General features: G+C 65.1%; 109 protein-coding genes, 2 tRNA genes and 2 pseudogenes (2 of these 113 running past the window's edge). 48 read left to right on the forward strand and 65 right to left on the reverse strand.

What is annotated here, in order from left to right; translation table 11 throughout:
• From M2337_RS14510 to epsC, 3 genes are all read right to left on the reverse strand, one after another.
• Positions 1-1,140, reverse strand: partial view of an OprO/OprP family phosphate-selective porin gene (locus M2337_RS14510; RefSeq protein ID WP_264570825.1) — the 5' portion only. It extends 270 nt beyond the left edge of the window; only the first 1,140 of its 1,410 coding nucleotides appear in the window; the start codon lies at positions 1,138-1,140; its stop codon lies off the left edge, out of view.
• 95 nt (positions 1,141-1,235) lie between these two features.
• Positions 1,236-1,592 carry a DUF2794 domain-containing protein gene (locus tag M2337_RS14515; protein ID WP_264570826.1) on the reverse strand — a complete coding sequence of 119 codons (357 nt, stop codon included), beginning with the start codon at positions 1,590-1,592 and terminating at the stop codon, positions 1,236-1,238.
• Positions 1,592-2,293: a serine O-acetyltransferase EpsC gene (gene epsC, locus M2337_RS14520; RefSeq protein ID WP_181560150.1), complete on the reverse strand. Its 702-nt coding sequence runs from the start codon at positions 2,291-2,293 to the stop codon at positions 1,592-1,594. The genes M2337_RS14515 and epsC overlap by 1 nt, the downstream gene beginning before the upstream one ends.
• A 172-nt stretch (positions 2,294-2,465) precedes the next feature.
• Between epsC and M2337_RS14525 the strand changes: the two genes are divergently transcribed.
• A complete protein-coding gene (locus M2337_RS14525) occupies positions 2,466-3,227 on the forward strand; it encodes a sulfite exporter TauE/SafE family protein (RefSeq protein ID WP_264572278.1) in 762 nt (253 codons plus the stop codon).
• Positions 3,228-3,266: 39 nt separating this feature from the next.
• Positions 3,267-4,196 carry a hydrogen peroxide-inducible genes activator gene (locus M2337_RS14530; RefSeq protein ID WP_264570827.1) on the forward strand — a complete coding sequence of 310 codons (930 nt, stop codon included), beginning with the start codon at positions 3,267-3,269 and terminating at the stop codon, positions 4,194-4,196.
• A 12-nt stretch (positions 4,197-4,208) separates the two neighbouring features.
• On the opposite strand, the gene M2337_RS14535 is transcribed toward M2337_RS14530, so the two are convergent.
• Genes M2337_RS14535 through pgsA form a run of 3 tightly spaced genes read right to left on the reverse strand, consistent with a single transcriptional unit; the run spans position 4,209 to position 5,510 of the window.
• Entirely contained in the window at positions 4,209-4,688 is a 480-nt protein-coding gene (locus M2337_RS14535; RefSeq protein WP_264570828.1) for a molybdenum cofactor biosynthesis protein MoaE, read from the reverse strand.
• Complete coding sequence (gene moaD, locus M2337_RS14540) at positions 4,681-4,941, reverse strand: molybdopterin converting factor subunit 1 (protein WP_264570829.1); 261 nt, start codon at positions 4,939-4,941, stop codon at positions 4,681-4,683. Before moaD ends, M2337_RS14535 begins: the two co-directional genes overlap by 8 nt.
• Positions 4,942-4,943: 2 nt before the next feature.
• Positions 4,944-5,510 (reverse strand): CDP-diacylglycerol--glycerol-3-phosphate 3-phosphatidyltransferase, encoded by a 567-nt coding sequence (gene pgsA, locus M2337_RS14545; protein WP_181560153.1) that lies wholly within the window; start codon positions 5,508-5,510, stop codon positions 4,944-4,946.
• A 140-nt stretch (positions 5,511-5,650) separates the two neighbouring features.
• Between pgsA and M2337_RS14550 the strand changes: the two genes are divergently transcribed.
• On the forward strand, positions 5,651-6,973 hold the full coding sequence (locus tag M2337_RS14550; RefSeq protein WP_264570830.1) for an MFS transporter: 1,323 nt from the start codon (positions 5,651-5,653) through the stop codon (positions 6,971-6,973).
• A gap of 4 nt (positions 6,974-6,977) precedes the next feature.
• On the opposite strand, the gene M2337_RS14555 is transcribed toward M2337_RS14550, so the two are convergent.
• Positions 6,978-7,172, reverse strand: a complete 195-nt coding sequence (locus M2337_RS14555; RefSeq protein WP_181560155.1) for a hypothetical protein — start codon at positions 7,170-7,172, stop codon at positions 6,978-6,980.
• A gap of 235 nt (positions 7,173-7,407) precedes the next feature.
• Between M2337_RS14555 and M2337_RS14560 the strand changes: the two genes are divergently transcribed.
• From M2337_RS14560 to M2337_RS14585, 6 genes are all read left to right on the forward strand, one after another.
• Complete coding sequence (locus M2337_RS14560) at positions 7,408-9,291, forward strand: transferrin-binding protein-like solute binding protein (protein WP_264570831.1); 1,884 nt, start codon at positions 7,408-7,410, stop codon at positions 9,289-9,291.
• 31 nt (positions 9,292-9,322) lie between these two features.
• Positions 9,323-10,684 (forward strand): surface lipoprotein assembly modifier, encoded by a 1,362-nt coding sequence (locus tag M2337_RS14565; RefSeq protein WP_264570832.1) that lies wholly within the window; start codon positions 9,323-9,325, stop codon positions 10,682-10,684.
• Between the two features lie 57 nt (positions 10,685-10,741).
• On the forward strand, positions 10,742-11,464 hold the full coding sequence (locus M2337_RS14570; RefSeq protein WP_264570833.1) for a DUF2334 domain-containing protein: 723 nt from the start codon (positions 10,742-10,744) through the stop codon (positions 11,462-11,464).
• A complete protein-coding gene (locus M2337_RS14575) occupies positions 11,464-12,588 on the forward strand; it encodes a glycosyltransferase (protein ID WP_264570834.1) in 1,125 nt (374 codons plus the stop codon). Before M2337_RS14570 ends, M2337_RS14575 begins: the two co-directional genes overlap by 1 nt.
• Before the next feature lie 73 nt (positions 12,589-12,661).
• Entirely contained in the window at positions 12,662-13,600 is a 939-nt protein-coding gene (locus M2337_RS14580) for a hypothetical protein (RefSeq protein WP_264570835.1), read from the forward strand.
• Positions 13,601-13,654: 54 nt separating this feature from the next.
• The gene (locus tag M2337_RS14585; RefSeq protein ID WP_264570836.1) at positions 13,655-14,848 is read left to right on the forward strand and encodes a glycosyltransferase; all 1,194 of its coding nucleotides are present in this window, start codon (positions 13,655-13,657) and stop codon (positions 14,846-14,848) included.
• A 37-nt stretch (positions 14,849-14,885) separates the two neighbouring features.
• Here M2337_RS14585 and M2337_RS14590 read toward each other — a convergent pair whose 3' ends face one another.
• From M2337_RS14590 to M2337_RS14640, 11 genes are all read right to left on the reverse strand, one after another.
• Positions 14,886-15,410 carry a DUF2141 domain-containing protein gene (locus M2337_RS14590; RefSeq protein WP_181560162.1) on the reverse strand — a complete coding sequence of 175 codons (525 nt, stop codon included), beginning with the start codon at positions 15,408-15,410 and terminating at the stop codon, positions 14,886-14,888.
• Positions 15,411-15,710: 300 nt separating this feature from the next.
• The gene (locus M2337_RS14595; RefSeq protein ID WP_264570837.1) at positions 15,711-17,615 is read right to left on the reverse strand and encodes a TonB-dependent receptor; all 1,905 of its coding nucleotides are present in this window, start codon (positions 17,613-17,615) and stop codon (positions 15,711-15,713) included.
• Between the two features lie 335 nt (positions 17,616-17,950).
• Positions 17,951-18,742: a glutathione S-transferase family protein gene (locus tag M2337_RS14600; protein WP_264570838.1), complete on the reverse strand. Its 792-nt coding sequence runs from the start codon at positions 18,740-18,742 to the stop codon at positions 17,951-17,953.
• Positions 18,743-18,786: 44 nt separating this feature from the next.
• On the reverse strand, positions 18,787-19,560 hold the full coding sequence (locus tag M2337_RS14605) for a glutathione S-transferase family protein (protein WP_264570839.1): 774 nt from the start codon (positions 19,558-19,560) through the stop codon (positions 18,787-18,789).
• Positions 19,561-19,636: 76 nt separating this feature from the next.
• Positions 19,637-20,551: an SDR family NAD(P)-dependent oxidoreductase gene (locus M2337_RS14610; RefSeq protein WP_181560166.1), complete on the reverse strand. Its 915-nt coding sequence runs from the start codon at positions 20,549-20,551 to the stop codon at positions 19,637-19,639.
• A 136-nt stretch (positions 20,552-20,687) separates the two neighbouring features.
• Positions 20,688-22,487: a glycogen debranching protein GlgX gene (gene glgX / locus M2337_RS14615; protein WP_264570840.1), complete on the reverse strand. Its 1,800-nt coding sequence runs from the start codon at positions 22,485-22,487 to the stop codon at positions 20,688-20,690.
• Between the two features lie 38 nt (positions 22,488-22,525).
• Positions 22,526-24,157: an alpha-D-glucose phosphate-specific phosphoglucomutase gene (locus M2337_RS14620; RefSeq protein ID WP_264570841.1), complete on the reverse strand. Its 1,632-nt coding sequence runs from the start codon at positions 24,155-24,157 to the stop codon at positions 22,526-22,528.
• Positions 24,154-25,608 carry a glycogen synthase GlgA gene (gene glgA / locus M2337_RS14625; protein WP_264570842.1) on the reverse strand — a complete coding sequence of 485 codons (1,455 nt, stop codon included), beginning with the start codon at positions 25,606-25,608 and terminating at the stop codon, positions 24,154-24,156. Before glgA ends, M2337_RS14620 begins: the two co-directional genes overlap by 4 nt.
• A gap of 93 nt (positions 25,609-25,701) precedes the next feature.
• Positions 25,702-26,967, reverse strand: coding sequence for a glucose-1-phosphate adenylyltransferase (glgC, locus tag M2337_RS14630; RefSeq protein WP_264570843.1), 1,266 nt, complete (start codon positions 26,965-26,967; stop codon positions 25,702-25,704).
• A gap of 46 nt (positions 26,968-27,013) precedes the next feature.
• A complete protein-coding gene (gene glgB, locus M2337_RS14635) occupies positions 27,014-29,167 on the reverse strand; it encodes a 1,4-alpha-glucan branching protein GlgB (RefSeq protein ID WP_264570844.1) in 2,154 nt (717 codons plus the stop codon).
• Positions 29,164-31,584 (reverse strand): glycogen/starch/alpha-glucan phosphorylase, encoded by a 2,421-nt coding sequence (locus M2337_RS14640; protein ID WP_264570845.1) that lies wholly within the window; start codon positions 31,582-31,584, stop codon positions 29,164-29,166. Before M2337_RS14640 ends, glgB begins: the two co-directional genes overlap by 4 nt.
• A gap of 408 nt (positions 31,585-31,992) precedes the next feature.
• Here M2337_RS14640 and M2337_RS14645 point away from each other — a divergent pair, with 408 nt between their 5' ends.
• Together M2337_RS14645 and M2337_RS14650 are read left to right on the forward strand one after the other, a co-directional pair.
• On the forward strand, positions 31,993-35,175 hold the full coding sequence (locus tag M2337_RS14645; RefSeq protein WP_264570846.1) for a TonB-dependent receptor domain-containing protein: 3,183 nt from the start codon (positions 31,993-31,995) through the stop codon (positions 35,173-35,175).
• Between the two features lie 185 nt (positions 35,176-35,360).
• Positions 35,361-35,936 (forward strand): MarR family winged helix-turn-helix transcriptional regulator, encoded by a 576-nt coding sequence (locus M2337_RS14650; protein WP_264570847.1) that lies wholly within the window; start codon positions 35,361-35,363, stop codon positions 35,934-35,936.
• A 120-nt stretch (positions 35,937-36,056) separates the two neighbouring features.
• Here the strand turns inward: M2337_RS14650 and M2337_RS14655 are convergent.
• A tRNA-Tyr gene (locus tag M2337_RS14655) sits at positions 36,057-36,142 on the reverse strand.
• A 103-nt stretch (positions 36,143-36,245) separates the two neighbouring features.
• On the opposite strand from M2337_RS14655, the gene M2337_RS14660 reads away from it, so the two are divergent.
• Genes M2337_RS14660 through M2337_RS14670 form a run of 3 tightly spaced genes read left to right on the forward strand, consistent with a single transcriptional unit; the run spans position 36,246 to position 38,220 of the window.
• Complete coding sequence (locus M2337_RS14660) at positions 36,246-36,998, forward strand: TrmH family RNA methyltransferase (protein WP_264570848.1); 753 nt, start codon at positions 36,246-36,248, stop codon at positions 36,996-36,998.
• 38 nt (positions 36,999-37,036) lie between these two features.
• Positions 37,037-37,810, forward strand: a complete 774-nt coding sequence (locus M2337_RS14665) for a hypothetical protein (RefSeq protein WP_319799444.1) — start codon at positions 37,037-37,039, stop codon at positions 37,808-37,810.
• A complete protein-coding gene (locus M2337_RS14670; RefSeq protein WP_264570849.1) occupies positions 37,807-38,220 on the forward strand; it encodes a DUF2147 domain-containing protein in 414 nt (137 codons plus the stop codon). Before M2337_RS14665 ends, M2337_RS14670 begins: the two co-directional genes overlap by 4 nt.
• Positions 38,221-38,260: 40 nt before the next feature.
• Here the strand turns inward: M2337_RS14670 and M2337_RS14675 are convergent, their stop codons facing one another.
• The gene (locus M2337_RS14675; RefSeq protein ID WP_264570850.1) at positions 38,261-38,578 is read right to left on the reverse strand and encodes a 2Fe-2S iron-sulfur cluster-binding protein; all 318 of its coding nucleotides are present in this window, start codon (positions 38,576-38,578) and stop codon (positions 38,261-38,263) included.
• A 94-nt stretch (positions 38,579-38,672) separates the two neighbouring features.
• Here M2337_RS14675 and M2337_RS14680 point away from each other — a divergent pair, with 94 nt between their 5' ends.
• Positions 38,673-39,287: a DNA-3-methyladenine glycosylase family protein gene (locus M2337_RS14680; protein WP_264570851.1), complete on the forward strand. Its 615-nt coding sequence runs from the start codon at positions 38,673-38,675 to the stop codon at positions 39,285-39,287.
• A gap of 27 nt (positions 39,288-39,314) precedes the next feature.
• On the opposite strand, the gene M2337_RS14685 is transcribed toward M2337_RS14680, so the two are convergent.
• Positions 39,315-39,608 (reverse strand): 4a-hydroxytetrahydrobiopterin dehydratase, encoded by a 294-nt coding sequence (locus M2337_RS14685; RefSeq protein ID WP_264570852.1) that lies wholly within the window; start codon positions 39,606-39,608, stop codon positions 39,315-39,317.
• Between the two features lie 57 nt (positions 39,609-39,665).
• Here M2337_RS14685 and ccmA point away from each other — a divergent pair, with 57 nt between their 5' ends.
• A complete protein-coding gene (gene ccmA / locus M2337_RS14690) occupies positions 39,666-40,280 on the forward strand; it encodes a heme ABC exporter ATP-binding protein CcmA (protein WP_264570853.1) in 615 nt (204 codons plus the stop codon).
• Positions 40,277-40,918, forward strand: a complete 642-nt coding sequence (locus tag M2337_RS14695) for a heme exporter protein CcmB (RefSeq protein WP_264570854.1) — start codon at positions 40,277-40,279, stop codon at positions 40,916-40,918. Before ccmA ends, M2337_RS14695 begins: the two co-directional genes overlap by 4 nt.
• Positions 40,919-41,109: 191 nt before the next feature.
• On the opposite strand, the gene M2337_RS14700 is transcribed toward M2337_RS14695, so the two are convergent.
• The 10 genes from M2337_RS14700 to coxB all read right to left on the reverse strand — a co-directional run bounded on the left by M2337_RS14700 (position 41,110) and on the right by coxB (position 50,170).
• The gene (locus tag M2337_RS14700; RefSeq protein WP_264570855.1) at positions 41,110-42,006 is read right to left on the reverse strand and encodes a class I SAM-dependent methyltransferase; all 897 of its coding nucleotides are present in this window, start codon (positions 42,004-42,006) and stop codon (positions 41,110-41,112) included.
• Positions 42,007-42,142: 136 nt separating this feature from the next.
• Positions 42,143-43,546: a threonine synthase gene (gene thrC / locus M2337_RS14705; protein WP_264570856.1), complete on the reverse strand. Its 1,404-nt coding sequence runs from the start codon at positions 43,544-43,546 to the stop codon at positions 42,143-42,145.
• A 44-nt stretch (positions 43,547-43,590) separates the two neighbouring features.
• The gene (locus M2337_RS14710) at positions 43,591-44,229 is read right to left on the reverse strand and encodes an SURF1 family protein (RefSeq protein WP_264570857.1); all 639 of its coding nucleotides are present in this window, start codon (positions 44,227-44,229) and stop codon (positions 43,591-43,593) included.
• The gene (locus M2337_RS14715) at positions 44,226-44,654 is read right to left on the reverse strand and encodes a DUF983 domain-containing protein (protein ID WP_264570858.1); all 429 of its coding nucleotides are present in this window, start codon (positions 44,652-44,654) and stop codon (positions 44,226-44,228) included. The genes M2337_RS14710 and M2337_RS14715 overlap by 4 nt, the downstream gene beginning before the upstream one ends.
• A gap of 137 nt (positions 44,655-44,791) precedes the next feature.
• The gene (locus M2337_RS14720; protein WP_181560186.1) at positions 44,792-45,622 is read right to left on the reverse strand and encodes a cytochrome c oxidase subunit 3; all 831 of its coding nucleotides are present in this window, start codon (positions 45,620-45,622) and stop codon (positions 44,792-44,794) included.
• A gap of 53 nt (positions 45,623-45,675) precedes the next feature.
• A complete protein-coding gene (locus tag M2337_RS14725; protein ID WP_264570859.1) occupies positions 45,676-46,251 on the reverse strand; it encodes a cytochrome c oxidase assembly protein in 576 nt (191 codons plus the stop codon).
• An 11-nt stretch (positions 46,252-46,262) separates the two neighbouring features.
• Complete coding sequence (locus tag M2337_RS14730; protein ID WP_264570860.1) at positions 46,263-46,385, reverse strand: hypothetical protein; 123 nt, start codon at positions 46,383-46,385, stop codon at positions 46,263-46,265.
• A complete protein-coding gene (locus M2337_RS14735; protein ID WP_264570861.1) occupies positions 46,382-47,311 on the reverse strand; it encodes a heme o synthase in 930 nt (309 codons plus the stop codon). The genes M2337_RS14730 and M2337_RS14735 overlap by 4 nt, the downstream gene beginning before the upstream one ends.
• A gap of 157 nt (positions 47,312-47,468) precedes the next feature.
• Positions 47,469-49,139 carry a cytochrome c oxidase subunit I gene (gene ctaD / locus M2337_RS14740; protein WP_181560188.1) on the reverse strand — a complete coding sequence of 557 codons (1,671 nt, stop codon included), beginning with the start codon at positions 49,137-49,139 and terminating at the stop codon, positions 47,469-47,471.
• Positions 49,140-49,150: 11 nt separating this feature from the next.
• Positions 49,151-50,170: a cytochrome c oxidase subunit II gene (gene coxB / locus M2337_RS14745; protein WP_181560189.1), complete on the reverse strand. Its 1,020-nt coding sequence runs from the start codon at positions 50,168-50,170 to the stop codon at positions 49,151-49,153.
• A 189-nt stretch (positions 50,171-50,359) separates the two neighbouring features.
• Here coxB and pyrE point away from each other — a divergent pair, with 189 nt between their 5' ends.
• From pyrE to lepB, 4 genes are read left to right on the forward strand one after another with little or no spacing between them, the layout of a single operon-like run.
• Positions 50,360-50,938 (forward strand): orotate phosphoribosyltransferase, encoded by a 579-nt coding sequence (gene pyrE, locus M2337_RS14750; RefSeq protein WP_264570862.1) that lies wholly within the window; start codon positions 50,360-50,362, stop codon positions 50,936-50,938.
• Positions 50,935-51,693 carry a pyridoxine 5'-phosphate synthase gene (locus M2337_RS14755; RefSeq protein WP_264570863.1) on the forward strand — a complete coding sequence of 253 codons (759 nt, stop codon included), beginning with the start codon at positions 50,935-50,937 and terminating at the stop codon, positions 51,691-51,693. Before pyrE ends, M2337_RS14755 begins: the two co-directional genes overlap by 4 nt.
• Positions 51,690-52,091 carry a holo-ACP synthase gene (gene acpS / locus M2337_RS14760; RefSeq protein WP_264570864.1) on the forward strand — a complete coding sequence of 134 codons (402 nt, stop codon included), beginning with the start codon at positions 51,690-51,692 and terminating at the stop codon, positions 52,089-52,091. Before M2337_RS14755 ends, acpS begins: the two co-directional genes overlap by 4 nt.
• 14 nt (positions 52,092-52,105) lie before the next feature.
• Positions 52,106-53,023 carry a signal peptidase I gene (gene lepB, locus M2337_RS14765; protein ID WP_264572280.1) on the forward strand — a complete coding sequence of 306 codons (918 nt, stop codon included), beginning with the start codon at positions 52,106-52,108 and terminating at the stop codon, positions 53,021-53,023.
• 25 nt (positions 53,024-53,048) lie between these two features.
• Here the strand turns inward: lepB and M2337_RS14770 are convergent, their stop codons facing one another.
• Positions 53,049-53,660: a TetR/AcrR family transcriptional regulator gene (locus tag M2337_RS14770; RefSeq protein ID WP_264570865.1), complete on the reverse strand. Its 612-nt coding sequence runs from the start codon at positions 53,658-53,660 to the stop codon at positions 53,049-53,051.
• A 77-nt stretch (positions 53,661-53,737) separates the two neighbouring features.
• Between M2337_RS14770 and M2337_RS14775 the strand changes: the two genes are divergently transcribed.
• Positions 53,738-54,100, forward strand: coding sequence for a darcynin family protein (locus tag M2337_RS14775; protein ID WP_264570866.1), 363 nt, complete (start codon positions 53,738-53,740; stop codon positions 54,098-54,100).
• A gap of 82 nt (positions 54,101-54,182) precedes the next feature.
• Here the strand turns inward: M2337_RS14775 and M2337_RS14780 are convergent, their stop codons facing one another.
• The 3 genes from M2337_RS14780 to M2337_RS14790 form a co-directional block, all read right to left on the reverse strand.
• The gene (locus M2337_RS14780; protein WP_264570867.1) at positions 54,183-54,749 is read right to left on the reverse strand and encodes an FKBP-type peptidyl-prolyl cis-trans isomerase; all 567 of its coding nucleotides are present in this window, start codon (positions 54,747-54,749) and stop codon (positions 54,183-54,185) included.
• 67 nt (positions 54,750-54,816) lie between these two features.
• Positions 54,817-55,023, reverse strand: a complete 207-nt coding sequence (rpsU, locus tag M2337_RS14785; protein ID WP_181560196.1) for a 30S ribosomal protein S21 — start codon at positions 55,021-55,023, stop codon at positions 54,817-54,819.
• Between the two features lie 176 nt (positions 55,024-55,199).
• Entirely contained in the window at positions 55,200-56,933 is a 1,734-nt protein-coding gene (locus M2337_RS14790; protein WP_264570868.1) for a bifunctional metallophosphatase/5'-nucleotidase, read from the reverse strand.
• Positions 56,934-57,107: 174 nt separating this feature from the next.
• On the opposite strand from M2337_RS14790, the gene M2337_RS14795 reads away from it, so the two are divergent.
• From M2337_RS14795 to M2337_RS14830, 8 genes are all read left to right on the forward strand, one after another.
• Complete coding sequence (locus M2337_RS14795; RefSeq protein WP_264570869.1) at positions 57,108-57,866, forward strand: class II aldolase/adducin family protein; 759 nt, start codon at positions 57,108-57,110, stop codon at positions 57,864-57,866.
• A gap of 58 nt (positions 57,867-57,924) precedes the next feature.
• Complete coding sequence (locus M2337_RS14800; protein ID WP_264570870.1) at positions 57,925-60,027, forward strand: prolyl oligopeptidase family serine peptidase; 2,103 nt, start codon at positions 57,925-57,927, stop codon at positions 60,025-60,027.
• Between the two features lie 10 nt (positions 60,028-60,037).
• A complete protein-coding gene (locus tag M2337_RS14805; RefSeq protein WP_181560199.1) occupies positions 60,038-60,598 on the forward strand; it encodes a (2Fe-2S)-binding protein in 561 nt (186 codons plus the stop codon).
• A 121-nt stretch (positions 60,599-60,719) separates the two neighbouring features.
• Entirely contained in the window at positions 60,720-61,661 is a 942-nt protein-coding gene (locus M2337_RS14810) for an RcnB family protein (RefSeq protein WP_264570871.1), read from the forward strand.
• 148 nt (positions 61,662-61,809) lie between these two features.
• Positions 61,810-62,499: a prolyl hydroxylase family protein gene (locus M2337_RS14815; RefSeq protein ID WP_264570872.1), complete on the forward strand. Its 690-nt coding sequence runs from the start codon at positions 61,810-61,812 to the stop codon at positions 62,497-62,499.
• A gap of 160 nt (positions 62,500-62,659) precedes the next feature.
• Positions 62,660-63,100 (forward strand): RcnB family protein, encoded by a 441-nt coding sequence (locus M2337_RS14820; RefSeq protein ID WP_264570873.1) that lies wholly within the window; start codon positions 62,660-62,662, stop codon positions 63,098-63,100.
• A gap of 185 nt (positions 63,101-63,285) precedes the next feature.
• Positions 63,286-65,118 carry a DUF885 domain-containing protein gene (locus tag M2337_RS14825; protein ID WP_264570874.1) on the forward strand — a complete coding sequence of 611 codons (1,833 nt, stop codon included), beginning with the start codon at positions 63,286-63,288 and terminating at the stop codon, positions 65,116-65,118.
• Positions 65,119-65,259: 141 nt separating this feature from the next.
• On the forward strand, positions 65,260-65,706 hold the full coding sequence (locus M2337_RS14830) for a hypothetical protein (RefSeq protein ID WP_264570875.1): 447 nt from the start codon (positions 65,260-65,262) through the stop codon (positions 65,704-65,706).
• A 43-nt stretch (positions 65,707-65,749) separates the two neighbouring features.
• Here the strand turns inward: M2337_RS14830 and M2337_RS14835 are convergent, their stop codons facing one another.
• Positions 65,750-67,351, reverse strand: a complete 1,602-nt coding sequence (locus M2337_RS14835) for a lysine--tRNA ligase (RefSeq protein WP_264570876.1) — start codon at positions 67,349-67,351, stop codon at positions 65,750-65,752.
• A gap of 179 nt (positions 67,352-67,530) precedes the next feature.
• On the opposite strand from M2337_RS14835, the gene M2337_RS14840 reads away from it, so the two are divergent.
• A complete protein-coding gene (locus M2337_RS14840) occupies positions 67,531-67,890 on the forward strand; it encodes a PilZ domain-containing protein (RefSeq protein ID WP_264570877.1) in 360 nt (119 codons plus the stop codon).
• Between the two features lie 15 nt (positions 67,891-67,905).
• Here M2337_RS14840 and M2337_RS14845 read toward each other — a convergent pair whose 3' ends face one another.
• The gene (locus M2337_RS14845; RefSeq protein WP_264570878.1) at positions 67,906-68,118 is read right to left on the reverse strand and encodes a hypothetical protein; all 213 of its coding nucleotides are present in this window, start codon (positions 68,116-68,118) and stop codon (positions 67,906-67,908) included.
• Positions 68,115-68,564 (reverse strand): DUF983 domain-containing protein, encoded by a 450-nt coding sequence (locus tag M2337_RS14850; protein ID WP_264570879.1) that lies wholly within the window; start codon positions 68,562-68,564, stop codon positions 68,115-68,117. Before M2337_RS14850 ends, M2337_RS14845 begins: the two co-directional genes overlap by 4 nt.
• 80 nt (positions 68,565-68,644) lie before the next feature.
• Between M2337_RS14850 and M2337_RS14855 the strand changes: the two genes are divergently transcribed.
• The 3 genes from M2337_RS14855 to M2337_RS14865 are packed head-to-tail and all read left to right on the forward strand — an operon-like array spanning position 68,645 to position 73,419.
• Complete coding sequence (locus M2337_RS14855; protein WP_264570880.1) at positions 68,645-70,018, forward strand: PLP-dependent aminotransferase family protein; 1,374 nt, start codon at positions 68,645-68,647, stop codon at positions 70,016-70,018.
• A gap of 54 nt (positions 70,019-70,072) precedes the next feature.
• Positions 70,073-72,871 (forward strand): ATP-dependent DNA helicase, encoded by a 2,799-nt coding sequence (locus tag M2337_RS14860; RefSeq protein ID WP_264570881.1) that lies wholly within the window; start codon positions 70,073-70,075, stop codon positions 72,869-72,871.
• Positions 72,868-73,419, forward strand: coding sequence for a SixA phosphatase family protein (locus M2337_RS14865; RefSeq protein ID WP_264570882.1), 552 nt, complete (start codon positions 72,868-72,870; stop codon positions 73,417-73,419). Before M2337_RS14860 ends, M2337_RS14865 begins: the two co-directional genes overlap by 4 nt.
• Positions 73,420-73,705: 286 nt before the next feature.
• On the opposite strand, the pseudogene M2337_RS14870 reads toward M2337_RS14865, so the two are convergent.
• From M2337_RS14870 to M2337_RS14900, 7 genes and pseudogenes are all read right to left on the reverse strand, one after another.
• Positions 73,706-73,936 (reverse strand): annotated as a pseudogene (locus M2337_RS14870) (MerR family transcriptional regulator); the annotation flags it as partial.
• An 85-nt stretch (positions 73,937-74,021) separates the two neighbouring features.
• A complete protein-coding gene (locus M2337_RS14875; protein WP_264570883.1) occupies positions 74,022-74,318 on the reverse strand; it encodes an integration host factor subunit alpha in 297 nt (98 codons plus the stop codon).
• Between the two features lie 156 nt (positions 74,319-74,474).
• Positions 74,475-75,446, reverse strand: coding sequence for a beta-ketoacyl-ACP synthase III (locus tag M2337_RS14880; RefSeq protein WP_319799445.1), 972 nt, complete (start codon positions 75,444-75,446; stop codon positions 74,475-74,477).
• Entirely contained in the window at positions 75,443-76,489 is a 1,047-nt protein-coding gene (gene plsX / locus M2337_RS14885; RefSeq protein WP_264570884.1) for a phosphate acyltransferase PlsX, read from the reverse strand. The genes M2337_RS14880 and plsX overlap by 4 nt, the downstream gene beginning before the upstream one ends.
• Positions 76,490-76,511: 22 nt before the next feature.
• Positions 76,512-76,691, reverse strand: a complete 180-nt coding sequence (gene rpmF / locus M2337_RS14890; RefSeq protein ID WP_264570885.1) for a 50S ribosomal protein L32 — start codon at positions 76,689-76,691, stop codon at positions 76,512-76,514.
• 229 nt (positions 76,692-76,920) lie between these two features.
• Positions 76,921-77,598 carry an MBL fold metallo-hydrolase gene (locus tag M2337_RS14895; protein WP_319799446.1) on the reverse strand — a complete coding sequence of 226 codons (678 nt, stop codon included), beginning with the start codon at positions 77,596-77,598 and terminating at the stop codon, positions 76,921-76,923.
• A gap of 58 nt (positions 77,599-77,656) precedes the next feature.
• The gene (locus tag M2337_RS14900) at positions 77,657-78,358 is read right to left on the reverse strand and encodes an NAD-dependent deacylase (protein WP_264570886.1); all 702 of its coding nucleotides are present in this window, start codon (positions 78,356-78,358) and stop codon (positions 77,657-77,659) included.
• 41 nt (positions 78,359-78,399) lie between these two features.
• Here M2337_RS14900 and dapB point away from each other — a divergent pair, with 41 nt between their 5' ends.
• The 8 genes from dapB to M2337_RS14940 all read left to right on the forward strand — a co-directional run bounded on the left by dapB (position 78,400) and on the right by M2337_RS14940 (position 84,060).
• Positions 78,400-79,167 (forward strand): 4-hydroxy-tetrahydrodipicolinate reductase, encoded by a 768-nt coding sequence (gene dapB, locus M2337_RS14905; protein ID WP_264570887.1) that lies wholly within the window; start codon positions 78,400-78,402, stop codon positions 79,165-79,167.
• Positions 79,168-79,170: 3 nt separating this feature from the next.
• Positions 79,171-79,827, forward strand: coding sequence for an endonuclease III (gene nth, locus M2337_RS14910; protein ID WP_264570888.1), 657 nt, complete (start codon positions 79,171-79,173; stop codon positions 79,825-79,827).
• 104 nt (positions 79,828-79,931) lie between these two features.
• Positions 79,932-80,198, forward strand: a complete 267-nt coding sequence (locus M2337_RS14915; protein ID WP_264570889.1) for a spike base protein, RCAP_Rcc01079 family — start codon at positions 79,932-79,934, stop codon at positions 80,196-80,198.
• Positions 80,199-80,326: 128 nt separating this feature from the next.
• Entirely contained in the window at positions 80,327-82,720 is a 2,394-nt protein-coding gene (locus M2337_RS14920; protein WP_264570890.1) for a sialate O-acetylesterase, read from the forward strand.
• Complete coding sequence (locus M2337_RS14925; protein WP_181560218.1) at positions 82,717-82,980, forward strand: hypothetical protein; 264 nt, start codon at positions 82,717-82,719, stop codon at positions 82,978-82,980. The genes M2337_RS14920 and M2337_RS14925 overlap by 4 nt, the downstream gene beginning before the upstream one ends.
• Entirely contained in the window at positions 82,977-83,459 is a 483-nt protein-coding gene (locus M2337_RS14930) for a lysozyme (RefSeq protein ID WP_264570891.1), read from the forward strand. Before M2337_RS14925 ends, M2337_RS14930 begins: the two co-directional genes overlap by 4 nt.
• Before the next feature lie 68 nt (positions 83,460-83,527).
• A complete protein-coding gene (locus tag M2337_RS14935) occupies positions 83,528-83,971 on the forward strand; it encodes a hypothetical protein (RefSeq protein ID WP_264570892.1) in 444 nt (147 codons plus the stop codon).
• A gap of 14 nt (positions 83,972-83,985) precedes the next feature.
• Positions 83,986-84,060: transfer RNA gene (locus tag M2337_RS14940), tRNA-Thr, on the forward strand.
• 47 nt (positions 84,061-84,107) lie between these two features.
• Here the strand turns inward: M2337_RS14940 and M2337_RS14945 are convergent.
• Entirely contained in the window at positions 84,108-84,440 is a 333-nt protein-coding gene (locus M2337_RS14945) for a hypothetical protein (RefSeq protein ID WP_264570893.1), read from the reverse strand.
• A 467-nt stretch (positions 84,441-84,907) separates the two neighbouring features.
• Between M2337_RS14945 and M2337_RS14950 the strand changes: the two genes are divergently transcribed.
• Positions 84,908-87,523 (forward strand): glycosyl hydrolase 115 family protein, encoded by a 2,616-nt coding sequence (locus M2337_RS14950; protein WP_264570894.1) that lies wholly within the window; start codon positions 84,908-84,910, stop codon positions 87,521-87,523.
• A 57-nt stretch (positions 87,524-87,580) separates the two neighbouring features.
• Here M2337_RS14950 and M2337_RS17320 read toward each other — a convergent pair.
• A pseudogene (locus M2337_RS17320) lies at positions 87,581-87,676 on the reverse strand (PEPxxWA-CTERM sorting domain-containing protein); the annotation flags it as partial.
• A 692-nt stretch (positions 87,677-88,368) separates the two neighbouring features.
• On the opposite strand from M2337_RS17320, the gene M2337_RS14960 reads away from it, so the two are divergent.
• From M2337_RS14960 to M2337_RS14975, 4 genes are read left to right on the forward strand one after another with little or no spacing between them, the layout of a single operon-like run.
• Positions 88,369-89,811: an efflux transporter outer membrane subunit gene (locus M2337_RS14960; protein ID WP_264570896.1), complete on the forward strand. Its 1,443-nt coding sequence runs from the start codon at positions 88,369-88,371 to the stop codon at positions 89,809-89,811.
• Between the two features lie 14 nt (positions 89,812-89,825).
• A complete protein-coding gene (locus M2337_RS14965) occupies positions 89,826-91,172 on the forward strand; it encodes an efflux RND transporter periplasmic adaptor subunit (RefSeq protein ID WP_264570897.1) in 1,347 nt (448 codons plus the stop codon).
• Positions 91,162-91,875, forward strand: coding sequence for an ABC transporter ATP-binding protein (locus M2337_RS14970; protein WP_264570898.1), 714 nt, complete (start codon positions 91,162-91,164; stop codon positions 91,873-91,875). Before M2337_RS14965 ends, M2337_RS14970 begins: the two co-directional genes overlap by 11 nt.
• Positions 91,875-93,083 carry an ABC transporter permease gene (locus M2337_RS14975; protein WP_181560226.1) on the forward strand — a complete coding sequence of 403 codons (1,209 nt, stop codon included), beginning with the start codon at positions 91,875-91,877 and terminating at the stop codon, positions 93,081-93,083. The genes M2337_RS14970 and M2337_RS14975 overlap by 1 nt, the downstream gene beginning before the upstream one ends.
• A gap of 102 nt (positions 93,084-93,185) precedes the next feature.
• Here the strand turns inward: M2337_RS14975 and ligD are convergent, their stop codons facing one another.
• The 16 genes from ligD to M2337_RS15055 all read right to left on the reverse strand — a co-directional run bounded on the left by ligD (position 93,186) and on the right by M2337_RS15055 (position 109,604).
• Positions 93,186-95,711 (reverse strand): DNA ligase D, encoded by a 2,526-nt coding sequence (ligD, locus tag M2337_RS14980; RefSeq protein ID WP_264570899.1) that lies wholly within the window; start codon positions 95,709-95,711, stop codon positions 93,186-93,188.
• Complete coding sequence (locus M2337_RS14985; RefSeq protein WP_264570900.1) at positions 95,711-96,214, reverse strand: MgtC/SapB family protein; 504 nt, start codon at positions 96,212-96,214, stop codon at positions 95,711-95,713. The genes ligD and M2337_RS14985 overlap by 1 nt, the downstream gene beginning before the upstream one ends.
• A gap of 1 nt (position 96,215) precedes the next feature.
• A complete protein-coding gene (locus M2337_RS14990; RefSeq protein WP_264570901.1) occupies positions 96,216-97,151 on the reverse strand; it encodes a Ku protein in 936 nt (311 codons plus the stop codon).
• Positions 97,152-97,466: 315 nt separating this feature from the next.
• The gene (locus M2337_RS14995; RefSeq protein WP_264570902.1) at positions 97,467-98,225 is read right to left on the reverse strand and encodes a prepilin peptidase; all 759 of its coding nucleotides are present in this window, start codon (positions 98,223-98,225) and stop codon (positions 97,467-97,469) included.
• A gap of 7 nt (positions 98,226-98,232) precedes the next feature.
• Positions 98,233-98,955: a type II secretion system protein N gene (gene gspN, locus M2337_RS15000; protein ID WP_264570903.1), complete on the reverse strand. Its 723-nt coding sequence runs from the start codon at positions 98,953-98,955 to the stop codon at positions 98,233-98,235.
• Positions 98,952-99,431 (reverse strand): type II secretion system protein M, encoded by a 480-nt coding sequence (locus M2337_RS15005; RefSeq protein WP_264570904.1) that lies wholly within the window; start codon positions 99,429-99,431, stop codon positions 98,952-98,954. Before M2337_RS15005 ends, gspN begins: the two co-directional genes overlap by 4 nt.
• Positions 99,431-100,546 (reverse strand): type II secretion system protein GspL, encoded by a 1,116-nt coding sequence (gspL, locus tag M2337_RS15010; protein WP_264570905.1) that lies wholly within the window; start codon positions 100,544-100,546, stop codon positions 99,431-99,433. Before gspL ends, M2337_RS15005 begins: the two co-directional genes overlap by 1 nt.
• The gene (gspK, locus tag M2337_RS15015) at positions 100,543-101,583 is read right to left on the reverse strand and encodes a type II secretion system minor pseudopilin GspK (RefSeq protein ID WP_264570906.1); all 1,041 of its coding nucleotides are present in this window, start codon (positions 101,581-101,583) and stop codon (positions 100,543-100,545) included. Before gspK ends, gspL begins: the two co-directional genes overlap by 4 nt.
• The gene (gene gspJ, locus M2337_RS15020; RefSeq protein ID WP_264570907.1) at positions 101,573-102,238 is read right to left on the reverse strand and encodes a type II secretion system minor pseudopilin GspJ; all 666 of its coding nucleotides are present in this window, start codon (positions 102,236-102,238) and stop codon (positions 101,573-101,575) included. Before gspJ ends, gspK begins: the two co-directional genes overlap by 11 nt.
• Entirely contained in the window at positions 102,231-102,677 is a 447-nt protein-coding gene (locus M2337_RS15025) for a GspH/FimT family pseudopilin (RefSeq protein WP_264570908.1), read from the reverse strand. The genes gspJ and M2337_RS15025 overlap by 8 nt, the downstream gene beginning before the upstream one ends.
• 26 nt (positions 102,678-102,703) lie before the next feature.
• Positions 102,704-103,114: a type II secretion system minor pseudopilin GspI gene (gene gspI / locus M2337_RS15030; protein WP_413716205.1), complete on the reverse strand. Its 411-nt coding sequence runs from the start codon at positions 103,112-103,114 to the stop codon at positions 102,704-102,706.
• Positions 103,115-103,154: 40 nt separating this feature from the next.
• A complete protein-coding gene (gspG, locus tag M2337_RS15035; RefSeq protein WP_264570909.1) occupies positions 103,155-103,664 on the reverse strand; it encodes a type II secretion system major pseudopilin GspG in 510 nt (169 codons plus the stop codon).
• Between the two features lie 3 nt (positions 103,665-103,667).
• Positions 103,668-104,915: a type II secretion system inner membrane protein GspF gene (gene gspF / locus M2337_RS15040; RefSeq protein WP_264570910.1), complete on the reverse strand. Its 1,248-nt coding sequence runs from the start codon at positions 104,913-104,915 to the stop codon at positions 103,668-103,670.
• Positions 104,916-104,938: 23 nt separating this feature from the next.
• Positions 104,939-106,552: a type II secretion system ATPase GspE gene (gene gspE / locus M2337_RS15045; RefSeq protein WP_264570911.1), complete on the reverse strand. Its 1,614-nt coding sequence runs from the start codon at positions 106,550-106,552 to the stop codon at positions 104,939-104,941.
• Positions 106,549-108,741 carry a type II secretion system secretin GspD gene (gene gspD / locus M2337_RS15050; RefSeq protein WP_264570912.1) on the reverse strand — a complete coding sequence of 731 codons (2,193 nt, stop codon included), beginning with the start codon at positions 108,739-108,741 and terminating at the stop codon, positions 106,549-106,551. The genes gspE and gspD overlap by 4 nt, the downstream gene beginning before the upstream one ends.
• Positions 108,738-109,604, reverse strand: coding sequence for a type II secretion system protein N (locus tag M2337_RS15055; protein WP_264570913.1), 867 nt, complete (start codon positions 109,602-109,604; stop codon positions 108,738-108,740). Before M2337_RS15055 ends, gspD begins: the two co-directional genes overlap by 4 nt.
• A 201-nt stretch (positions 109,605-109,805) precedes the next feature.
• On the opposite strand from M2337_RS15055, the gene M2337_RS15060 reads away from it, so the two are divergent.
• On the forward strand, positions 109,806-110,432 hold the full coding sequence (locus M2337_RS15060) for a prolyl hydroxylase family protein (protein ID WP_264570914.1): 627 nt from the start codon (positions 109,806-109,808) through the stop codon (positions 110,430-110,432).
• 96 nt (positions 110,433-110,528) lie between these two features.
• Here the strand turns inward: M2337_RS15060 and M2337_RS15065 are convergent, their stop codons facing one another.
• Complete coding sequence (locus tag M2337_RS15065) at positions 110,529-113,174, reverse strand: TonB-dependent receptor domain-containing protein (RefSeq protein WP_264570915.1); 2,646 nt, start codon at positions 113,172-113,174, stop codon at positions 110,529-110,531.
• An 80-nt stretch (positions 113,175-113,254) separates the two neighbouring features.
• A protein-coding gene (locus M2337_RS15070) for a hypothetical protein (RefSeq protein WP_264570916.1) crosses the window boundary here: on the reverse strand, positions 113,255-113,317 show its end. Its footprint extends 1,545 nt past the window's final position; the window shows 63 of its 1,608 coding nt (coding positions 1,546-1,608); the start codon falls outside the window, past its right edge; it ends in the stop codon at positions 113,255-113,257.

The following is a 113,317-nucleotide window of genomic DNA, read 5'->3' on the forward strand; positions in this document are numbered from 1 at the left end:
GCCGAAGGTGCCATTGCGATAGCCCCGCCCGGAGGCGCCAGCGAGGATGTAGCCGACTTCCCCATATCCGCCGAAGAAAGTCGGATCGGCAAGGTCCGGCCGGGCCACCTGCTGCCAGAAGCCTTCCGCCGCCACATGCCACCGCCCCCGCAAGGCCGCGAATTCCAGGCCATAGCCCGTCTCCGCGCTGGCGCTGAACAGACCGGTGTCGACAAAGCGGACATCGGTCGTCCGCGCGCCGGGCCGGGCGCGATATTGGAGGACGTCGGTCAGATCGTTCAGCTCACGGTGATGTAGTGAACCGCCGAGATGGAGCTGCGTGTCGCCGAGCTTGGGCATGAACACCAGCCGGCCATCCAGCGCATAGCTGTTGCTGGTGACGCCCGGCGTGCCGAGCGCCGCGAGATCGTCCGCAAAGGCGCCGGCGGAGAGCAGCACCTCGCCGATGCGATAGGTAGCCGAAAGCCCCAGCCGCCGCTCCAGACCGAAGGCCTGCGTATAGGCCGCACGCTCGAGGAAGCTGGTTTCCAGATCGCTGGTCAGGTCTTCCAGCGTGGTGATGCGGTGATGCCCGACCGTCAGCGTAAGCGGCCCGCGCTCATAGGTGAGCCAGGCGTCGGTGAACTGCGCGCTGCCGGACGCGAAATCCAGCTCCAGCCGATAGCCAAAGCCGCCGCCCAGCGTGCCGTCCGCGCCGAGATATGCGCGGCGCACGTCGGCCGACCAGCCCAAAGTGGGCGCATTGATGCCATCCGGGCGGGAGACGACGTTGGTATCGAGTTGCAGCCGACCGCGTGGTTTGAAGGAAAGCCCCCCCTCGCCGGTAAATTGCGGCGCGCCACGCCAGCTCACTTGGGTGTCCGGCTTGGCGCTCGCTGCGGGCGCAGGGGTGGCCGTCTGGGCAGAGGCGACCGCCGCCTCGGGGGCCGCGGAGGGCGTCGAGGACGCGCCCTGTGTGCCCTCGACCTTGCCGAGCCGGGCCTCCATGCTCTCAAGCTGCGCTCTTAGCCGCGTAATCTCGGCCCGCAGCGCGGCGCCGTCATCCGGGGTGGAGGCTTGCGGGGACGCCTGGGCCAGAACAGGCGCAGGAAGCGTCAGCGCACTCGCAGCGAGAAGCGCCGCCATCAGGGGAAATCGCAAGGTCCATGCTCCGTCAAATGTCGGACGCCGGTATGACAGTTTGATGACAGTTTTGCGACAGTCGGGTGAGAGACCTCGCGGCGACGCGCCTGCCCCTAGTCCTCGATAAGCTTCATCAGCCGGCGTTCGACAGGCGCCAGAATTCCGGCCAGTTCCTGCCCCCGGCGCAGGATGACGCCATTCTCGCCGATCAGCGCCCACATGCCCTGGCGGTTCCGCAAAGCCGGGCGCTTCTCGATGCGCACTTCCGGGCGTTCCGCCGTGCGGCGGAAGGCGGAAAAGATCGCGACGTCCCGATTGAGATCGATGGCGTAATCGCGCCACTGCCCCGCCGCGACCATGCGTCCGTACAGATCCATGATCCGCGAGAGTTCCAGTCGGTCGAAACTCGTCTGCGTGGGCGGGCTGTTGGCCGGTGTAGGCCGGGGAGGAAATGGTGTGACGTTGCTCATCAAGCCGAGGTGCGGGACTGGCCATCAGCGCCGTCCGCGCGCCGGGCTTCCTGCTCGGCGACCAGATCCGCGAGCCGCTTGCGCAGCACTTCGACTTCGCACTGGAGAATTTCCAGCTTCTGCGTCGCCGGATCGTAGGTCTCGCTGCAGGGCGTACCATAAGGCGTGAACGGCTTTTGATATTCCTTCGCATCGACCAGCGTCGCGCGGGCGGGGATGCCGATCATCACCGCACCGGCCGGCACGTCCTTGGTCACCACGGCATTGGCCCCCACACGCGCGCGCTCACCCACGGTGATCGGGCCGAGCACCTGCGAGCCCGATCCGATGATCGCGCCATCGCAGATCGTCGGGTGGCGCTTACCGGCGATTCCGTTCGCCGGATCAGTGCCGCCCAGCGTCACGCACTGGTAGATGGTGACATTGTCGCCAATGAGCGCCGTTTCGCCGATGACCGTGAAGCCGTGATCGATAAAGAAATTCTTTCCGATCGTCGCGCCGGGGTGAATGTCGATCGCGGTCAGGAAGCGGGAAAAATGATTGACCAGACGCGCAAGGAAGAAGAGCCGCCAGCGAAACAGCTGATGCGCGACCCGATGCAGGCCGAGCGCCCAGACTCCTGGATAAATAAGGATTTCCAGCCGCGAACGCGGCGCGGGATCGCGCTCTTTCACGGAATCGAGGTAGGACAAAAGCCCCATGGCAAAGCGTCCCTTGCTGGCCGACAAGAGCAGCTATCTAGTCGCGATGCGTTGAAATTTCTAGAGCGTTGCCAGGATTAGGCCCAAGGACAATTTCCTTGCCAAGCCGGAAACGGCGGGCCTATTGTCCAGTGAGTTAATTGAGAAAGGCTTGCCCTTGCCCGACGCCTGGATGGATTTTGCGCTGATGCTGTTGCCCTTCGTGGCCGTCGGCTTCGGTGCGCAGATAATCGATGGCGCGCTCGGCATGGCCTATGGCGTCATCTCCAGCAGCCTCCTGCTGGCACTGGGCGTCCCCCCCAAAGCAGCTTCGGCCAGCGTTCATGCCGCAGAGACCTGCACCACTGCCGTCTCCGCGATCAGCCATGTGTTGCACGGCAATGTCGACTGGAAGCTGTTCTGGAAGCTCGTCATTCCCGGCATGATCGGCGGGGTCGCGGGCGCCTATTTCCTCTCAAACATCGATGGCGAACTAATCCGCCCTTATATTCTCTCTTACCTCGCCTTCATCGGCCTCTGGCTGCTGTGGCGGGGCCTGCGCCACACCGAGGCGCATGTGCGAGACCCACGCTATGTGGCGCCGCTCGGCCTCGTCGGCGGCTTCCTCGATGCATCCGGTGGCGGCGGCTGGGGCCCGGTCGTCACCTCGAACCTGCTGATCCAGGGCACCAGCCCGCGCCACACCATCGGCACGGTCAACACGGTCGAATTCTTCCTGACCCTGTCGATCAGCATCACCTTCCTCGTCCATCTCGGCTGGGAGACCTTTACCACCGCCACGACCGGCCTGTTGATTGGCGGCGTGCTGGCCGCGCCGCTCGGCGCTTGGATCGCCAAGCATGTCCCGGCCCGGCCGTTGCTGATCATGGTCGGCAGCGTTCTGACTCTGACCACCGGTTACGGAATCCTGCGCTCGCTTGAACTGATCGGCTAGATCGATTAAATTGCTACTTTCCAGCGGAAAGGGCGATCAATGTCGATCTACATGCCGACCCTCAAGCAGCTCCAATATCTGGTTGCGCTGAAGGAACATGGCCATTTCGGGCGTGCGGCGGATGCGTGCTTCGTCACCCAGTCCACGCTTTCGGCCGGCATTCGCGAACTGGAATCGCTGATCGGCGTCACCTTGGTCGAGCGGACCCGCCGTATCGTGCGCTTCACGGCGCTGGGTGACCGCATCGTCACCAAAGCCCACCGGGTGTTGCGCGAGACCGAAGAATTGGCCGCTATCGCGCAGGCCTCCGGCACGCCACTGGTCGGCGAATTGCGGATGAGCGTCATCCCCACCATCGCGCCGTTTCTTCTCCCCCGCCTACTACCAAAATTGCGCGAGGAGCGCCCGGCGCTGCAGCTTTATCTGCGCGAGGAAACCAGCCACGCGGCGCTCGACTCGCTGCGCCACGGCCATGCCGATTGCGTGCTGCTCGCCCTGCCCTTCCCCTGCGGCGATGCGGAAATCGAGGTGCTGTTCGACGATGCACTGTTCGTCGCCTTCCCTAAGGACGATCCACGCGATCCGCCGGCCCTGATCACGCCCGAGATGATCGACGGCAACCGCCTGCTGCTGCTGGAGGATGGCCACTGCCTGAAGGAACATGCGCTGGCTGCTTGCAACCGCGCGGAGTTGCGCACCGAGGCGACCATCACCGGCACGTCGCTGCATACGCTGGTGCAAATGGTGGATAATGGCCTGGGGCTGACCTTGCTGCCGGACATGGCGATAAGGGGCGGCATTCTTGCCAACACCAAGATCACCGCGCGGCCGATCCAGTCGCCGAGCGCCCATCGCGAGATCGCCCTGGTCTGGCGGCGCAACTCGCCGCGGGAAGCCGACTTCCGATTGATGGCGGACATTCTGCGCAACGCCGCGACCAGCCAGCAGGAGACAGCCGAGGCCGCCTGAGCGCGGCGGCCGTCAGATCGGGTCCAGCCGCCCCTGCCGCCAGATTGCGGCGCGCGCGTCGTCGGCGCCTTTCGCTTCGACCCAGCCGGCCGAGCCGTCATGCCGGATCTCCTGCTTCCAGAAGGGCGCTGAGACTTTCAGCCAGTCGATGAGAAACGCACAGGATTCGAGCGCGGCGACGCGGTGGGCCGAGGCGGTGCCGACGAAGACGATCCGCGCGCAGACCGGCAGTTCACCGAACCGGTGGATGACCGTCACGCCGAGCAACGGCCAGCGGGCGCAGGCTTCTTCGACCACCGCAGCGATCTGCGCCTGTGTCATCGCGGGATAATGCTCCAGCCGGAGCGCGCGCAGCCCGCCATCATCGCGCACCAGCCCCGTAAAGCTCGCGATCCCGCCGCCATCCAGCCCTTCCAGCCGGGCCAGCTCGCGGCCGGGATCGAAATCCTCCGCCGTGACGCGCAGCGAGATCGAGGGCGTGGCGTCAGCCACCGGTCACGGGCGGAAAGATCGCCAGCTCGCGCGCCTGGCCGATGGCAGTGTCCAAGGGCACGAACTTCTGGTCCAGCGCCGCCCGCAAACGCCCCCGGTCGGCAAAGGCCGCCGCATGACCGGCGCTGCCGGCTGCCAGGGCATCGAGAAGCTGCGCAACGGTCGTTGCCGGCGAGGGCACGGACTGCTGCTCTTCGTCCAGACCGATCCGCTCACGCACCCAGGCGAAATAGAGAATCGTGATGTCGGCCATGATCAGACCGTCATGTGCTTGAGGCCGGCGCGCAGATAATCCCAGCCGGTGAGCAAGGTCAGCAACGCTGCCGCCCACAAGGTGACGAGGCCGGCAAGCTGGATGAACGCGATATGCGGCAATCCGCCCGCCAGAATGAGCGCACCCAGCGAGACAAGCTGAAATGCCGTCTTCCACTTGGCGAGGCGCGACACCGGCACGGAAATCCGCAGGCCCGCGAGAAACTCCCGCAGGCCGGAGACCGCAATCTCCCGCAGCAGAATCACCAGCGCCGCGATGATATGAACGCCGTTGATGTTCTGGTTGGCACACAGGATGAGAATCACCGCGCCGATCATGATCTTGTCCGCGATCGGATCGAGAAACACGCCCAGCTTGGAGACCGTGCCCTGCGCGCGGGCGAGATAGCCATCGAAATAATCGGTGATGCCCATCAGGCAGTAGAGCCCGAAAGCCGCGAGATAGCCGAGGCGCCAGGCGTGCACAGACTCGGCCGGCCACAAAAGGGCGACGAGCAGGGGCACCGCGAGAATCCGCGAGAGGGTCAGAATGTTTGGCAAGAACTTCACGACAATGCGGGTGCCACAGCCGTCCAGCGCAGACAAGGGGCTGCACGATGCGGCATCCAATGTCTTTTCACCTGCCCATTTCGCCGCTAGAAGCCCGGCGACGGCGCGAGTCCGGCCGGATCACAAGAGTTCACGCACTTATGCAGGCATCCCTGCGGCTGCTCGGCCACCGGAAGTTTCTGCCCCTGTTCGTCACTCAGTTCCTCGGGGCCTTCAACGATAATCTCTTCAAGACTGCGATGATCCTGTTCGCGACCTATGGCGTGTTTCAGGACCCGCAGCAGGAATCGGCGTTCAATGCGGTCGCGACCGGGCTGTTCGTACTGCCCTTCTTCCTGCTCTCGGCTCTCTCCGGCCAGCTTGCGGACAATATCGACAAGTCCAGGATCATCCGCACGGTCAAGCTCGCGGAAATCCTGATCATGACGGTCGGTGCGGCCGGCCTGCTGGTGAGCGCGCGGCACCCGATGACCGGCGTTGGCCTCATGCTGACCGCATTGCTGGCGATGGGCGTTCACTCGACCTTCTTCGGGCCGATCAAATATGCGATTCTCCCTCAGCATCTGGAGCAGGATCAGGTGCTCGGCGGGACGGGGCTCGTCGAAGCCGGCACCTATATCGCCATTCTGACCGGGACGATCGTCGCGGGCTGGATCAGCCCGACCGCCGCGGCGTGCGGCGTCCTCATCATCGCGATGATCGGCTATCTATCCGGTCGCATGGTGCCGCCCGCCCCGCGCGTCGGTCCGCCGATCGACATGGATTACAATATCTTCCGGGCCTCCTGGCGCCTGATCTCGGCGACCATGCACATCCGCCGCCTGTTCCTAGCGATCATGTCGATCAGCTTCTTCTGGATGATCGCCACGGTGCTGGTCATCATCTTCCCGCCGCTGGTGAAGAACGAGTTCACCGCGACCAAGGAAGTGGCGAGCATGTTCCTCGCGATCTTCTCGATCGGCGTGGCGGTGGGCTCGGTGGCGGTCAACCGCCTGCTCGGTGGCGTCGTCTCCGCCCGTTACTCGCCGATTTCGGTGCTGATGATGGCAGGCTTCATCTGGTTCTTTTCCTACGCATCCGGCGACTGGGTGCGCGCCCCCGCCGATACGCTTTATACGGTCCGCGATTTTCTCGCCGCGCCGCATAGCTGGCGCATCGTGATCGCACTGTTCGGCATCGCGACGTTCGGCGGCATGTTCGTTGTGCCGCTCTACGCCTTCCTCACCACCACGGTGAGCAAGGACCAGACCGCGCGGACAGTCGCCGCCAACAATGTCGTCAACTCAGGCGCGATGGTCTTCGGCGCGCTCGTCATCATGGCCGCGACCAGCGCGGGCCTGAGCAACCGGGAAGCACTGCTCATCATGTGTGGCATGTGCGGCATCTGCGCCCTGCTGGCGCTGAAGCTTCACCGGGCGTGCGAAGCGGACCTGGCAGCCGCGCGGGAAGCCGGCGGCCGCTGAGTCCTCACACGATGAACGTGTAGGCGACCGTAAAGAACGCCGCAAAGCTCAGCACAAACAACTTCCAGTCCTTGTCTTCGTCCGGCGCGGGCCGGGCTTGCGACGTCGCGTCCGGCGCAGGCCGGAACACATGGCGGGGAAGCGACTGGCGAAACGGATGTCTCGCCTCTTCGTGAGTCAGAACGGGGGCGCGTCTCATAGTTAAGAACTGTTAACCATTCTGCCCCGACAGGGAAGCCCGGAAGATGGTTAACGCGCCCTGCGGCACCCCAAGAGCGCAGATTTGCGGTGAAATTTACCGGCTTCGGCTCGAACCGTCTCAAAAACGGACCCAGTGCCAAGATGATAAACTTTTCGTCAATTATATTTGGCCAACGTCCGGACACAAACCCTCGAACCGTCTCGCGCTCATTAATCCGGAGTTTCGCCCCGTCATGGTCAAGCAGAGCAAGTGGGCCACGCCCCTCCTCATCACTCTTCTGACCACCGCCTGCGGAGGCGGTGGAGCGGGTGGCGTCAATTCCACGCCGACTCCTACGCCGACGCCCACGCCTACGGCCACCCCGACACCAACGCCGGCCCCGACGCCTACCCCCACGCCGACCCCCACACCTACGCCGACGCCCACGCCGACCCCCACCCCGACCCCGGCGCCCGCCCCCAGCCCGAACCCGATTGCCGGGCCGAATACGAGCCTGATGGGGCCGCTGCAGAGCCAGACGTTCACCAGCAATGGCGGCAATCTTTCCGGGCGCTTCTATGCCGATGAGCGGCCGGTCGAGAATGGCCAGTCGGCCCGGGGCACGCTCTCGATCTCCTATAACGCCGCCACGCAGAGCTATTCCATCGCCACGGCCAACCGCAGCGCCACCTTCGCGCCGGCCGATCTGGTCGCGTCCGGATCGCCGGCCTTCATCAGCTTCCAGAAGCTCGGCACGACCAGCGAGGCGCTGACGCTGACACGGCCCGGCACATCGGGAGAACTCACCTATCGTTATGTCGGCGGCGGCGCATGGGAGCGCGCCACCGTCTCCGGCAACACGCTCGACTTCACCTATGATCCGTTCACTTATGGCATCCAGACGCCTGCCGGCCAGCTCCAGCCATCCGGCACCGGGCGCTATGCCGTGAGCCTCGTCGGTGCGCGGGCGATCGATTCTCCCTTTGCGGTCGCGGGGAGCGGCGCCCTACAGATCGACTTCCAGAGCGGCGCCCTGACCAGCAGCGGCGTGCTGACCACGATTGACGTGGACACCGGCCTCATCAAGGGCATCGGCGCCTATTTCGGTGAGGCAGCGCTGACCAGCGGTACCACCGCCTTTTCCGGCAACTTCTTCATGGATGATGGCAAGCGCTTCAATGGCGGTTGGGACGGCCGCTTCTACGGCCCCAATGGCGAGGAAGTTGGCGCGACCTGGTATCTCTACAGCGCCGATGGAGAGGTGACCGCCGGCTATATGCTGGGCCGGCAGGACAGCACGGTGGCCGGGCTGAACATGTCGCTCACCACCCTGCAATTCGATGACAGCTTCGAGCACCGGTTCAGCCAGCTGAGCCTCACCGATACCGGCAATGGAAACAGCGCGAACAATGCAGCGCTGCTGCGCTCCAACGGTCTGTTCACCTATAATGCCGCGCAAGGCAGCTATCGCTATCAGGATAGCGACCGGGGCATCGACACGACATTCGGTTCCGCCAGCCTGGACTCGGCGGCCTCCTCGAACGCTCTTGCTGTCTACAGGATCACCGGGGGCGACGGCCTGTCCTACACGCTCTCGCTCAACAAGGCCGACGCGGGCAACACCGCCATTGCGCTCAGCTATGCGAGCTTCGGGCGCTGGGAGCGCGCGCAAGCACCGGGCAGCGACCGGCTCGACCGCTGGTTCGCCTGGGGAATCCGCACCAACGGCTTCCAGATCCCGGCCGGATCGGGCAGCTTCACGGGCATCATTCGCGGCACGGCGGCGCAGTTCGGCGGCGGCGCGACCTATGCGCTGAGCGGAACGAGCAACTTCGCCGTCAATTTCGGCGCCGGCACATTCACTGGCTCGCTCAACCCGATCGGCAAGAGCAATTTCGACGGCAGCACCCGCAATTTCGGCACGTTTACCTTCGACCGCGGGGTCATGGACATCGACGCCGGACTGACGGCGGACGTCGTGAACGGCAGCAATGCCTATCTCGGCTTCTTCGAGGGCGCTCTCTACGGCCCGACGGCGACGGAGATCGGCGGCACCTTCGGCTTCCAGACCGCGCCGGGCGATACCAGCAGCACATATTATCTAAGCGGCGCGACGGTGGGCAAGCGCACCAATTGATTTGTCCATAGCGCACCGGCAAGGGCCTGCCATGACATTGCGACGACTGAGCTGGCTGGGGCTGATCCCAGGTCTGTGCCTGCATGCTCCCCTGGGGGCGCAAGCCCAAGCGCCGATGGGCGGCACCCCGACCGTCTCCGAAGACGCCCGGTCCATCTCCGGCCTCAATGCCGCGCAGCTGTTCGACCTCGCCGATCAGGCGCGCGTCGCAGGGCGGCTGGAGGATGCCGAGACGATCTACCGTGCGCTTGCCCGCGATCCTGATCTCAAGGTCCGCTCCGAAGCGCGCTTTCGGCTGGGCATGATGCTCGATGAGCAGGGCCGGCAGACCGATGCCGCCCTCACCTTCCGCTCTATCTTGGATGAGGAGCCGGGCGCGACCCGCGTGCGGCTGGAACTTGCGCGCGTGCTGGCGGCGATGGGCGATGAAAGCCGCGCCCGCCAGCAGTTGCGGCAGGCGCAAGCCAATGGCTTGCCGCCGGACGTGCAGCAGGTGGTGGATCGGTTCGCCGCCGCATTGCGCTCCAACCGGCGCTTCGGCGGCAATTTCGAGCTGGCCATGGCGCCGGACAGCAACATCAACCGCGCCACCGATGCCAAGGAGCTGGATACGGTCATCGCCCCGCTCACGCTGGATGAGGATGCGCGGGAGCAATCCGGCATTGGCCTGCGCCTCTCAGGGCAGGTCTATGCCCGTGTCGGGCTGGGCCAGGGACTGACGCTGGTGCCGCGGCTCTCGGGCGATGGCACCTTCTATCGCGCCAGTCAGTTCAACGACCTTTCCGGCAGTGCCCTGCTGGGGCTGGAGTGGCAACGGGGGCGCAGCCGCCTCATGCCTTCTGCCGGCGTCACCTGGCGCACTTATGGCGGCAAGGCTTATGCTCGCACGGAGACGGCCGATCTCCGCTGGACGCAGCGCATCGGGCGGCGCGCGCAAAGCGATGTCGGCTTTTCCTACGGCCAGTCGCATTACAACCGCAACGCCCTGCAGGATGGCGCGCTCTACAATCTGAGCGCCGGCATTGAGCGCGCGCTGTCCGCCCGCAGCGGCGTCGGCATCCAACTGAGCGGCACGCGGCAGACCGCGCGCGATCCCGGCTATGCGACCGCCTCGGGCGGGGCGACCTTGCTCGGCTGGCGGGACATGGGCCGAACGACCCTGTTCGCCAATGCCACGGTGCGGCGGCTCGAAGCCGATGCCCGGCTGGCTCTGTTCCCGGAGCGCCGCAAGGAGTGGTTTCTGCGCGGATCGGTCGGCGCGACCTTCCGGCAGATCGAGGTGGCAGGCTTCTCGCCGGTCGTACGGCTGGCCTATGAGCGCAATATCTCGACAGTCGGCATCTACGATTACCGGCGCACAACCGTGGATCTGGGCATCACCCGCGCCTTCTGACTCTGCCCCATGCGGTGGGGCGTGACGGCGCGCGGGAAAGGGTGTAACGGCTCGCCCATGCCTCGTTTGCTCGCCTCGATCCATGATGTGACGCCGCATTTTGAAAGCGAAGTCGATGCGCTGTTCGACCGTCTGAGCGGGCTGCTCGGTGGTCCGCGCCTCGCCATGCTGGTGGTGCCCGATTTCGAAGACAAGGCGCCGCTCGCCGGCAATGCCGCCTTTGCCGGCAAATTGCGCCGTTGGGCCGATGCCGGGGTGGAAATGTTCCTGCACGGCTGGTGCCACCGCGACGATGCCCGCGAAAAGGGCTTCATGCAGAAGCACATGACGGCCGGCGCCGGTGAGTTCGCGCAGCTCTCGCGGGAGGAAGCGCGTCGCCGGCTGGAGCGTGGTCGCCCGATCGTGGAGGACGCCATCGGCCGGCCCGTCACCGGGTTCATCGCCCCGGCCTGGCTCTACTCGCGGGACAGCCTGCAGGCGCTCGCCGATTGCGGCTTCCCGCTCGCCGAGGATCATCTCAAGGTCTGGCAGCCGGAAACGGGCCGCGTCGTCGCCAAGGGGCCGGTCATCACCTGGGCCAGCCGCACGAAGGTACGGATCGCCAGTTCGCTGATGGTCGCCGCCGCCGCCCGCGCCGCGCCCTGGGCATTGCCCAATGCTCGCATCGCGGTGCATCCGCCGGACACGACCGTACCCGCTTTGCTCGACAGCATCGACGCGACCTACAGCAAGTTCATGCGCACCCACACGCCCGCGCGCTATGCGGATCTTGCCGCCTGATGGCTGACGAGAGGCCGTTGTTCGTCCTGAGTGTGCTCCACAGCCTCGAACCGGGCGGGGTCGAGCGCGATCTGCTGCGCTTTACCAAGGCCTGGCGAGAGGCTGGGCTCGATGCCCGCATCGCGCTTGGCCGGTGGGAAGGTCGGCTGCAGGAAGAGGCACCCGACGTCCCCTATATCATCCCGCCCCCGGGCCGGCTCGCGCGGATCGAGACCGAGAGCCTGTGGATGATGCTCAAGCTGCCGGGCATTGTGCGGCGGTTGAAGCCCGATGTGCTGTTCTTCCCCAGCAACGGGCTGATGGCGGTGGCTGCGGTCACCCGGCTTGTCCTCGGCAAGAGCTGCCCGCCCATTGTGCTGCGCCCGAGCAACAGCCTCGACGAGCGCCACAGCAGCCCGCTGCGGCGGCGGCTGAGCCGGTTCATCATGCACGGCCACAGCCATATCTATGCGGCTGTTGTAGCGATGGCGCCGCCGGTCCGCGACGAAATCGAAACCGAAATGGGCGTCCCACCCGAGCGGATCGCCATCATTCACAATGCCTCGATGACGGCGGCGGTGGCGCAGCGTCTGGCCAGTCTGCGCGACAGCACGCCGCGCAATAACCCGGGCCGGCATTTCCTGGGCGTGGGGCGGCTGTTTCCGCAAAAGAACTTCGAGCTGCTGCTGGATGCGTTCGCGCGGATCGCGCAGCCGGACGACCGGCTGACGATTGTGGGCGAAGGCCCGCTCCGCGCCGCGCTGGAAGCCAAGGCGCAAGCGCTCGGCGTCGCCACGCAGCTTAGCCTTCCCGGCCATCACAACCCTGTCGACCCCTGGTTTGCGCAAGCCGATGCCTTCATCCTCTCCTCGGACTTCGAAGGCGTGCCCGCAGTGGTCGCGGAAGCGCTGGCCGCCGCGATCCCCATCGTCGCGACGGATTGCACCATCGCCATGCCGATGATGATGGAGGATGTGGGCACGCTGGTTCCGATCAAGGATGTCTCGGCTCTCGCCGCCGCCATGGATCGCGTGTGCGACCAGAAGCCGCAGATATCCGCCATGCGCGCGCGTGCATCCCTGTTCACGATGGAGGCGACGCTGGAGAAGTGGATCGCCCTCTTCCGCCGTGTCGCGGGGAAATAGACTTTGACCCCGGCCAGATTGTTGCTATCCGCAGCGCGGACGCGATCGGGCCTTATCAAGTAAGCAAACACACATGCAGACACCAGCCCCTGCTCCGTCGAGCGACGATCCTTCCAAAGACCCGATCCCGCTTCCTGTCCGCCAGACCTCGTGGTGGGTGTGGATCACCCCGGCGCTGTCCATTGCCATTCTTGCGGTTGTCATCTGGCAGTTCCGCTCGTTCCGCCTTGACGATCTGTTGCAGACCATCCCGGCCAATCCGTTGTTCTGGGTCGCCTTTTTCGGCTATTATTTCACCGGCCTGGCCTTCGATTTCATCATCTTCCGCTGGCTCTGGCATATTCCGGGCGAAGGCCTCATCGCCCTTGCGCGCAAGAACGTCACCAACGAGCTGATCGTAGACTATCTCGGTGAGGCCTATTTCTACAGCTGGGCCCGCAAGAAGATCAAAATGGAGGGCTCGCCTTTCGGCGCCGTCAAGGACGTCGCGATCCTCTCCGCCGTGGTGTCCAACATCTTCACGCTTGCGATGATGGCCTTGGTCTATCCTTATGCGAAGAGCCTGAACCTCGGCATCACCAGTTCCGCCCTGGCCGCATCGGTCGGCGTCATCATGGTCGTCTCCCTGCTGGTCTTCGTGTTCAGCAAGCGCATCTTCAGCCTGACGCGCACGCAACTCTGGGCCATTTCCGGCCTGCATTTCGCGCGACTGCTGGTCGGCAACGTCCTGCTCGCGGTGGTGTGGAGCCTAGCTCTGCCGGACGTGGCGCTGGGCTGGTGGCTGGTGCTGGCCACCGTGCGGATGCTGCTCTCGCGCCTGCCGCTGATCAGCAACAAGGATATCATCTTCGCAGCGGTCGCCGTGTTCGCGGTCGGGCAAGACAGCGAGATCCACATTCTCATCGCGCTCATCACCACCCTCATCCTGCTGACCCATCTCGTCATCGGTGCGGTGCTGGCCATCGGTGATCTCGCCACGATCAGGGTTGGCAGAAAAGAAAAGCGGGCCTGATGGCAGGATCGCGCGACAAGGTGGACGCCATGTGCGCCCGCGCCGGGTGACATCATGCGCATTGTGGATGTCGCTGCCTTCTACACGCCCTATGGCGGCGGCGTAAAAACCTACATCGACCGTAAGCTTCTCGCCGGACCTGCGGCGGGGCATGAAGTGGTGGTGATCGCCCCAGGGCCGGGTTTCCGTGTAGAAGATCATGGCCCCAATGCGCGGATCATCTACCTGGAGAACCCTCAATTTCCATTGGACCGGCGTTACCATTATTTCCGCGACGTCGACACGTTGCACGATACGCTGAGCCAACTCGAACCCGACGTGGTCGAATGCTCCTCGCCCTGGCGCAGCGCCCGCTTTGTAGGTGAGTGGCCAGGCAAAGCACCGCGGGCGCTGGTGATGCATGCCGATCCCATGTCGGCTTATGCCTATCGCTGGTTCGATCCTTTCCTGCCCCGTCCGGCCATTGACCGCGCTTTCGGCATGTTCTGGCGCCACCTTAAGCGAATGGACCAGCTGTTCGACGGCTCGATCACGACTGGCGAGGACCAGACCAATCGCCTGCTGGCGGGTGGGATGAAACGGGTCGTGACCAATCCGATGGGCGTCCAGCCAGGCATTTTCTCTCCGGACTTTCGTGATGAAGAGCTGCGCGCCCGCCTCCTTGCGCGCTGCGACCTGCCGCCTGAAGCGACGCTGTTGCTGGGGGCTGGGCGGCACGGGCCGGAGAAGCGCTGGCCTATGGTGATCCAGGCCGTGACCATGGCGGGGAACAAGGCGCCGGTCGGCCTCGTGATTGCCGGTGATGGGCGCGATCGCGCGCGCGTGGCCCGCGCCGCCGCGCAAATCCCGCACGTCCATCTGCTCTCACCGATCTCGGACAGGCAGGCAGTCGCGCGTCTTTTCGCCAGCTGCGATGCCCTGATCCATGGCTGCGAAGCGGAGGTGTTCTGCACCGTTGGCGGTGAGGCGCGCGCGGCCGGCCTGCCCCTCATCATGCCGGATCGTGGTGGCGCGGCGGATCACGCCCGCTTGTGCGAAGGGTGGCTGTACAAGTCAGCCGATCCAACAGCCGCAGCCAAGGCGATCCTGGACTTCATTGCCACGCCCAAGGAAGAGGTGCGAGCCAAAGCCCTCCATTATGCGCAACATGTGCGCACCATAGACGAGCATTTCGCCGATCTGTTCGCTTATTATCAGCAGCTCGTCGACAACCCCGTCGTGCGACGGACGGGCACACTGGCGGCCTGACACGCGAGGGCGGCTACGCCAGCCCTCCCCCTTGCCGCTACTTCTTCAGCGGGCCAAAGCAGACCAGACTGCGACGATATTGCATGGTGACGTTGATCGTGGTCGGGCCATTGCCCACGGTCGCCCGCGCATCGCGGCCCTTGGGCTGGCCCCAGCACAGCTTGGGATCACCCGGAAAAGCGACGCCATCTACCGACAGGCCGAGCTTGCGGTTGGAATCGCGGTCATGCAGCAGGCTCAGCGTGTAGGTGCCTGCGCTCGGCGCGCGGATGCACAGCACGACCGGGCCGCTGGCCGGCACCTTCATCTCGGCGCGACGAAAGGGCTTGCCCGCCATGAGCAGGACGTTGTCGTCTGCCAGGAAATCCTCGTCGCTATTGGGATAAAGCTCGACGCGGACCAGACCCTGACGGTCCTTCAGCCCGTTGATGTTGATCATATAGGCCGGGCCGCTTTCATTCGCGCGGCAGCGCCCTTCGGCCATTCCCAGCGTGGGGCTGGACGGGATATATTGCGGCGATCCTGCAGCCGCCGCCGCGGCAAGCAACACACTCAGTGTCATCAGCACTCATTCTCCTGCACCGGGCAGACCCCGCACCGCATGGCGCGCGATCCGCACTGGTCAAACTACCATAAGCCCGGCTCAAAGCCGGCACCGACAAGGGCGCGAAGGCCCGTTGCGACAAGCTGACAGCCTATCTGCATGACATCATCCGGCTCGGCAATGCCTGACTGGCACGGACAGTTACAGCGTCAACGCGTCCGTGAACCGTTACAATGCCGCGCCGACCTGAAAGATCCATGGCATGATGCGCCTGAACACAGGATGGATCGGCCGTTACATGCCCCTTGAGGGGAGCGGCTACCGGATGCTGCGCTTGATGGTCAGATATGCGACCAGGTGACTCTCGCGATGCCGCAGCTCGCGCTCATAGGGCATCAGCGAGCGCCGGTCCGGATCATAGAAGTCGCGCACGCGCCGCTTGCCGCCATCCACCAGGTTTTCGCTGCCGAGCGTCACCGTCCAACGGGAATTCGGGCGATATTCGACAAAGGCGGCGACATTGGGCGCGATCCCCCGGTTGAAGTCCACCTCGTCGATCCGATAGCTGTCCGACCCGCTATTGCCGGTCATGCTCGTGCCCCAGGCGAAGCGGCCCAGATCCTGCCGGAAGCGCGCCTCGTAGTAGAAGGGCGCATAGCCGGAAAAGGGGCGGTAGCGCAGCGTGTACGGATCCCGCACGGACGTATCGATGTAGGAGCCATAAAGGGTGAGCCGCCCGCCTTTGACGCCCAGCCGGGAGAGCGGCAGATCGATATTGGCCGCCGCGCTGAACTGGGTGCCGTCGCCCAGATTGCCCGGCGCATCGAACCCCTCCGGCGTCGGCACGCGGTCCTGAACCTTGGCAATGAAATCATAGCCCAGATCGAGTGTGATCCGCCCGTCGCCCGGCAAGGCGCGATCGACGCTCAGCTTGAACTCCCAGGCCCGTTGCGGGAGGAGATCGGGATTGCCACCGTTCACCCGGTCCGCCGAAAGCTCCGCGGCGCTGACGAAATCCTCGAAATCGAGCTGCGCCACGGTCCGTTCGGCGCTGATCTGGCTGTGCCAGGCGCCGTCACGCCAATCCAGCGCGACCTTGGGCTTGACGAAGTCGAGGGTCCGACGGGCGCTGACATCGCCCCTTACGCTGAGGCGCGAGCGTTCATAGGCAAGGCCCAAATCAATCCGCAGCCGGGATGACAGCGGCCGGCCCGCATTGGCGAAGGCCTCGCCGCGATCCTCGGTCACCACCGCGTTGCTGACAGGCAGATCATAAACCGTGACGGCCCCATCGGGATCGACGGAAAACAGATCCACTTGGCCATCCAGCCGGGTGCGGACGCCCTCCACGCCTGTCTCGACCGTCCAGCCGGAGAATGCCGTGCCGCTCCAGCTCACGCGCGCCAGCGTCTCGTCCCGCCAGTCGTGCTGGTTCTGAAAGAGGCCGCCCAGATCGTCCCCTGCCAGACTGGCCTCGGTCGCCTGATCGCGCAGGCTGCGATATCGCCGGGAGGCCAGACCGAGCAGCTTGATGCCGCCAGAGCCGAGCGGGCGAGTGATGTCGCCGCTCACTTCCATGGTGCGGGTAAACCAACGCTGCACAAGGCCGTCGTTGCGCTCGGATCCGTCAGCAGATTGCACGAAGCTGCTTTGCGTCAAGTCATCATAATTGAGGTTGAGACTGGCGCTAAGATTGACCGTGCGATGCTCCCCCTCGTTCAACGTCCACCGCACAGAGCCGGAGGGCTGGGGATTGCGGAAGCGGCTGAACTTCTCGCGATATTCCTGCTCGGTCCCGCCGGGCAGCGCGACCAGCTGGTCGAACCCCTCCTCCGATGTCACAGCATTTTTAACGGCGAGTGCGACGTTGAAAGTCGAAGCGCCCCGATTCCACAGCGCGGAGATGCTTCCTTCCGGAAGGATCGCGCCGCGATATTCCCGGCGCAAGGTCGTCTCGACAGTCGCCGCAAGCCCGCCCTCCTGCGACAGCACAACATTGGCTACCAGCGCGCGGCCGGCATAGTCCGTCCCGAACCGATCGCCCGAGGCAAGTTCGATGCGGACGACGCGGGCAGCGGGAATGCGCGAGAGCAGCGTGCCGAGCGTCTCGCTCTTGGCATTGGGCCGCCGACCATTGATGACGACATTGCCTGCCGCCTGCCGAAAACCGCGAATCTCGGCATCACCCTCGTCCAGCGTGAAGCCCGGCACCAGGGCGATCATCTCCAGCGCATTGCTGGGTGCGGAGGGGCTAAAAAAAGCGGCCTCGTAAACGGAGCCGCGCGATTGGTCTGCAGGCTGCCCCTGTGCCGGCGCTGGCAAGGCTGCACCGGCCAGACACGCATATCCAAAGATCAGCCACTTGCGGCGTGACAAACCAGATCCCCCAAGGCGATACCCACACCGGCTCTCGGGAAGCCGACCGGCCTGCTCGCTCCCACAGGCCAAGTCCCTCATTATGGTTAACAATTCCTCATGTCATGGCCCGAAGATGCATCTTGCCAAGAAAGCATGAAGGATGTGGCAATCAGATCATAGCATGCTAAGCAATTTGCGGGTTAAGCGGCAAGGCCCAGTTCTTTATCGGTCGCGGGGCGGCCCCATTTGTCTCGGGGAGGCATGGGGCGGTTGCGCCAGTCGAAATCCGGGGAGAAGCTGGAAATGGCGCGCCCTTCGGGTATGCGACCGTTGCCGCCGCCCTGGCTATAATCATAATAGAGCTTGATCAGCTCTTCATGACTGCGGTGCTGGGCGGCCGGATGCGCGACGCAGGCCGCGCGCCAGCGCAACACCCGGTCGAACTGGGCGGGCACCTCATAATCTTCGTAATATTCGAGGAACCACAGCCGTTTGAACATCGGCGTGAAGGCGACCTCCGCCCAGCCGAAGCGATCCTCGAACAGAAAGTCGACGCCCGTGGCGTAGCGGCGCAGGAACGCATCCACCTTGCCAAACTCCGCGTCCACAGCCGCGCGCATTTCCTCACGCTTGTCGGCATCGCGGTTGAGGATCATGCGGTAACCCGTGCCCGAGAACGGGCCGGACAGCTCCGCCAGCATTCCCTCGACGGCGTGGTGGAACGGGTCGGGATGCGCGACGGCAGGCTGCGGGTATCGCTGCTCAAGATAGCGCAGGATGACCATGCTCTCCTTAAGGCTCTCGCCATTCTCTACATCGAGCAGCGGCAGCGCCGTGGTGCCGCCGCTCTTTGCCAGCAGCCAGTCCGGGCGCGGCTTGGAGATGTCGATCTCGACATCCTTCAGCGCCACGCCCTTGAGCGACATCATGATCTCGATGCGCTCCGAGAAGGGGCAGCCGGGAATGTGGTAGATAGTGAGATCCTGCGTCATTGCCCGGTCCGCCTCTTATCGTTGGGGTATGACCGCCGCCCGGCTCAGGCGGCGGGCTGCGGCTTAGCCTTGAGCAGATCCTCGCTCTTGGCCTTCTCGAACATCGCCTTGATCGCCGGACGCTCGTTGATGCGCGCCAGCCAGGCGCACAGGCCGGGCGTCTTCTGCTCGTTTACATAGTCGCCGAAAAAGCCGCCGGGGCGCTGCAGGCCATTGGCAATTGCGAAGTTGCAGATGTCTGCGAGGCTAAAGCCGCTGTCGACCAGATAGTCCTGCTTGGAGAGCGTCTCCTCCAGCCGCTGGACCGAAACGCCGACCTTGCGGAACTCCTCGTCCAGCATTTCCTGCGGGAAACCGTTGCGGGCGCGGCGCCACTTCACCTGCTGCTCGGGAATGGTCACCTTGTTGGTGACATGATCCTCGAACTCCTCGTCGGTCATCTTCTGGGCGATCGCCTTGATGCCGAATGCCCAGCCGATGGTGGAGACGCACCAGCAGAAATACTCGTCCACCCATTTGGTCCACACGCGCATTTCCGCGCGCTTGAACGGATCGGCGGGGCGCAGTGACGTGCCGGCATCCGGAAACACGTCTTCAAGATATTCGCAGATCACGGTGGATTCGGTGATGACCTGGCCATCATGCCAGAGCGCCGGCACCTGGCCGCGCGGATTGATCTTCTTGAACCAGTCCGAATGCTGCTCGAACTTGGCCGGGTCAACGAACACCGGCTCGAATTCGAGGCCCTTCTCATAGAGCGTCGCGAGCGGCTTGAGCGAATTGGCGCCGGGGCCAAAGCTGTACAATTTGAGGGTCATGTCTCTCTCCGATAGTTCTTAGCGCGACCATGGCTCCGCATGGCGCCCCAGCGCAATTCGATCGCGCAATGCGATATTATTCGCCCTTCTTGCCGTCGGCGAAGACGCGGGTGCGGTCGCGACCCCAGTTGATCAGCGCCTCGGTGCGCAGACGCGCGCCCTCCGGGTCGCTCTCGATCGGCGCGACGGACTCGATGATCGCCTGGAAATGCTTCTCCAGCCCTTCGCGCACTTCCGGATAGGGGATGATGTAGAGCGCGTTTTCCTGAATGCCCTTCATGATCGCCTCGCCCAGCTTCTCGGGATCGAGCCCATGCTGGTGGATTGAGTGCAGGGAGGCGATGGAATCGTCATTCTCGACATAGCCGCTCGAACCAAACTTCTCAGGACGCAGGCGGCTCGCCTCGGCGATGTTGGAGCGGATATTGGCCGGCGTGCAGACCGAGACGCCAATATCATATTGCGCCAGACCCTGCCGGTAGCCTTCCATCAGGTTGATGCTGGCCGCCTTTGCCGCCGAATAAGGACCGGCCAGCGCGCTGCCCATGAACCCGCCGAGCGAGGACACGGTCACGATATGCCCCGGCACGCCGGCCGCGATCATGCGCGGGACGAAGGTGACCATGCCATTGATGACGCCGCCGAGATTGACGCCGACAATCCAGTCAAAGTCATCATAGGTCGTCTTCTCGATCGGCCCGAAGCTGTTGACGCCAGCGGTGTTGGACAGGATCGTCGGTGCGCGACCGAAAACGGATTCGACCTCGTCCGCAGCCTTCGCATAGGCGTCGCGGTCCATGATATCGAGCTTGATACCGTGGGCGCGGATGCCCTCTGCCCGCAGCTTCTCAAGGGCGGCGTCGATGGCTTCGGCGCGCACATCCGCAATGACAATCTCAGCGCCCGCCCGTCCGAACACGGTCGCCTGGCCGAAGCCGGCACCCGAGGCACCACCGGTGATGAAAGCCAGCTGGCCCTTTAAATCCTTCATGCAATCCACTCCTCGCTCCGGTCATCCGACGGGAGACTGACCTGTTATGCCCATCAGGGTGTTCCGTGCTGCTGCGCCAGGCCGCTGGCCCTTCGCTTTGCGCGGAATGATTCCCCATTCCCCGCCCGGTTTTCACTCAATGCCGGACAATGTCAACAATGAGTCGGCGGTGCGCGCGGTCGACGAGGAGCGTGAAGCGGCGACCGTTCGGCAACTCCGCCTCGTAGCGGACAAAGCCGGTCTCGGCCGATTCCCAGTCGGAAACGCTCATATCCGCCCCGTCCGCTCGGAACCAGCGGCCGGGCTCAGGAAAAGTCGCGAACGCATCGAGATCCGCCGCGCGCGCGGCGGAGAGCGCGCAGGCAAAGGCTTCCAGTGCGGTATCGCGATCATGCCAGGCAATCCAGGAGAGCGGATTATCCTGCGCATAAGCGTTGTTGTTGCCCTGCTGAGTGCGGCCAAATTCATCGCCGGCGGTGAGCATGATCGTCCCGGTCGAGGCAAAGAGCGTCGCAAGCAAGGCACGCAGATCGTCCCCGCGGGCCGCGATTACGGCGGGGTCGTCGCTCGGCCCCTCGACACCGTGGTTCCAGCTGAAATTCTCGCCATGCCCATCGCGATTATGCTCACCATTGGCGAGATTGTGGCGATGGACATAAGCCACGGTATCGGCGAGCGTGAAGCCGTCATGAGACGCGAGCAAATTGACGCTCCGGCTCGGCTTGCCGAAGATGTCCGCCGATCCGGCGAGACGCGTGACGAACGCGCCGATCCCGCCGTCGCCACGCCAGAAGCGGCGCACATCGTCGCGATAGCGGTCGTTCCACTCCAGCCAGCTCTCAGGAAAGCGGCCGAGTTGATAACCGTCCGCACCGATATCCCATGGCTCTGCGATCAGGATACGATCCGCCAGCCAGGGATCGCGCGCGATCTCGTCGAAGATTGGCGCCTGCGGGTCGAAGGCCGGGCCGCGCGCCAGCACCGGCGCGAGATCGAAGCGGAAGCCGTCCAGGCCTGCCTCGCGCACGAAGCGGCGGAGCGTCTCCAGCGTGAGAGACCGCACGGCAGGCTGGGTGAAATCAAGCGTGTTGCCGGTTCCGGCAACGTTAACGAGGTCGCCATCGGCCTCCAGCGCATAATAGCTCCGCTCGCCCAGCCCGCGCATCGACAAGGTCGGCCCGATCCGGTCGCTCTCGCCGGTGTGGTTGAACACAAGGTCGAGAATGACGCCGATGCCGGCCTCGTGCAGGCACGCCACCGTTTCGCGCAGTTCCGCCATGCCACCGGGACAAAGCCGGGGATCGAGGGCCATGGGCGCGATCGGGTTGTAGCCCCAGGCATTGGCCAACCCACGCGCGACCAGATGCCGCTCATCGATCCAGGCGACGATCGGCATCAGTTCGACAGCGCCGACATGCAGCTTCTGGAGATGCGCGATGACCGCCGGGTGGGCAAGCGCCGCCACCGTGCCACGCAGCGCCGGCGGTACGTCCGGATGCAGCATGGTAAAACCGCGCACGTTCAGCTCGTAGATCAGGCCGCCACTGCGAAAGTGCGGCGGCGCCGGCGGGAGATCGGCGAGCGGCGCGGTGACGACGCTGCGCGGCACCAGCGGCGCCGTCTCTACGCCGCGCTCGGCAAGCTGGGGATCGTAGACAAAAGGCCGATCAATGGCGCTCGCCCAGGGATCGACCAGCAGCTTGGCGGGATCGAAGCACAGCCCCTGCTCCGGTGCCCATGGGCCGTCAGCGCGAAAGCCATAACGCTGGCCGGCAGCAGCCCCGGCAATCTGCGCCTGCCAGACATCGGCTTGTTGGGCCATGGCATGGCAATGCTCGTGCCCATCCTCGTCGAACAGGCACAGGGTGACGGCAGTGGCGTCGGGTGCCCAGACGGAGAATGTCGCGCCCTCGCGGGTGAGGTGAACGCCGTACATTCAGGCCCTAAACGCCTGCGAAGCAAAGGTGTGCCGCCTCATGTCACGACATCCGGGGCAGTGCGGCCCGTAAAGCGCGCGATACCAGCAATCGCCTCTGCCGCTGCGATCAGCTCCGCCAGCATCTCAGGCGTCTCTTCATCCAGCGTGCCGCTCACGGGTTCGTAACGCTCAAGATAGACGCGCAGCGTCGCGCCTTCCGTGCCTGTGCCGGAAAGACGGAAAACCACGCGCGAACCGCCCTCGAACAGCACGCGCAGGCCCTGATTGGCACTGACCGAGCCATCGACCGGATCGGCGTAGTAGAAGCTGTCCGCCGCTGCGACGGTGAGCGCGCCAAAGCGCGCCCCGGGCAGCGCCGGGAGCGCCGCCGTCAGCGCTTCGATGAGCGCATTGGCCTTCTCCGTCTCGATGCCTTCATAATCGTGCCGCGCATAATAATTGCGGCCGAAGCGCGCCCAGTGATCGCGGGCCAGAGCATCGACGCTGATCTTGCGCTCAGCAAGGATGTTGAGCCAGAGCAAGACGGCCCACACGCCGTCCTTCTCGCGGACATGGTCGCTGCCCGTGCCGGCGCTTTCCTCGCCGCAGATGGTCGCCATGCCGGCATCCAGCAGATTGCCGAAGAATTTCCAGCCGGTTGGCGTCTCGAAGCTCGGGATGCCGAGCGCTTCCGCCACGCGGTCCGCTGCCGCGCTGGTTGGCATGGAGCGGGCAATGCCCTTGAGGCCGCCGCGATAGCCCTTGGCGAGATGGGCGTTGGCCGCCAGCATCGCCAGCGAATCCGACGGCGTGACGAAGCGCCCCTTGCCGATAATCAGGTTGCGGTCACCATCGCCATCCGACGCCGCGCCGAAATCGGGGGCGTCCGCGCTCATCATCAGATCGTACAGCACCTTGGCGTGGACGAGATTGGGGTCCGGGTGATGATGGCCAAAGTCCTCGAGCGGTGTCCCATTGCGGACGGTGCCGGGCGCAAAGCCCAGGCGTCGCTCGAAAATCTCGGTCGCATATGGGCCGGTGACCGCGCTCATCGCATCGAAGGCGAGCGTGAAGCCGCCAGCGGCCATGGCGCGGATGGCGGCGAAGTCGAACAGCTCCTCCATGAGATCAGCATAATCGGCCACAGGATCGACCACCTCGACCGCCATGCCGCCGACCGTGACGGTGCCCAGCGCATCGAGATCGATGTCGCCGGCTTCCACCATCTGCCACTGGGTGATGGTCTGCGTACGCGCGTAGATTGCCTCGGTCACTTTCTCCGGCGCCGGCCCGCCATTGGAGACGTTATACTTGATCCCGAAATCCTCGTCCGGCCCGCCGGGATTGTGGCTGGCCGAGAGGATGAGCCCGCCCAGCGCGCCATATTTGCGGATGAGGTGGCTGGCGGCTGGCGTCGAGAGGATGCCGCCCTGCCCCACCATCACCTTCGCAAAGCCATTGGCGGCGGCCATGCGGATCGTCTGCTGGATGACCGTGCGGTTATGGTAGCGACCGTCGCCGCCAATCACGAGCAGCGCGCCATCCTTGCCATCAATCGCATCGAAGACCGACTGGACGAAATTCTCGGCATAATTGGCCTGCTGGAACACCCGCACCTTCTTGCGCAGGCCGGATGTGCCGGGCTTCTGGCCTTCAAACGGCGTGGTGGGAACGCGCGTGATCGTCATCTCTGCTCCTTGAGTTGCCGGTAGAGCGCAGCATAGGCAGCGCCGCTCCGTCCCCAGCTATTGTCCGTCTTCATGCCCGCCTGCTGGATCTGCCGCCAGCGCGCTCCCGCCCCATAAAGGCGGATCGTGCGGCTGATCGCGGCGGCGAGGCCTTGATAATCGACCGGCGAGAACAGCACGCCGGTGGCTGCCCCCGCGTTCATCGCGGCCTCATTGGCGTCGATCACCGTATCGCCCAGCCCGCCGGTGCGCGCGACGACCGGCACGCAGCCATAAGCCAGGCCGTAAAGCTGCGTGAGGCCGCAGGGCTCGAACCGGGAGGGAATGAGAATGGCATCGCCCCCGCCCTGCATCAGATGAGCGAGCGGCTCGTCATAGCCGATGCGAATGCCGACGCGGCCGGGATGCCGCCCGGCGGCGGCATGAAGTCCGGCCTCGATCGCCGCATCACCGCTGCCGAGCACCGCGAGCCTGCCCCCCAGGCCGGCGAGGTGATCGATCACCTCCAGCAGCACGTCCATGCCCTTCTGCCAGGTGAGCCGTGTGATGACGACGAACAGCGGCCCATCGCCGCTCTCCAGCCCGAAGGCGGCCTCGATCGCCCGCTTGTTGGCCACGCGACCGGAGAGGTCGTCCGCCGTGAATGGCGCGGCCAGCGCTGCATCCTTGGCCGGATTCCACTCGGTGGCATCGATGCCGTTGACGATGCCATGCATGCGGTCCTGCCGGCCGACGACCAGCCCCTCCAACCCCATGCCGAATTCCGGCCGGCGGATTTCCTCGGCATAGCCGGGACTCACGGTGGTGATCGCATCGGCGAGGACCAGCCCCGCCTTCAGCATCCCCACGCCTCCATGATATTCCACGCCCTCGATCGACCATGCGACCGGCGGCAGGTCCAGCCGGGCAAAGAAAGCCGCGTCGAACCAGCCCTGGAATGCCATGTTGTGGATGGTCATCACGCTGGCGGGCCTTGTCGTCTGATCCCCGGAATAGACCAGATAGGCCGGCGCCAGCCCGGCCTGCCAATCATGCGCGTGGAGCACATCGAACGGCTTGAGGCCCGCGCGCCCGGCGGCGAGATCGGCTGCGGCCTTGGCGAAGGCGGCGAAACGTAGGCCATTGTCCAGCCAGTCCCGCCCCATGGCATCGGCATAAGGTCCGCCATCGCGCTCGAAAAAGCCGGGCGCATCGAGCACCAGCAGCGGGCGCCCCTCATGCTTGGCAGCGAGAATGCGCGCCGGCGTGCCGAGCAGCGAGTCATAGCGGAAGACAGTGCGCTTGCGCGGCAGGGCCTTCAGGACCGAGGGGTAGCCCGGCAGAAAGCGCGTCATCGCCACGCCATGGGGCGCCACCGCCGCCGGCAAGGCCCCGGCCACATCGGCAAGGCCGCCGGTCTTGATGAGCGGCCAGCATTCGGACGCGGCGGAGAGGACGGAAAGCTCTGTCATGTTCGTAACAACCCGATGGACGGCGACGTGCCTTAAGGCAAAGGATGAAAAATCCGGTTCGACACGCGCAAGTGCTGCGCGCGGCCCTAGACGCTAGTCCAGCCGGTCGATCATCGCCTTGGTGATCAGACAGATGCCGCTTTCCGTGCGGCGAAACCGCTGCCCGTCCAGGCCCGGATCTTCGCCGACGACCAGACCTTCCGGAATGCGCACGCCGCTATCGATGATGCACCGCTTGAGCCGCGCACCGCGACCGATGTTGCAATAAGGCAGGATCACCGCCTCCTTGACGCTGGCGAAGCTGCCCATTTTCACGCCGGTGAACAGCAGGCTGCGATGCGCCTCGGCGCCCGAGACGATACAATCCTGCGAGATGAGCGAACTCACCGCCATGCCCCGGCGGCCTTCCTCATCATGCACGAACTTGGCGGGCGCGGCGATGATCTGGTCGGTCCAGATCGGCCAGTCGCGATCGTACATGTTGAGCTTTGGGACCACGTCGGTCAGGTCGATATTGGCTTCCCAATACGCATCCAGCGTACCGACATCGCGCCAATATTCCTCGATCTGCTCAGCGGCGCGGATCGCGCTCGATGAAAACAAATGAGCGACAGCTTTGCCGTGCTTGACGATATAGGGGATGATGTCCCCGCCGAAATCGCGCTTGCTTTCCGGATCATCGGCATCGCGGCGCAGTTGCTCGAAGAGAAATTCGGTCGTGAAGACATAGATGCCCATCGAGGCGAGCGCGACATCCGGCTTGCCGGGCATGGCTGGCGGGTCGGCGGGCTTCTCGAGGAAGCTGGTGATCTGGCCCTTATCATCGACATGCATGACGCCAAAGGCCGTCGCCTGCATGCGCGGGACTTCCAGGCAGCCCACGGTCACATCGGCATTTTCCTGCACATGCTGCTGGAGCATGAGCTCATAATCCATCTTGTAGATGTGATCGCCCGCCAGGATGACGATATATTTTGGCGCGTGGCTGGCGATGATGTCGATGTTCTGGAACACCGCGTCCGCTGTACCCTCATACCAGTGAAACTCGTCGATGCGCTGCGAGGCGGGCAGAATGTCGAAGCTCTCGTTGCGCTCGGGGCGCAGGAAGTTCCAGGCGCGCTGCATGTGGCGGATGAGCGAGTGGGCCTTGTACTGCGTCGCCACGCCGATGCGCCGGATGCCGCTGTTGATCGCATTGGAGAGCGCAAAATCGATGATGCGGGACATGCCGCCGAAATACACCGCAGGCTTCGCGCGATTGTCGGTCAGTTCCATCAGGCGGCTGCCGCGCCCGCCGGCCAAGACATAAGCCATCGCGTCGCGTGCCAGAGGTTGTTTGCGGCCTTCTCTTTGTGTCACCTGTTCCCACTCCTTCCTCTGGCGCGCCATTATGACGGCGGACGCCTCAATCCTCTCCGTGCAGCATGATTGTGGCGAGCGGCGGCAAGGTCATCCTCGCCACGCCTTTCTCGGCCTTCACCGCACCCAAATTCCCGACACCGCTGCCCCCATAGATCGCGGCATCGGTGTTCATCACCTCCTGCCAGATGCCATCATGCGGCAGCGGCACGCGATAATCATAATGCACCACCGGCGTCATGTTCGCGATCACCGCGACAGGCGCCGCGCCGGGTGCCTTGCGGACCCAGGCGAACACCGAATTCTCGCGATCGTCCACGATCAGCCATTCAAAGCCCTCGCCTTCGCAATCGCGCTGATACAGGGCGGGAAGAGACCGGTACAAACCATTGAGATCACGAATGAGCGTCCGGATGCCGGAATGGGCAGGCGCGTCCAGTAGCTCCCAGTCGAGCGCGCGCGCTTCGCTCCACTCCCGGCGCTGCGCGAACTCCTGCCCCATGAACAGCAGCTTCTTGCCGGGGTAGCCCCACATGAAGGCATAATAAGCGCGCAGATTGGCGAATTTCTGCCAATCATCGCCGGCCATCTTGTTGAGCAGCGAGCCCTTGCCGTGGACCACCTCGTCATGGCTGAGCGGCAGCACGAAATTCTCGGTATAGGCGTAGGTCAGCCCGAAGGTGATCTCTTCGTGATGGTAGCGCCGGTGGATCGGATCACGCGCCATGTAACTGAGCGTATCGTTCATGAAGCCCATGTTCCACTTGAACCCGAAACCCAGCCCATTGTCATGCACGGGATGCGTGACGCCCGGCCATGTGGTGGATTCCTCGGCAATCGTCATGATGCCGGGATGGGCGCCGTAGATCGCCTTGTTCATGGTCTGGAGGAAGGCTGCGGCCTCCCAGTTCTCGCGCCCGCCCTCCGCGTTGGGCACCCATGCGCCCGGCTCGCGGCTATAGTCGCGGTGGAGCATCGAGGCGACGGCGTCGACTCTTAATCCGTCGACATGATAGCGCTCGGCCCAGAACAGCGCATTGTTGACGAGGAAGCTCGCCACCTCGCGCCGCCCGAAATTGTAGATCGCCGTATTCCAGTCCGGGTGGAAACCCTGCCGCGGGTCTTCATGCTCATAGAGCGCCGTGCCATCGAAGCGCGCCAGCCCGTGCGCATCGGTCGGGAAATGCGCGGGCACCCAGTCGAGCAGCACGCCAAGGCCGGCGCGGTGGGCGCCATCGACAAAGCGTGCAAAGCCGGCCGGATCACCAAAGCGGGCCGAAGGCGCATAAAGACCGGTGGTCTGGTAGCCCCAGCTCGGGTCATAGGGATGCTCGGAGACCGGCAGGAACTCGATATGCGTGAAGCCCATGTCCGCGACATAAGGGATCAGCTCCTCGGCCATCCGGTCCCATGAGAGGAACCAGCCGTCCTCGTCCCGTCGCCAAGACCCGGGATGAACCTCGTAAATGCTCACCGGTACGCGGCGCGGATCGACCGAGGCCCAATGCGCGCGGTGGGCGGCATCGCCCCAGTCAGGCTTGGCTGGAGAGAAGGTCATCGACGCAGTTTTCGGCCGAAGTTCGGAGGCGAAGGCGAACGGATCGGCCTTGAGCGGCTGGACCGTGCCGTCCGGCCCGACGATCAAATATTTATACGCCTCCCACGCCCCGAGGCCGGGCATGAAGATTTCCCACACGCCATTGTCGCTGCGACGGCGCATCACATGGCGTTGGCCGTTCCAATCGTTGAAGTCGCCGACCAGCGCCACGCGCTGTGCGTTTGGCGCCCAGACGGCAAAGTGAACGCCACTGGCGCCTTCATGTTCAATGAGATGCGCGCCGAGCTTGTCGAACAATCGGAAGTGCGTGCCTTCCCCGATCAGCAGATCGTCGAGCGGCCCCAGGACCGGCCCGAAGCTATACGGGTCCGTGATTGTCCACTCGGCCCCCTGCCCCTTCGCACGATAGCGCAAGGGCTGACGCGGTCCCGACACGGCGCCTTCGAACAGACCGCGCGCATCAACGCGCTCCAGCGTGCCCAGCCGCGTGCCCGCCAGATCATAGGCGTCCACCTGCTCGGCACCCGGAATGACCGCGCGCACGAATATGCCCGTCGGCCCTTCGTGCGGCCCGAGCAGCGAAAAGGGGTCGGCATGCGTGCCAGCCAGCAAGGCTTCAAGGGCCGCTTTGGGCGGCTTCACATAACTCCCCAGATGTCTTTGGCATATTCCGCGATGGTGCGGTCTGAGGAGAACCAACCAACGTTCGCAATGTTCCGCAGCGCTGCGCTTTGCCAACCGGCGGGGTTTGACCAGCGCGCATCGACAGCGCGCTGGGCCTGACTATAGCTCTCGAAATCGGCAGCGACCATGAACCAGTCATGGTCATAAAGGCCGCCGATCAGTTCGACATAACGGTTGGGGTCGTCCGGCGAGAAGACGCCCGAGGCAATCGCCGACACCGCCTGCTGCAACTCGCGCGACTCCTCGATGATCTGGCGCGGATTATAGCCATTGGCCCGCTGGTGCGCGACTTCATCCGCCGTCAGACCGAAAATGACGATATTGTCGTCGCCGACCCGGTCCTTGATCTCGATATTGGCGCCATCGAGCGTGCCGATGGTCAGCGCGCCGTTGAGCGCGAACTTCATATTGCCAGTGCCCGAGGCCTCCATGCCAGCGGTGGAAATCTGCTCGGAGAGGTCGGCCGCCGGGATGATCTTCTCGGCCAGGCTCACATTATAGTTTGGCACGAATACGACCTTGAGCAACCCGCCCACCGAGGGATCGCTGTTGATCCGCCGGGCAATGTCATTGGCCAGTTTGATGATGAGCTTGGCATTATGGTAGCTGGGCGCCGCCTTGCCGCCGAAAATCTTGACGCGCGGCACCCAGTCGATCTCCGGATGGCTGCGGATCTGGTCGTAGAGCGCCACCGTCTCGATGAGATTGAGGAGCTGGCGCTTATATTCGTGGATGCGCTTGATCTGCACGTCGAACAGCGCGGAGGGATCGAGGCGGATACCCATATGCTCGCGCAGATGCTGCGTCAGCGCCTCCTTGTTGGCGCGCTTGATGGCGCCCAGCCGCTCGCCGAGAGCCGCATCATCAGCGAACCGGTTCAGCTCGTGGAGCTTCTCGGCATCGTCCATGAACCCATCGCCGATCGTCTCGCGAATGAGCGCGGTGAGGCCGGGGTTGCACTCCAGCAGCCAGCGCCGCGGGGTCACGCCATTGGTCTTGTTATTGATCCGGTCCGGGTAGAGCCGGTGAAGATCGGCAAAAACGGTCTGCTTCATCAGCTCGGTATGCAGTGCCGCGACGCCATTGACGCTGTGCGCGCCAGCAAAGGCGAGATTGGCCATGCGCACGCGGCGTTCGCCATTTTCGTCGATCACGGAAATGGCGGAGATGGCTGCATTGTCGAGCTGCTTACTGGCCCGCGCCTCACGCAGCACCAGCGCATTGATGGCGTAGACGATCTGCATATGCCGGGGCAGCATCCGCTCAAACAGCGGCAGCGGCCAGCTTTCCAGCGCCTCGGGCAGCAGGGTGTGGTTGGTATAGCCGAAGGTGGCGCGGGTTATGGTCCACGCATCCGCCAGTTCCAGCCCGTGATCGTCCATCAACAGGCGCATCAGTTCCGCGACGGACACCGCCGGGTGGGTATCGTTGAGCTGAATGGCGACCTTGTCCGGCAGTGTGCGGATGTCGCCATGATATTGCATGTGCCGCCGCACGATGTCCTGAATGGAGGCCGACGAGAAGAAATACTCCTGCCGCAGCCGCAGTTCCTGCCCCGCCTGGGTCGAATCGGCGGGATAGAGCACGCGCACCAGGCTTTCGGCGCGCACCTGCTCGGCCAGCGCGCCGGCATGGTCTCCGGCATTGAAGGCATCGAGCCGCAGCGGATCGACGGGGAACGCGTTCCAAAGCCGCAGCGTGTTCACGCGACGTCCGCGCCAGCCGACCACGGGCGTGTCGACCGCCATGGCGATGACCTTCTCGGCCGGATGCCATTCGACGCGCCCATCGACATCGCCGACCACTTCGCCGCCAAAACCGACGCGATAGGCGCTCTCCCGCCGCTCGAACTCCCAGGGATTGCCATGGGCCAGCCAGTTTTCCGGTAGCTCGACCTGCCAGCCATCATCGATGCGCTGGCGGAACATGCCGTTCACATAGCGGATGCCATAGCCATAAGCGGGGATGTCCAGCGTCGCGAGGCTCTCCATGAAGCAGGCAGCGAGACGGCCGAGGCCGCCATTGCCCAGCGCAGCATCCGGTTCGATCTCCACGATCTCGTCCAGATCCACGCCATGTTCGGCCAGCGCGGCGCGCACCTCCTCGACCACGCCGAGATTGCTCAGCGCATCGCGCAGCAGCCGACCGATCAGGAACTCGAGGCTGAGATAATAGACTCTCTTCGCACCTGCAGCATGAGCCGCCTTGGACGATTCCATCCACCGCTCGATGATCTCGTCACGGAGGGTGTAGATCGTCGCGGCAAGCCAGTCGTGCGGCAGCGCAGCTTGACTATCCTTGCCAATCCGGTGGACCAGCGCGTCGACAATTCGCATCTGAAGCGCCTTGTCCGACCTGCTGTCTCTGCTCGCCATTAGCCCTGCCCCTTTTCGATTCATGCCGCGTCGCGGAATCACCCATCGATAACACAGACGCACGCATGCGCCAGCCTTGCTTTCAATGCTTTTCCTCGAGCCCCCCGGGTCAGTGCAGAGCCCAAATTTCGATTGAATCTTAGTAGTTGCCGTTTGCATTTATTTGAATAGCATTCATTTGAAGCTGACCTTTCGAGTCGGCGACGCAGACGGGGAGGAAATGGCTGCGCGGCGCAGGTCCGCGCAGGCAGATGGCGTTCGCTCATTCGATGTTCCTGCGCACGATGACGCGTATCCACGCCGCTCACTCTTCCTCGAGAGACGACCACGCTGCGCGAATGGCTCGCGCGACGCAGGGGAGGAAGACTGATGAACCCACGAACTGACAGATGGACGGCGCGTGCCCTGATGAGTTGTACGGCACTCGCCTTTGCCTTCAACGCGCCAAGCCCGGCAAAGGCCCAGTCCACCGAGGCGGACGCGCAGGAGACGCAGGCGATCGTCATCACCGGATCGCGGATCGTGCGCCGCGATTATACCTCAGCGACGCCGCTGACCACCGTGACCAGCGACACCTTGCAGTCTTCCTCGGATCTCAGCATCGATCAGGGGCTGAAGGAAATGCCGCAGTTCACCGGCGGCGTCGGCGCGACCGGTCGCGGCGGCGCCGGCCTGACCGGTCTGGCCGGATCTGACGTGCAGGCTACACCGACCAACAGCCCCGGTATCGCGACGCTCGACCTGCGCGGCATCGGCGCCAATCGAACGCTGGTCCTCCTGGATGGACGGCGCACTCAGCCGGCCAATGCGACACTGGTGGTCGACATCAACACCATTCCGAAGGCAGCGCTCGACAGCGTCGAGGTCATCACCGGCGGCGCGGGCGCAACCTATGGCGCGGATGCCGTTGCCGGCGTCGTCAATTTCAAGCTCAAGCGCGACTATTCCGGCGTCACGATCGATACCAGCATGGGAATCAGCGAACGTGGCGATGGCCGGCAGTTCGAGATATCCGCGCTTGTTGGTGGCAACTTCGCCGATGGACGCGGCAACGCCATGCTGGGCGTGACCTATCAGGACCGCGACATCATCTATCAGGCGGATCGCCCCTTCTATCAGGCCGGGTATACCGATCCCGCCAGCAGCGGCGGCGCGGTCTTCTTCGGCAGTAGCTTCGGCGTTACGCCGCGCACCAATACGACCGGCGTACCGGGCGTCGTGGCCGGCTTCGACTTCGGTGCACCAGCCGGCAACCCGTCCCAGGCGGCCGTCAATCAGGTGTTCGCGCGCTACGGCTTCGCGCCGGGCGAAGTCGCGATTGCCGGGCCGGGCCTGTCGACCAGCTTCTTCTTCAACAAGGCCGCCAATCCGCTCGATGCCACGATCTTCTCGGGCGTCGTCGGCCGCGTGACAGGTGCGCCCGCACCCAATTACAACGGCACCGACCCCAATGTGAAAATTCTGGAGAACGGCAATGCCTCCTTCGTCAGCAAGGAAGGCTATCTCCAGTTGCCGCTGCGGCGAATATCATTCTTTGGCAGCGCGCATTACGACATCACGGATGGCATTACGGCCTATGTTCAGGCCAAGTTCGACCAGAACAATGTCCAGACCCAGTCCACCTATGCGACGGCGTTCAGTCAACTGAATGCCGGTATCACTTTCGACGCCGCGACCTGTGGCGCGGCGGTGGGGCATCCTGTGCCGCAGGACCTCTGCGACATCCTGCGCAGCCGCTCCCGCCCGAATGCGCCGTGGTCGCTCAATCAATCGATGACGTTCATGGGCCCCTCGCGCACCGAAACGAACACCTATAATTATGAGGTGATTGGCGGCTTCCGCGGCAATGTGGGCATTCGCGACTGGACGTTCGATGTCTTCGGCGGTCACGGCAAGAGTTCGCAAGTTACCCGCTATGAAAATTTCATCGATCTGGACGCTTACCAGACGCTCATCGGCCTTCCTAATTACGGCGCTGGAACAACCTTCCTGCACCCCAGTCTCGGCATGTCCGCAAGCTGCACGAGCGGTCTCAACCCGTTCACCACCGCCCCGGTCTCGCAGGACTGCCAAGACCTGATCCAAGCGAGCATCAAGGCTGAGACGGTCGTCGGGCAGACCCAGGCGGAAGTGAATTTCCAGGGTGGACTGTTCGACCTGCCAGCCGGTGAAGTGCGCTTTGCGGCCGGCGCGTCCTATCGCGAAAACAACTTCTTCTATGAGCCCAGCGGCCCGCTCAACGCGCAGACGATCAACAGCGGCGTCATCAGCCTGCCCGGAGTCTCGCGAACGGAAGGCAAGATCTTCGTCAAGGATTTCTACGGCGAGGTCCTCATTCCGCTTCTGTCCGATCTGCCCTTCGTTCAGGCACTGAACCTCAATGCGGGCTATCGTCACTCGAGCTACAACACGGCAGGCTCGGTCGGCACATGGAAAGTCATTGGCGACTGGGACGTGAATGACTGGCTGAAGTTCCGCGGCGGCTACCAGGTCGCCAACCGCGCACCGAACATCGCGGAAATCTTCCAGCCGGGCATCTACACCGTGGTCAACTGGCCCGGCGGCGATCCGTGCGCGACCCACGCCAACAATTCCGCCTATCCCGGCTATGGCAATCGCGCCGACAATCCGGATCGCGCGCAGGTTCTGGCACTCTGCTCCGCGATCTCAGGCGGCTTTCCGATCGGTCCGGATTTCGTGGGCAATCAGCCGCAGCTGTTCCCGCTCGGGCGGGATGTCACATTGGGCAACCCAAATCTCAAATCCGAGGAAGCCCGCACCTTCACGGCCGGCATGGTTATCCGCTCGCCATGGCGGGATTCCCCATGGCTCAGCCGGCTGACCCTCTCGGTCGACTATTATAATATCAAGATCGCAGGCGCCGTCTCGACCCTGTCGACCGATTATGTCTACCGCCAGTGCTTCAACTTCGATGGCACAAGCAATCCCACTTACGATCCCGGCAACGAGTTCTGCACCCGGATCATCCGTGAGCCGCAAAGTGGCTTCTGGTCGGCGACACGCGCCTTCTTCGAGAATCTGGGTAAAATCCACACCGCAGGCATCGACGCCAATCTTAACTGGACCGTCCCGGCGCCCGGGCTGTTCGGGGATGAGGGATCGTTCACCACCAATATCGCGTTCAACTATCTCGACAAGTTCGACGTCCAGAGCTTGCCGGGCGGGCCGACGGCCGATTACCGCGATACCATTGGCAGCAACCAGTATAGTGCGCAGTTCAAATGGAAGCTGTCGACCAATGTCGCCTATAATTTCGGGCCGGGGGCGATCAGCCTGACATGGCGTCATCTGCCCAAGGTTCGCTACTTCACCTACGCGACCAGCACGACGGCGACTGAGCTCCCAATCCCCGCCTATGACATCTTCGACCTCTCCGGGCGGATCGCGGCGACATCCACCGTCGAGTTGCGGTTCGGCGTGGACAATCTGTTCGACAAGCAGCCCCCGCGCCTCGGCGTGCGGGCGGGCACGCTCGCGCAGGGAGGCTCTTCACAATCCGGTGTCACGGACCCAAGTACCTACGATGTGCTTGGCCGGCGCTTCTTCCTCGGCGCGCGGTTGCGCTTCTGACAAAAGCATGGCGGGCGCGTTGGGCGTCCGCCACCTGCGCCGCCCCTGAACGGTTGCAGACAAGACAGGTCGCGCGGGCGGTTGCACATTGCTCACGCGCAAACTAATTTTGCGGATCGCAGAGATTTTTGCGACTTTTTGGGCGATCGCGCCCTTCTGGCAAGGTTACGAAGGAACGGCATCGCATGAAAAGCGCTCCCAAGACGGCAGGCAGCGAAGCTGAAATCTTCGGCAAGGTTCTGCCACCGAAATCGGGCTATCCTTCCCCGGACATGGCGCTGACCATCACCATCGTGATGCTCGCCCGTCGCTGGCGCGCGCTGGTCGATGAGAAGCTGCGGGATATCGGCCAAAGCGCATCGCGCATGGAGGCGATGTCCTCCATCGCCTATGCACCGCCCGGCACGACCCAGATCCAGATCGCCAAGCGCGTCGGGATCGAAGGCCCTACCCTCACCCGCACGCTGGACCTGCTGGAAGCCGAGGGGCTGGTGGAGCGGCTGCCCGACCCGAGCGACCGGCGCAACAAGCTGATGCGCCTGACGGCAGAGGGCTATCAGACGCTGGCCCATATGCTCGAAATCGCCGCCAGCCTGCGCGCGCATTTGCTTGAGGACGTCTCCGAGGAGAAGGTGCGGGAAGGCTATGACTTCTTCTCGATGCTGCTCCAACGCATCGAAGCCGGGCTCGATCTGCCCGCCGATCAGATCGGGAAGCTGCCGGGATTCGCGAATGACGGACTGCCGCCCACGACCCGCTGACGATTTATGGGCTCGGATGGTCCGCGCCGGATAAGCGGGCCCACGGACAATGCAATCGATCGATTGCCGATGCGGGCCCCCGTCCCGAAGGACGTGGTTCCAAATGATCATCATGGGAGATGGTGGAAGGGGCTGGATTCGAACCAGCGTACGCTCACGCGGGCAGATTTACAGTCTGCTGCCTTTAACCACTCGGCCACCCTTCCAGAGGCGCCTGACCCGGACGGCGGGGCCGTCAAACGGATTGGAGGCGGCTCAATGGCGAATGGGGCCTTGCCTGTCAATGCCATGGTGTGGAAAAGCGCACGCATGAAACGGGGACACAGAACAGGAAAGCCGAAAGGCGGGTATCCGAGGCTCTATGGGCGCCACGCCATCACGGCTGCGCTCGCCAATCCGGACCGGGTGATTCGCAAGATCTGGGGCACGCGCGAGGCATTGGCCGCGCTCGATCTGCCTCCGGTGCTGCCGATCGTCTATTCGGACGTGGCGGATTTGGGCCGCATGGTGCCGGGCGACGCGCCGCATCAGGGCCTTGTGGCCGAGGTGGAAGCGCTGGAGGATATCTGGCTCGGCGATCTCCTGGAACAGGGTGTGCCGGATGAACAGGCACGCCGGCCGATCCTGGTGCTCGATCAGGTGACCGACCCGCACAATGTCGGCGCGATTCTGCGCTCGGCCGCCGCCTTCAATGCGCTCGGCATCGTGACGCAGGACCGTCATGCACCGCCCGAATCGGGCGTGATTGCGCGCGCGGCAGCCGGCGCGCTGGAAATCGTGCCCTGGGTGCGGGTAGTGAACCTCGCTCGCGCGCTCGATGAAATCGCCGAAGCCGGCTATTGGCGCATCGCGCTCGATGGCGACGCACGCGATACGATCGCCGGCGCGCTGGACAATACCACTCGCGTGGCGCTCGTGCTTGGCGCGGAAGGTGAAGGCCTGCGCCTGAACAGCGTCAATCACTGCGACATGGTCGCCCGCCTGCCGATCAGTCCGTGCATGGAGAGCCTCAACGTTTCCAACGCCGCGGCAATCGCGCTATACGCCTGCATGACGCGCTAGGCGCAAGCCTGGCGCCGTGCCTCGCGGGGGATGAGCGATTGACGAACCGGGCGATGATGACGCGCTGGCTGCTGGTGCTGGTCGCGCCCCTGCTGCTTTCGAGCTGCCTGCTCGTGCCGACGCGATTCGCGGCGACGCTCGATATCAAGGCCGACCGCAGCTTCACCTTCGCTTATGTGGGTGAGGTGCAGCTGCTCAAGAGCAGCCCGTCCGACATGACCGACGGACTGCTGGATGAAGACAGCGCAGCGGAGGACGACGCCACGGACGGGGCGACGGACGATGCGCAGATGTTCAAGATCGCCAGCCAGCCGCAAAGCAAGAGCGGGACTGCGGACGACGTCGATGCCGACGATGAGGCGCAGCTCCGGCGTCTCGCCGAGGCGCTAAGCAAGGAATATGGCTACCGCTCCGCACGCTACATCGGCGACCGCAAGCTCGCGATCGATTACCGGATCAGCGGCCGGCTCGACCATGGCTTCGTTTTCCCGTTCAACCCGGATGGGGAAGTCGTGCTGCCCTTCCTCGCCATCGAACTGCGCGGCAAGGATCGCGTGCGCGTGAAGGCTCCCGGCTTTGCCAATGATAGCGATGCCGCCACCCTGCCGATGGGCACGGCGAGCGGCCGGGAGAGCCCAGGTGGACTGCTGGAGGGGACGTTCACGCTGACCACATCGGCGGAGATCGTGAGCCAGAATCAGGAAGAAGGCGCCGAAACCATGACGGATGGACAAAGACGGATCGTCTGGAAGGTCACCCCAGCCACCAAGGATGCACCGATGGCCGTGCTGCGCGTGGCGCTGCTGCCATGAGGGGGCGCGCAGGCGTTGGGCTGCTGATCGCTAGCGCCGCTCTAAGCGCTAGCGCAGGCCGCGCGGCGGAAAGCGAATCGCTTGGCATCTGGACCAATCCGCAGCGCAGCGTGCAGGTGCGGGCACATCGCTGTGGCACGGCGATGTGCGGGACGGTGATTCAAGCCAGCGAAAAAGCCCGCGCGGATGCACGCAAGGGCGGGATGGACAATCTGATCGGCGCGCGCCTGTTCAGCGGCTTCGTGCCGGAGAAGGAAAATGTCTGGCGCGGCAAGGTGTTCGTACCGGATATCGGCAAGACCTTTTCCGGCACCATCACCCTGGTCAACGAGCGGACGCTGAGCGCGCAAGGCTGCCTGATCGGCCGCATCGGCTGCCGATCACAGGTCTGGACCCGGGTGGACAACTAGACCCGGCGGGCGCCCGCTGGCGCGCACCGGGCCAAAGCGCTCAGTCTTCCGGTGCGATCGTGACGACCATGCCCTCGAGCTCCGGGCTGACCGGGATCTGGCAGGAGAGACGGCTGGAGGCATTGCGATGCTCGGAGCTGTCGAGCAGATCGTCCTCGTCGCCCTTGAGCGGCGGGAGCTTGTCCGCATAAGCCTCGTCAACATAGACATGGCAGGTTGCGCAGGAACAGCAGCCGCCACAAATGGCCAGCAGTTCGTCGATTCCGTTGTCGCGGATCACTTCCATGACCGTGTGGCCATTCTGAGCCTCGATCTCGTGGCGCGCGCCGTCCCGTGTCACAACCGTCAATTGCGGCATTTTTATCTCCAAACCATGGTTTGGCTCGCTATGAGGGGCTGCTGGACAGAAATCAACCCGGCGACGCGCGCCGCTCTTTATCCTGGGACGAACCATGCTCGATGATGCCGCATTGCGGACTTCGCTGGATGCGCTGGCGGCAGATCAGGCCGCGATCGCCGCGTTGATCGAGCGGCTCGGTTACCCCCCATCCCGCCAGCGCGAACCGGGTTATGAAACGCTGCTGCGCACCATCGTCGGCCAGCAGGTGAGCGTCGCCGCGGCGGCCTCCGTATGGAGCAAGCTGGAAGCGGCGCTTGGTGCCGGCTGCGCGCCCGATGCCCTGCTGGCGCAGGATTTCGAGACGCTCCGCGCCTGCGGCCTCTCCCGCCAGAAACAGGGCTATGCCCGCAGCCTCGCGGAAATGGTGGTGAGCGGCGGGCTGGACCTGCACGCCCTGCCGCAGGATGATGAGGAGGCCATTGCCGCGCTCGTGCGGATCAAGGGCATCGGGCGCTGGTCGGCGGAGATCTATCTGCTGTTCGCGGAAGGCCGCAGGGACATCTGGCCGGCGGGCGACCTCGCCGTGCAGATCGCGGTGGGGCAGATCATGGGCCTCGATGCGCGCCCGGCCGAACGCGAAACCCGCGCGCTGGCCGAAGCCTGGCGCCCACACCGCAGCGCCATGGCGCTGATGGCCTGGCACCATTATAACACCCCGGTCTTCTGATGCGCTGTCTCCCCCGCCCCCTTCTCGTCAGAGCAGCGCGTCGATCGCCTTGGCGAGCGCTATGTCGCGCGCGCTCAGGCCCCCGGCATCATGGGTGGTCAGGCGGATATCCACGCGATTGTAGACGTTCGACCATTCCGGGTGATGATCGGCGCGTTCGGCCAGCAGGGCGACCTTGCTCATGAACCCGAAGGCGGCGACGAAATCATCGAACCGCAGGCTGCGCGAAATGCCGCTGGCATCATCCGATAGCCTCCAGGCCGGGACGGTGCTGAGCGCTTGCGCGCGCTCCTCGTCGGAGAGACGGGCGATCCTTGGCATGGCGGTCTCCTTTTCGCGCGCCCCCTTCTCGGCCACGCGCCCATGGACCGTCAAGCCATGAGCGGCGCGGCGCTCCGGCTGGAGGATGTCGCCTGCCTGCGCGGGGGACGGCTGCTGTTCGCCGGCGTCAATCTCAGCCTGACGGCCGGCGGCAGCGCCCAGATCGCCGGGCGGAACGGCATCGGCAAATCGAGCCTGCTGCGCATCATTGCCGGGCTCCTGCGGCCCTTTGCGGGCACCGTGACCTGCGAGGGCGCCGTGGCGCTGACCGACGAGCTCGATGCGCTGGACCGGGACCGCACGGTGCACGATGCCCTCGCCTTCTGGGCCAAAGTGGATGAGGCGCCATTCGCGCGCATTGATGCCGCGCTCGATGACCTCGCCATTGCGCATCTGCGCGATATTCCGGTGCGGATGCTCTCAACCGGCCAGCGCAAGCGCGCCGCGCTGGCGCGCACGCTGATCACCGCGGCGCCGATCTGGCTGCTGGATGAGCCGGCGAACGGCCTCGACGTCGCCTCGGCCGCGCAGCTCGGCCAGCTGGTGAACCGGCACCGTGCGCAGGGCGGCCTCGTGCTCGCGGCCTCGCATATGCCGCTTGCTTGGACGCAGGACGCGGTGATCGACCTTCATGCGCCGGCCCCGAATGCGGGCGGGGAGCGCGACGCATGATCGGCCCGATCATCCTGCGCGACCTTGGCCGGGCCTGGCGAAGTGGCGGCATCTGGCTGCCGCTGGCCTTTCTGCTGCTGATTGCGGCGCTCTTTCCCTTCGCGGTCGGCCCCAATGCCACGCTGCTCAGCCAGACCGGCGGAGGACTGCTATGGGTCGCGGCACTGCTGGCCAGCCTGCTGCCCATCGACCGGCTGATCGAGCCGGACCGCGACAGCGGCGTGATCGACCAGCTCGTGCTGCGCGGCGTGGGGGAAGGCACGATCCTGTTCGCCAAGGGCGTCGCGCATTGGCTGAGCTTCGGCCCGCCGCTGCTGATCGCCGCGCTGCCGGCCGGGGCCCTGCTCAAGCTGGAGCCGGAGATGCTGCGGCTGGTGATGATCGGCCTAGCGCTCGGCACCCCCGGCCTTGCCGCGCTCGCCCTGCTGGTGGCAGCACTCACCGCCGGCCTGCGGGGCAGCGGCGCACTGACCGGCCTGCTGGTGCTGCCGCTGGCGGTGCCGATCCTGATCTTCGGTGCCGGCGCCCTGCAATTTGGCGGCGACAGCGCCCTCAAGCTGGTCGCGGCCTGCTCGCTGTTACTGTGTGTGGTGGCGCCGGTGGCCGGCGGCGCGGCGCTAAGGGCGGGACGGGATTAGGTAGGCGGGATTGAGGGGCGCGGCATACCAGGCCTTCCCTCTTCCCCGTTCGTGTCGAGCGAAGTCGAGACACCAAGCACAGCGCTAGACGTGTCTCGACTTCGCTCGACCCGAACGGAAAGGTGGGCAGTTTTACGCAGGCGCTTGCGGTGCGCTGACTCTATGAGCGAACCCCTCCCCCCGAAAGCCCCTCAGTCCCGCGTCCAGCGCGCCCAGATTGCGGTGGGGAGCAGCAGCCCCCGTGCCTCCTCCCGCACGGCCAGCTCGCCGCATCCGATCCGTCCTGGCAGATCGCCCAGATGCGCGCGGAGCAGTTCACCGATTGCCAGGGCGGACATGCGCACGGCGTAGACCGTGAGGAACAGGAAGCGGCTCTCGCCATCCAGCAAGCGGCGGCAATCGGCGATCAGGCCGGGCAGGTCTTCCTCAAGCCGCCAGATCTCGCCATCCGGCCCCCGGCCATATTTGGGCGGATCGAGCAGGATGCCATGATAACGCCGCTCCCGCCGCACCTCGCGTGCCACGAATTTGGCGGCATCGTCGATGATCCAGCGGACCGGATTGCTCTCCATGCCGGAGAGCGCCGCATTGGCACGCGCCTGTGCCACCGACTTCTTCGAGGCATCGACATGCACGCACTGCGCCCCGGTGGCGGACAGGGCCAGCGTGCCGACGCCGGTATAGCCGAACAGGTTGAGGAAATGGGGCGCTTCAACGCCGTGCAGCCGCTCGCGTGCCCATTGCCAGACCGGCGCCATGTCCGGGAAGAAGCCGAGATGGCGAAAGGGCGTGCAGCTTGCCTGAAAGCGCGCCTCCTCCCAGCGTAGCGGCCAGCCATCACGCGGCACGGGCTTGTCGAAATGCCAGCGCCCGCCGCCATCCTCGTCCGATGCCGGAATGAAGCTGCCATGCGCATCCCAGTCGGCCTGCGCCGGCTGCCACATCGCCTGCGGCTCCGGGCGGATGAAACGATAGGGTCCGTAGCGCTCCAGCTTGCGGCCGGCGCCGCTATCGATGAGGCCGTAATCGCCCCAGGGCTCGCCGACCATTGTGGTGAGTGGGAGGGCGGGTGGCAGGGTTATAGACATCTATCCCCTCCCCTTCAGGGGAGGGGTCGGGGGGTAGGGGCGACGCAGAGCATCGCTCGCGCAGCGCTCTGGAGCCGACGTAGCCGACACCACCCCAACCCCTCCTCTAAAGAGGAGGGGCTTCAGAAAGGACGTCCTACCCACGGCGCGGCGTGGCGCGTTCCGCGATATATTCGGTCACTGCCTCGAACGTACCGGGCAGCGTCGCATAGCGCTCCTCGCGCCCGAACAGATCGCCCACGCGTGACGGCAGCGAGGGACGCACGCCGGTGGCGCGTTCCACGGCATCGCGGAACTTGGCGGGATGCGCCGTCGCAAGCGTCACCACCGGCACGGACGGATCGAGCGGCACGGCATGGGCCGCAGCGAGGCCGACCGCGCTGTGCGGGTCGATGACCTGAGAGGCCGCATCATAAGCCCAGCGCATCGCCCGCGACATGTCGTCGCCATCGACGCGTGCGGAAGAGAAGAGCTTGGACGCCCCGTCGCGCTGCGCGTTCGTGAGGCGCATGGCCTTTGTCGCCTCGAATCCCTTCATCTGCTCAGCCAGCGCCAGACCATCGCGCCCGCCAAGATCGAACAGTAGGCGCTCGAAATTGGAGGAGACCTGGATGTCCATGCTGGGCGTGGCCGTCGGCACGACGCCTTCCTGGCTGTAGTCGCCCTGCGAGAGCGCCCGGTGGAGAATGTCGTTCACATTGGTCGCGACGATCAGCCGCTCGATGGGGAGACCCATGCGCGCTGCCACATAGCCGGCAAACACGTCGCCGAAATTTCCGGTCGGCACCGAAAAGGCGACCTGCCGATGCGGCGCGCCGAGGCGCACGCCGACATAGATATAATAGACCACCTGCGCCACGAGTCGCGCCCAGTTGATGCTGTTCACCGCCGACAGATCGAAGCGGCCGGCGAACTCGGCATCGTTGAACATGCGCTTCACCAGCGCCTGCGCATCGTCGAAGCTGCCCTCAATGGCGATGTTGTGGACGTTGGGCGCCAGCACCGTCGTCATCTGCCGGCGCTGCACATCCGACACGCGATCTGCGGGATGGAGCATGAAGATATCGATCTTCGCTCGGCCCGCAACGGCATCGATGGCCGCCGAGCCGGTGTCTCCCGACGTCGCGCCGACGATGGTCAGATGGGTATCGCGGCGGCTGAGGAACTTCTCGAACAGCAGGCCGAGCATCTGCAGCGCAACGTCCTTGAACGCCAGTGTCGGCCCGTGGAACAACTCGAGCAGCCAGTGCTGATGATCGAGTTGCACCAGCGGTGTCACCGCGGCGTGGGAGAAGCGGCCATAAGCCTGCGTGCACAGCTCGCGCAGTTCGTCTTCGCTCAGGCAATCGCCCACGAACGGGCGAATGACGCGCACAGCAGTCTCGACATAGGAGAGGCCGCGCATGGCCTCCAGCTCGTCGGCGGAAAAGCTCGGCCAATGCTCAGGCAGATACAGCCCGCCGTCGCTCGCCAGCCCTGCCAGCGTTGCGCCTTCGAAATCCAGCGCAGCCGCGCGCCCCCTGGTGCTCACATATTGCATGACCGGCCCTTAGCCTTGTGGCTGCCGTAGCGCAACGGAGTGGATTAACCCTCGCGCGGTTCGCCCCGCCAGCGCTTGCGCAGGGCGAGCGCATAAATCACCAGCGCGATCGTGGCGAACAGGAACCACTGCACCGCGTAGGAGCGGTGATTATTGGGCACCGACGATGGATCGGGCCGCGCGGAGGCGAGCAGGCCGGGCGCGGGCCCGTCCGCGACGATCATCAGCCGCAAGGGCGGTGCCTTGCCCTGCACACGGGCCAGCAGTGAGGAATTGTCCGGCTCATGGGTGGCTGTGCCAGTCACCGGGCCGCCCTGCCAGTCAGTCTTGCCATCCGGTCGCACGCTCACGCCCATGTCCACCACAAGTCCCGGCCCTTCGGCACCGGTCGCGCAATAAGCGATGTGCCGCCATCCGGTCTCGCCACTGCGCGCCCGACCGCCGATCACCTGCCAATCGACCACGCGCAGGCACTGGGCCGCGAGACGGCGGAACATGTAGCTTTGATCGGTGGGGTTTTGCCGGGGATAGGCCGTGAGCGGCAGATGCAGATTCGCGCGCCAGGCATCCAGCGCGGCCTCCTTCTGCTGGGCGCGACCGATCTGCCAGATGCCCAGCGCGATCATCACGGCAACGGCGAGGCCGACCAGAACGGTCGGCACCAGCGGCACGCGGCGGCTCATGGCGCGCCCTCGCCCGGCTGACGCGGATCGGCAATGCGCCCCTCGCGCGCCTTGTTGCGATATTCGATGATCAGCAGTGCTGCCTTGGACAGCCGCAAACAGCCGATGACCAGCGCGGTGGTGAGCGGCACCCAGAGCAGGATATGCACCCAGAATGGCGGATCGGCGGCCAGCTGGACCATCAGCGCCAGCGCCGTGACCAGCCCGCCGACGATCAGGATGAGGAAGGCCGCCGGGCCATCGCCGACATTGAACGCGGCCAGATCCAGCCCGCAGGCCCGGCAGCGCGGCGCGAATCGTACCCAGCCATCGAACAGCGGCCCGGCGCCACAGCGCGGGCAGCGGGCCTTGACGCTCGCCTTGACTAGATAAGCCGGTGTGACAGCGGCAGCCTTTAGCGCCTCTGCGGGCTTAGTCTCGCTCATCCATCCTGTCCTTCGCAAATGCCGCATGCCGAAAACGAAGCGACGCGCGGAAGGGCTTTCCGCGCGTCGCCTTTGCTATCGATAGATGAGGAGCAAGCATGGGCCTTGGCGCCGCACATGCCGTGCTCCCCGGCTGATCAGCCCGCGTGCATCGGAGCTCCCCAGCCGCCCCACACATAGATGGAGACGAACAGGAACAGCCACACCACGTCAACGAAGTGCCAGTACCAGGCCGCCGCCTCGAACCCGAAGTGCTGGCGCGGGGTGAAGTGGCCCTTATAGGCCCGCACCTGGCAGACGATCAGGAAGATCGTGCCGACCAGAACGTGGAAGCCGTGGAAGCCGGTCGCCATGTAGAAGGCCGAGCCATAAGGCGTCGTGCCGAAGGCGAAGGGCGCGTGAGCATATTCGTAGGCCTGCACGCAGGTGAAGACGATGCCGAGGATGATCGTGAGCCACAGGCCCTTCTTCAAGCCGTCCCGGTCGCCATGGATGATCGCATGGTGCGCCCAGGTGATGGTGGTGCCGGAGCAAAGCAGAATCAGCGTGTTGAGGAGCGGCAGCTCGAAGGGATTGAGAACTTCGATGCCCTCGGACGGGAACAGGCCGTCAATCGGCGGCAGGGCCGTCGGGAAGAGGCTGAAATCGAAGAACGCCCAGAACCAGCCCACGAAGAACATGACTTCCGAGGCGATGAACAGGATCATGCCGTAGCGCAGGTGAAGCTGCACGACAGGGGTGTGATCGCCGGCATGCGCCTCGCGAATAACGTCCGCCCACCAGAAGAACATGGTGGCGAGCACGCCGGCCAGACCCAGGAAGAAGCCCGCGCCGCCCCAGCTGCCCATTTCAGAGGGGTGCATCCAGGCAACGGCGCCCAGCGCCATCACCAGGGCCGACATCGAGCCCATCAACGGCCAGAAACTGGCGGGGAGAATGTGATAATCGTGATTCTTGGCGCCGGCCATATCGTATTCCCTGTATCTAAACGCTTTATCCGAGCGCTCGTTTGCGCGCTTCTTTAGCTCTGGTCGTCCGGCTTCTCAACCGGATAGAATGTGTAACTCAGCGTGATTTCCTGGACGTCCTTGCCGTCAGAATCATCAAGGAACGCCTTGTCGACGTAGAACAGTACGGGCATCCGCACCTGCTGCCCCGGCTGCAAGGTCTGCTCTGTGAAGCAGAAGCACTGCACCTTGCTGAAATATTTGCCGACATATTCGGGCGTGACGTTGAACACGGCCCGCCCGGTGATCGGCTTATTCGAGGTGTTCTTCGCGATGAAGATCGCCATCGACTTCCCACCGACGCCCACAGTCACGCGGCGCTTCTCGGGATAGAATTCCCACGGAATGCCGCCGCCGATATTCGAGTCGAACCGAATCGACAGCTGCCGGCCTTGCGTCTGCAGTGAGACCGCCTTGGCGGCCTCTGCGGCGTCGACGCGCTGAGTGGTGCCGCCGAAGCCGGTAACCTGACAGAAGAGCCGGTAGAGCGGGACAGCCGCGAAGCCGAGGCCGAGCATCGCCACCGCCACCAGCGCCGCCAGCAGGGCTGTCTTGCGGTTACTCACGCGCTTTCCGGCAATCGTCGTCATCGCACCGCTCCTCAGGCCATTTTCGCGATGGTGATCGCAAAGAAAAGCACGACCAGCGCGGCGAGAATCCACGCCATGATCCGCGCCCGCGCCCGCTGGCGCTCCTGAATGAGTTTCTGGTCTTCAGGGGTCATGCCGCAAACACCCAATGGTCGACGACAACCGCGCCGAAGAGCAGGAAAAGATAGAGAACCGAATATTTGAACAGCCGCCGCTCCGGCTTCATTTGGGCGGGATCGCTCTCCCGGCGCAGCGAGACCTGCAGGGCCATGGCCGCGAACACCGCTGTCGCCAACAACGCAGTCAGTCCATAGATCGGGCCGGTCAGCCGCAACACCACTGGCGCCAGCGCGGCGACGCCCATGATGCTGGTATAGCCCAGGATCTGGCGGCGGGTGGTCACCTCACCGGCCACCACCGGCAGCATCGGGATGCCGGCATTGGCGTAATCCATCCGCACGAATAGCGCGAGCGACCAGAAGTGCGGCGGGGTCCAGAAGAAGATCAGCATGAACAAAGCGATGGGCAGCAGCGCCACATCGCCCGTCACCGCCGCCCAGCCGATCAATGGCGGAAAGGCGCCGGCCGCACCACCGATCACGATATTCTGCGCCGTGCGTGGCTTGAGCCAGATAGTGTAGATGAACACATAGAAGAGGATCGACGTCGCCAGGATGCCGGCGGCGAGCCAGTTGGTCGCAAAGCCCATCAGCAGTACGGAAAAGGCAGCGAGGCCGACGCCGAAATGCAGCGCGGTTTCCCGGCTCATCCGGCCGGCCGGCAGCGGACGACCTGCGGTGCGCTTCATCTTCGCGTCGCGGTCGACTTCATACCATTGATTGAGCGCACCAGCCGCACCGGCGCCGAGCGCGATGCAGAGAATGGCGGTGAAGGCGAGCACCGGAGACAGGCTGCCGGGTGCGACCAGCAATCCGCACAGGCCGGTGAAGACCACGAGCGTCAGCACGCGCGGCTTGGTCAGCGCGAGCAGATCGCGCCAGTCCGCCGGGAGCGGAACCGTCGACCCGCCAAGCGGAGACTGTTGTGGCGCGGTGCCCATGATCGATGCCTTGCTCGCCAAAACCTCTGACCTTGCGTTCAGTTCAACTCGTCAGTTCATATCGCAAGCGGGAGCGCTTGCGCGCCCCCGATCACTATCTTGTCTGCTCAAGCCGCCACCTTGAAGAAGGCGGCTCGCGGGTGAAACCCGCTGCCGATCAATCGATGACCGGCAGGGTTTCGAACTGGTGGTACGGCGGCGGGCTGGACAGCGTCCATTCCAGCGTCGTTGCACCCTCGCCCCACGGATTGGCAGCGGCCTTCTTGCCGGCCAGCAGGGAGATGAAGACGTTTACGAAGAAGATCAGAACGCCCACGCCCATGATCGCATAACCAAACGAGGCGATGCCGTTCCAGTAGGCCAGCGCATCGGTGTAATCCGGCACGCGGCGCTGCATACCGCTCATGCCCAGGAAGTGCATCGGGAAGAACATGATGTTCACGCCGATGAAAAACACCCAGAAGTGGAGCTGACCCAGGAACTCGTTGTACATCTTCCCGAACATCTTCGGGAACCAGTAGTAGAAGCCTGCGAACAGCGAGAACACGGCGCCGAGCGAGAGCACATAGTGGAAGTGCGCGACCACATAGTAGGTGTCGTGCAGGTTATCGTCGATGCCGCCATTGGCGAGGACCACGCCGGTCACGCCACCCACGGTGAACATGAAGATGAAGCCAAGCGACCAGACCATGGGGGTCTTGAAGCTCATCGAGCCGCCCCACATCGTGGCGATCCACGAGAAGATCTTCACGCCGGTCGGCACCGCGATGACCATGGTGGCGGCCGTGAAGTACATCTTCATGTTCACGGTCATGCCGGTGGTGAACATGTGGTGCGCCCACACGATGAAGCCGACGACGCCGATGGCGACCATGGCATAGGCCATGCCGAGATAACCAAAGACGGGTTTGCGGCTGAAGGTGGAGACGATCTGGCTGACGATGCCGAAGCCCGGCAGAATCATGATGTACACTTCGGGGTGGCCGAAGAACCAGAACAGGTGCTGATAGAGAACCGGGTCGCCACCGCCGGCGGCGTCATAGAAGACGGTGCCGAAGTTACGATCGGTCAGGAGCATGGTGATGGCCGCGGCCAGCACGGGCAGTGCGAGCAGCAGCAGGAAGGCGGTGACCAGCACCGACCACACGAACAGCGGCATCTTGTGGATGGTCATCCCCGGTGCGCGCATGTTGAAGATGGTGGTGATGAAGTTGATCGCGCCCAGGATCGAGCTGGCGCCCGCGATGTGCAGCGAGAGAATCGCCATGTCGACCGCCGGACCAGGGCTGCCGCTGGTGGACAGCGGGGCATAGACGGTCCAGCCGGTGCCCGCGCCATTGCCGGTGCCGCCGGGCACGAAGGCCGAGCCAAGCAGGAGCAGGAAAGCCGGGATGAGCAGCCAGAAGCTGATATTGTTCATCCGCGGGAAGGCCATGTCCGGCGCGCCGATCATGATCGGCACGAACCAGTTACCGAAGCCGCCGATGATGGCCGGCATCACCATGAAGAACACCATGATGAGGCCGTGGGCCGTGATCAGCACGTTCCAGAGGTGATAGGCCTGATCGATCGTCGCATCGGGACCGTCCGCGAAGGTGGCCCAATGCTGAAGATACTGAATACCCGGCTCAGCCAGCTCGAGACGCATGAGGCCCGAGATGGCGCCGCCGATGACGCCGGCCATGATCGCGAAGATCAGGTAAAGCGTGCCGATGTCCTTGTGGTTCGTCGACATGAACCAGCGGACGAAGAAGCCCGGCTTGTGATCGGCATCATGATCGCCATGGGCGTGCGCCCCGTGGAAATCGTCTGCGGTTGTGGTGCTCATCTTGGAAGTCCTCAGGATGCAGTCGCGGGCGCCGCAGCGGGCGTCTCGGCGTTGGCGGGAGCAGGAGCGGCGGCGGGTGCTTCAGCGGCAGCGGCAGGCGCGGCTGCGTCACCCGGCATCTGGCCACCCTGTGAGCGGACCCACTGTGCGAACCGCTCGGGGCTCACCGCTTCGATCGAGATCGGCATGAAGCCATGGCGTGCACCGCACAGCTCCGAGCAGACGCCGTAATAGACGCCTTCCTTCTCGATGGTGAAGGTCTTCTCGTTGAGACGACCCGGCACAGCATCTTCCTTTACCCAGAAGGCGGGAATCGAGAAGGAGTGGATCACGTCAGCCGCGGTGATGATCGCCTTGATGGGCACGCCGACCGGCAGGACGACGCGATTGTCGACGCCAAGCAGACGGGGCTCGCCACGCTTGAGCGCTTCTTCGGGCGGCAGCATGTTGGAGACATATTCGCCGATGCCGAGATCGGGATACTCATAACCCCAGTACCACTGATAGCCGGTCACCTTGAGGGTGATGGCGTTGGCCGGGGCCGGCTTGAACTGCTTGGCCAGCAGGTCGATCGACGGAATGGCGATACCGATGAGGATCAGCACCGGCGCCAGCGTCCAGACGATCTCGATAGCCGTGTTGTGCGAGGTGCGCGAGGGCACCGGGTTGGCGGCGCGACGATAGCGCACCACGACCCAGAGCAGCAGCCCGAGCACGAACAGCGAGATAACCGTGATGACCGGCAGCAGAATCACATTGTGCATCCACAGCGCATAATTGCCCGTGGAGGTCACCTGCTTCTGGAAGGTCGTCTCGCCCACGGCAGGCTGGCCGATGCCTTCAACCGGCGCGGCATGATCGAACGCCGGCGCGGCGGGAGCTGCGGGCGCAGCGGCGGCGGCCGGTGCGGCTTCCGCAGTCGACGCCGCGGGCGCAGCAGCCTGTTCTGCCTGCCCAAAAGCGGAAGATGGCGCGAGCGTGCTCAGTCCGAGCGCGATCGCCACCATGAAGCCATTGATTCTTCTAGTCATGCGGTCGACCTGCCTTCAATTTCAGGCCGCTAGCGAAAGACATCGACTGCGGCCCCCCTCATTGATCTTGCGGCCCCTATACGCAGCCAGCCTCCCAGCCTCAAGCGCAGAAATTGCCCGAATGCCAGCCGTTGATTGTCAGCCCGTCCGCCGCTATCTGCGCCGCTCTATATAAGAGGTCGGGGAAACATGACAGAATCGGAAGTGCTCGCTGAATTTCGCGCCTGTGACGCGCTGCTCCAGGGGCATTTTCTGCTGTCCTCGGGCAAGCACAGCGCCAACTATCTGCAATGCGCGCGCGTGCTGATGAATCCCGAGCGCGCCGGCCGCATCGCCGTGGCGATCGCCCAGTCTATCCCGCGTGATATTCGCGCCGCCATCGACGTCGTTGTCTCGCCGGCGATGGGCGGCATCATCATCGGCCACGAAATGGGCCGAGCGCTGGGCTGCGATGCGCTGTTTCTCGAGCGGCCGCAGGGCAACTTCTTGTTCCGTCGCGGTTTCTCGCTAACACCCGGCCAGAAGGTGCTGATGGTCGAGGACGTCGTGACGACCGGCCTCTCCTCCCGCCAGGCGATGGAAGCGGTGCGCGCGGAAGGCGGCGAAGTCATCGCCGAAGCCGCCGTGGTCGATCGCTCGGCCGGCGAGGCCAATCTCGGCGTGCCCTTCTTCCCGCTCGTGAGCCTCAACTTCCCCGTGTACGACGCTGACGATCTGCCGCCCGAGCTGGCCGCGATCCCGGCGACCAAGCCGGGCAGCCGGGCATGACAGCAATGGCGGACCAAGGCGGCCGCCACCTGCGCCTGGGCATCAACATCGATCATGTGGCGACCATCCGCAATGCGCGGGGCGCCTCCTACCCCGATCCGGTCCGCGCCGCCCTGCTCGCGCAGGAAGCCGGCGCTGACGGCATCACCGCGCATTTGCGTGAAGATCGCCGGCACATCACGGACAAGGACATCGCGCGCCTGTCCGCCGAGCTGGAGATCCCGTTCAATTTCGAGATGGCCGCCACGCAGGAGATGCTGGAGATCGCACTGCGCCATAAGCCACACGCCGTCTGCCTCGTGCCAGAACGCCGCGAGGAGCGCACGACCGAGGGCGGGCTGGACGCGGCCGGGTTGCACAATCACCTCGCGCCCATGGTCGACCGGCTCGGCGAAGCGGGCTGCCGTGTCTCGCTGTTCATCGAGGCCGATCCGCGCCAGATCGATGCGGCGCTGCGCCTCAAGGTGCCGGTGGTGGAATTGCACACGGGCAAATATTGCGAGGTCGAAGGCCCGGAGCAGGCTGCGGAACTCCGCCGCATCACAGACATGGCGGCGCTGGCCGCCAAGAACGGCATCGAGCCCCATGCCGGCCATGGCCTGACTTACGAGAATGTCGCGCCCATCGCAGCGATTCCGCAGGTCGCGGAACTCAACATCGGCCATTTCCTTATCGGCGAGGCGATCTTCTTGGGCCTGCGCGACAGCGTGGCGCAGATGCGCAGGCTGATGGACGAGGCGCGCGGGCCGGCATGATCGTCGGCCTGGGCTCTGATCTTTGCAATATCGAGCGAATCCAGGTCTCTCTGGACCGGTTCGGAGAGCGATTCGAGCAGCGGGTGTTCACCGACCATGAGATCGCCCGAGCCAATCGACGCCCGTTTACGAAGGCCGGCACATTGGCCAAGCGCTTCGCGGCCAAGGAGGCCTTCAGCAAGGCAGTCGGCACCGGATTCAAGGCCGGCGTCTTCATGAAGGACATTGGTGTCGTCAATCTGCCCTCCGGCGCACCGACGCTTGCCCTCACGGGTGGCGCCAAAGCGCGACTGGATGCCTTGACCCCGCCCGGCGCCAGCCTATTTGTTCACCTGACATTGACCGACGATCATCCCTGGGCGCAGGCGTTCGTCATTCTGGAGGCGCGCTTTCCGTGACGGATGAAGCATCGATCAAGGCGCAGGAAACGCGCCGGAAACGCGCTGACAAGAAGACCGACTGGGTCGGCGAGATCAAGAGCATCGTGCTGCTGCTGGCGGCGGTGCTGGCGTTCCACAGCTTCGTGGCCAAGCCTTTCTACATCCCGTCCGAATCGATGATGCCGACTATGTTGGTGGGCGACCGGCTCATTGTTTCCAAATATGCCTATGGCTGGTCCTACGTCTCCCCGACGATTCCCAATCCGGCCGCGATCCTGCGCACGACGTTGCTCGGCGGACCGCCCGAGCCCTGGGGTATCACGCTGCCATTCATGAACGGGCGCGTTTGGGGCAAGATGCCCGAGCGCGGCGACATCGCGATCGTGACGCCGCAGAACAGCAACGAGGATTATATCAAGCGCGTCATCGGCCTGCCCGGCGATCTGCTGGAAGTGCGCGACGGCGTGGTGATCCTCAACGGCAAGCCGGTCAAGCAGGAGGCCCTGCCCACCATGCAGATGCCGGTGGACGCCAATAGCCGGTGCGATCCGCGCCAGTTCCCCGGCGCGCTTGAGGCACAGCCGGATGGCACGCAGGTGTGCGTGCTCCCGGTGCTGCGTGAGACGCTGCCCAATGGGCGCAGCTACACCATCATCGACATGGGCGCACGCGAGACCGACTGGTACGGCCCAGTGCGCATCCCTGCCGGCCATGTGTTCCTGATGGGCGATAACCGCGACAATAGCGCGGACAGCCGCGTCTCCGCCGCAATGCAGGGCCTTGGCGGCCCGGTGCCTTGGGAATCGCTGGGTGGCCGCGCCGAGTTTATCACCTTCTCGCTCGACGGCTCGACGCGGCTCAATCCGGCCACCTGGATCAGCAGCTTCCGAAGTGGCCGGGCAGGGATGTCGCTGCACCCTGAAGAGACAGCAGGTTCCGCGCAGCGCTAAGCGCTTTTGCGGTAAGAGCGGCTCTTCACCGACAGCCGAGATAGCCGCGCACGGCACGGCCGACGCGTTCTTCCAGACCGGGCCGGTCCAGCTCTCCATGCGCACCAGCCGCGTCGACCATGCCCTTGATGATCGCGAGCATATCCTGCGCGGCAAGCGCCGTATCGGCGTGGGGTGGAAGATCCGGGCGCTGTAACACGCCGGTGACGATCTCGCGGAGCCGCACGCTCACCGCGTGAACTGCCGGATCGAGCGGCAGCCGCGCCTCCTCGATATCAAGAAGGCGCGCCAAAACGGGGCGCCGGAGTTGATGCGCGACCGCTGCCGCGATGAGCAGGGCCAGCGCCGCCTCCCCCGTCTCGGCCGTTGTCGCCGCCTCCCAATCGGCGATCAGCAGCGCGGTTTCCCGCAAGATCAGCGCGCCGATCAGGGCGTCCTTGCCTGGAAAGTACTGATACAGCGACCCGATGCTGACGCCGGCACGCTCGGCAACGGCATTCGTGGTCAGTCCGCCGAGTCCCTTTTCCTCGAGAATGCGAGCCGTCGCTTCGACGATGGCCTTCACCGTCTCCAAAGAGCGGCTCTGCCGGGGCGATTTTCTGGGGATGGAGCGCTGCTGGGAGGAGATGTTGGTCATGCCATCAATGCGAGTAGCCAATCTTGAGCATTTACTCGCATTTAGTCCGCGCAGACACAAACTGACAAGGATCTATCATGACTCATGCAAGCCTTTCGTTCGAACCCGCCCTCACCGTTTTCATGCTCGTGAAGACGTCGCCGGAGTGGCTCGGCTTTCCCGTCGACCAGCGCTTCGCGCTGCTGGGTGAGCAATTCGCGCCCATTCTGCGCAAGCACGCCGGCAAGGTTGCGCTGCGCTTCTTCGACGTGGAGTTCTACGCGACCCGCGTCACCGATATCTGGATGTGGGATGCGATCGACCACCACGCCTATCAGCTGCTGGTCGAAGACCTGCGGGAAACAGCCTTCTGGGACCGTTATTTCGATATCGTCGAAATTCTGACCGGTGTCGAAAATGCCTATGCCAAGAATTATGGCCGGCCGGTCATTGGCGGATGAGGCGTTCAACCGGATGACGGCCCAGCTGCCGGGCCGGGAATGAGATGTGTGAAGCGGGCGCCGGATCGGCGCCCCTTCCCCATCAGGGCTGCGGCATCTCCGGCGCGCCCGGCGGCATCGCGCCCGGGCCACCCGGACCTCCGCCCTGCTGCTGCATCATCTGCTGCATCTGCATCATCTGCTGGGCCTGCATGACCTCGGCGCGGGTTTTGAATTCGAGCAGCTTGATCTCGAACTGAAGCGGCGTGTTCGGCGGGATGACGCCACCCGGAGGGGGGCTGTCGCCATAAGCCAGCTCGGCGGGGATCCACGCACGGATGCTGCCGCCGCGCTTGAGCAGGGTCACCGCCTCGGCAAAGCCGGGGACCAGCGACTGCAGGTCCATCGGCGCGCTCTCATTCTCGTCGAACACCGTGCCATCGGGCAGCGTGCCCTTATAGGCGACGAGCGCAAAATCATCGCGGGTGGGGCTTTCGCCCGACCCTTGCGTGATCATCTGGTAGCGCAGGCCGCTGGCGGTATGCCCGAACTGGCGGCTGCCAGCCCAGGCCAGCACCGCTGCAACGGCCAGCACCAGCACGACCGCAAGCCAAAAACGACGAACCGAACCGCGCCTGATGGGCTGCAAGGGAACCGCCGTGACGGACATGGGCCGTGCCTCTTCTTACTGAAACCGGGAGAATCAACAGGGCCGCAAGCGCGGCCCTGAAAGTAACTTAACGGGCGCCGTCGCGCTCTGCGCGCTTGCGCTCCAGCTTGCGGGCACGACGGATGGCCGCAGCCTTCTCGCGCGCACGCTTCTCGGAGGGCTTCTCATAGTGACGACGGAGCTTCATCTCGCGATAAACGCCCTCACGCTGCAGCTTCTTCTTGAGCGCCCGCAGCGCCTGGTCGACGTTGTTGTCGCGCACGATGATTTGCATAAGCTCGTCAGTCTCCAGTTCTATCGCTTGTCCGCAGGGACCGGAGCACACTCCGGACGCGGTATCAATCTGCCTAAAATAACATACGCCGCGACAATCTGCCACGGCGGAACGGGCTGCCCTTATCAGGGTGACCTTACCGGATCAAGACCGGAAAGGCTTGGAAAAGGCCACAATCATTGCGGTGTGACATTGCGGATGCGGTCCAGGGCAGGTGGGCCGCGATGCGAGTCGCTGGCGATATACACCTCCAGCGCGTCCACATCCACCGGCCCTTCGGCCAGCACCGGCGCCGGCGCGAACAGCCGCAGCCCATCACCGCCCTGCGCGATGAAATTGTTCATGGCGACCCGATAAGTCCCCTCATCTCGCAGCGCCGCGCCATTCAGGCGGATGTTGAAGACGCGTGCGCCGGCGGGACGGCTGGCGTCGAACTCATAGCTGAATCCCCTGGAAACGCTGAGAATCGACGGGCGATCGCCACGGGTGAACTGCTGCTCCAGCGCGGCACGGATGTCTGCGCCCGAGAGCTGCTTGACGAGCACCACATTGCCGAAGGGCTGCGCGGAGTAGAGATCGCCAAAGCGCACGCTGCCATCGGCCAAGGGCGCGATAGGCGCGCGGAGCCCACCGGGATTCATGAGGGCCAGCTGCGCCCCGCCCCGCTCCGGCGCTTGCACGGAGGCCAACTGCGCATCGGCGATGAAGTTGCCGAGCGTGCTCTGGCCGCTCACATCGGCGATCTGGGTCAGGCTGCCGGCCAGCTTGCCGACGACTCGGTCGCTCACGCTGGAGGCCGCCGTGCGATAGCGGGCCACGAGATCGGTCAGCTCGGGCTGGGCGACAGGCGCATCCTCGCGCTGCTCCACGAGAACGTTCTCGGCCCGCTTGTCGACCAGCCGATGTGCGGCGACATCATAATCGAGCGTGATGCGGGTGAGCAGCGTGCCATATTGACCCGCGCTGGTGGCGAGCAAGGGCCGGCTGGGATCAACCGTGCCATAGCGGCAGACATAGGCCTGATGGGTATGGCCGGAAATCACGAGATCGAAAGCAGAATCGAGCCGCGCCATGATCTGCGGCAGCGGTCCGGAGAGCGAGCCGCAATCGCCGGGATCGCCCTCCCCACCCGGATAGCCGCCTTCGTGGATCAGCAGCACCAATATCTCTGCCCCGGCCTGCTTGAGCGCCGCGACATAGCTGTTGGCCGCCTCCGCCTCATCGAGGAAGCGCAGATTGGCGACACCGCTGGGCGCCACAATCTCCGGCGTGCCCTTGAGCGTGACGCCGACGAAACCGATGGTCACCGTCTTGCCGCCCGCGAGGGCAAAGCGCTTGAGGCCATAAGCCGGGAACAAGGTCTGCCCATCGGCCTGCTGCACGTTCGCCGCAAGAAAGCCAAAGCGCGCGCCGGGGAAATCGCTCATCACCTGGCAGGGCTGCAACCGCGTGAACTGGGTGCAGCCGCCAGTCTGCATCCGCCGCAGCTCGTCCGGCCCGCGATCGAACTCATGATTGCCCACCGAGTTGAAATCAACGCCGACCGTGTTCATCACGCGGATCGTCGGCTCATCGAGGAAATGGCCGGAAATGAGCGGCGAGGCGCTGATCATGTCGCCGGCGGAGACCACGGCGCTGTTGGGATTCTTGGCCCGCAGGCGGGAGACGGCCTGCGCGAAGTGGATCGCGCCGCCCGCTGCCGTGCGCGGCGCATCGGGTGCGGCGCCCGGCGGAAGCACGGTCTGACCGACCGTATCGATATGGCCGTGAAAATCATTGAAGGCGATGATCTGCAGCCGCGCAATGCTGTCGCCAGCCGGCGGTGCTGGCCGCTGCGCCGTCTGTGCGCAGGCGCCAAGCAAGAGAAGGCCCAGCGGGAGGCTGGCGCGGATCATCGAGGAAAATTGCATCGTCACTCGTCCATAGCTGGCGAAAAGCGGGTCTCTGTTAGCAGATGCTCCGGGTCATCGCAGTGACAGCGGCACAGGCCGCCGCCTTTCACTCGACAACCCGCCCTCTCCCGCGCATCATCCAAGCCATCGCCCCACGAGACCCAGGAGGGTCCGGCGCAAGGAGAGAGGATCATGGCCACAGCCGCCCAAACACACCCGATGAGCGATGCCGAATGGCAGGCCCGCCAGCAACTGGCCGCCTGCTACCGCATCTTTGCGCATATGGGCTGGGACGAACTGATCTATAATCACATCTCGCTGCGCGTGCCGGGCGAAGAGCAGGCGTTTCTCATCAACCCTTTCGGCCTCCATTATTCGGAGGTCAAGGCATCCAATCTCGTCAAGATCGACATTGACGGCAACACGCTGGATGGCAGCCCCCACCCGGTCAACCGCGCGGGCTTTGTCCAACACAGCGTTTTCCACCGCCATGTGCCGGATGCGCATTGCATCATCCACACCCATACGACCGCCGGCATGGCCGTCTCATCCACGCAGGAAGGGCTGCTGGCGACGAACTTCTACGCCGGTTTCCTCGTCGGCAACATCGCCTATCATGATTTCGAGGGGGTGACCGTGCGGCCGGAAGAAGGCGCGCGCCTCGTCGCCAATCTGGGCGACAAGCGCTTCATGATCCTGCGCAACCATGGCTTGCTGGTGATGGGCCAGACGTTGCCGGAGGCATTCCTACGCTATTTCGTATTCGAGCGGGCCTGCGAAATCCAGCTGGCGACCCGGCAGGCGGGCACGCCGCTGATCATCCCAGACGAGGTGCTGGCCGTGCATAAGCGCGACATGTTTTCGGCCATTCCGGCCGAGCGGTTCGGGATGCTCGACTTTGCCGCGATGGTGCGCGTGATCGACCGGATCGACCCGAGCTGGCGCGACTGAGCATTGCTCCGGCACGCCGCTGGTGGCAATCAGGGGCGTGTTTCCGGGAAGATTCTCCATGAAGGTATTGGCAATGGCGGCTGCGATCACCCTCGCAAGCGGAACGACGGCGGCTACGGCAGACACTGTGGCGCAGGACGATCCCTTCCTCTGGCTCGAGGACTGGCATGGGGAGAAGTCCATGGCCTGGGTGGAGGCGGAGAATGCGCGCACCGTGAACGTGCTGCAGAACGACCCGAACTACCCCGGCATGGTGAAGGACGCGATCGCCATCGCCACCGCGACCGACCGCATTCCGATGCCGAGCCTGATCGGCGGGCGCATCTATAATTTCTGGCGGGATGCCGCGCATCCGCAGGGCATCTGGCGGCACACCAGCGCCAGCGAGTATGCGCAGGCCAGCCCGCGCTGGACGACCGCGCTTGATCTCGACGCGCTGAGCAAGGCCGAGGCGAAGAAATGGGTGTGGAAAGGCGCCACCTGCCTGGAGCCGGATGAGCGACGCTGCCTGATTTCGCTCTCTGACGGTGGCGAGGATGCCACCGACATTCGCGAGTTCGATCTTGCCACCGGCACCTTCGTCAAGGGCGGTTTTGCGCTCTCCACATCGAAGCAGGGTGTCGACTGGGTGGATGCCGATACGCTCATCGCCTCGCGCGACTGGGGCGAAGGCACGCTAACGGCATCGGGCTATCCGTTCGTCGTCAAGACGCTGAAGCGCGGTGCGCCGCTGAGCGATGCCACAGAGGTGTTTCGCGGCGCGAAGGAGGATGTCGGCGTTTGGCCGGCGGTGCTCAACGATGGCGCGGGCAATCGAGCAGTGATTCTGGTGCGCTCGCGGACCTTCTTCGAGAATGATTACATCCTCGTCACGCCGCAGGGCGTGCGCAAACTGCCGCTGCCGGCAAAGTCCACACTCTCGGGCATGATTGCCGGCCGAGTTATCCTCAAGACCAGCGAGCCATGGCGCAGCGGCGGCGTGAACGTGCCGACCGGCAGCGCGGTGGCGATCTCGCTCGATGATCTGCGCGCCGAGCGAACGCTGGTGCCTCAAATATTGTTCGCACCGGGCGCCCGGCAATCGGTCGAGCAGGTCGCCACGACCCGCGACCATGTCATCCTCGCCACCACCGACAATGTGCGTGGTCGCGCTGCCGTATTGACGCCGACCGCAACGGGCTGGACATCGACCGCGCTGACCCTGCCCGACAATGCCTCTATCGGCATCGCGGCGGCCAGCGACCGGGACAATGCGGCCTATCTCTCCGTCACCGGTTTTCTTCAGCCGACGACACTCTGGCAGATCGATGCCGCCAAGCCGGCGCCGATGCAGGTGAAGGCCCTGCCAGCGCGCTTCGATGCCAGCGGGCTGGTGGTTGAGCAGTTCGAGGCCAGTTCTACCGACGGAACGAAAATGCCCTATTTCATCGTCCACCGCGAGGGCATGGCGCGCGATGGCAGTACCCCGACGATCATGACGGCTTATGGCGGGTTCGAGGTTTCCTACACGCCGTCCTACTCGGCGCTGATCGGCAAGCTCTGGCTGGAGCGGGGCGGCAGCTTCGTCGTCGCCAACATCCGTGGCGGCGGGGAATTCGGGCCGGCCTGGCATCAGGCGGGGCTCAAGACCAAGCGCCAGATCATCTATGATGATTTTGCTGCCGTGGGCCGGGATATCTTCGCGCGCAAGCTCTCCAGCCCGAAGAAGTTCGGCATCTTCGGCGGCTCCAATGGCGGGCTGCTGATGGGCGTGGAGTTCAATCAGCATCCCGAGCTTTGGAATGCCGTGGTCATTCAGGTGCCGCTGCTGGACATGCTGCGCTTCGAGCAGATCGCCGCCGGGCCGAGCTGGGTCGATGAGTATGGCAGCGTCTCGGTGCCGGAGGAAAAGGCGTTCCTCGAGACGATTTCGCCTTACCATAATGTGGTGAAGGGCAAGGCCTATCCCGAGCCTTATATCTGGACGACGACCAAGGATGACCGCGTCGGCCCCCAGCACGCCCGCAAGTTCGCGGCGCGGCTCAAGGATTATGGCATCCCCTATCTCTTCTACGAGGATACAGCAGGCGGCCATTCGGGCGATGCGGACATCGAGCAGAGCGCCCGGCTGAAGGCGATGGAGATGGTCTATTTCACCCGCAAGCTCGTCGACGGCAGGTGACGCGGGGCCCATGACCAAGTTCACCGTCAACGACCGCCCGGTCGAGTACAAGATGGACCCGCAGACGCCCTTGCTGTGGGCGTTGCGGGACGCCTCCAACCTCACGGGCACCAAATATGGCTGCGGCACGGGCGACTGTGGCGCCTGCACAGTCGACATTGACGGTCTTGCGATCCGCTCCTGCCAGGTCACGATCGCCGCGATGGAAGGCCGGTTCGTCACGACCATCGAGGCGCTGTCGCCCGATCGCAGCCATCCCGTGCAGCAGGCCTGGGCAGCGCAGATGGTGCCGCAATGCGGTTACTGCCAATCCGGCATGATCATGGCGGCCTCCGTGCTGCTGCGCCGAAACAGCAACCCGACCGACGCGCAGATCGACGCGGCGATGACCAATATCTGCCGGTGCGGCACCTATCCGCGCATTCGCGAGGCGATCAAGCAGGCGGGGCGCATCATGCGTGGTGAGGAGCGCGTGGCGGCCGCGCCTGCACCGGGCATCGCGCCGGCAGACGCCGCGCGCCATGTTCCCGCCATGACGCCGCCCAATGACGGGCGCTCGACGGCCGATTGAGCGTCCCGCTGCGAGACAAGCTTTCGCATCGCTGTCAGCAATGTTCAGCATGACGACAGCGGCCTTGTCGTAAACACATCCTTAATGGCGAAGAACCGCCTGCTTTGAGGATGTAACCACGATGAGCCGTCTTTTGACCTTCGGCCTGCTGGCTTCCACCATGCTGGCCACAGCGCCGGTTGCTGCGCAGGAGCGCAGCGCCAACCGGGGCGACTGGATCCGTAACCAGAACCAGCAGGAGCAATCCGCCCCGCGGCAGGATGGCGGCGATCGCCGGCGTGACTGGTCCGGACAGCGCGGTGGACCGTCGCGCGGCGAGGGCATGCGCCCACAGCCGGCTCCGCAGCAGCGCGCGCCCGCTACGGTGACCACGACCCGCGTCGCGCCGTCCGATGCGCCCCGCCCCAATTGGCAGGACCGTCGCGCACCCGACCAGGCCGGACGGCCCGACAGGCCCGAGCAGCGCGAGCGTCCCCGGGATCAGCCGCGCAGCTGGAATGACACCAGCCGGAACAATGCCAACTGGCGTGACGATAGCCGCCAGCAGGCCGAGAACCGCGCCGAATGGGAACGTCGCCGCGAGCAGGCCAATCGGGATGGCAACCGCACCGACTGGCGAGACCGCGACGACGCGCGCCGCTGGGATGGTCGCCGCGACAATGACTGGCGACGCAATGACAGCACCAGCCGGGACCGCGCCGATTGGGAACGGCAGCGCCTGAACGAGCGCCAACGCTGGGCCGACCAGCGCCGCTGGGACAATCGCTGGCGCAACGACCGGCGCTATGACTGGCAACGCTACCGTACGCAGTATCGCTCGGTCTACAGGATGCCGACCTATTACGCGCCCTATGGCTGGAACTACGGCTATCGCCGTTTTTCGATTGGCATCTACCTGAACGACATGCTGTTCGGGCGGAATTACTGGATCAGCGATCCCTATGAGTACCGCCTGCCGCCCGTCTACGGCTCGCTGCGTTGGGTGCGCTATTATGACGATGCGCTGCTGGTCGACACGCGTGACGGCTATGTCGTCGATGTGATCCACGACTTCTTCTGGTGAGCGGGTCGGCGCCCGCACCAAGCCCTTTCTGAGCGGCCTTCAGGAAAGACTGGGCCGGTTCCCGCTTCGGCAGGGGCCGGTCCTTTTTTGGGTGCTGGCGCACCGCCTCCCCTTGCTAAGCCCGGGATCGGGATGGCAGGAGACAGGCATGAAGCAAGATTGGCCAGACGACGCGGAACTTCCCTCGCAAGCCCGCGCGGAGATCGGCGTCCGCGTGCGCCAGCGCCTCTCCCGCAATCCGATGATCAGCCGGGTGCAGACCGAGCGGGCCGAGATGTTCCTGCGCCACGGGCTTGTGACGCCCAAGGAATGCAGCGAGCTGATCGGCAAGATCGATGCCGGGTGCAAACCCTCCAAGCTGTTTTCCGGCACCGAGTCGGGGTATCGCACCAGCAGCAGCTGCAATCTCGATATCTACGATCCGCTCGTGGTCGCGGTGACGAAGCGCATCGATGCGCTGATGGGCATCGAAGGCGACTATGGCGAGCTGCTGCAGGGCCAGCGTTATTACGAGTCCCAGCAATATCAGCTCCATTGCGATTATTTTCCCGCGAAGGTGCACTATTGGCCGGCGATGCGGGCGACTGGCGGACAGCGCTGCTGGACGGCGATGGCCTATCTGTGCGACGTCGAAGCGGGCGGCGAGACGCAGTTTCCCCGCTTGGGCGTAACGATCCCGCCCCGCACCGGCACGCTGCTGATATGGAACAATATGATCGCGGATGGCAGCCCCAATTACGATACGCTGCATGCGGCCCTGCCCGTTACCAAAGGCGCCAAATATGTCGTGACCCGCTGGTATCGCGAGCGCCCGTGGGAACCGCGCAATAAACCGTGACTCCGGGCTCAGCCACGCGGGGAACCTCAGACAAATTGCGACACTTATGAGCGAAAGCTGACACAGGCGTTCGCGCGCCATTCAGCCCGTCGAGCCGATAAGGATCAGGCGACCAAGGCCGCAGAACGAGGCGCCTGGCCGGCACTGAAAGGAGTGTCACATGATGAAAAAGTTTCTGCTCGGCGGGCTTGCAGCCCTCACCCTCATCCCCACCACCGCGATGGCCCAGCCCTATCATGCCCAGGACCGGCAGGACGTGCGGGAAGCTCGTCGCGATGTAAACGACGCCCGCCGCGATGTTCGCGATGCCAAGCGTGACCTGCGCGACGCTCGCTGGGACTATCAGCGCGAGGTGCGCGACTATAATCGAGAGCGCCCGTGGCGTGCGGCCCCGTTCAAATATCAGAGCTTCAAGGCCGGCGTCACCATCCGGCCCGTCTATTACGGCCGCAACTATGTCGTGAATGACTGGCGTCGCTTCCACTGGGATGCCCCCCGCGCGAACCAGGTCTGGGTGCGCCATTATGACGACGCGGTGCTCGTGAACACGCGCACCGGCAGGGTCGTGAAGGTGATTCACAACGCCTTCCGTTACCGCTGACCACGCGTCCCTTTTCGGGATAAGAATGAAGAGGGCCGCGCCGACATTCGGCGCGGCCCTTTTTATGCGCCTGAGCATGCTTCCCCGCGACGAAACGAGCCGGTCGAGCGTTGTGATGAACAGCGCGCGGCGCTACGCATCCATGCATGCGATCTTCTGATCGACCTTCCCGGAAAGGACTTCCCATGTTCCGCGCCCAGCGCCTTACCCGCAGCCTCTCGTTGCTGCTTGCCTCCACCGCTTTTGCTACGCCCCTGCTGGCCCAGACGCCTGCGGCGCAACCAGCCGGCCAGACTGCCTCGAGCGAGGATCAACGCCTGACCGCGCTGTTCGCCCGCGCCAATGAGGCCACGCTCGCCAACAACCCGCTCGACGCGCTGTTTCGGGGTGATATGCGCCATGCCGAACGCATGGGCGATTATATCAGCGACGCCTATTTCGCGACCGAGCGCAAAATCGCGCAGGACAATCTCGCCGCTCTCCACGCTATCAACCGCGACCGGCTGAACGCCCAGAACAAGATCGCCTATGACGTGTTCGAATGGGAAGTGCAGGACAAGCTGACGAAACTCAGCCCGCCGCTGGTCAACATCAGCGCGGTCATCCCGATCAATCATTTCACGGGGCTGCACACCTTCTACCCGACCCTGTCGTCCGGCAAGGGCGCGGCGCCGTTCAAGACGCTCGCCGACTATGAGAACAACCTCAAGCGCCACAAGGACTATGTCCGCTACCTCGACCGCGCGATCGGCCGCTTCCGCGAGGGCATGGCGAGCGGCGTTGTCGAGACGAAGCTGACCATCGGCAATACGATCTCGCAGCTTGACGCCCTGCTGGCCCAGCCGGTGGACGAGTCGCCTTTCTACCAGCCGGTGAAGGATTTTCCCGAGTACATCGCGCCGGCTGACCGGCAGCGGCTGACCAAGGCTTATCGGGATGCACTGATCAACGAGATCAACCCCGCCCAGAAGCGGCTGCGCGACTTCCTGAAAGCGGACTATCTGAAGGTGGCACGCGAGGGCGTCGGCCTCAGCGCCATGAAGGGTGGCGCGGAGCTTTATGCCGCGCTGGTCAAGAGCATGACGACGCTACCGCTCACGCCGGATTATATCCATAACCTTGGCCTTTCGGAGGTCGCGCGCATCCGCAGTGAGATGGAGCAGGTGCGGGACGAGGTGGGATTCAAAGGCACGCTCGGCGCCTTCTTCACCCATTTGCGCGAGGCCCCGGAATTTCACCCCAAGTCCCGCGAGTGGATGACGGAGGAATTCTACCGCATCGGCAAGATCGTCGATGAGAAGGTGCCGAGCCAGTTCTCGACGCTGCCCAAGGCCGAGCTGGAAATCCGGCCGTATCCGGAGTTCCGCGAGAAGTTCGAGGCTGGCGGTTCCTACGAGAATGGCACGCCCGATGGCACGCGCCCCGGCGTCTTCTACTTTAACGCCTATGATCTGCCCTCCCGCAGCATTCCGGGCATGACGACGCTCTATCTGCACGAAGGTGCGCCGGGCCATCACTTCCAGATCAGCCTCGCGCAGGAAAATGCCAGCCTCCCCGACTTCATCCGCTTCGGCGGCAACACGGCTTATGTTGAAGGCTGGGCGCTCTATGCCGAGACGCTGGGCTATGACTTCGGCCTGTTCAAAGACCCGTATCAGCGCATGGGCCATCTCGACGATGAGATGCTGCGTGCGATGCGGCTGGTGGTGGATACCGGCATCCACGCCAAGGGCTGGACCCGCGATCAGGCCATTGCGTACATGCTCGACAACAGCTCGATGGGGAAGACGGACGCCACCGCCGAGGTCGAGCGGTACATCGCCATGCCGGCCCAGGCCCTCTCCTACAAGATCGGCGCGCTGACCATCCAGCGGCTGAAGAAGAAGGCGCAGGCGGCGCTTGGTGACCGGTTCGACGTCAAAGCCTTCCACAATCAGGTGCTGATGACCGGCGCGCTGCCGATGAGCGTGCTGGAGCGCAAGATCGACGATTGGATTGCCCACGCCAAGGCTCGGTAATCGGCTGCGCCCTGTGTGCACCCGGTGGCCCCGCCCAAGCGAGAGCCACCGGGACTGACCCCGACATCGGCCTCAATCACTATTGCAATTCGTTCGCAATAGCATATTCTGCCAGCCTTCATTCTGCTGGAAGGGGTCGCCATGACCAGGGATTTATCCGCTCTTTTCGCCTTTCGGGACCTGCGGTCCTTTCCGTTGACGGCCATGCACCTCATCATGGCCGCGCGGCTGTGCATTATCTACGGCCAGTCAGGCCGTGATCCTGTGCCGGACCTCGCCGTCCGCTTGCGGTCCATGGATGCCGCCCGGCGCGTCATTCTGCTCGTGCGGGGATTGCAGGAGGGTTGGCCCGAACATTTCCTCGTGCATCGCCCCTGCGCGATGTCGCTCAGCCCTGACGAGGCGCTGCTTGGCGATCTGGCGGTGACGGCGATCCAGGGCGACGAGGCGGAGGCCACGCGCCTGCTGCGCGAGACGCTGCCCTGCGATGTCACGCATTTCCTCTTTCACCAGACCGTCGCTGCGGTGGCGGCCATCCGGTCTGCGCAATTGCAGCCGCATCGCCCCGAGAACCGATGCGGCTGCTGAACGCGGGTGAACGCCGGAGGGTAGCTTACCCCCGTTCTACCGATTATGCGGCTGCCAGATCCAGCGCCTGGGCAATCAGCTTGCGGCTGTTTGCAATGCCATAGAGCGCGATGAAGCTGCCCATGCGTGGCCCCTGCTGGGCGCCGAGCAAGGTCTCATAGAGTGCCTTGAACCAGTCGCGCAGTTGCTCGAAGCCGTAATGCGGGTCCTTGCCGATTTCGTAGACGATATTCTGGATGTCTTCGGCCGAGGCGTCGTCCGGCAAAGCGGCGAGCTGGGCATCCAGTTCGCGCAGGGCCAGCGCTTCGTTGGGCTCCGGCGCGCGGCGCTTGAGCGTGGGCGCTACGAAATCGCGATTATAGGCCAGCGCATTGCGCACGAGGCCCGCGACGCGCGGATAGCGCTCCACCGAGGCATCGGGCGCGTAATTGCGCAGATAGGCCCACACCTGATGCTCGGTCGCATCGGCGCCCATGACGCCGACCAGATTGAGGAGCAGGCCATAGGTCACCGGCAGCGGATCGTCCGTCACCTGCCCGCCATGGACATGGTGAACGGGATTGCCGAGGCGCTTGTCCACGGCCTGCGTCGCATAGGCGGAGCGGAACTGCTCATAATCATCGACCGCGCGGGGGATGACGCCGATGTGCAGCGACTTGGCCGCCTTCGGCTCGCGATAGATATAGAAGGCCAGACTCTCTTCCGAGCCATAGGTCAGCCACTGCTCGATGCTGAGGCCATTGCCCTTGGACTTGGAGATCTTCTCCCCCTTCTCGTCCAGGAACATCTCGTAATTGAAGCCCTCGGGCGGGCGTCCGCCGAGCGCGCGGGCAATCTTGGAGCTTTGCGTGACGCTGTCGATCAGGTCCTTGCCGGCCATTTCATAATCGACGCCGAGCGCTACCCAGCGCATCGCCCAGTCGACCTTCCACTGCAGCTTGGCGCCGCCGGAGAGGATGCTCTGCTCGATCGTCTCGCCATCATCCTCGAAGCGGACGATCCCGGCATCGGCGTCGACGACCTCGACGGGGACCTGCAGCACGATGCCGCTTTTGGCGCTGATCGGCAGCACCGGCGAATAGGTTGCCTGCCGCTCCTTGCGCAGCGTGGGCAGCATGATGTCCATGATCGCCTGATAGTTGCGCAGTACGTTGCGCAGGGCGTCATCGAACTGGCCCCCGCGATACATGTCCGTTGAGGAGACGAACTCGTAATCGAACCCGTAGCGATCGAGGAATGCGCGCAGCATCGCATTATTGTGATGCGCGAAGCTCTCATATTTCTCGAACGGATCGGGCACTTGCGTCAGCGGGCGGCCGAGATGCTCGGTCAGCATTGCTTGATTGGGGACGTTGTCCGGCACCTTGCGCAGCCCGTCCATATCATCGCTGAACGCAATGAGCCGCGTGGGCGCGCCGGTCATTTCCTCATAGGCATGGCGGACCATGGTGGTGCGCTGCACCTCATTGAACGTGCCGATATGCGGCAGGCCCGAGGGGCCATAGCCGGTCTCGAACAGCATCGGCGCACCGCTCGACTTGCCCTGCGGATAGCGCTTGAGCAGCTTGCGCGCTTCTTCATAGGGCCAGGCCTTGGAGACCTTCGCGGCCTCCCGCAGTTGAGCGGCATAATCAGCATCAGTCATGCGGCGAGCCTCTAGCGCCAAGAGCGCGCGCGCAACAACCAAAAAGGCCGGAGAGCAAAAAACAGAAATGCGACGAAACGAAAATTTTACCAATTGGTGTAAGACATCGTGAACGTCCGCCGGAGACGCAAAACCCCTGGGGAGGGGAGAATCGGGTGGGCTTGTGTGGGAGTCTCACCGTGGACCATAAGATCGACCGGCCGCAGCGCGTCTGCGTCCAAGTTCCTGTTATCATAACAACCGTGCTCGATGTGCAGGAGGGCACTTTGGTGGACCTGACCGAGGACGGCGGCCTGATTTCAGGATGCAGCCTGAGCGAAGGCACACGCTTCCAGATCGATTATATGAGCGAGACGATCTATGCCCAGTCCATCTGGCATGAGGTTGACCGCACCGGCTGCCGATTCATTTTCCCGCTAAGGGATGGCGCGCTCTATCAGCATCTCGAACTGGCCCGATCAGCCCTTTTTGCGGAAAGTGCGGCCTTCGCGGATGCGAGCGCTGGCCCAATCCGCGGTTTTGGGCGCCGCCTCGCCTGAGTCCCGTCTTTTACCTCAACATTCCTCGCCGACGAGCCGCCGGCCGTTGCGCCGGACCGGGGGGCCGGATTCTGGCTGGAGAATCTTGAGCAGAGCAAGCGCGAGCCGGACTTCCACGAAATCATCGCCCTCGCCCGTCGCTACCTGCTGAGCCTCTTCGGCAAAGCCGCTGTCGCGCAGATGCTGCGCTGCGGCCTTGCGGGCCAGATCGATGGGGGCAGTCGTCACGGCCGGTCGCCTGAAGGGGCCACCAGCGGGCCATCCGCGCCATAAGGGTGCCAGGGTTGCGACACCCGCCCTTCCCGCGCCTTGAAGAAATACTGGCTGCAGATCAGCCAGCCCTTGAGCGGCCGCAATGGCAGGATGCAGGTGGCCAGCACAAGCGGCAGGGTCGTGACCAGATGCAGCCACAGCGGCGGATCGGCCTTTACCTGCAGCACGAGCGCAAAAACGACCGCCGGCACGCAGGCGAAGCAAATCACGAAGAATGCGGGGCCATCGGCCGGCTCGGCATAATCATAAGAGAGACCGCAGACCTCACAGGAGTCGCGGATCGTCAGGAATCCCTTAAATAGCCGGCCCTGCGCGCAGCGTGGACAGCGGCCGCGCAAACCGGTGCGCACGGGGTCATGCCGAGGCCCGTTTTCTTGCTCTTGCGTGGTCAGGTTCGACATGGCGATTGCTCCATTTCCTTTGGCAATCAGATAGGCGATATGTAGGCATCATCCCACCATACATAAAAAGGGCGCTTGCCATGCAGAACTGGGTTGCCCTGATCCGCGCCGAGAATCTCCGCGCCGACCACGGGCCAAAATATGCGGCCATTGCCGATGCCCTCCGCGGCGCGATCCACTCCGGCGAGTTGCGACCGGGCGAACGCCTCCCCGCGCAGCGCGATCTGGCGGCCCAGCTCGGCGTGGACCTGACGACGGTCACCCGCGCCTACACGCTGGTGCGCGAGGCCGGGCTGATCGAAGGCGCCGGGAAGCTCGGCAGCTTCGTGCGCAACGACATCGCCCTGCCCCGCTTTGGCGAAACCGCGAGCGACCGGGGCATGAATGTGCCACCACAGCCGGGCTTCAACCTGCTGCCGCAGGCGATCCACAATGGCATGGCCAGCCTGCTGCGTGCCGGTCGCCATTCCCCGATCCTCCAATATCAGCCAAGCCTCGGCAATATCGCCGACCGCGCGCAGGGGGCTGAGCGGCTGGCGGCGGCGGGCCTGCCGAGCGAGGCGGACCAGATCGCTATCACGGCGGGTGCCCAACATGCCTTGCATGGGCTGGTCCACAGCATTATGGAGCCGGGCGACCGCCTGTGCTGCGCGCCGTTCATCTATCCCGGCATGATCGCGCTGGCGCGGCGACGGGGTCTGGTGCTGACGCGCGTCAATGTCGATGATGAGGGGCTGATACCGGATGCGCTGGACGCAGCCCTGCGCGGGGGCGCGCGCGCCGTCTATCTCACGCCGACCAATGACAATCCCACCTGCATCACCATGGGATTGCGGCGCCGGGAGGAAATTGCCGCCGTCATCGTCACCCATGGCGCGACGCTGATCGAGGACGACGCCTATGGGCAGCTCTGCCGCGCCGCCCATCCGCCCTGCGCGGCGCTGATCCCGGCGCAAAGCTGGTATATCGCCGGCACGTCCAAGCTCATCTCGCCGGTCTTGCGCGTCGCGCATGTTCGCGCGCCCTCCGCAGAGCAGAATCTGCAATTTGGCGCGGCGCTGGGCGACAGTGCCGTGATGGCGCCGCCGCTGAACGTCGCTCTGGTCAGCCACTGGCTGCGCGAGGGGCTGTTCGGTGCGCTGATCGATGGCGTGCGGGCGGAAGCGGTCACGCGGCACCGGCTCGTGACGCGCCATCTGACCGGCCTGCCCTACCGGATGCAGCCCGAGGGCTACCATCTCTGGCTGGACCTGCGCGATACCAGCGGACGGGCGCCGGATATCGACACACTGATCGATGTGCTGGGTGGCATGGGCCTTTCTGCCGTGGCCGGCAGTGCGTTCGCCACTGAAGATGGCACGTCCACGCATATCCGCCTGTCCGTCGGCGGCGCGCTCGACCATGGGGCGATCGAACGTGCGCTGCGGCACCTCCGGGACCGACTGGTGTGCTGAGCCCGACCCCGGCCGGCGGTTATGCGGTAAAATGACCGAACGCGCGTTCCCCTTATGGACCAAGCACGCTATGGCTGCCGGGTGTCCTCACCCCATCCGATCCTGCCGGGCCTGCCACCGGCGCTCCATGCCAGCCATGCCGGCATCTGGCTGACCGACGGCAGCGGCGAGCAGACCGTCGGGCTTGGTCGCGGCCAGGCCCTTTCGCGCGCCGCAGATACGCCGCTGCTGCTTGTCAATGCGCCGCTGCTGGGATCGCGACTGGGCTATGCGGACCTCTCCGGCCTCGACCTGCTGGAGCTGTTCGCCTTCCTCTTCCCCGCCCAGTTCGTGATTCCCACAGTGGCGGGGCTCGCCCGGGCCATGGGTCTGGCGCCGCCGGCCGGCGATGCCGAGGCGGCCCGGCTCATTCCGCAGATTGCCAGTTCCATGCTGGGCTGGACCGAGCGGGTCGACTGGGCGGAGCGCGAAGGCGCCTGGACCAGCCTCAATCAGCTCGAGCGGCTGCGGTGGAGCTGGGCGCCGCTGCTGCGCCCGCGCATTCGCCAACCGGCTGAGGCCGAGCGATGGTTGTTCACGCGCCTGCCGCAATGGGAGGAGCAGGCCCCGCGCCCCGCCCCGCGCCCGGTGACCCTCGACGAGGCGGATGTGTTGGCGCGCCTGCGCAGCCTCACCGGCAGCGGCGCCGAAACGCGGCAGGGCCAACGGGATTTCGCCGCCGCCGCCTCCGGCAGTTTCGCGCCCCGGCCGCGTGAAGATACGCCTAATGTCGTGCTCGCGCAGGCCGGCACCGGCATCGGCAAGACGCTTGGCTATCTCGCGCCCGCAACGCTGTGGGCCGAGCAATCCGGCGGGACGGTGTGGATCGCGACCTACACCAAGGCCCTGCAGCGCCAGCTCGACCGCGAAACCCGGCGCCATTATCCCGACGACGCCGCCTTCCGCCGCCATGTCGTCATCCGCAAAGGCCGGGAGAATTATCTCTGCCTGCTCAATCTGGAAGATGCCCTGCAGGGCGGCTTCGCCGGGCGCGCGGCGGTGCTGGCGCAGTTCGTGGCGCGCTGGGCGGGCTATACGCGCGACGGGGATATGGTCGGGGGCGATCTGCCGGGCTGGCTGATGGCCCTGTTCCGCCGCGCGGGTGCGACCGCACTTACCGATCGGCGCGGCGAGTGCATCTATGCAGGCTGCCCGCATTTCCGCACCTGCTTCATCGAGCGGGCGACCCGCGCCAGCCAGAATGCGGACATTGTGATCGCCAATCATGCGCTTGTGATGATCAACGCAGCGCGCGGGCGGGAAGCGCAGGGCGCGCCGACCCGGATCGTCTTCGACGAGGGGCACCATCTGTTCGACGCGGCGGACTCGACCTTCGGCGCGGCACTCACCGGGCGCGAGGCGATCGAACTGCGGCGCTGGATCATGGGGCCGGAAAGCGAGCGCAAGGGGCGCCGGCGCGGCCTCGCCGCCCGTCTCTCCGATGTCGCAAGCTATGACGAGGAAGGTGCCGAGGCCATCGACGCCGCACGCGAAGCCGCCCGCGCCCTGCCGGGCGAGGACTGGCTGCGCCGCGTCGTCGAGCATGGCGCCGAGGGAGCGATCGAGGCGGTGCTCGCCGCCGTGCGCGACACCGTCTACGCCCGCGCCGAACGGGACGGACGCGACACCGACCCGGGCTATGGGCTGGAAGTCGACCTGAGCGAAGCGGACGGCGCACTGATCGATGCCGCCACGGATGCGGCGCGCGCGCTGGAGGCACTGCTGGGGCCGCTCCAGCGGCTGGGCAAGCGTCTCGTCGCCGTCATTGAGCTGGCGCCGGACTGGCTGGATGGCCCGGCACGCGCGCGCATCGATGGCGCGATCTCCGCCCTTGGCTGGCGGTGCGATCTGCTGCGCGCCTGGATTGCGCTCCTGCTACGCGTCGGCGGGCCGTCCGAGCCGGCCTTTGTCGACTGGCTGGCGGTGGATCGCGTCGAGGGCAAGGAATATGACATCGGCCTGCACCGCCACTGGCTGGACCCGACCAAGCCCCTGGCCGAGACGGTGATGCGGCCGGCCCATGGCGTGCTCGTCACGTCGGCGACGCTGCGGGCCGGCGGCGATACCGAGACGGCCGTCGAGCGATCGGGCGCGGTGCACCTCGGCCGCGCGCCGCAGTGGTTCGAGGCGGCCAGCCCCTTCGACTATGCGCGACAGAGCGAAGTGCTGATCGTCACCGACATCAAGCGCGGCGACCTACCCGCGCTGGCCGGCGCCTATGCCCGGCTGATCGAGGCGGCGGGCGGCGGGACGCTGGGGCTATTCACCGCCATTCGCCGGCTGCGCTCCGTGCAGAAGCGCATTGCCGATCGGCTCGCCCGTGCTGGCCTGCCGCTCTATGCGCAGCATGTCGACCCGTTCGACCCCGCAACCCTGATCGACATGTTCCGGGACGATCCGCGCGCTTCCCTGCTCGGCACGGACGCGCTGCGTGACGGGATCGACGTGCCGGGCGATTCGCTGCGGTTGGTGGTGATGGAAGGCGTGCCCTGGGCCAAACCTTCAGTGCTGCACGCAACGCGGCGGCAGGCCAGCGGTGAGCCGACTGCCTATGATGATCGGCTGGTCCGCGCCCGCCTCGCCCAGGCATTCGGGCGGCTGATCCGCCGGGGTGACGACAGCGGCCAGTTCGTGATGCTCTCCTCGGCCATGCCCAGCCGATTGTTGAGTGCTTTTCCACCCGATGTCCCCATCCTGCGCATTCCGCTCGATGAAGCCATCGCGCGCGTGCGCTCACGCCTTGGTTCCTCGGCCGATATCGGGCAGAGACCCACGGGCGGGTCTCATGAGAATAGGGTATCCACCGAGGAATGAAGACGGTTATCGTTTTGCGCCATGCCAAGTCTGACTGGAGCGATGCCGCGCTGCGCGACTTCGACCGCGGGCTGAACGGCCGCGGCGAACGCGCGGCCGCCGTGATGGGCCAATGGGCCGCCGGTCACGGCGTGACCTTCGAGACGATCATCGCATCGCCCGCCGTCCGCGTGACGCAGACATTGGCGCGTTTTCGCGAGACTTATGGCCCCTGCCCCGAACCCATGCGTGACATGCGGCTCTATCTGGCTTCCGCCGGAACCATAGCAGAGGTGTTGAGCGAAACCGCACCGGACCGGGCCTCGGTTCTGTTGGCCGCCCACAGTCCCGGCCTTGAGGATTTCATCCTGACGGCCAGCGGCCAAGAGCGGCTGACCGGACTGCGCGCATCCGTCGAAATGAAATTTCCGACCGCCGCCATGGCCGTGCTGACCTTCGATGTGGCGGGCTGGGCGGACCTCGCCAGCGGATTCGCTGATGCGGCGACGCTTGAAGCCTTTGTACGGCCACGCGATCTGGATCCGAGTCTGGGGCCGGACCAGCGCTGAGTCGGAAGCGCAGACAGGCCGCTCAACCGGGGTTGAGCGCCTCTTCGAGATTGTTGCGGATGACCCTCAGCCTTGCGATCACCGTGGAGATGTCCGGCGAGGCTGGCGAGCGCGGGCGGACCGGCTGATCGACGGCCGTCCCCAAAAACAGGTCGTCCATTGCGGTCCGTGCCGGACTGGAGCGCTCGTCGCTCGCTGCCTGTGCAGCCGCTTGCACGACCCGCTCGGGGGGGTGCGCCGCATCTGTCTCATGGAGGGAAGGCGCCGACGCCGCCTTGCGCACGCTGGCCAAGGCCCGCTGCGCACCTGGCACAGTAAAGCCTTCCTCATTCAACAGTCGATGAATCCGACGCGCAAGTTCCACGTCCGCCGGCCGATAATAGCGGCGATTACCAGATCGCTGGAGCGGACGAAGCTGCGGGAACCGGGTCTCCCAGTAGCGCAAGATATGCTGCGCCACGCCCAGTTCACGAGCAAGCTCTCCAATCGTCAGAAACGCGCCGTCATCTTTGGCCATGCCTTATTCTGCAACGAGATACGCGCGCGGGTCAATCCGCGACCGACCGCACGAGCCCATCACGCGACAGTCAGCCGTGAGATATTCAGGCGCCGGCGACGCGTTCGCGCAGCGTCTGGCTCGGCCGGAAGGTGAGAACCCGCCGCGGCGTGATCGGCACCTCGACGCCGGTTTTCGGATTGCGCCCGACGCGCTCGTTCTTGTCGCGCAGCACGAACGTCCCAAAACCGGAAATTTTGACATTCTCGCCTTGCTCAAGCGCCTCACTCACAAGATCGAGCACCTGCTCGACAATCTGCGCGGATTCAGACCGCGAGAGGCCGATCTGGCGGTTGAGCCGATCAGCGATCTCAGCGCGGGTCAACGTGTCTTCTGAACTCATTTCGCCCCCAAATAACGAAACCAAGCGCGCCCTGTCCCCCAACAGGCCACATCGCCGTCTCTGCGGCAGAAACTCTTACAATGCAATCGGCAAGAATCGAAACAAGCCGCAGTTATTTCGCGATATTATTGAAAAATAAGATTATCAGAACACGGGCTAAAACCGCAGGGTGCTGGCGCCCCAGGTAAAGCCGCCGCCCATCGCTTCCAGCACGAGGAGATCGCCCCGCTTGATGCGCCCGTCCCGTACGGCGGTATCGAGCGCCAATGGAACCGAGGCGGCCGAGGTGTTGGCATGCTGATCGACCGTGACGATCACCCGCTCCGCTTCCAGCCCGAGCTTGCGCGCCGTGGCATCGAGAATGCGGGCATTGGCCTGATGCGGCACCACCCAGTCGATATCCTCGACTGCGATATCGGCCGCCTCCAGCACTTCTCGGAGCACCTGCGCAAGGTTGACGACCGCGTGGCGGAAGACGTCCTGCCCCTTCATCCGCAGCTTGCCGACCGTTCCGGTAGTCGAGACGCCGCCGTCGGTATGGAGCAGGCAGTTGTGCCGGCCATCGGCGTGGAGCCGACTGGCGAGGATGCCCCGCCCGGTCTCCTCATCTGTATCCTGCCCGCGCAGCAGCACGGCGCCCGCACCATCACCGAACAGCACGCAGGTGCCGCGATCTTCCCAGTCGAGCAGCCGGCTCATCGTCTCCGAACCGATCACCAGCGCCGTCTTTGCCGCGCCACCACGGATCATGTTGTCCGCGACAGTCAGCGCGTACAGAAAGCCCGAGCATACCGCTGCCACGTCGAATGCGACGCAATCATTGATGCCCAAACCGGTCTGAACGCGCGTGGCCGTCGCCGGGAAGGTCTGATCGGGCGTGGTGGTCGCCAGAATGATGAGATCGACCTCGGTGGCCGGGACATTTGCCGCCTGCAAAGCCTTGCGCGCCGCCTCGACCGCGAGCGTGGAGGTCGTTTCGCCCTCCCCGGCCAAATGGCGAGCATGAATGCCGGTCCGCTCGACGATCCACTCGTCGCTCGTGTCCACTGTCTGCGCCAACTCATGATTGTCGACACGGCGCCGGGGCAGGGCGGACCCGGTCCCTTCGATCACGGACCGCAAGGTCATTTGGCGACCAGTTCCTCTTTTCCAATAGGCCCAACGCGGGCGATGTCCTGCGCGATGCGGGCACTCAGATCTTCCTCCACCAGCCGCGCGGCGACGTGGACGGCGTTGGCGATGCCCTTTTCGTCGGCACTGCCGTGGCTCTTCACCACCATGCCGTTGAGGCCGAGGAAGACGGCACCATTATGATTGTTGGGATCAAGATGCACCTTTAGCAGGTGCAGCGCCGGCTTGGAGAGCAGGAAACCGGCCTTGGAGCGCAACGAGCTGGTAAAGGCACGGCGCAGCACGTCGGTTACGAACCGGGCGGTGCCTTCGGCCGTCTTGAGCGCGATATTGCCGGCAAAGCCCTCGGCGACGATCACATCCGCATCGCCCGAGCCGATCTTATCTCCCTCGATGAAGCCATCGAAGCGGAGCGGCAGGCCGATGCCCTTGCGAAGTACCGCAGCGGCATCGCGAATTTCGTCAGTGCCCTTCAAATCCTCGGTGCCGATGTTGAGCAGGCGCACGCGCGGCATCTCGAGATCGAGCACGACACGGGCATAAGCGGCGCCCATGACCGCGAATTCGACGAGATTGCGCGCGTCGCACTCGGTGTTCGCACCGAGATCGAGCATGACGACATCATTGTCGCCCAGCGTAGGCAGGAAGGCGGCCAAGGCGGGGCGGTCGATCCCCGGCAGCGTGCGCAGGGCGAGCTTGGCGATTGCCATCAGAGCGCCGGTATTCCCGGCGGAGACGGCAGCCTGCGCGTCGCCGTTCTTCACAGCCTGAATCGCCAAGCCCATGGAGCTCTGGCGGGACTGGCGGATCGCCTGACTGGGCTTGTCGCCCGCGTTCACCACCTTGTCGGTGTGAACGATTTCAGCGGCTTGCGAGAGATTGGGGTGGTTGGCGAGCGCGGCACGAATCCGCGTCTCATCACCAAAGAGCAGAAATTGCAGCCCTTCATGCCGACGACGCGCCAAGGCAACGCCCGCGATCATCACGCGGACGCCCTCGTCACCGCCCATCGCATCAATCGCGATCCGCGGCGTCTTCACAGCATGATTCCCCGGTCGGGCCTCAGGCGCCGATCGCGATGATTTCGCGGCCGTTATAGTGCCCGCAAGCGGTGCACAGATTGTGGGGGCGCTTCAGCTCACCACAATTGGGGCATTCCTGATAGGATTCCACGCGCAGCGAGTCATGGCTGCGACGCATGCCGCGCTTGGACGGCGAAGTTTTTCTCTTTGGGACAGCCATGAGGGCACCTGTCTAAAAAACGCAAAACATCAATAACGGGTTCGCTTGCCTGGCCGCCTGCAAAGGCGTCTTGGCGGCCACAGAGGACCGCGGCCAACCGAGAGCCGGGCGTTCGCGAGAGTGAGCGCCTATAGCGCTTTTTCCTGATGGTGCAACCGATTCATTGGACAAACTGGGCGCTTGCGGGACCAGACCGGACATTGGGTGATAGGAAGGCCGCATCGCGCCATCAGTCGCGCACGCCCGTGACGCTGTCGCCCACAAAGGGGTTACTGGCCCGCTCATGCGCAAAGCTGCTTGGCTGGCCATGGCCCGGCACGAAGATTGTCTCACCGCCCAGCGGCCAGAGCTTGCGCGTGATCGAGGCGATCAGATCCTCATGATTGCCAAGCGGAAAATCGGTGCGGCCGATGGAGCCCTGAAAGAGGACATCGCCTACAATGGCGAGCTTTGACGGGCCATGATGAAACACGACGTGACCCGGCGTGTGGCCGGGGCAATGGATGACATCCAGCACCAGCTCGCCGACGGTGACCGTGTCCCCATCGACCAGCCAGCGCGTCGGCTCGAACGGCTCGCCGGGTACGCCCCAGCGCTTGCCATCATCATCCAGCCGCGCGATCCAGAAGCGATCATCCTCATGGGGCCCCTCGATAGGCAGGCCCAATTCCTTGGCGAGCACGCCGGCCTGCCCGCAATGATCGATATGACCGTGCGTCACGAGCAGCTTCTCCAGCGTCACGCCGGCATCCGCCACCGCCTTTTTGAGCCGCGCCAGATCGCCGCCGGGATCGACCAGCGCGCCACGCATGGTTTTGGTGCACCAGATGAGCGAGCAATTCTGCTGGAGCGGCGTCACCGGGATCATCGCGGCGCGCATCGGAGGATTTTGTGGATCGGCAGTCATGCGGTCTGATCTGGCAGTCGAACCCGCCCGGCGCAAGGGTGGCGGAGCGCCGCGCCGTTCAGGACGCCAGCATCTCCTCGACCCATGCCGGCACGAGCTGGCTCGCCGGGCCGAGGCGGGATTCATCGAACCAGGCGCTGCCTTCTGACGGTTCGAGATTGAGCTCCAGCGTGCGCGCGCCGTAGGCCTGCGCCATGCGGACGAACCCGGCGGCCGGATAGACAGCGCCCGACGTGCCGATCGACACGAACACATCGGCACGGGCCAGCGCCGCTTCGATCCGCGCCATCTGATAAGGCATCTCGCCGAAAAACACGATGTCGGGCCGCAGAGCGGGCGCGCCGCAGGTGGGGCACGCCGCTGCAGGCGGGAGAGGACCCGTCCACGGCAGACGGTAATCGCAGGTGGCGCACAGTGCGCTGTTCAACGCGCCATGCATATGGAGGAGGTTGCGCGAGCCGCCGCGCTCGTGGAGATCATCGACATTTTGCGTCACCAGCAGGAGCTCGCCGGGCCACTGCGCCTCCAGGCGGGCCAGCGCCTCATGCGCGGGATTGGGCTCAACGCGCTCCAATGCGGCGCGACGCATATCATAGAAGCGATGGACCAGCGCAGGATCTCGCGCCAGCGCTTCGGGCGTGCAGACATCCTCGATCCGATGCTGCGCCCAAAGGCCATCCTCCGAGCGGAAGGTCTCCAAGCCGCTTTCTGCCGAGATGCCGGCGCCGGTGAGGATGACAAGTGCGTTCGAGTCTGGCATCGGCGCGATGAGACAGATTTGGGGCGAAGGACGCAAGCATCATGACGGCGATCGGCATCTTTGGCGCGCGGGGGCGCATGGGTCAGGCGATCGCGGGGGTTGCGGCGGATGCCGGAATTGCAGTGGCTGGCGGGACGGACAGTCAGCCGGGCGGGACCATCGGCGCGGAGGGCGCGGAGATCACCAGCGATGCGATGGGCCTTGCGGGCAGCGCCGACGTGCTGATCGACTTCTCGGTGCCCGGCGCGCTGCAGGCGCATCTTGATGCCTGCGTCGCGGCGGGCAAGCCGATGCTGATCGGCACGACCGGCCTCAAAGCAGCCCATCACGCCGCCATCGACCGCGCGTCGGCGCAGATCGCGGTGCTGCAGACGGGCAATACCTCGCTCGGCGTCAATCTGCTGGCTGCGCTCGTTCAGGAAGCGGCCGCGCGACTGGGCGACGATTGGGACATCGAAATTCTGGAGATGCATCACCGCCACAAGGTGGACGCCCCTTCCGGCACGGCGCTGCTGCTCGGCGAAGCGGCGGCGGCCGGGCGCGGGATCAGCCTTGCCGAGCATAGCGCGCGGGGGCGCGACGGGATCACTGGCGCGCGCAAGGCCGGTGACATCGGTTTTGCGGCGCTGCGCGGGGGATCGGTCGCAGGCGATCATCTTGTGGTGCTGGCCGCCGATCAGGAGCGGATCGAGCTGGGTCATCGGGCCGAGAGCCGCATCATCTTCGCTCGTGGTGCGGTGAAGGCCGCGCAATGGCTGATCGGCAAGGCGCCGGGACGCTATGCCATGGCGGATGTGCTGGGGCTGTAGGTCTTGAGCCGCCAGCGCATTCTCAACCGCGACCAGATTTTCACGCTGTTCTCGCGGCTGGCGGAGCATAATCCCGAGCCGCGCACCGAGCTGGATTATGGCAATGACTTCCAGTTGCTGGTGGCCGTCGTCCTCTCGGCGCAGGCGACCGATGCAGGCGTCAACAAGGCGACGCGGCGGCTGTTCGAAACGGTGAAAACGCCGGCGGACATGGTGGCGCTCGGCGAGGGGGCGCTCAAGGAACACATCAAGACCATCGGCCTGTTCAACACCAAGGCCAAGAACGTCATCGCGCTCTCGCAGGCGTTGGTGGAGGCCTATGGCGGCGAAGTGCCGCGCGATCGGGACGTGCTAACCACCCTGCCGGGCGTGGGGCGCAAGACCGCCAATGTGGTGATGAACACGGCATTTGGCGAGGAAACCTTTGCGGTCGATACCCATATCTTCCGGGTCGGCAACCGGACAGGACTGGCGCCGGGGAAGACCGTACTCGCCGTCGAGAACGGCTTGGAAAAGCGCGTCCCCCAGCCCTTCCGGCGCGGTGCCCACCACTGGCTGATCCTACATGGCCGCTATGTCTGCAAAGCCCGTAAGCCCGAATGCTGGCGCTGCATCATCGACGATGTGTGCCTGTTCAAGGACAAGACCCCAGCACCATGATTTTACCAGATAGGTAAATTCAATCTGTCCTACAGCACCTCTCCGGTGGCTTAAGGGGGTTGCGGCGATTCGGCCGCATCACTCGCCACAGGAAGGGCACGGACATGGCCGACCGCTTCGAAACCCAGATCGACTCCCTCACCCAGCCGGCGCGCGAGGCCTTTGCCATCACGCCCCACGCCATCAATGAAATCGACCCGCTGCCCAAGGCCATCTATGTCGGAACGGGCGGAACCATCACGCTGCGCGCAGCGGGCTCCGGCACTGACGTGGTGCTCAAGAATGTCGCGTCAGGGCAGATCCTTGACATTCGCGCCCGCTACATCCGAGCCAGCGGCACGACCGCAGCCGACATTGTGGGCCTTGCCTGATGGTCGGTCCCGGATTTGGTTTCGGCGCTGCAGGGTCTGCGCGCCGTCATCGGCCCCTTGGCGTCTCCCCGACGCCGACGCCTACACCAACCCCGACGCCCACCCCCAGTTGGATGAGCAGACCCGCCATGACCGGCGCCGCCAGCCCTCCGCGCGTCGGCGATATGCTCACCGCTCTGGGCGGCATCATCGTGAACGGCGCGGCGACGGGCTGGCAATGGCTGCGCGATGGCGTACCGATCGCAGGCGCCACCGCCAACAGCTACGTGCTGTCCGCAGCCGATACGGGATCGATGATCGGCCCGCGCGAGCTGGCGAGCGGGGCGGGCGGCAGTGGGTCGGCCGATGCGGACCCCGTCGGGCCGGTCGCTGCGGCGCTCGTTGCCGCGAGTTACAGCGCTGGCTTCACGTTGGCGCAGTTCCCAAGCTACGAAGAGAAGCGGATTTACCAGCGCACCACAACCAACGGCGGTGGCCAGGGCAAGGGCACCGGCACGATCCGCGTACCGCTGTCTGGCGTCGTCACCGCCGGCACGGTCGGGGTGCGTATCCGCTCGGCCGATGATGGCACGACGATCCTGCAGGGGCCGTGGACCGCCGGCACGATCGCAAACGGCGCCACCTATGTCGACGTTACCGGCGTGGACGCCCGGCTTGGCTGGTTCTTCATCGATCTGAAGGGCGCGGATGGCGCCTGGCAGCTCGGCACCGTCAAGGTCGGCATGGGCATGTTGACCGGCTTTGCGGGTCAATCGCTCACCGTGCGGATGCTGGGGCGACAGGCCACCGACTCGACGGCGACCTTCGCTTCGCTTGGGATCGCGCCGGATGCCAACAGCGCGGTGCTGGCGCGATATGTGGACGGCAACACCTACAATCCCGCCTCCGCCACCATGCCCTGGCAGACGCCGGGCGACATGAGCAATAGCACCGGCCCCAATTCCGTCGGCGTCGGTGAATATCTCAACCGCATGATTGCGCTGACCGGCGTCAACTGTGGCGTTGTCGGCCATGCGGTCGGCGGCACCACCATCGCCAGCTTCTTTAGCGGGCAGAGCAACTGGACGGCGCTCTCCGAGGTGATGAACCGGGCTGGCAATGCCTTCGAGGCCTTTGTCTGGGGCCAGGGCCATACCGAGGCCCTCTATGGCATCCCACCCAAGGCTTATGGTCAGGCCCTGAGCACCCTCTTCAGCCAGCTGACCGCGCTCAACAGCCTGCCGTCCTTCGCCCGTCTCGTCTGGACCATCCCATCCATGGGGCTGGTGCGGAGCTGGGGCACGCCGTGGCAGGTCAGCCGCATCCGCAAGGGCGCCCAGGACTGGTGCGCGGCCAATGGCGGCACCTATGTCCACATGGACGATACGCTGATGAGCGGCGACGGCATCCACCAGACGCAGGCCGGATCGCTGACCATGGCCCGGCATCTCTATCGCGCGCTGCGCAGTTCTTATGGCGCCAGCGCGGGCCTTGGCCCCGCGCCCCTCTCCGCCACCCGATCCGGCACCACGATCACGCTTACGCTGAGCAATGTCGGCCAGGGCGCGCTGGTGCTGAGCGGCACGCCGGGCAACCGCTTGTGGGTGTTCCCGCGCGGCCGGGTGAACCCGATGGCCAACAACGCGACCGACAACCGCTTCCCGGTCGCCTCGGTCACCGCGGTGAACGCCACGACGGTCGCGATGACCCTCGCCAACGATCCCGGCCCCGGACATGAGCTCGACCTCTGGGTCTACTTCCCGAGCGGCCCGGCCAATGCGGCGGCAGACACGATCCGCGATGACCGGACCGATGGAGACGGCATCACCACCGGCCGCATCGTGCAGGGCAGCACTCTCCCCATCGCCATCGCGGCGCCGACGCCGGGTGGCGCGATTAATGCCCCGCCGAGCGGCTTCATCGCGCCGATCAGCCCGCTCAGCATGGCCGAGACGAGCACGACCTACGCCGCCAGCACCGGTGGCGCGGCGTTCGGCCAGCAGATGACGGGCGGCACCGCGCGCGGCAGTTACAGCCCGGTCTTCGCGCCGATTACCGCGGAGGGCTTCTTCACCTGCCCGGACCCGCTCCCGGGGGCGATCCAGGTCCTGTTCGGCGGGTTCGGAAGCAACGGCTCCCGCTTCGTCGCCATCGATGGCGCCGGCAAGCTGCGGGTCTGGAGCGGTCTCACCGGCACCACCGTGCTGGCGCCCGGCAAGCGCTACCATGTCGCCTGCCAGGCCGGGCCGGGAGGGCTGGCGCTCTATGTGACCAACGTCACCGATGGCCTTCCCGGTACCCGCGAGAGCTATGCCGCGTTCGGCGAGACGATCGTGCCGGCCGCCTCGGGCTATTCGCTCCGCAACCACAATGGCGAATACGGGCTCACCGGCGGCGCGCTGGATGAATGGGCGGTGTTCAACAGCGAGCGCTACAGCGGCACGAGCTACGCCTGCCCGAGCGGCCCGTTCACCGGCGATGAACCGGACATCGTGGCGCTCTACCGGTGCGATGGCGACGCAAAGGATGCGGTGACACGATGACCAGCCCCCAACTCGCGCGGAAGCTGGATCAACTGATCGGCAAGGTGGAAAGCCTTGCCGAGACGGTCGACCGGCAAGCGCAGGAAATCGGCCGCGCATCCGAACGGCTTGCGCTGGTCGAACAGGACACCAAGCGGACCATGGAAGTGATCGAAGCCTGGCGCGCGGCGAAGCTTTGGCTGCGCTGGAGCCGATGGGTGGCGGGTTTCATCGCCTCGATGATCGCCGCGTTCGCGGCCTTCAAGGGCTTGAGCAAATGAACGCGCGGGATACGCTGCTGGGCGGCGCGGTCGGCAGCGCTTTCATCGGCCTCGCCATCATGATCGCGGCGCCGTTCATCGCGCGATGGGAAGGGACACGGACCGACCCTTATCGCGACATCGCGGGCATTTGGACGGTCTGCACCGGCGAGACCCGCGTGCCGATGCGGCGTTACACGCCCGCCGAATGCGCGGCGATGCTGGACCGAACGCTGGCCGCCGACTGGGCGCCCGCGGTGCTGCGCGCCGTGCCAGCGCTCAAGGATCGTCCCTATCAGTTCGCGGCTGCCATCTCGCTCACCTACAATATTGGCGAGGCGGCCTTTGCGCGCTCGACGGTCGCGCGGCGGTTCAATGCGGGCGATTGGCCGGGCGGCTGCGACGCGTTCCGGCTCTGGGTGATGGTCGATGGGCGGCGCGTGCAGGGGCTGGTCAACCGGCGGGAGGCAGAGCGCCGGCTCTGCCTGACCAACCTGTGACGCTGCAAGGATGGCCCACCGCCGCCGGCGCGCTCGCTCTAACTCTTATTCTCGCGCTGGCATGGGGGATGCGGGTTGACCATCTGCGCGCACGCCATGCCGCCGCACTCGCACAGGCTCGTCTGGATTATCGCGCCGCCCAGGCCAAGGCGCAGGCGGATTTCGACGCGCAGGTCGCCGCGCTGCGCGTCCACAACAGGAGGCTCAACGATGCTGCCGAACAGAAGAGCGAAGCTCTCACCCTTGCCTATCGTGATCGCGTTGTGCGCCTGCCAGCCGCGCCCGCTGCCTGTGCTCCCGATCGCCCCGGCCTGCCCGCGCCCGGCGATGCCCAGCCTGTTAACCGATCCGGTCGCGATCCCATCCTTCTTGACCGCGCCGACGCGCTGATCTGCGCGGTCAATACTGCCCGGCTGGAGGCGGCGCGCGCCTGGGCGCTGGAGATCCAGACCGGGCCGTGGCCTTGCGTCCGAGCCGCATTGCGGATTGACCCCCGCGCGGTGAAATCATAGGGAGTTGCGACCTTGCCGGATTAGCACAGTGGTAGTGCAGCGGTTTTGTAAACCGAAGGTCGCGGGTTCAAATCCTGCATCCGGCACCATTTCCTCGTGATGTGAGGGTGGATGCAAAACCTCGCCCTATTTCGCCTCAAAGCGCGCGGATGGATGTCCGGCGATCGTCGAGAGCATTCAGGTCGGCGCTCAGGTGCATTGCATCCGAGCGCTCATCGGGATGAAAACTGCGCGACAGTCCTGCAAAAACGCGCTGCTGTTTCGCTCGGTTGAGAGGCGCGTCTGCAGCAGTGTTGGAGACCTCGGGCGTGGTCTCGCCGGCCCACTTGTAGCCGGCAATTCCGTCCATCAATCGAACGACGGAATCCCTCAGCGAACCGGACGCCTGGAGCGCATCGCCCACAGGGTTGGCATAGGAGACGGGGCTCATGGAACGGCGACGCCAACCAACAATCACATCTTTGATCACGTAAAGTCCCCCGTCGACGCCCCGAAGCATTTACAGGCCGGTGCAACCTTCTGCTGCCTTGAGCGTTTACACCCTTTTTTGGGCGGAGCAATTGCCATCCGCGTGGGAAAAATCGCGCGCCGAGCGGCGCTGCGGGCACTCGATTTGAGGCAAAAAATGGATCGTTTGGCGCCGCGATGGAGAGTTCCCTGCGCCAACGGCGTTGAGCGCGGAAGTCCAAACCCCGCCAGAATGGCAGAAATTCTGGGATATGGCACGCTCCGACCGCGCTAGCGTTAGCGCGTCATGCCCAATTGATGACCGCAGAAGCACTGCCACCGGCATGCCTCTGCTCGACCGAAAACCGTATTAAAACGGAACGATGCATTTGACAGCGGGCTCAACTATTTGCACTTTATTTGTCGGAGTAAAACGCGTGATGATGCGCTGAGGCGCCGCAGACAGGCGAAGAGTGAAGGGAGCGGATCATGCGCGAGCACGCGGCCAGCGGAGTCACGCGGCGACGGCTGATGGGAGGCGCGGCTGCCGGGACGCTCGCTTTGCTAGGCTCTCCACTCGCCGCGCGCGCCCGGACGCTGGGATTGGGGGCGCAAGCGCCCTTCCCGCTGATCCGCAGCGGCGTACCGGCTGGGGTGATAATCGATAGCGAGGCCGACAGTGCGGTGGGCCATGTCGCCACGCGATTCGCGGAAGATATTGGGCGGGTGTGCGGCACGGCTGCGCGCGTGTCGAAAGGCTATGGGAGCACGCCTTCCGGCGTGCCTGTCATCATCGGCGTGCTGGGCCAAAGCCGATTGATCGACGGTCTGATCGCTGCCGGAAAGATCGACGTGGGCGATCTCGCGGGGGCTTGGGAAGCCTTTCGGCGAATCGTCGTGGATCATCCGGCCAAGGGGATCGAGCGCGCGCTGGTGATCGTGGGATCAGATCGGCGCGGCGCCGTGTTCGGCACCTATGATGTCTCCGAGCAGCTCGGCGTCTCGCCATGGCATTGGTTTGCCGATGTGCCGGTCGCACGGCGGCGGGATGTGTCGATCTCCGCCACGCCGGTGCGGGATCAGCCCAAGGTGCGCTATCGTGGGTTCTTCATCAACGACGAGGCGCCCTGCCTGAGCAGTTGGGCGGAAAAGACGTTCGGCGGCTTCAACACCGCGATGTACGCCCATGTCTTCGAGCTTCTGCTGCGCCTCAAGGGCAATTATCTTTGGCCGGCGATGTGGGCACCGCGCGCTTTCGCCGCCGACGACCCGCAGAACATGACCCTTGCCGATGAAATGGGCGTGGTGATGGGCAATTCCCACCACGAGCCGATGCTCCGGGCGCAGGACGAGTGGCACCGCAATCCTGAAGGCGGCGTGACCGGCGGACGCTGGGATTACACGACCAACGCCGACAATCTGCGCGAATTCTGGCGCGGCGGGATCGCCCGCATGATGTCGAAAGGGAATGGCGGGCGCTATGAGTCTGTCGTCACCATCGGAATGCGAGGCGATGGCGACGAAGCCATGGCGGAAGGCACCGCGATCCCGCTGCTCGAACAGATCGTGACGGACCAGCGCGGCATCATCGCGCAGGCGACCGGGCAGAGCGCGGACAAGACCCCGCAGGTCTGGGCGCTCTACAAGGAAGTGCAGGATTATTATGACCACGGCATGCAGGTGCCCGACGATGTCATCCTGCTGTTCGCCGACGACAATTGGGGCCAGATCCGCCGCCTGCCCGATCCGGCCGCGAAACCCCGCAGCGGCGGCTATGGGGTCTATTATCACTTCGATTATGTGGGCGTGCCGCGCAACTATAAGTGGCTAAACACCAACCAGATCGAGAAGGTCTGGCAACAGATGGACCTCGCCTATCAGCGCGATGCCCGGGCGATGTGGATCGTCAATGTCGGTGACATCAAGCCCATGGAATATCCGCTGAGCTTCTTCCTGGCGATGGCCTGGAACCCTGAGACGATGACGCCGCAGGCGCTTGCGGCTTATCCGGCGCGTTGGGCGGCGGCGACGTTCAGCCCCGAACAGGCCGAGGCGATCGGTGCGATGATGACGGCCTACAGCCAATATGCCGCGCGGCGAAAACCCGAACTGATCGATCAGGACAGCTTCCCGCTGGGCGACGTCACCTCGCAGGCGCTGGACGGAGGCGTGTTCGGGGCTCTGGTCGGTGAGTGGGATGCGCTCGAACGCCGGATGCTCGCCACGCGGGCGCGGCTGCGCCCCGAGCAGCACGATGCTTATGATCAGCTCCTCGCCTATCCGATCAGCGCGATGGCCAATCTGTACCGGCTCTATTATGGCGCGGCGTGGAACAAGCGGCTGGCGCAGGACAATGACCCGCGCGCCAACTATTTCGCGGACATGGTGGAAACGAGCTACCAGCGCGATGCCGATCTGACCGCACACTATCATACGCTCAATGGCGGCAAGTGGGATGGCATGATGGCGCAGGTGCACATCGGCTATGTCATCTGGCAGCAGCCGACCCAGCAGACCATGCCCAGCATCTCGCGGGTCGGAGACGGAACGACGAAGGGCGCGCCCGTCTTTATCATGCCGCGTGCCGCGGATGCCCGCATCATCACCATTGCGGCGAGCGACTTCGCCCGCGCGCGCCATGCCAAGGGCCTGCGCTGGACCCCCATCGCCCATCTCGGTCAGGGCGGCAGTGCGGTGGTGGCTCTGCCGCAAGGCAAGCCGCCGACCACGCCGGCCGACGGGGTCGCGCTCGATTATGAGGTGGACGTTCCGCATGCGGGGGTTGGCCAGATCACGGCCCATCTGGTCCCCACGCTGGATACGATGGGACAGGCCGGAGTCGCGCTCGGTGTGTCTCTGGACGACGGCCCGGTCATGGTCTTGCGAGCCGTGCTGGAGCCGACGGGCGGCGCGCAGGACACGCCCGCCAAGCGGCGCTGGGCCGAGGCGGTCATCGACAACAGCCTACGCCTGACCGCCGATCTCGGCCCGGTTGAGGCCGGGCGGCACCGGATCAGCATCTGGCGCATCGACGACAATGTCGTGCTGGAAAAGCTGGTGCTGACCATCGCTGGCGGAGAGGGCCGCGCGCCTACTCCAGCATGACCCATGAAAAAGGGCCGGAAGTCCGGCCCTCTCTTCCTTTGCTGCGGACGAAGCCGGTCAGCCGAAGCTGACCGACACCTTGCGGCGGCGCATCATAAGACCCACCAGTGCCAGGCCGCCGAGCATGAGCGCCCAGGTCGCAGGCTCAGGAATGGGATTGGAGGCCGGCGGCGTCACAGGCGGATTATAGGCCGCCTCGCTTACCTGCACATAGCCGCCGAACCAGTCGCCCCAGCAATCGGGGCAGGTGTAGTTCGCCTTGAAGTGCAGGGTTACCGACCCGGCATCGGCAAAGCCGGAACCGATCAGCGCGTTGGACCAGCCCGGCGTCAGATTGCTGGCGATGCTCGTGCCGTTGAGCAAAATGTCCGTGAACTGGAATTTCGGCGAACCGCTCAGAAACAGATCCACCTTGCTGTAGGTCGGCAGGTTGAACGTGAATGTCTGGTCCACGGTCGAGAATTGGGAGACCTGAACGCCCCAATAATCGATGCCGGCCCACTGGCCTGCTGGGTTGTTGATCCCGTCGGTAATGGTCGAGGTCGCCAAAGCGGGGACCGACACCAAAGACAATGCGAGCGCCGCAGCGCCAAGCCTCACGTTCATCATGCTGTTCTCTCGAAGAAGATCGGGCTCCGTCCTGGTGCGTCGCTTGCGACAATCCGGCCCTGTTGCAGCCATGATAATCGACGCGCATTCACCGAACAACTTCCTTAACCATCAATATCTTAAGGAATGGATAAGGCCGCTTCGCGCAGCGTTCCGTAGCGGCAATCTACCCGTTCGGTATAATTTGTGACAATTTGCGGCTGGACGAAAATTGCGCGCTCACCCATTCATCGGGCATGAACCGCGCATTCCTGCTGCTATCGGGCATCGTCCTGCTGCCATCCTGCACCATGGCTCCCGCTTATGAGCCGAAAAGCGCCTCCGCTCTGGGGGTGCCCGATCAGTGGTCCGTGCCCGCGACACCGGACCGGCCGGACCTGACCCGCTGGTGGCAGAGCTTCGATGATCCGGTGCTGGGCCAGTTGGTGGAGCAGGCCGCGCAATCCAACCTCGACCTCGCACAGGCGACGGCGCGGCTGCGGCAGGCGCGCGAGGCGCTGGTGGTCAGCCGCTCGAGCCTTCTCCCCTCGGCCAGTGGCTCGGCCGGTTACCGCCGGACCGAGCCGCTGCGGGGCGGCGACAGGACGACGACGCTGCCGGATGGATCGGTCGTGACCGTCGGCGATGGGGGCACCGACAGCTTTTCGCTGGGGCTGGACGCCAGCTACCAGTTCGATCTCTTCGGCGGCGTGCGCAGTTCCGTGGCGGCCAGCCGGGCGCAATATGAAGGCGCGGGCTTCGATTATGCGACCGTGCTGCTCTCGGTGCAGAGCGAGGTTGCACGCAATTATGTGCTGGCGCGTGCCTATCAGGCGCAGATCGAGAATGCGCGGTCGAGTCTCGCGATTCAGGACGATAATCTGGAGATCGCCGGCTTCCGCGTTCAGGCCGGGCTGGTTTCTTCGCTGGATGCCGAGCAGGCGCGGGCAAGCCGGGCACAGACCGCCGCCAGCCTGCCACAGATTGAGCAGCAGTATAATGCCGCCGTCTCCCGCATCGGCGTGTTGACCGGGCAGGCACCCGGCGCGCTCAAGGAGATGCTGGCAGCGCCCAAGCCGATCCCCCATGGACCGGAGGAGATCGCTGCCGGCATCCCCGCCGACGTGCTGCGCCAGCGCCCCGACGTGCGTGCCGCCGAGCGCAACCTCGCCGCCACCACCGCGCAGATCGGCGTCTCGCGCGCGCAGCTTTTCCCGGCGCTCAGCATCGGCGGTAGCCTGAGCGCGGGCGCCACCAGCATCGGCAGCGTGCTCGATACGATCACCGGCAGCCTGTTCGCGAGCCTCAGCCAGCTCATCTTCGATGGCGGCCGCACCAGCGCGCAGATCCGCTCCGCGCAGGCCGGCGCGCAAGGCGCCTTCGCCAGCTATCGGTCGACCGTGCTGACCGCGCTGGAAGATGTCGAGAACGCGCTGGTTGCGCTGCGCACCGCCGGTGAGCGGGAACGACAGTTCGCCATCGCCTTCGATGCGGCCAACACTTCCGCTCTGCTCGCACGCGACCAGTATCGCACCGGCCTCACGGACTTCACCACGCTCAACACGCAGGAAGCATCGCTCATCTCGGCCCGCAACGGCCTGGTGCAGGCCCGCGCCGACAAGGCAACCGCCCTGATCGCTCTTTACACCGCACTGGGTGGCGGGTGGGATTCCACCGTCACGCCGACCGCGCCTCAATGACCGGAAGCACAAGCATGGCAGATCAGCAACTCGATGATTTCCTCGGCGTGAAGCCGCAGCCGGCCTGGCGCCGCCATTTCAAATGGGTCGCCATCGTCGCTGGCGCGCTGCTGCTCATCCTGCTCGCCTGGCGCTTCTTCGGCAGCGCAGAGGCGCCCGGCTATGTGACCGCGCCGGTGCAGCGCAGCCACCTCGTCACCACTGTCTCGGCGACCGGCAAGCTGGCGCCGACCAATCAGGTGACGGTCGGCTCGCAGCTCTCCGGGCTGGTGGTGCGCGTGCTGGTGGACGTGAACGACCGTGTGACGCAGGGCCAGCCGCTGGCCGAGATCGACCCCGAGCAGATCGAGGACCAGATTCGCCAGGGCCGCGCCCAGCTTGCCGCCAATCAGGCGCAGGTGGCGCAGGCCAAGGCCACACTCTCCGAATCGCAGGCGCAGCTTGCCCGGCTGGAGGAGGTCGCCCGACTTTCCGGCGGACGTGTCCCCTCTAAGACCGAGCTGCAGACCGGACGCGCCAATGTGCAGCGCGCACAGGCTGCGCTGCGGGTGGCCGAGGCCAATGTCGTCGCCAGCCAGGCCGCGCTTTCCCAGAACCAGACGCAGCGCGCCCGGGCGATCATCCGCTCGCCCGTGGCGGGCGTCGTGCTCGCCCGTCAGGTCGACCCCGGTCAGACGGTCGCGGCCTCGTTCAACACGCCGACCCTGTTCGTGATCGCCGAGGATCTCTCCAAGATGAAGCTGGAGGTGGCCATTGACGAAGCCGATGTCGGCACGGTCAAGGAGGGCCAGAAGGCGACGTTCATCGTGGATGCCTTCCCTGAGCGGACCTTCCCGGCCGTCATCACCCGGGTCGACATCGGCTCCAATCTCTCGGCCAGCGCGGCCAGCGCATCCTCGACGTCGAGCACGTCCGCGAGCGGCACCACGGGTCAGGTCGTCTCCTATGCCGCCGACCTCAGCGTCGATAACGAGAAGCTCGACCTGCGCCCCGGCATGACCGCGACGGCGGACATTGTCACGTCCGACAAGAAGAATGTGCTGCTGGTGCCCAACGCGGCGCTGCGCTTCTCCCCGCAGGCGCAGGGTGGCAGCCAGGCTGGCGGCGGCCAGTCCGGCATCACCGGCGCGCTCTCCATGGGGCCGCGCCGCAGAGGCGGCGGCAATGACCGCAGCGTCACCGTGGGTCGCGGCGCGCAGCAGCAGGTCTATGTGCTGGGTGAGGACGGCAAGCCGAAAGCGGTGCAGATCACCACCGGCGACACCGACGGCTTCCATACCGAAGTGCTCTCCGGCGACCTCAAGCCCGGCATGAACGTGATCACCAGCCAGCTCAGCGGGGCCGCCAGCAGTGGCCGATAACGCCTTCATTTCCCTGCGCGGCATCACCAAGGTCTATGGCGAGGGCGCGACCGCGTTCCAGGCGCTCAAGGGCGTCGACCTCGACGTGGCGCAGGGCGATTTCGTGGCGGTCATGGGCCCGTCCGGCTCCGGCAAGTCGACGGCGATGAACATCCTCGGCTGCCTCGATGTGCCGACCTCGGGCGCCTTCATGTTCAAGGGCGTGCATGTCGAGACGCTGGACCGGGATCAGCGGGCACTGCTGCGCCGCAAATATCTCGGCTTCGTCTTCCAGGGCTTCAACCTGCTGGCCCGCACGACCGCGCTCGAAAATGTCGAGCTCCCCCTGCTCTACCGCGGCGATGCCAAGGATGCGCGACGGGAGGCGGCAATGAGCGCGCTCGAGAAGGTCGGGCTGGATAAATGGTGGGACCATACGCCCGCCGAACTCTCAGGCGGCCAGCAACAGCGTGTCGCCATCGCGCGCGCCATCGTCACCAATCCCGATGTGCTGCTCGCCGACGAACCCACCGGCAATCTCGACAGCGAGCGCTCGGTGGAGATCATGGAACTGCTGAGCGGCCTCAATCGCGATGCGGGCATCACCGTGCTCATGGTGACGCACGAGCCAGACATGGCCGAGTTCGCCCGCACCATCGTGCATTTCAAGGACGGGCTGGTCGACCGCATCGAGCAGGGCGCCGGCAAAAGGGCAATGCACTGATGCTGGGCACCACCTTCCTCCTCGCGCTGCGCTCGATCCTGCGGCACAAGCTGCGCTCCTTCCTGACGACGCTGGGCATCATCATCGGCGTTGCGGCGGTCGTGACCATGGTGACGCTGGGCAAGGCAACGACAGCCGCCGTGCAACAGCAGATCGCGGCGCTCGGCACCAACATCCTGCAGGTGCGGCCCGGCCAGGGCTTCGGCCGGGGTGGCGGCGGGCCGCGTCCGCCAGAGTTCGAGCCATCGGACGTGACGGCCATCCAGCAGCAGGTCGCGGGCGTCACGGCCGTCGCCCCGCAGGCGCAGGCCAGCGCGACGGCGATCTATGAGGGCGCCAATTGGTCGACGACGATCAACGGCACGACCATGGATTATTTCAAGGTCCAGCCCTGGCCACTGAGTGCCGGGCGCATGTTCACCCCGGCGGAGGAAACCGCCGGCAAGGCCGTGTGCATTATCGGCTCGACCGTGCAGCGCAACCTCTTCCGGGGCGACGATGCCATCGGCAAGCGCTTCCGCATCGGCGACGTCAGCTGCGACATCGTCGGCACGCTGAGCACGCGCGGACAGGCCGGCTTCGGCGGCGATCAGGACGATGTCGTCATCATGCCGATCAAGACCGTGCAGCGGCGCTTTACCGGGACGACGGATATCCGGCTGCTGATGGTGGGCGTCGATCAAGCCTATTCGACCCAGCAGGTGCAAGCCTCCCTCACCGATCTGCTGCGGGACCGGCGCAAGATCACCGGCGGCAAGGAAGATGACTTCAACATTTTCGACACCCGCCAGATTTCCGACACGCTGACCGGCACCACGACGCTGCTCACCCGCATCGTCGCGGCGGTGGCGGGCATCAGCCTTGTGGTCGGCGGCATCGGCATCATGAACATCATGCTCGTCTCCGTGACGGAACGGACCCGCGAAATCGGCATCCGCCTCGCCATCGGCGCGGTGCAGCGCGAGGTGCTGCTGCAGTTCCTTGTGGAGGCGGTGGTGCTCTCCTGCCTCGGCGGCGCGATCGGCCTGCTGTTGGCCCAGATCGCCATCGCCGTGGCGACGCCCTTGATGCAGGTGCCGTGGACGTTCGACGCGCAGATCAACGTCTTTGCCTTCTGCATCTCCGCGCTGATCGGGGTGGTGTTCGGCTTCTTCCCCGCCCGGCGGGCGGCGGCCCTGAACCCCATCGACGCGCTTCGGCACGAATAGGGGGTCTAATCCTCCCCCCGTTCGTGTCGAGCGTAGTCGAGACACGCCAGCGCTGTCCTAACGTGTCTCGACTTCGCTCGACACGAGCGGGCAGGCAAAGGCTCACAATTCCGGCAAGCTCTGCGCCATCAATCCCCAGCCCCGCAGCGACTTGTCCCGTGACCGCTCGATCAAGGCCTCCGCATCCGCGATGCTGAACGGATGCGCATCCTTCGCATCCTCCAGCTCCTCCCAGCTGATCGGCACCGCAACCGGCGCGCCAGCACGGGCGCGCGCGGAATAGGGCACCACCGCCGTGCCGCCCCGCTGGTTGCGCAGATAATCGATGAAGATGCGCCCCTTGCGCTTGGCCTTGCTCATCGTGGCGACGAAGCGCTCCGGCTCGGCCATGCTCATCGCCTCTGCGAAGCGATGCGAAAAATCCTTGTGCGTGTCCCAATCATGCCCCGGCGTGAGCGGCACGATCACATGCACGCCCTTGCCGCCGGACAGCATGGCGAAGCTGACCAGCCCAATATCCTCCAACCGCCGGCGGATATCCCGGGCCGCGCGGATGATCTCGGAGAAATCCAGCGCCTCATCGGGATCGAGATCGAAGATCATCTTGTCAGGATGCTCGACATCGCTGGCCCGCGCGGCCCAGCCGTGAAATTCGATGGTCCCCATCTGCACGCAGGCGAGCAGGCCCTCGCTGTCCTGCACGTAGAGATAATCCTCTGTGCGGCCATCCTTCTCGCGAATGGGCACATGATGCACATGGGCGCCGAACGAACCGCTATCATGCTTCTGGAAGAAGCACTGCTTCGCCCGGCCCTGCGGGCAGCGCACAAGGCTGATCGGCCGGTCCGACACGAAAGGCAGCATGAGCGGCGCGATCGCCGCATAATAATCGGCCAGATCGCCCTTGGTCTGCCCGCTCTCGGGGAAAATCACACGCTCCCGGTTGGAGATCGGCACTTCGCTTTTCGCCTTGGGTGCGGGGGCTTTCTTTTCGGGCGTCACGGCGGTCGCATCCTTGTCGCTGCGCAGCCCCAGGAAGCTGCCATGCCGAACCCGGCCGTCGCCGGTAAATTCCGCAAAGGCCACCTCGGCAACCAGATCCGGCTTGATCCACTGCGCGCCGCGTGCCTCGGCCCGAGGCACCTCGGCCGCCGGGGTCTTGCGCGCGCGGGTGGCGAAGCGAGCCGCGAGATCGTCCATCGTCGCCGCATCGAAGCCGGTGCCGACCTTGCCTTTGTAGACCAGCTCCTCCCCCTCTCGCTGGCCTAGCAGAAGTGAGGCAAACGGACGCCCCTTGGCGCTGCTGCGGCTCCAGCCGATCAGCACGAACTCCTGCCGCAGCGTACATTTGACCTTGAGCCAGTTGCGGGTCCGCGCGCCGCGATAGGGCGCATCGATGCGCTTGGAGATGATCCCCTCACCACCCGCTTTACACATGGCCGTAAACAGCTTCTCGCCCGCGCCTATGACATGATCGGCGACATGAAGCGGCGCCTGTGCCGCGTGGAGCAGCGATTCCAGCCGCTCCTTGCGCTCGATGTTCGAACTGCCGCGCAGGTCCGCGCCATCGAGGCTCAGCAGATCGAAGGCGAAGAAGCTCAGCGCAGCCTTGCCCTCACCCTTGAGCGCGGCCTGCAAGGTCGAGAAATCGGGATTGCCGCCCTTACCCAGCGCCACGATCTCGCCGTCAATCAGCGCGGGCGGCAGATCCAGCGCGGCCAAGGCGTCGGCAATGGGCTGAAACTTGTCCGTCCAGTCGAGGCCGCTGCGCGTAAAGAGCCGAACATCCGCGCCGTTGACGGCTGCGAGTGCACGATAGCCGTCGAACTTGATCTCGTGCATCCACTCATTGCCCGTTGGCACCGCATCAACCAGGGTCGCCAGCTGCACGGACTGGAAATCCGGCCGCTTGGCTTTCGACTGAGCTTTCGACGTACGGCGTGCTGGCGCCGCCGCCTTCTTGGCAGCCTTGTCATTATGCGCGGCGGCGGCCTCCATCGCCTGGGTGAAGGCCTTGCCTTTCTTGCCGGCCAGCGACTGCGCGCCCGCCGTATCCGCCGCGATCTCCGCCATGGTGCGGTCGGTGAGCACGGATGTCAGTGATTGCTCCACCAGAACGTCGCCGGTGCCGGCGAATGCGTCGTCGATCTTGCGCAGCAGCCAGTTCTCGCGCTTTTCGCCGGGGCGCGGCTTCATCCGCACCAGCAGCCATTCGCCCTTCATCCGCTCGCCTTCCAGCCGGAAATGGAGGTGGCCCTTTTCGATGTCCTTGGCGCTCTTGCCTTCCACCGGTGCCCAGCTACCCTTGTCCCACAGCATCACCGTGCCGCCGCCATATTCACCCTTGGGGATGATCCCCTCGAACGTCGCGTAGGAGAGCGGGTGATCCTCCGTGCGCACGGCGAGGCGCTTGTCGTCCGGGTCCACGCTTGGCCCCTTGGTCACCGCCCAGCTCTTGAGCACGCCGTCCACTTCCAGCCGGAAGTCCCAGTGCAGACGGGTCGCGTCATGCTTTTGCACGATAAACAAATTGCCGCCGGGGCTGCGCTCGTGCTTGCCTGCCGGCTCGGGCGTCCGCGTGAAATCGCGCTTGGCATCATAATCGGCAAGGGGGCTCTTGCGGGGCATCAGCTCTTCTCCTCTTCCTTGTCGGAGGGCCTGTCTGCGAGGCGAGGCTCGATCCAGCGCCGCTCCACCAGCCGCAGAAAGGTCAGCATCACCACCGACACGATGCTCGCCACCAAAACCAGCGGCCACTGCGCCGCACCGCACGCAATGCCCACCACGGTCGCCAGCCAGATGTGCGCCGCAGTGGTGAGATTATGGACCTCGCCCTTGCTGAAGACGATGAGGCCTGCCGCAATGATGCCGACGAACGTCCCCGTCGCCTCAAAGATACGCAGCGGGTCCATGCCCGACTGGCCGGTCGCAAGCTGACGATAAAGCGAGATCGAGCTCACCGTCATCACCGCCGCGCTGAAGCAGATGAGCCCATGAGTGCGGAGCCCGGCAGCGTGTCCGCGCAATTCTCGGTCCAGCCCCAGCGCCAATCCCAGCAGGGCCGCGATACCCAGCCGCAGCATCACCTCCCCATCGACCCAATGCAGCGGCGTTCCGGGGTTGAGATCCATGTCAGGCGCTCTTGCGGCGGCTCGACCGTGATGCGGTTGCCCGGCTTCCCGCCGCCTTCGAGGCCGGAGCCTTGGCGCTCTTGCTGGCGGTTGCCCGGCTCTTGGTGGGCGCGCTCTTGGTTGTGCCGCCCTTCTTGGCAGCCCCGCCATCGCCAACCGACTTCTTGAGCGCAGCCATCAGATCGATGACATTGCTGCCGCCGGGCCGGCTCGCTTCCTCGGCATCCTCGAGGATGCGCTTGCCGCCCTTGGCCTTGCGCTTTTTCTCGATCAGCCCCTCGAGCGCCTCGATGTAGCGATCCTGAAATTCGGCCGGGTGGAACGGCGCGCTTTTCTTGTCGATCAGCGCGGTCGCGAGATCGAGCAGATCGGCCTCCGGCTTGGTGTCGCCGATATCGCGGAAGAAGCCCTGCGCCTTCACCACCTCATCGGCATAGCGCAGCACCTCCATCACCAGCCCGCGCCCGCACGGCTTGATGGAAACCAGCTGCTCGCGCCCGCGCACGGAAAGCTGGCCCAGGCCGACCTTCTTCGCCTGCCGCAGGGCATCGCGCAGCACCACATAGGCTTCCTCGGCCAGATCATCCGCCGGCACGACATAATAAGGCTTGTCATAATAAAGCACGTCGATCTCGCTCGCGTCCACGAACTGGACAAGGTCCAGCGTCTTGCGGCTCTCGATCTTCACGGCCTCGATTTCCTCATCATCGAGCAGCACATACTGCCCCTTGGAAACCTCGAAGCCCTTCATGATCTCGTCGCGATCAACCGGCCCGACGCCGGGTGCGACCTTCTCATAGCGGATGCGCTTGCCGCTCGGTTCATGGACCTGATGAAAGGCGATCTTGGCGCCCGAGCGCGTGGCGGAAAAGACCTCCACGGGGATCGAAACGAGCGCCAGCTTGATCTGCCCACGCCAATATGCACGCGCTGCCATGAGATACCTCCGGGAATGAACCCCGCGGCGCGGTGGTTGGTTCCCTGCGGGGTCTCAAGAGGCTTGGACAAATTCCGGGATTCGGCGGAAGGCGGATGTTGCGCTCTATTTTTCAAAAGCTGCCTTTCCGGACACGACGCCATTGCGGACCTCCCCTCCGTTCGTCCTGAGTAGCTGCTGAGCCTGTCGAAGCGGCGTATCGAAGGACAAGCCCGTGCGCTGCGATGCTTCGATACGGCTCTTCGATACGCGCCTGCGGCGCACCTCAGACCCTACTCAGCATGAACGGTGAAGTTTGACCCTAACGCATCACCGTCACGGGGCGATGGTCCACGCAAGTAGAGCCGCTAGCGGTGCGGCGAGGCAGAGGAAAGTGCCAAACGGCAAGCGCATGTTCCCGGAGAGCGCGTGCCCCTTCAGACGCAGGATGACAGCCCAGATCAGCCCTCCCACGCTGGCCAGCAGCAGCACGACCGGCAGCAGCTGCCAGCCGAGCCACGCGCCGATCGCGCCGAGCAGCTTGGCATCCCCCAAGCCCAGCCCATCGCGTCCGCGCAGGCGCCGGTAGCTCATGGCCAGCAGGAACAGGCCGATATAGCCGATGGCCGCGCCGATCATGCGATCCGCAAAAGGCGCGGGCACCAGCCATTCGCCCAGGGTGAGACCCAGCACCGCAAGCGGGAGCGTCAAGGCATCCGGCAACCAGAAATGGCGCGCATCCAGCACCGCCAGCGCCAGCAAGATCCACAACGCCACCGCGACCAGCGCGGCAGCGGGCAGCGGTAAAGCCCAAGCGCTCAGGCCGCCGATGAGCGCCGAGCCCACCTCCATGATCATATGCGCCGGATCGATCCGGGCCCCGCAGGTCCGGCACCGGCCCCGCGTCCGCAAGGCGCTGAGCAGTGGAATGAGGTCGATCGCGCCCAGCGTCCGCCCGCAGGCATCGCAGGCCGAGCGCCCGCGGATCACCGACCCGCCCCGCGGCCAGCGGGTCACGATGGCACCGAGAAAACTGCCGGCGATCAGGCCAAGGCCACAGCCCAGCGCCACGCGCAACAGATCGGCCCCCAGCATCGCTTGGTCAGAACCGGCCGACGGTTCGCAGCACCTGCTCGCCATTGACTGCCTGAAAGCCGTTGGCGCCCAGCGCCGCACCGATCAGCGGATCGGTGGTGCGCATGCGCATCGTCGCCTCATAGCTGCCGTCCTGCTTGATCCGCACGAACAGTTGCTCCCGACCGGACTGGCTGACCAGCGGCAACTCAACCGCATCGCCCGCGCAGCGCACCGCGCCAGCAAGGCCATTGGCGAGACCCAGCCCGCTCATGATCGCCGGCACGCGCGCGCGCACCCGCCCTTCCGCCTTGGTGCACATGCCGCCGGAGAAGTGGACGGTCATATCCTCGAACTCGACCCGGCTCACCGGCAGCGGCGCCAGCGGTGCGCCGAGCGCGACCGATCCGGTCACATCGTCCACACCGCGCCGGTTGAGCCCCAGCGTGAAGGCCCCGCTGATATCATCGCGGTCACCCAGCCGCCGCACGATGTCGATGCGCACGCGGCCCACGAACAGCTGGATCGGGCTCAGGAACACATCAACCGTGCCCAGCTGAACCCCACGGATTTGCAGCTCCTCGGCGCCACCCCACCAGATGGGTCCGCGCAGGGATCGGGCGGCGACGCCCATGTCCTTGAGGCCGAACAGCGCGAAGGCCGCATAGAGCGGCCATGTTACCAGCAGCGCGATCAGGAAGATCACGCCGAGCATGATGCGCGCCCGCGTCGTCTGGACCATCGCCATCATGGCCGCGTCTCCTGGAACACGGCCTGTACGGAGACGGTGCCTTCTGCCGCGCCGGGGACGATGCTGATCGTCTGGACCGCAACCCCGTCTGCCTCCAGCCGCGCGATCCATTGCAACAACGGCCCGACGCGCGCCGAGGCGATGTTCACGGACATGCGGCCCTTTCCCTGCTGGTCGGCGCGATCCAGCGTGAAGCCCGCTTCCGCTGCTGTCTGGCCGATGCGTTGATCGACCGCGAGGCGATCGCCCTGGGCACGCTTTTGCGGCTTCTGGCGCAATTCCGCGACCATGGCCCGCACCGACGCATAGCGATCCAGCGCGGCGCCTTGTCGCTCCCAGCCGGCTGCCAGGCCATCATTGACCGGACGCCAGACGCCCAGCCACAGAAAGATCAGCAACGCCACGATGCCCAGCCCCGCCATGAAGCGACGCTCGGCCAGGCTGTGATTGGCCCACCAGGTCCGCAGCCCCTGCATCAGCGCACCACCGTGATATCGGCGACGATCCGCGCGCCGCGCTGCTGAACGGCGTTGGCGCTGATCCGCCAGCCGGCCTCCTGAATGGCGATCAGCACCTCATTGATCTCCTCGGCCTGATTGGCGGACAGTTGCACCCGCAGCGCGCCATCGCTGCCCTGATTGATACTGGTGAGCGTGACATTGGCATTGACCTGCATGGCGCTCATCAGCCCGGCGACCGTGCCGGTGAACCCGCCGCGCCCGCCCCGCGCGCCGAGCAAGGCGGTCACGCGCGCCTCTGCACCGGCCGCATCGGACACCGCAGGATCGACACTTTGCGCGATGGCCACAGTCTGCGCGTCCAGTCGGGAGGCCTCCGCATTCAGCCGAACGATGGTGATGAGCGAGACGATGAGGCTGGCCAGCAGAATGAGCCCGAGCATGATAGCCATGCGCCGCCAGCGATCCTTGCCGAACAAGGCCGGCGCGCGGCGAGCAAAGGCGCCCTGCCGCAGGTCGAGCGGTGGCGTGGCGAGCGCCAGCAGCAGCGCCTCATCGACATTGTCGGGCGGCAAACGAGTTAGCGAGGCCTCGCCGATGATGAGCGGCGCATGCGGCTCGCTGCCATCGAACGCGCTGTCACGCCCGCGCACCACATCCGCGCCGCCAATGGGCGCATGGACGAAGCCGTCCTCGGGCGCCGGCAGCAGCAATGCGGAAGGGACGAGACTTGCCTGCGCGATGCCATGCTCTGCTGCCCAGTCCACCCAATGCGTCATGGCGCTGCGGCTGGTGACGGCGACCACATGCGGCGCATCGGGATCGTCATTGGCGGCAACGGCAGCGTGAAGCTGGTCGCCATCGCCAATGCTCGCCTCCAGCGCCATCAGCCGCGCGGCGGCGGCGCCTTGCTTTGGCGTCATGCCGGGGCAGGCGATGAAGTGGAGCGTCGTCACATGCGGCGGGAGCACCAGCATGGCGTGGCCGACGGCGGGCTCGGTCTCGTTCGCCTGTTCGGGCGGAAACCATTCGGTGCCGCGTCCGCGCCGCACGATCTGCTCGTCCGCCACCCGATACCAGACCGGGGGCGTGTCGCTCTCGCGCGGCAGAACAATGACATAATCGTGCTTCAACTCTCGTCACCCCATTGGCGGCGCATCAGCCGGGCCGGCTGCGTCTCCGCATCGATCAGCACAATCTCACTCACCTGGTCTCCCCCGAGATCCGCCCGCAACGTCGCTTCGAACCAGCGCGTCTTGGCCACGGTCTGGTTCTTCACATCCTCGGGCAACGCAAGCCTGACAAGCTGCGGGAGAGACCAGAAGGCGTTCACGCTGCCATACCCATCCGCAGGGCGCTGCGCCAGCACCTGCCGCGCCTGTTCGAGCCCGAGACCGTCCGGCGCGAGCATGGCCAGCAGCACGGCCTGCCCCGGCAGCAGCGTATTGATGTTGATCGGCGAGAGCCGCGTCGTCGGCAAGGCGCAGACCCACGGGCGGATGCGCTGATAGACCTGCGGCGTCATGGCATTGACCATCAGCAGCTCGCTCGGATCGGCCATCAATGTGTTGGCCGCGCGATAGGGCGGATCGAACCCCGCATAATAATTGTCCTCCGCGCCGCCATTGCCCGGCTCTGAATCGCTGTCGATCCAGTCGGCGGCGGAAATCGCGATTTGCGTGGCGGCATTCTGATCCACGCCGAGCAAACGCATCAGTGCCGCGAACTGAGCGATGCCGACCGGCCGGGCAGCGAGTTGCATGGTGGAGGTATCCCCCTCTACCCCACCTGCCGGTTCCGGCCCCACGACCAGGCTGTTGAGATTGAAGCAGTTGCCGCGATCGACCAGTTGCACGGTCACCGCGCCGCCGGGCACGGAGATGGTCTGGTCGCGGCCCAGCCAGCCGCCCTGCAGGGTCGTGCGATCCGCATTCACCGCCACAAGGTCGCTCACCAGATTGGCCACCATCTGCTCGCCGGTCAGCAGATAGGCGCGGCCCTGATCGGCCGAGACGATGTTGCGGGTCATCCGGCTCGCCAATGTGAGCCGATCCAGCGCGACCGCCGTCACGACCGAAAGAATGGCCACGAGCAGCAGCACCGTGAGCAGCGCAGCGCCCCGCTCACGCGCGGGTATTGCCGCGCTGGCATGAAGGGGGTCAGGGCGCACTGGCAGCCTCCGCCCCTTCAGCCGGCGGCTGATACATGGCCGTGCCGACCGGGAAACGCAGCGTCACCGGCGCGGCGCCCCGGCGCTCCACGGTTATTTCGACGACGGTCGGCAGTTCGGTCGGCCGGGCGGGCGCCCAGCGGTCCTGCCAGGCGCCGTTGCGGGCCCGGTAACGCAGGCTGAGCGCGGTCACATTCTCGAACAGCACGGATGGGGCCGGCGGCTGCGCGCCATCGAGCGCCGGGTAGCCGATGCGTTCCAGCCGCCCGTCCCGCCACCAATATTCGATCTTCTGCAAGGTCGGTCGGCGCAATGTGGCAGGATTGCTCCAGCCCGCGCGCACGAACTGGATCAGCGGCTCCTCGCTCTGCGCGGCGCGGCCGAAAAAAGCCGGCGCGAACGTTCCGGCCTCCGTCCGGCTGATCCGCGTCACAGCCTGCGAGAGATCGGCATCCAGCAGGGACACGCCACGCTGCACATCGGCCAGCGCATCGAGATTGCGGCTGATTGCAGCCTGTCCGTCCACGCTGGTGCGCAACAGCACGACACCGGCCGTCGCGAGCATGGCGAAGATCATCACCGCCACCAGCAGCTCGATGAGGGTAAAGCCATCCTCGCCCGCATGGGCATGGCCAATAGCGCGCGCGTCAGTCACCGCTGGTCACCTTGCCATCCAGCGTCATGCGCACCGGCAGTTTCTGCCCGTCACGCTCCAGCGCAAAATCAAGCGGCTGATCGGCCTGCCCGACGCTGTCGAACATCACCCGCAGGCGCGTCTGCTGGCCGAGCGCGGCGCGGGTCTCGCCGGACCAGTCATGCGCGGCCAGCGGTCCTTCCGTGATCGGCTCCCACTGCCCCTGCGCCCGCCGCTCGAAACCATAAGCGGTGGTGGAGACCCACAGGGCGACCGGGCGTCCGGCGATGACGGCACTGTCCCGCGCGGCGCGCACACGCCCGGCAAAGCGGTCCACATCGCCCGAAACCCGCCCGCGCGGATCGGCCATGGTGAGGACAACCGCGCCCGAGATCAGCCCGATAATCGCGATGACGACCATCAGCTCAACCAGCGTGAAGCCGGCCGTGCTGCGCCTCACAGGAGATGCTGGTGCCCGCCGCCGCATCATTGCGCCGGTCGCCCGAAGGTGAGCACGGCGGGCGACTGGCCCGGCCCGGCATCCACGCGCACCGTCACAATGAGCAAGCGCCCGTCTTCGCCCTTGGCGACCCGCTGGATCCACGGCCATTTGCGGCCGCCATTCTCGGCCACGCCGTTGCTGGCGCCCAGCGCTGGCGGCTGCGGATCGGTCATTCGTTCGATCATGAGGTTGCGCGCGACGATCTGCGCCATGGTCCGGCTGTTGAGATCGACCGAGGTCCGCGCCGAGACGCCCTGCAGACGCACCAGCGCCAGAGCGGCGAGGCTGAAGATAGCGAGGGCGACCAGCATTTCCAGCAAGGTGAAGCCGGCGGATGCGCACGCGCGGCGCGGCATGGGCAAGCCCTGCCGATGACCGGGCGTGCCCCGCCTCATGCCTCAATATCCCTGACGGACCGGCGCCGGTGCGCTGCCCTTAAAGATCGCTCGAATAGATGTCGGCATTCTCGCCCTCGCCTCCTGTCTGGCCATCAGCGCCCAGCGAATAGACGTCGAAGGCGCCATGGCGGCCGGGCGCGGCATATTGATAAGGCTTGCCCCACGGGTCGTTCGGCAGCTTCTTGACATATCCGCCGACGCGATAGCGCTCCGGCTGGGCAAGGCCCGGCGGCGGCGCGGTCAGCGCGTTCAGGCCATCGCTGGTGCTGGGATAAGTGAGATTATCCAGCCGATATTGCTCCAGGGCGGATTCAATGACGGAAATATCCGCTTTCGCCTTGGCGACGTTGCTGGTGCCGAGCGCACCGAATACGTTGATCGCCACGATGGTGCCGAGCAGGCCGATGATGACGATCACCACCAGCAGCTCAATGAGCGTGAAGCCCTGCTCGCTCGGCCGCTGCGGCCCCCGCAGGGCAGGCCCGAAGGATCGCGACCGCCGTGCCTTGCGGCGAAGGGAGGAGGCAAGAAAACGCGCGAACTTCATGAGTCAGACTCCGGCACCGGTGAGATTCTGCAATTGCATGATGGGCAGCAGAATCGAGAGGATGATGATCGCCACGATACCACCCATCAGGATGATGATCAGCGGCTCCAGCATGGAGAGCGCCGCAGCGGTGAAGCTGTCGAACTCGCGCTCCAGATATTCGGCGGCGCGCTCCAGCATCAGGTCGAGCTGGCCGGCGCTTTCGCCGCTGGCCGCGAGATAGACGAGCAGCGGCGGGAACACATCGGCGCGACGCATCGCAGCGGAAAGACTGCCGCCGCCGCGCACCGACTCCACGATCTCGCTCGTCGCAGCCCGCAACACGCGGTTGTGGATGGTCGGCACGGTGAGCGAGAGGCCTTCCATCACCGGCAGGCGGCTCTGCACCATCGTTGCCAGCGTGCGGGCCATGCGCGCGGCGTGCAGATCGCGCAGCAGCCGGCCGACGAACGGCACGCCAAGCAGCATCGCGTCGGCACGCAGGCGCACATCCTCATTCTTGAGCGCCCGCCAGCCGATCAGACCGAGCGCGACCAACAGGATGAGGATCGCCCACCACCAGCTTGCCAGCATGTTCGAGATGCCCATCACGATGCGGGTGAGCAGCGGCAGTTGCTGGCCCAGCGTATCGAACTGTTCCACCACCAGCGGGACGACGAAGATCATCAGCGAGATGATGACGATCACCGCGAACGCCGCGAGAACGGTGGGATAAGCCAGCGCCGTCAACAGCTTGGAGCGCATCACGGCCTGCCGTTCCAGCAAGACCGCCAGCCGCTCGGTAAGCATCGGAAGACTGCCGGAGCGCTCCCCCGCCGCGATCATCGCGCGATAGAGGCCGGGGAAGCTGCGCGGGTCCATGCCCATCGCCTCTCCCAGCGTGCGTCCCTCGACCACGCCCTGATGGACCCGCGAGACGATCTCGCGCACATGGGGCTTCTCGCTCTGCCGGGTGATCGTGCGCAGCGCTTCTTCCAGCGGCGAGACCTGCGCCAGCGTGGAGAGCTGACGCGTGAACAAGGTGAGATCCTTGTTTGAGAGCCGATTGCGCTCGAAGCTCAGCAGGCTGCGCGCCGGCCGGACCTTGCCTTCGGCCTTGGTGCCCGACGAACCCCGCCCCTCGCCGATGCGCACCACGAACAGCTTCTTCGCCGCCAGCGCGCTGCGCGCATCGGTGGCGGTTTCCGCGCGGATCAGCCCGCGCTTCTCCCGCCCGGCGCCGTCGATGACGACATAGTCGAACTCAGGCATGGCCGCTCTCGGGCATCGCGATTTCAGGCATCGACCGCTTCGTGCCGCGAAATGCGAATCGCTTCTTCCGCGCTCGTCTCGCCGCTCAGCACCAGCGCCCGCGCGGCGGAAACTAGATTGGGGGCATTGAGATAGGCGTGGCGAGCAATGCGCGATTCATCGCCGCCCTCGTTGATCATCCGGCGGATCGTCTCGTCCACGCGAATGGCCTCGAACACGCCGATCCGGCCCTTATAGCCGCTATTGCCGCACTGGTCGCACCCGCGCGGGCGATAGATTAGCGTACCCTCGTCAATGCCGAGCAGCGCGCTGACCGACTTGTCCGCCGGCACCTGCTCGCGACAGTGCGGGCACAGCCGCCGCACGAGCCGCTGGGCGATGACCGCGCGCAGCGTTGAGGCGAGCAGGAACGGCTCCACCTTCATGTCGCGCATCCGGGTGATCGCGCCCACCGCATCATTGGTGTGGACGGTCGAGAGCACGAGGTGGCCTGTGAGCGAGGCTTGCACGGCGATTTCCGCCGTCTCCCGGTCGCGAATTTCGCCGACCATCACCACATCGGGGTCCTGGCGCAGAATGGCGCGCAGACCGGCGGCGAAGGTCAGGCCAACCTTGGCATTGACCTGCGTCTGGCCGACACCCTCGATGGCATATTCCACCGGATCTTCCACCGTCAGGATATTGCGGCTGCCGTCATTCAACTGGCGCAGGCCCGCATAAAGCGTCGTCGTCTTGCCGCTACCGGTCGGGCCGGTGACGAGGATGATGCCGTTCGGCTCCTCCAGCGCGCGACGGAAGACGCCATCGGCCGTGCCAGTCAGCCCGAGCACATCGAGCGAAATGCCGGCATTCTCCTTGTCGAGGATACGCATGACGACGCGCTCGCCCGCCCGGCTGGGCAAGGTCGAGACGCGCACGTCCAGCAGCTTGCCGCCCAGCGTGAGGCCGATGCGACCATCCTGCGGCACGCGCCGCTCGGCAATGTCCAGCCGCGCCATCACCTTGATTCGGCTGACGACGACCGGCGCGACATGCGGCGGCATCCGCAGCGTCTCGGTCAGCACGCCATCCCTGCGCATCCGCACGACGAGGCCTGTCTCATAAGGCTCGATATGGATATCGCTGACGCCCTGCCGGGCCGCTTCGGCGAGAATGCCGTTGATCAGGCGGATCGCCGGGGCGTCGTCGCCGCTGTCGAGCAGATCCTCGGCGGTCGGCAGGTCGCCCGCGATGAAATCGAGATCGTCCCCGCCCATGGCGAGCGAGCCGGCCATCGCCGCTGCCGAGCCTTCCATGGCGTAATGGTTGGAGAGATGCTTGTCGAAATCCTGCTGGCTGACGATCGAGACATCGAAGCTGCGGGCAAGATGCCGCCGCACCTCCACCAGCACGCGCGGATCGGCGCCCTCCCGCATCGCGACGGCAAGGCGGGGTTGCGCGGCATCCGCATCGGCCTTGTCCGCCACTAGCACCACGCCATGCTTGCGCGCGAAGGCATAGGGAATATCGACCGGCAAGGTCTCGTGAACCAGCGGTGCGGGTTCGTCAGATGCCTGCACCGGCACAGCGGGTTCATCCAGTGCCGGCACCGGCAAGGGCGCGCCTTCGGCCTGAGCGGGGCGCTCAGGCTCGCTCATGGCACGTCCGTCGTCTTGACTGCGCCGGGCCGCACGACCTGCTGGGAGCGCACCTCCTGCCCGGTTGTGATCCGCCCGTCGACCACCTGATCGCCGGGCTTGGGCTCGGCGACCGGCGGCGTCGTGCCCAGATATTCGCGCACGAGCTGATCGATGGACGGCTCGACATCCGGGTTGGCGAGCATCTGCTGGCCGCGAATATAGCCATAGCGCTGGGCGGTCATCTTGCGCGCATCGGCGCGACTGCCGAGGATCGTCGGGCGGATGAAGACCATGAGGTTGGTCTTGGCCTTCGCCCGGCTGCGCGACTTGAACAGCTCACCGATCAGGGGAATGTCCCCCAGCAGCGGGATCTTCTCGATCGTCCGGCGTTCATTCTCGTCGAGCAGGCCGCCAATGGCGAGGATATCGCCATTATCGACCAGAACCGTCGTCTCGAACTCGCGCTTGTTGATGATGAGATCGCTGCTGTTGTTGGAGACCGGTCCGGCGACGCTGCTGACCTCCTGCTTGATGAACAGCTTGATCGTCCCTTCCGAGCTGATCTGCGGCGTCACGTCGAGCATGATGCCGACATTCTGCCGCTGCACGGTGCGGAACTTGTTATCGAAATTGGGGCTGAGCGCCTCGCCCGTCGCAACCGGCACTTCCTGCCCGACGAGCATCTTGGCCTGCTGGTTATCGAGCGTGGTGATGTGCGGCGTCGAGAGGATGTTGCTCTCGGTATCCGACTGGACGGCGTTGATGATCGCGCCGAACACGCCGTTGCTGCCCAGTTCCGTCGCGATGCCGCCAAAGCCGCCGCGCGCCGCTGCCAGCGAATCGACGGCCGCGCTCTGGAGCTGATTGGCAAGGCCGCTATTCTCGGTCGTCGTGGTCGTGGTGCGCGTACCGTCCGGCGCCACCACCACCGTTTCCGTCTGGCTCAGATTTCGGGCGGCAAGCGCGCCGGCCAGCGTCAGGATGTTCGGGCTGGCATTGGAATAGTTCGTCGCGGCAAAGCCGGTCGACGTGCTGCCGACAAGGAACTGCACGCCGAGTTGCCGCGCGGCATTGTCGCCGATTTCGACGATGATCGCTTCGACCAGCACCTGATCGCGACGGGTATCGAGCTGGCGGATCACTTCGCCGAGCATCCGCTGCGTGTCGCCATTGGCCGCGACGATCACTGCATTGGCGCCCTCATAGCGCGTTACGACCGCGGGGCCGCGCCCGATGCCGCTTCCGCTGGCCGCCGTGGCCGCAGCGGGGGTCGAGACCGGCGCTGCGGACGCCGCCGGCGCGCTCCCAGCCGCAGCCGGCGTGCTCGACCGCGTGGGCGCCGAGGGCGTCTCCGACACCACCCCGGCCTGACCCAGCAACTGCTGCAGCACCGGCAACATCTTGTCGGCATCGGCATGTTGCAGCCAGTAGACGCGAATTTCCGTGCCGGAAGCCGCACGCCCGTCGATATCCCGCACCATCGCGGCGAGGCGCTGCACGGTCGTCGCGTCGCCGCGCAGGGCGATGCTGTTGGAACTGTCGATCGCGACGATGGTCGCGCGGGACGGCGCGCCCTCCTCGCCCGCAAGCAGCCCTTGCAGCGACGTCGCGATCTCGCGCGCGCCGGCATTTTTCAGCGTGATGAGCTGCGTGGTCGATCCGTCCGTATCCACCTGCGCGAGCACCTGCCGGATGCGCCGGATATTGTCGGCATAATCCGCCACCACGATGGAGCGGCCGGAGCGGTTGGCGGTGATCGAGCCATCGCGGCTGACCAGCGGGCGCAGCGTTTCCAGCGCAGACTGCGCGTCAATGGAACGCAGGCGGATGACTTCGGTCACGAACTGGTTGCTGTTAGCGGCCCGGCCCACCTGCCCCGGCTGGCCCGCCGCGCCCTCGACCGGCTGGATGCGGAACGCACCGCCCGCGGCAGGCACGGCGACCAGCCCGTTGGCGCGGAGCGTCGAGAGGAATATCTCGAAATATTCCGAGCGCGACAGCGGCCGGTCCGTCACAACCGAAACCTTGCCCTGCACCCGATTGTCGATGATGAAGGTGCGCCCGGTCACCCGCGCCGCATCCTGAATGAAGGCGCGCACATCGGCATCCCGCACATTCAGCGTCAACTGGCCGACCGCCGGCACGGCGAGCAGCAGCGCGATCATGGCGCTGCCGGCGAAACGGCGGAATTTGGGAAGCAGGGTCATTGGCGTTCCGGGAGATTGAGTGAGATGGGCACGGTGGAGGCACCGCGCTCGACCATGAGGGACAGGCGCGCGCCGGGCCGGAGCGCCGCCTGCAACTGGGCGATGTCGCCCATGGACGTGACCGGCCGCCCGTTGATCTGCACAATGATGTCGCCGGGCCGAAAGCCGACCTGTGACAGTGCGCCGCTATCGCTGCCGGCGTTGAGGACGATGCCGGTGACTTTCCCGTCCTGATTGCGCGGCGCCATGTTGACCGCCTTCATCACCGAATCGGGCGTCAACGCCGCGGCAGGCGCCTGTGGGCCGGCGCCGGTCGTCATCTCCGGCGGCATGGCAGGGCCGCCCTCGGCCGGCGGCGCGGGCACCACGGGCGCGTCGCCACCGGACTGATCGATGTAAAGCGTCTCGCCGACACCGCCGCGCTCGATGACGACATGATCGAACTGCACGGCCTTCAGGATGATGCCCGGGGCGATCTGATCGCCCACGGCATAGCTGGCCTGCTCGCCCGCCTCATTGGCGATGATCGCCGAGCCCTGGCCCGACGCCTCGTTGAGACGGATGCCGAACAGGCGGAACGGCAGGGACGTGACTTGCTGCACGCCACCCCCAGCGCTCGCGCCGTTGCGGAAGAACGGATCGAAGCCGGCGAACAGGGCGGTTCTGGCATCGGCGGAGACGAGCACGGGCTCGCGCGCGCGCCAGTCGCCGAACAGGCCGACCGGCGTGCCGAGCGCCCAGAGCAGCCGGGCGATCTGAATGATGAGGACGACGAGCAGCACCGCCTCGATCCATTGACCGAGGCTGGAAGAACCGGCGGGCCGGCCCTGTCGCGCGCGCCGAATGAGATCGGTCCACCGCATCCTAGATTTGATGCCCTCCAGCAAAGCAAGCGCTGCCTATGCGCGGTGTATGACTGATCCGTTTCACCATGGTTACCAAAAAATGACAACCGGCGCTGAGATGCGCCGAATGGCCGGTCGAACGCCGTCTACCCCGCAAAAATAATCGCCGTGGAGCGGTTGATCCGGCTCCGCTCCCGTTGCTAGACGCACCGTTCAGCCATGTCGATGCTCGACGCACCTCTTCTTGCCGGTCAGCCGGGCATTCAGCGCCTCCCTCGGCGCGACCTCACGCTGTTCGTGAAGAAGGGTTTTCTCGATTCGGACGAATGCGCAGGGCTGATCGACCGCATCGAAGCCAACCGCCGGCCTTCCACCATCGCCGACGATCTCGGCTATGAAGCCTTCCGCACCAGCGAGACCTGCGATCTGGAGGATAGCGACCCCTTCGTCGCCGCGATCAACGCCAAGCTCGCGGCCTATAGCGGCATCGATCCCGCGCAGGGCGAGCAGCTGCAGGGGCAGCGCTACGCCGTGGGTCAGGAATTCAAGGCGCACACAGATTATTTCGAGCCGGGCGGTATGGATTTTGAGCGCTACTGCGGTCGATCGGGCAACCGCACCTGGACGTTGATGGTCTATCTCAACCAGCCCGCCGCCGGCGGCGCCACGCGCTTCACCCAGGTGGACAAGATGATCCAGCCGGAAACCGGCAAGCTGGTCGCCTGGAACAATCGCCTGCCGGACGGGACAATGAACCCGGCCACCATCCATCACGGCATGAAGGTGCGCTCGGGCGTGAAGTACATCATCACGAAATGGTATCGCGAGCGCCTCTGGGCGGGTTAAGCCCGGCGCGGTCCCCATCCCGATCAAGCCCGCGCGCGAAAAAGGGCGACCATGGGGCCGCCCTCCTTCGTTCACGCTATGGGTGCGTCAATCGGATCAGAAATTGACGCTGAACGATGCCTCGAAGCTCGTGCCGGGCTTGTAGAGATTGTAGTAGACCCGGTTCACGCCGTTATCCTGAAATTCCTTGTACTTGGTGCCTGTGATGTTGCGCACCTCCAGCTTCAGCTCGCTTTCAACCCGGCCGAGCTGGATGCCCTGCCGCGCCACGAAATCGACCGTGAAGCCCGGCTGCTCGACAATGTCCGGCTGGCCGGAGAAGCCGCGCCGCGTCACGCGCTGGCTGGCATAGTTGATGAGGAAGGTCTGCTGCGATAGGCGCGACGTGTCTTCGAGCCCGATCTGCATGTTGAGCAGGTGATCGGACTGGCCGGTGAGCGACGCGCCATCGCGGAACACGTTGGTCGCGACCTGCGGCGGCACGCCGTAGATCATCACCTGATCGTCCGCCTTCACCTTCAGCTTTGAGCGCGAATAGGTGTAGTTGAGGATCGTCACCACGCGCCGGTCCGGCGCCATGTCACCCAGCGACCAGTATTTCTGCGTCTCGAACTCGACGCCATAGAGATTGGCCTTGGGCGCGTTGGCAAAGCTAGTGGTGAAGCTGTTGTCGCCGACGGGCGAGATGTAGGTCTCGATCGGGCGGTCGATCTTCTTGTAGAAACCCGCCAGCGAGATGCGCTGATCCCGCGCGAAATACCATTCGTAGCGCAGTTCGGCGTTGAACAATTCGCTATCGACCAGCAGCGGATTGCCCTGGAAGGACGTGTTGGTCTCCGGATCGTAATAGGATTGGAAGATCAACTCGCGGAACTGCGGCCGGGCGATGGTCTTGGAGGCATTGGCGCGCACCTGCATATCGCCGAACGCGTAAGTGAGCGTGGCGGTCGGGAGCCAATAGTCCTTCTTGAGCCCCGTCGAGGCATTGGAACTGCTCGGAACGCTGAACACCTGGATCGGCCGCACCGCTTCAAAACCGCGCTCGTAGCGAACGCCGGCGTTGAGATCGAGGCCGTCCATGAGCGTCGCCTGGATCTGGCCATAGGCGCCATGCACTTTCATGCGGGCGCGGAAGGCCGGATCGGTCTCGGTCGTCTCGAAGAGCTGGTAGCCGAAATATTTTGCGAGGTCGCCGTCCAGCAGCAGATCGGGGCGGAGAGCGCCCACGCCAGCCGGGAAGCTGCCCGGCGCCTGGATGCGGAAGTCGCGCCGCTCGGAGGTGCGGATCGTCTTCATATAGGCATAGCCCACAGTCGCCCGCACAGTCGGCAGCAGCGGGTAGGACAGGTCGATCCCGCCCGAGAGCAGGTTCTCGTTCAAGTCCGAAAAGGAGAAATTGGCCGTACCCACCTGCCCGCTCAGGCGGTTGATGTACTGATCGCCGAACGGATCGATGCTGGTCGGCGCGTTGGTGCGGACATAGGTGAAGCCGAGCTCGTAGGGCGCCTCGCGCTGCGAATTGGCATAGCTGCCGCGCAGATCGACCTTCAGCTCGCCAAAGCGCAGCTCGCCAACCAACTGGGTGTTGATGAGCTGGCGCTCATACCAGGCGGTATCCTGATTGAGGAAATCGAACCCGGCGGACGCCGCGATCTGGCCGTTGGAGAGCCGCGCCTGCTTGATCGTGTCGCGAATGTAGAGGTTGGTCCAGCGCAGCTTCTGCTCGCCAAATTCCAGGCCAAAGCCGAGCAGGCCGTTGACGACCACGCGGTTGTCGGTCGCGACCGTGTAGAAATCGCTTCCGAGCTGCGACAGGTCCAGGCTGGCGGCTGACTGCTGGAGAATGTCGCGCGTGCGCCACTTGCTGCTCCAGCCGGCGCTGGCAATGACGCCGAGCGTCGACCCGCCAAGATCCAGGCTGGTGCCGGCGCTCAATGCCACGCTGCCGCTCGGCGGCATGTTGAAGTTGCGCTGGACGATGGCGTTCCGGCCGTTTGCGATCTGGCCGATGATGGCTGCCTGATCGACGCCCACGTCGCTGATCTTGGCGCCGCTGGCGAAAAACTGGGCCAGCGCCGGCGGCGTATCGCGCGCGCCATTGTCAAAGCCCGACCAGTCGGTGCGCGAGCCATAATAGGTATAGCCCAGGCGACCCGTGGTCTCGCTGTTGAAGCTGAGCCCGCCCGAGACGCTGAGGAAGGAGTCATCCGGGATCGCGCGGGTCGTGAGGTTGATCACGCCGCCACCGAACTCGCCGGGGAAATTGGCCGAATAGCTCTTCTGCACCAGCGACGAGGCGACGAGGCTGGTCGGGAAGAGATCGAGCGGGACGACACGCTTGAGCGGCTCGGGGCTCGGCAGTGGCGAGCCGTTGAGCAGCGCCAGCGAGTAGCGATCGCCCAGACCGCGCACATAGACATAGCCGTTGCCGACCACGCTGAGGCCGGTCACGCGCCCGAGAGCGCCGGCAATGTCACCCTCGCCGGTGCGGGCAATCGCTTCGGCCGAGAGCAGGGACACGACGGCAGGCGCCGATCGCTCGATGTTCGCGCCGCGACGGCCGGTGACGATGATGTCGCCGCCGCCGGGAATGGAAACCTCTGCGGCATCGGCGGGTGCAGCCGCCGCTTCGCTCGCGCCGTCGGCGGTCTGCGCGGCATCCATGTCCTGAGCCCAGGCGGCGGATGCGGTCAATGCGGTTGTCACGAGCAGCAGACCCGCGAAACGGAGCGGCGTCACCATCGATAGTCCCCTTAAATCACTGTGGAGAGAGGCGGGCGGGTGCGCTGCGCATCCACCCGCCTCCATTGTCATCTATTGTGTCAGGCGGTCGGCAGCGACGTGCAGGCGCGGGTGGTGTCCGAGCCGTTGTCAAAGGTCGCCGT

The organism is Sphingobium sp. B2D3A, from assembly GCF_025961795.1.
GTDB lineage: Bacteria > Pseudomonadota > Alphaproteobacteria > Sphingomonadales > Sphingomonadaceae > Sphingobium.

Excerpts from the sequence above, each read along its gene's own strand:
- M2337_RS14580 (WP_264570835.1), top strand. The coding sequence starts at position 12,662 with ATGCAGACACCAGCCCCTGCTCCGTCGAGCGACGATCCTTCCAAAGAC.
- M2337_RS14650 (WP_264570847.1), top strand. The coding sequence starts at position 35,361 with ATGAAAAGCGCTCCCAAGACGGCAGGCAGCGAAGCTGAAATCTTCGGC.
- ligD (WP_264570899.1), bottom strand. The coding sequence starts at position 95,711 with ATGCCCCGCAAGAGCCCCCTTGCCGATTATGATGCCAAGCGCGATTTC.
- M2337_RS14605 (WP_264570839.1), bottom strand. The coding sequence starts at position 19,560 with ATGACCCTCAAATTGTACAGCTTTGGCCCCGGCGCCAATTCGCTCAAG.
- M2337_RS14610 (WP_181560166.1), bottom strand. The coding sequence starts at position 20,551 with ATGAAGGATTTAAAGGGCCAGCTGGCTTTCATCACCGGTGGTGCCTCG.
- M2337_RS14570 (WP_264570833.1), top strand. The coding sequence starts at position 10,742 with ATGCCTCGTTTGCTCGCCTCGATCCATGATGTGACGCCGCATTTTGAA.
- M2337_RS15005 (WP_264570904.1), bottom strand. The coding sequence starts at position 99,431 with ATGCAGGGGCTGCGGACCTGGTGGGCCAATCACAGCCTGGCCGAGCGT.
- M2337_RS14900 (WP_264570886.1), bottom strand. The coding sequence starts at position 78,358 with ATGCCAGACTCGAACGCACTTGTCATCCTCACCGGCGCCGGCATCTCG.
- acpS (WP_264570864.1), top strand. The coding sequence starts at position 51,690 with ATGATCGTCGGCCTGGGCTCTGATCTTTGCAATATCGAGCGAATCCAG.
- M2337_RS14685 (WP_264570852.1), bottom strand. The coding sequence starts at position 39,608 with ATGCCAAGGATCGCCCGTCTCTCCGACGAGGAGCGCGCGCAAGCGCTC.
- M2337_RS14670 (WP_264570849.1), top strand. The coding sequence starts at position 37,807 with ATGAGGGGGCGCGCAGGCGTTGGGCTGCTGATCGCTAGCGCCGCTCTA.
- M2337_RS14565 (WP_264570832.1), top strand. The coding sequence starts at position 9,323 with ATGACATTGCGACGACTGAGCTGGCTGGGGCTGATCCCAGGTCTGTGC.
- M2337_RS14675 (WP_264570850.1), bottom strand. The coding sequence starts at position 38,578 with ATGCCGCAATTGACGGTTGTGACACGGGACGGCGCGCGCCACGAGATC.
- gspF (WP_264570910.1), bottom strand. The coding sequence starts at position 104,915 with ATGCCTGAGTTCGACTATGTCGTCATCGACGGCGCCGGGCGGGAGAAG.
- M2337_RS14775 (WP_264570866.1), top strand. The coding sequence starts at position 53,738 with ATGACTCATGCAAGCCTTTCGTTCGAACCCGCCCTCACCGTTTTCATG.
- M2337_RS14560 (WP_264570831.1), top strand. The coding sequence starts at position 7,408 with ATGGTCAAGCAGAGCAAGTGGGCCACGCCCCTCCTCATCACTCTTCTG.
- M2337_RS14950 (WP_264570894.1), top strand. The coding sequence starts at position 84,908 with ATGCGCGAGCACGCGGCCAGCGGAGTCACGCGGCGACGGCTGATGGGA.
- moaD (WP_264570829.1), bottom strand. The coding sequence starts at position 4,941 with ATGGCCGACATCACGATTCTCTATTTCGCCTGGGTGCGTGAGCGGATC.
- ccmA (WP_264570853.1), top strand. The coding sequence starts at position 39,666 with ATGAGCGGCGCGGCGCTCCGGCTGGAGGATGTCGCCTGCCTGCGCGGG.
- M2337_RS14550 (WP_264570830.1), top strand. The coding sequence starts at position 5,651 with ATGCAGGCATCCCTGCGGCTGCTCGGCCACCGGAAGTTTCTGCCCCTG.
- gspG (WP_264570909.1), bottom strand. The coding sequence starts at position 103,664 with ATGAAGTTCGCGCGTTTTCTTGCCTCCTCCCTTCGCCGCAAGGCACGG.
- M2337_RS14875 (WP_264570883.1), bottom strand. The coding sequence starts at position 74,318 with ATGAGTTCAGAAGACACGTTGACCCGCGCTGAGATCGCTGATCGGCTC.
- M2337_RS14730 (WP_264570860.1), bottom strand. The coding sequence starts at position 46,385 with ATGACCCCTGAAGACCAGAAACTCATTCAGGAGCGCCAGCGGGCGCGG.
- rpmF (WP_264570885.1), bottom strand. The coding sequence starts at position 76,691 with ATGGCTGTCCCAAAGAGAAAAACTTCGCCGTCCAAGCGCGGCATGCGT.
- M2337_RS14525 (WP_264572278.1), top strand. The coding sequence starts at position 2,466 with ATGGATTTTGCGCTGATGCTGTTGCCCTTCGTGGCCGTCGGCTTCGGT.
- M2337_RS14710 (WP_264570857.1), bottom strand. The coding sequence starts at position 44,229 with ATGAGCCGCCGCGTGCCGCTGGTGCCGACCGTTCTGGTCGGCCTCGCC.
- M2337_RS14755 (WP_264570863.1), top strand. The coding sequence starts at position 50,935 with ATGACAGCAATGGCGGACCAAGGCGGCCGCCACCTGCGCCTGGGCATC.
- M2337_RS14860 (WP_264570881.1), top strand. The coding sequence starts at position 70,073 with ATGGACCAAGCACGCTATGGCTGCCGGGTGTCCTCACCCCATCCGATC.
- M2337_RS14895 (WP_319799446.1), bottom strand. The coding sequence starts at position 77,598 with ATGACTGCCGATCCACAAAATCCTCCGATGCGCGCCGCGATGATCCCG.
- M2337_RS14965 (WP_264570897.1), top strand. The coding sequence starts at position 89,826 with ATGGCAGATCAGCAACTCGATGATTTCCTCGGCGTGAAGCCGCAGCCG.
- M2337_RS14865 (WP_264570882.1), top strand. The coding sequence starts at position 72,868 with ATGAAGACGGTTATCGTTTTGCGCCATGCCAAGTCTGACTGGAGCGAT.
- gspI (WP_413716205.1), bottom strand. The coding sequence starts at position 103,114 with ATGAGGCGGGGCACGCCCGGTCATCGGCAGGGCTTGCCCATGCCGCGC.
- M2337_RS14880 (WP_319799445.1), bottom strand. The coding sequence starts at position 75,446 with ATGACCTTGCGGTCCGTGATCGAAGGGACCGGGTCCGCCCTGCCCCGG.
- M2337_RS14660 (WP_264570848.1), top strand. The coding sequence starts at position 36,246 with ATGAAACGGGGACACAGAACAGGAAAGCCGAAAGGCGGGTATCCGAGG.
- M2337_RS14975 (WP_181560226.1), top strand. The coding sequence starts at position 91,875 with ATGCTGGGCACCACCTTCCTCCTCGCGCTGCGCTCGATCCTGCGGCAC.
- M2337_RS14790 (WP_264570868.1), bottom strand. The coding sequence starts at position 56,933 with ATGCAATTTTCCTCGATGATCCGCGCCAGCCTCCCGCTGGGCCTTCTC.
- M2337_RS14725 (WP_264570859.1), bottom strand. The coding sequence starts at position 46,251 with ATGACGACGATTGCCGGAAAGCGCGTGAGTAACCGCAAGACAGCCCTG.
- M2337_RS14830 (WP_264570875.1), top strand. The coding sequence starts at position 65,260 with ATGACCAGGGATTTATCCGCTCTTTTCGCCTTTCGGGACCTGCGGTCC.
- M2337_RS14770 (WP_264570865.1), bottom strand. The coding sequence starts at position 53,660 with ATGACCAACATCTCCTCCCAGCAGCGCTCCATCCCCAGAAAATCGCCC.
- ctaD (WP_181560188.1), bottom strand. The coding sequence starts at position 49,139 with ATGAGCACCACAACCGCAGACGATTTCCACGGGGCGCACGCCCATGGC.
- pyrE (WP_264570862.1), top strand. The coding sequence starts at position 50,360 with ATGACAGAATCGGAAGTGCTCGCTGAATTTCGCGCCTGTGACGCGCTG.
- M2337_RS14720 (WP_181560186.1), bottom strand. The coding sequence starts at position 45,622 with ATGGCCGGCGCCAAGAATCACGATTATCACATTCTCCCCGCCAGTTTC.
- M2337_RS14585 (WP_264570836.1), top strand. The coding sequence starts at position 13,655 with ATGCGCATTGTGGATGTCGCTGCCTTCTACACGCCCTATGGCGGCGGC.
- M2337_RS14800 (WP_264570870.1), top strand. The coding sequence starts at position 57,925 with ATGAAGGTATTGGCAATGGCGGCTGCGATCACCCTCGCAAGCGGAACG.
- M2337_RS14935 (WP_264570892.1), top strand. The coding sequence starts at position 83,528 with ATGCGGGTTGACCATCTGCGCGCACGCCATGCCGCCGCACTCGCACAG.
- M2337_RS14620 (WP_264570841.1), bottom strand. The coding sequence starts at position 24,157 with ATGACGATCACGCGCGTTCCCACCACGCCGTTTGAAGGCCAGAAGCCC.
- M2337_RS14925 (WP_181560218.1), top strand. The coding sequence starts at position 82,717 with ATGACCAGCCCCCAACTCGCGCGGAAGCTGGATCAACTGATCGGCAAG.
- M2337_RS14640 (WP_264570845.1), bottom strand. The coding sequence starts at position 31,584 with ATGGCGAGCAGAGACAGCAGGTCGGACAAGGCGCTTCAGATGCGAATT.
- coxB (WP_181560189.1), bottom strand. The coding sequence starts at position 50,170 with ATGACTAGAAGAATCAATGGCTTCATGGTGGCGATCGCGCTCGGACTG.
- M2337_RS14515 (WP_264570826.1), bottom strand. The coding sequence starts at position 1,592 with ATGAGCAACGTCACACCATTTCCTCCCCGGCCTACACCGGCCAACAGC.
- glgX (WP_264570840.1), bottom strand. The coding sequence starts at position 22,487 with ATGTACGGCGTTCACCTCACCCGCGAGGGCGCGACATTCTCCGTCTGG.
- M2337_RS14795 (WP_264570869.1), top strand. The coding sequence starts at position 57,108 with ATGGCCACAGCCGCCCAAACACACCCGATGAGCGATGCCGAATGGCAG.
- epsC (WP_181560150.1), bottom strand. The coding sequence starts at position 2,293 with ATGGGGCTTTTGTCCTACCTCGATTCCGTGAAAGAGCGCGATCCCGCG.
- M2337_RS14600 (WP_264570838.1), bottom strand. The coding sequence starts at position 18,742 with ATGACGCAGGATCTCACTATCTACCACATTCCCGGCTGCCCCTTCTCG.
- M2337_RS14835 (WP_264570876.1), bottom strand. The coding sequence starts at position 67,351 with ATGACTGATGCTGATTATGCCGCTCAACTGCGGGAGGCCGCGAAGGTC.
- M2337_RS14555 (WP_181560155.1), bottom strand. The coding sequence starts at position 7,172 with ATGAGACGCGCCCCCGTTCTGACTCACGAAGAGGCGAGACATCCGTTT.
- M2337_RS14850 (WP_264570879.1), bottom strand. The coding sequence starts at position 68,564 with ATGTCGAACCTGACCACGCAAGAGCAAGAAAACGGGCCTCGGCATGAC.
- M2337_RS15055 (WP_264570913.1), bottom strand. The coding sequence starts at position 109,604 with ATGCGGTGGACCGATCTCATTCGGCGCGCGCGACAGGGCCGGCCCGCC.
- M2337_RS15060 (WP_264570914.1), top strand. The coding sequence starts at position 109,806 with ATGTCGATGCTCGACGCACCTCTTCTTGCCGGTCAGCCGGGCATTCAG.
- M2337_RS14810 (WP_264570871.1), top strand. The coding sequence starts at position 60,720 with ATGAGCCGTCTTTTGACCTTCGGCCTGCTGGCTTCCACCATGCTGGCC.
- M2337_RS14805 (WP_181560199.1), top strand. The coding sequence starts at position 60,038 with ATGACCAAGTTCACCGTCAACGACCGCCCGGTCGAGTACAAGATGGAC.
- M2337_RS14595 (WP_264570837.1), bottom strand. The coding sequence starts at position 17,615 with ATGATCGCCCTGGTGCCGGGCTTCACGCTGGACGAGGGTGATGCCGAG.
- M2337_RS14920 (WP_264570890.1), top strand. The coding sequence starts at position 80,327 with ATGACCGGCGCCGCCAGCCCTCCGCGCGTCGGCGATATGCTCACCGCT.
- M2337_RS14960 (WP_264570896.1), top strand. The coding sequence starts at position 88,369 with ATGAACCGCGCATTCCTGCTGCTATCGGGCATCGTCCTGCTGCCATCC.
- M2337_RS14930 (WP_264570891.1), top strand. The coding sequence starts at position 82,977 with ATGAACGCGCGGGATACGCTGCTGGGCGGCGCGGTCGGCAGCGCTTTC.
- rpsU (WP_181560196.1), bottom strand. The coding sequence starts at position 55,023 with ATGCAAATCATCGTGCGCGACAACAACGTCGACCAGGCGCTGCGGGCG.
- M2337_RS14815 (WP_264570872.1), top strand. The coding sequence starts at position 61,810 with ATGAAGCAAGATTGGCCAGACGACGCGGAACTTCCCTCGCAAGCCCGC.
- M2337_RS14990 (WP_264570901.1), bottom strand. The coding sequence starts at position 97,151 with ATGGCAGCGCGTGCATATTGGCGTGGGCAGATCAAGCTGGCGCTCGTT.
- M2337_RS14780 (WP_264570867.1), bottom strand. The coding sequence starts at position 54,749 with ATGTCCGTCACGGCGGTTCCCTTGCAGCCCATCAGGCGCGGTTCGGTT.
- M2337_RS14590 (WP_181560162.1), bottom strand. The coding sequence starts at position 15,410 with ATGACACTGAGTGTGTTGCTTGCCGCGGCGGCGGCTGCAGGATCGCCG.
- thrC (WP_264570856.1), bottom strand. The coding sequence starts at position 43,546 with ATGCAATATGTGAGCACCAGGGGGCGCGCGGCTGCGCTGGATTTCGAA.
- M2337_RS14680 (WP_264570851.1), top strand. The coding sequence starts at position 38,673 with ATGCTCGATGATGCCGCATTGCGGACTTCGCTGGATGCGCTGGCGGCA.
- M2337_RS14855 (WP_264570880.1), top strand. The coding sequence starts at position 68,645 with ATGCAGAACTGGGTTGCCCTGATCCGCGCCGAGAATCTCCGCGCCGAC.
- gspE (WP_264570911.1), bottom strand. The coding sequence starts at position 106,552 with ATGAGCGAGCCTGAGCGCCCCGCTCAGGCCGAAGGCGCGCCCTTGCCG.
- gspN (WP_264570903.1), bottom strand. The coding sequence starts at position 98,955 with ATGATGGCGATGGTCCAGACGACGCGGGCGCGCATCATGCTCGGCGTG.
- M2337_RS15065 (WP_264570915.1), bottom strand. The coding sequence starts at position 113,174 with ATGGTGACGCCGCTCCGTTTCGCGGGTCTGCTGCTCGTGACAACCGCA.
- M2337_RS14645 (WP_264570846.1), top strand. The coding sequence starts at position 31,993 with ATGAGTTGTACGGCACTCGCCTTTGCCTTCAACGCGCCAAGCCCGGCA.
- M2337_RS14735 (WP_264570861.1), bottom strand. The coding sequence starts at position 47,311 with ATGGGCACCGCGCCACAACAGTCTCCGCTTGGCGGGTCGACGGTTCCG.
- M2337_RS14825 (WP_264570874.1), top strand. The coding sequence starts at position 63,286 with ATGTTCCGCGCCCAGCGCCTTACCCGCAGCCTCTCGTTGCTGCTTGCC.
- M2337_RS14575 (WP_264570834.1), top strand. The coding sequence starts at position 11,464 with ATGGCTGACGAGAGGCCGTTGTTCGTCCTGAGTGTGCTCCACAGCCTC.
- M2337_RS14820 (WP_264570873.1), top strand. The coding sequence starts at position 62,660 with ATGATGAAAAAGTTTCTGCTCGGCGGGCTTGCAGCCCTCACCCTCATC.
- M2337_RS14700 (WP_264570855.1), bottom strand. The coding sequence starts at position 42,006 with ATGTCTATAACCCTGCCACCCGCCCTCCCACTCACCACAATGGTCGGC.
- M2337_RS14985 (WP_264570900.1), bottom strand. The coding sequence starts at position 96,214 with ATGGATCTCAACCCCGGAACGCCGCTGCATTGGGTCGATGGGGAGGTG.
- M2337_RS14695 (WP_264570854.1), top strand. The coding sequence starts at position 40,277 with ATGATCGGCCCGATCATCCTGCGCGACCTTGGCCGGGCCTGGCGAAGT.
- M2337_RS14715 (WP_264570858.1), bottom strand. The coding sequence starts at position 44,654 with ATGAGCGAGACTAAGCCCGCAGAGGCGCTAAAGGCTGCCGCTGTCACA.
- dapB (WP_264570887.1), top strand. The coding sequence starts at position 78,400 with ATGACGGCGATCGGCATCTTTGGCGCGCGGGGGCGCATGGGTCAGGCG.
- gspD (WP_264570912.1), bottom strand. The coding sequence starts at position 108,741 with ATGACCCTGCTTCCCAAATTCCGCCGTTTCGCCGGCAGCGCCATGATC.
- M2337_RS14995 (WP_264570902.1), bottom strand. The coding sequence starts at position 98,225 with ATGCTGGGGGCCGATCTGTTGCGCGTGGCGCTGGGCTGTGGCCTTGGC.
- M2337_RS14915 (WP_264570889.1), top strand. The coding sequence starts at position 79,932 with ATGGCCGACCGCTTCGAAACCCAGATCGACTCCCTCACCCAGCCGGCG.
- glgA (WP_264570842.1), bottom strand. The coding sequence starts at position 25,608 with ATGACAGAGCTTTCCGTCCTCTCCGCCGCGTCCGAATGCTGGCCGCTC.
- M2337_RS14530 (WP_264570827.1), top strand. The coding sequence starts at position 3,267 with ATGTCGATCTACATGCCGACCCTCAAGCAGCTCCAATATCTGGTTGCG.